The sequence below is a fragment of the Paraburkholderia sp. A1BS-2L genome, assembly GCF_051125205.1.
GTDB lineage: Bacteria > Pseudomonadota > Gammaproteobacteria > Burkholderiales > Burkholderiaceae > Paraburkholderia.
Window position 1 is genome coordinate 57,672 of record NZ_CP120431.1, and the last position, 110,399, is coordinate 168,070.

Genomic DNA, 110,399 nt, shown 5'->3' on the forward strand with positions numbered 1-110,399 from the left:
TTGACGGGCGGGCGGTCGAGCGCGAGCTCGGCCACCGCGCCATCCTTGCCCACGCGCGCGATCGAGAAGGCCGGCTGCCGTCCGCTCTGGGCGATGGTGGCCGGGGTCGCCCCCTGTGTTGTTCCGTTATGGCTTGCTTGTGTCATGTCCCCGTCCCTCGTTCTCGTGAATGGGTGAATATTCGTTACGCACGCACCGTGGCGGCTTCGGCATGCGCGCGCTCGCCGCGCAGCGCCGCGAGCGCGTCGAGCCGCTCGCAGGCCTCGTGCACGATGCGCAGAATCACCGTCTCGCACGGCTCGATCGCGCCAATCATCGCGGCCGCCTGCCCGCCCGGCAGCACGCCCTCGTCGGGCTGCCCCTCGACGATCGCGCGCTGGATCAGGTATGGCGCGTTCGCGGCCATGAGCGTCTGGCTCGCGGTATAGCCGTGCTCGCGCAGCGCTTTCACGCCGATGGAAACCATCTGCGCGAGCGACAGGCCGTTCTGCTTGCGCCACGCCTGCGCGGTGCGCAGCGCGAAGAGCGTGCGGCGCAGCGGCCCGAGCGATTCCAGATGCAGCAGATACGGGTTGTCGATCATGCGTTGCGGCAGACCGTCGAGCGCAGCGGAAACGCGGATCTGCGCCGGATCTTTCACCGACACATAGCGCGAGAGTGTTTCGCGCGGCACGGGCGATTCCTCGGTCATGAGAAAGCGCGTGCCCATCGCGATGCCCGCTGCGCCATAGCCGAGCGCAGCGGCAAGGCCTCGCCCGTCGAAGAAGCCGCCAGCAGCGATCACCGGCACCTGCACGGCGTCGAGCACGCGTGGCAGCAACAGCGTGGTCGGCACCGAGCCAGTGTGGCCGCCGCCTTCGGCGCCTTGCACCGTCACCGCGTCCGCGCCTAGCTCGACGGCCTTGGCCGCGTGCTTGGGCGCGCCCACCGTGGGAATGCACAGCACGCCTGCATCCTTGAAGCGGCGGATCGTCTTCGCATCGGGACCGCGTCCATAGCTCACGGCGCGCAGCCGGTGCTTGATCGCCAGATCGACAACCTGCGCGGCGTTCGGCTGGAACATATGAAAGTTGATGCCGAAGGGTCGGTCGGTGAGCGATTTCACGCGCAGGATCTCGGCCTCCACGCACTCCGGCTCCAGCGTCGCGCCCGCGAGGAAACCGAAGCCGCCCGCGTTGCAAGTGGCCGCGACGAGGCGAGCATCGGCCACCCAGCCCATTGCGGTCTGCACGACCGGGTACCGGCAGCCGAGCAGGTCCGTGAGCGGCGTGTGCAGTGTGTCAGGAACGGCGGACAGAAGCGCGTTCATCATGTGCGCTCCGGCGCGGCTTCCTTCGCTTGCGCGCCCGGCGCGCGCTGCGACTGCGCCATCTTGCGCGCATCGTAGCCGCCGAGGCGGTCGCCGCTCACGAGTTCGTTGTGGGCGTGCGCGAAATGATGCCAGGCGAACGCCGCATCCATCGCCGCGCGCTTGCCCTGCAGTTCCTCGACGTGATTGATCGCCTGCTTGGTGAGCGTGAGGCCGAGGCGCGGCATCGCGGCAATCTTCGCGGCCATTTCGTGAACGCTCTCGCGCAAGGTCTCGCGCGGCACGACGCGATTGATCATGCCCATCTGCTGCGCGCGCTGCACATTCATGCGCTCGCCGAGGAACAGAAACTCCTTGGCGATGCGCGGGTTCAACTCGTAGGCGTGCGCGAAATATTCCACGCCGGGAATGCCCATGCGCACGACGGGATCGGCAAAGAAGGCATCTTCCGAAGCGACGATCAGATCGCATACCCACGCCAGCATCAACCCGCCCGCCACGCACGCGCCCTGCACCATCGCGATGGTCGGCTTGGGCAGGTCGCGCCAGCGGCGGCACATGCCCAGATAGACTTCCTGCTCGCGTGCGTAGAGGAATTCGCCGCCTTCCTTGTTCACGTGGTCGTACCAGAGCGACTGGCGCTCGAACGACTGGCCGATGTCGCGCCCCGGCGTGCCAATGTCGTGCCCCGCCGAAAAATGCTTGCCCGCGCCCGCGAGCACGATGACCTTCACCGTGTCGTCGTGCGACGCGCGCTTGAACGCCGCGTCGAGCGCGTACGTCATCTGCGAGTTCTGCGCGTTGTGGTATTCCGGGCGGTTCATCGTGATGGTGGCGATGCCATCCGTCACTTCGTAAAGCACGACTTCCTGGGTATCGGAGGAACTGCCGGAGGAACTGCGCGAAAGACTGTCCTGCATGATGGCCTCGCTTCGCTTTACGCGCGCCGCGGCGCGGGGTTCTCGCGCAGAATCGCTGCGCGCAGGTTGTGCGGATCGAGGGCGCGCACGATGCGCAAATCCTCGGCGCTGGGCGGCGCGGTCGTGCCGATATCGTCGGCGGCGACGAGCGGGAAGCCCGTGGCCGCCTGCACATCTTCGAAGCTCACGCCCGGGTGCAGCGAACGCACGCGCACCGCATGGTTCGGGCCGCCGAAGTCCATCACGCAAAGATCGGTGACGATGGCGCGCAGGTCCGTGAACGCGCGCATGCCTTCGATCTCGCGCGCCGGGTTGTAGCCCACGCTGCACACCATGTCGACCTCGCCGGCCACGAAGGTGCGCGTGCTATGGCCCGTCACGAAGAACGAGTTCGCGTGGTTGATGCTGTTGCCAGGGAAACCGCGCGCGCCCAGCAATTGCGTCTTCGGCTTCGCATAGTCGCTGCCGAGGCACGAGATGTTGGCCTGGCCGAAGCGGTCGATCTGCGTGGGCATGACGAGCGCGTGGCGGCGTCCGTGCCACACACAGTCGAACACGCGTTCGTAGGTCATCCAGCCGCTCGCCGCCACGCGATACGCGGCGTCGCGCGGGCCCAGCGGCACCGGATTTTCGACGAGATACGCCTCGCCGTCGGTGAGCATGAGGCCGGGGTTGTACGCGAGGCGCGCGAGGCCCGCCGCGAGACGCGGCCCCGTGCCGATGCCGGTCGCCAGCACTTCGCCGTCGCCGCGCCAGAGTCTGGCCGAGGCGGCGATCATCAGCTCGGCGAGGGAATAGTCGATTGCTTCGTTCACGCTCGCTCCTTTACAGAATCGGCAGCGGCAGCGCCGCGATATGGGAGGGACCGCCCGCGCCCGCAAGCCAGGCGCTCTCGTCAGGGCCCACGACGTCGCGCAGATACGCGGCGGTTTGCTCGGCGCTTGCCGCAGCGGCGTTATAGGCCTTCAAATGCGGCAGATCCCAGCCGTAGGCCGGCGCGCAAGAAGTCGGATGCGCACCGCACAGCGCGTGTACCACGCCCGTCACGAGCGAGCGCTCGAATGGATTGCGGCGGGCCGCTTCGAGATCGGCACTCGCGAGCGACTCGGCCAGCGTTTCGCAGCTCACGAAGGTGCGCTTCGCGGCGCGCGAGAACCAGGCGTCGAAGAACGGATCGGGACCGTCGATGCGCGTGTTGCCCATCGCGTCGGCAGCATTCACGTGCAGCAGCGCAGCGTCGAGCTCGATGGCCGGCATCGCGAGTAAGGTTTCAGCATCGTCATAGGGCGAGCGAATCGTGCGCAGATGCGGCGCATGGCGCAGCAAATCGGTGCCCAGGCCCACGCGCGTGGGCAAGAACGGCAAGCGCGCGGCCGCCGCGCGCAGGCCCAGTTGCAGAAGGCCCTCGTCGAGTTCCCAGACATCGATCGCACCGGTCTCCCGAGCGCGGCGGAAATGCGCTTCCAACGGAATCACGTCGAGCGAGACGAAGCCGAACACCACCTTCTTGACCTTGCCCGCGGCACACAACAGGCCCACGTCGGGGCCGCCATAGGCGACCACAGTGAGATCGCGCAGCGACGAGCGCGCAATCTCGCGCACCAGCGCCATGGGCTTGCGGCGCGGACCCCAGCCGCCGATGCCGATAGTCATGCCGTCTTCGAGCTGAGCGACCACGTCGCGCGCGCTCTGGCGTTTATCGATCGTTTTCATTCGTTATCCTCTAAATCCGATGCTGAAATCGTGGCCCCAGAGACTCACGCGCGTGGCTTCGTAGACGCTGTGCTCGCGCCAGTCCACCTGCAAGCCGCCATAGCCGTATTCGAGGTCGAAGCCGCCCGGCGTCTTCATGTAGAACGACGTCATGTGGTCGTTGCAGTGGCGGCCGAGCGTGGCCGAGAGCTTCACGCCATGCGCGTTCATGCGGTCGAGCGCGCGCCCCACCTCGTCCATGGACGGCACCTCGGCCATCACGTGGATGCAGCCCGAAGGCACGGCGAGGTCCATGATCGCGAGGCTGTGATGGCGCGCGTTGCCGCAATGCAGGAAGTGGATGCGCTTTTCGGGCTCGGCCGGATCGGCGGAGAAGCGCACGCGGTAGATATCGGAGAGCGCGAAGCCCAGCACGTCGCGCAGGAAGCGGTCCGTGGCGTCGAATGCGGGGGCGGGCAGCACCGTGTGGCCGAGACCGATGGCGCCGGTCACGAAGCCCGGCACGCCCACGGGCGAGACGAAGCGGCGGAAGTCCGAGCGCACGCCCCAGAAGAACTCGTGGCGGTTGCCCGAAGGATCCAGGCACCAGACCATCGCCTGGACGCGGCGCAGCGCCGTTTCTTCTGCGCTGGCGCGGCGTGGTTCGACACCGGCTTGCTCCAGCCGCGCAACCATCGCGGCAAGCGCTGCTTCGTCGGCCAGTTCCCAGCCCGAGGCAAAATAGCGGTCTTCGGCGCCCGGCACGATCAGATAGCGGAAATCGCGCTCGTCCATCTTGAGGTAGAGCGCGCTGCCTGGCTCATTCGTGCCCTGATTCGCCTCAAGCGCCTCCATGCCAAGCACGTCCCGCGCATAGTCGCGCCACTTGTCCATCAGTGCCGACTGCACGACGACGTAGCCCAACGCTCGCACATCGCTCATCTTCGCCCCTCCAGAAAGCCCGTTGTAGTGAGGTCTATTCTGGCCGCCCGGGGCGGTGGCAACATCGTCTGTTGGGACTATTGGATGGGGGTTGGTTTGGCTGGGAGTGCCGGCGATGTGATCCGGGTATTCCCCAAGTTCATTCAAGGCTGGTGGCCGGTTCAAGCACTCTGGGGCAAAGTTCGACCGTCCGAATAATTCGCTATCTCAGGTCGGATTTATCGACAGTCAAACCAGGTATGCGTTCACGCGTGGCGCGCGCCTTACCTTGACTCGAACGCTAACGCTAACGGTATCGAGCGCCTTCGCAGCGGTTGCAATCCTTGGGGCTAGTGGGCGCTATGTGTATGAATTGCATGCCCACTATCAGCACGCACAGGCGGCAAGGCCCGTTGTTGCAAACTTCGATTTTATGTACATGGCGATAGCAACGCGCGACGTGCAGACGTACACCAAGGCCGAGGGAAGCGCGGCGAAACCCACCCGCATCGTCCCGCAATGGGAGCGCTGCGTGATTGATGGCCCACCGTGCAACGGGCATCCAAAACAGGCACACGTGCTCTGCAAAAGCGGCGTCGTGTACGTCAATGAACCGGACTGGAAGGCATTTTCCCTAATCCCTCGGGAGAACCTGCCGGGCGCTATCGCCATGAGGTCCATGAACCTCTGCGCGCCCGGCAATTTTCCGGACAACTGAGGCAACCAATTGCGACGACGAAAGCACCGTGAATGACCCAACGCCACAAAGTTGAACAGACCCTAGTAGTAACCCCAAGGCCTGAATCCTGCATTTCACAGGACTCAGGCCTTTCAGTTTGAGCCTGAGGTGTTCATGGCCCAAACCGCCCTAAGCCGCCACCCCTTCCCGCAATCGATACTTCAGCACCTTCCCCGCCGCGCTCACGGGCAGCGCTTCAACAATCTCGATGCGCCGAGGCACCTTGTAGTTCGCCATATTCCCGCGCGCCCATTCGGTCAGCGATACCGCATCCGCCCGAGCACCCGCGCGCAGCACGACATACGCATGCCCCACCTCCCCCAGTCGCTCATCGGGCATGCCCACCACGGCAATCTGCGCAACCGCCTCGTGCGCCGCGAACAACCGCTCGATTTCCGCCGGATAGCAATTGAAGCCGCCCACTATGAACATGTCCTTGATGCGGTCCGTCACGCGCAGATAACCGCGCTCATCAAGCGAACCAAGATCGCCCGTGTGCAGCCATCCCTGCGCATCGACCGCTTGCGACGTGGCCGCCGCATCGTTCAGATAGCCGCGCATCACGTTGTAGCCGCGCACCCACACTTCGCCGGTCTCGCCGGCCGCGAGCGGTTCTCCATCCGCGCCTGCAATGCGCAACTCCATGCCCGGCATCGCGCGGCCCGAAGTTTGCGCCACGGTTACGGCGTCGTCGCCGTGTCGGCACAATGTGGCGAAGCCGCACGACTCCGTAAGGCCGTAGCCCGTGAGCACGGTCTCGAAGTTCAACTCCGCGCGCATGCGCTCGACGAGGCTGGGCGCGATCGCAGCTGCGCCCGTCACCGCCACGCGCAGCGAAGATAGATCGAGTCCTGCGAGACCCGGCGTTTCGAGCAGCGCGTGATAGAGCGTGGGCGGCCCGGGCAGCACGGAAATGCGCTCGCGCACGACCCTCGCGAGCACCGCCTTCGGATCGAACACGAGATGCGGCAGCACGGTCGCGCCGCTCGTGAGCGCCGCGAGCCAGCCCGCCTTGTAGCCGAATGCGTGAAAGAACGGGCTCACGATCAGATAGCGGTCGCCCTCACGCAACGTCGCGATCTCGGCCCATCCGTACGCCGCCCGCACGTTCTGGCCATGTGCGGTCATCACGCCCTTCGGGCGGCCCGTGGTGCCCGAGGTGAACATCACGTCCATCAGCGTGTCCGGACCCACTTGCGCTTCGCGTGCGCGAAATACTTCGAGCGGCGTTCGCGAGGCACGCGCGAGAAACCGCTGCCAGCTTTCGTCGCGGCCATCGGCATGCAATACGTCGCCGAACACGACTACGCGCTCGAGCGTAGCGGGCCGGTGCGGCGCGAGCATCGCCGGATAGTCCTCGCCAAGGAACGCTCCGCAGCTGAACAGCACGCGCGCGCCACTGTCCGCGAGAATCGCGCTTGCTTCAAGGCCCTTCATGCGCGTGTTCACGGGCACAAGCGCCGCGCCCACGCTCTGAATCGCGAGTGCGGCAACGATCCATTCGGCCAGATTGGGCGCCCAGACGGCAACGCGTTCGCCTGGTTCGATGCCGCAGGCCATCAGCGCGCGCGCCGCCTCGATGCGCGCGGCGTCGAGCTGGGCATAGCTCAGGCTGATTTCAGATGTTTCGACCGCAATGCGCGCGCCGTAGCGTGCCGCGCCGCGTGCGATCAGCGCGGGGGTCGTCAAGGGTTCGTGGAGCGTCGTCGGGTTGGGCGTCGGGTTGAGCGTCATCTAAGGACTCCGGAAATACTTGCGCCGCCGCTGCGTGCGTCCACGACGGCACGCGTTGCGGCAGCGCTCAGGGTCAGGCACCTCGCATGCACGGCGTGCACGCGCGGCGCTTAATCGGGAAAGACGATGCGCAGCTCGGCGCTCGCCGGCGTCGCGCTGCACGCGAGCGTCCAGCCAGCAGCGCGCTCCTCGTCGTCGAGCACGCCGTTCTCGGCCAGCGTTACGCTGCCCGCCTCCACGCGGCACATGCACGCGCCGCACAAGCCGCTGCGGCACGAACTGGGCGGCGAGAGACCCGCGCGCTCCATCGCGTCGAGCAGCGTCTCGTTGGGCTCGCAAGTGAATTGCGCGCTGGCGCCGTCGAGTTGCGTTACGATGCGCGCGGTTTGCGGGGCGCTTTCGGCCCCGCCTTTCGTAGCATCACGTTCGACGCTTTGCGCCGGCGGCTGGACGCGCGCGGACGGTTCCGTCTGCGCGGGCCGGTCCGGCAGCGAAGCAAAGCGCTCGACATGAATCTTCGCGCGCGGCAGCCCGAGTGCGAGCATCGCGGCCAGTGCGCTTTCCATGAAAAGCGCCGGGCCGCAAATAAAGCATTCCTGACGACTCCACGGCCGCGCCAGTTCCTCCAGGTGGCGCTGTTGCGGCACGCCCTGCACGCTGTCGAGCCAGTGAATCACGCGCAGCCTGCCGGGATGCCGTTGCGCGAGCTCGCGCAGCGCCGCGCCGAATATCACCACGGATTCGTCGCGGTTCGCATAGATCAGCGTGAGCATGCCGCGCCCGCCCACCAGCGCCGCCTTGAGAATCGAGAGCACCGGCGTGATGCCGCTGCCGCCCGCGAACAGCAGCAGGTCGTCGTCGAGCGAGCGCGGTGTGAAGACACCCGCGGGCGCCATCACGTCGAGTTCGTCGCCGGGGCGCACGCTGTCGCACAGCCAGTTGGAGGCACGGCCCTCGCGCACGCGCTTGACGGTGATCTTCGGGGCCGTATCCACGCCTGGTGCGCTCGACAGCGAGTAGCAGCGCTGCAACGGCGCCTGCTCGCCCGGCAGGCGCAGCGTCAGGAACTGCCCGGGCCGGTATGCGAATGCGTCGGCCAGCGCCACGGGCAGTTCGAACACGAACGAGCGCGCATCGGCGCTTTCGGCTATCACGTCGGCTACCCGCAGCCGATGAAAACGCGCTTCGGTCATGATGGATTACCTCAGGCAACGCCCATGATCATCTGCGCATTGTCGATGCGGTACTCGCTGCCGTTGATGAAGCGCGATTCATCGGAGGCGAGGAACAGCACGAGTTGCGCGATGTCTTCGGGCAGGCACATGCGCGCGCGCGGGTCGACCGATTCGGTGATCTGCGGGCGCCCCGCTTCTGCCGAGCCGAAGAACGGCTCGGTCATGGGCGTGAGAATGCCGTCCGGGTGAATGGTATTCGCGCGAATCTTGTACCCCTGCTGCTTGCAGTGCGCGGCGATCGAGCGCGTCATGGCCGTGACCGCGCCCTTACTCGCCGAGTAAGCGCAGAACGCGCCCAGACCGCCCAGCGCCGCCACCGAAGACATATTGACGATCGAGCCGCCCTTCTCCTTCATCGCACGCACCGCGGCCTGGCAGCCAAGGAAGTAGCCTTCCGCATTGATGCGCAGCACGCGCTGCCATTGTTCGAGCGTGGCATCTTCGATGCTGCCGAGTTGCAGGATGGCCGCATTGTTCACGAGCACGTTGGGCGCCCCGAACTGCTTTTGCGCAGCGCCGATCACGTCGTTCCAGCCCGATTCCGAGGCGATGTCGTGGCGCACGAACAGCGCCGCATCGCCGATCTGCGCGGCCACGGCGCGGCCCGCTTCCTCGTTCACGTCGGTGAGCACGACACGCGCGCCTTCGGCGGCGAACAGCAGCGCGTCGCACTTGCCCACGCCACTAGCGGCGCCCGTGATTACGGCGATCTTGCCTGTGAGTCTGTCTCCCATCTTCGTTCTCTCTTCGTCAGTGTGTCAGTGGATAAAGCGGAATGACTTTCGCGTTTGCCGTGTTAATTGTGGATGCGGTACGTTCGGCATCCTGATCATTGAGTATCCGCTCGTGCGCGGCCTGTGTTTGGCGCGCTGCCGCGCGCCCCGCCTGGCGGCCCGACCAGATGCAGTCCGCGAGCGAGAGGCCGCTCACGTAGTGATTCGAAGCGAGGCCGCGCGCGGCGCGCCCCACTGCGTAAAGCCCTTCGACGACGCCGCCTTCGGCGCGCAGCACGGCGTTGGTGGTTTCGTCCACGCGCAGGCCACCCAGCGTGATCGCGGGGCACGCAAACGTGCGGCTCCCCGCCGATATGTCGAGCGCATAGAACGGCGCTTGATCGAGCGGCGCGAGCATCGCGGCGGATTTGCCGAAGGCCGCATCGCGTCCTTCCCGCGCGGCGGCGCGATACGCGGCCAGCGAGCGTTCGAGCGTGGCGACGTCGGCGCCGATCTGCTCGGCTAGCTGCGCAACGGTAGCCGCGCGCTTGCGTCCGCCCAGCATGAGCATCAGCGCGGGCACGCTCTGGAACGCCCACAAGCGGCCACGCACGCACTCGCGCAAGGCCTCGCGCACGAGCGCGGCGTCGAGGATCAGCCAGGCGCGTCCGTCGCGCGTCTCGCACATTTCATGGCCAAGCTTTGCACCGTAGACCTCTTCGTTGCAGAAGCGCTCGCCGCGCGCGTCCACCACGCAGCCGCGCGCCCACGCGAACGGCGGGTTGATGAAGCGCCACGCGGAGACGCGCTCCATGCCGTCCGCGATGCCGCCCGCCGAAAGACCCAGGCGAATGCCCGAGCCGTCACAGCCAGTGGTGCCGAGACGCCAGGTGGAGAGATAGCGCGGCGCGTGCTGCGCGACCATTTCGCGGTTGAAAATGAAGCCGCCCGTGGCGAGCACCACTGCGTCGGCACGGATATCGAGCGCACGGCTCGCGCGCAGTTCCAGCCGAAGCAATGCTGCGCGCAGGCGGTCGGCCAGCGCGGGCAGGCCGTTGTGCAACTTGTCGGCCCAGCGGGCGAGGCGCGCGTGCTGGCGCTGCGCGCGGCCCGGCTCCACGCGCCAGACCTGCGCGCCGATCACCTTGCCCGTTGTATCGACGATGAGCCTGCGCACGCCCGCTTGGCGCACGATCTCGACATTGGGCTCGGCCTGCACGGCGCGGCGCAGCGTGTCGAACAGCACGCGCCCCGACATGCCGCGCCCCTTCGTGCGATGCCCGCGCGGCGCGGGCGGCACGACGGGCGCGTCGCCCACGGCCTCATTGCCCGAGTAATAGAGAAACGCGCGCTCGGGCGGATAGGACGTTTTGCGCGCGGGCATTGTCGAGCCGAAGCGCACGCCCTGGCGTTCGAGCCACGCGAGCTGCGCAACGCTGCCGTTGCAAAAGCGTTCGAGCGCGTCCGGCGAAACCGCGTCGCCCACCTCGCCTTGCAGGTAGGCGGCCATCGCCTCGGGCGTGTCCGCATAGCCGGCCTCGCGCTGGTAGGTCGTGCCGCCGCCCGCATAGACCACGCCGCCGCTCTTTGCGCTAGCGCCGCCGCCCTCGAAGCGCTCGACGATGCGCACGCGCGCGCAGGCCTGCGCCGCCTCCAGCGCGGCGCACGCGCCCGCCGCGCCAAAACCGGCAATCAGCACGCCGCAAGCGTCGTCCCAGCGGTGCGCCGCTGCATCGGCGACGACGAGCGGAGGCTCCACGGGCGTCGCGCTCGCGCCTGCGTGGGCGTGCGTGTTCGCGTCGTTCATGGCGTGGGCAGCGCGCGCGTTCATACGGTGGCGCAACGTGCGAGCGCGGCGGAAGCCGCCGCCGTGGTGGCCGTGGTGTAAGCGCCATCCACGTACACAAGCGGATCGATATCGCCGCTCAGCTTCACTTCGAGCAGCCGGCCGATGAACACCGTATGCGTGCCGTAGTCGAAGCGGCCGTCCTGGCGACACACGAGATTGGCCTGCGCGCCGTGCAGATAAGGCACGCCATCGGCGGAACGCTGCCAGTCGCCGGTGGAGAAGCGCTCCTCGCCTTTCAGGCGCCCGCTGCAATCGATGGCGATGCCCTGCTGCTGCGCCGCCAGCAGGTTCACGCAGAAGTCCGCACCCGCCGCGAGCGGCGGATAAATCGACGAAGCGCGGTTGATGCAGACGAGCAGCGAAGGCGGCTCGGTCGACAGCGAATCCACTGCCGTGGCCGACATCGAATAGCGGCGCTCCACGTCACAGCAGCTGATGACGGTGACCGAACGCGCGAGGCGGCGCATCGCTTGCAGCATGTCCGCGCGCAGCGGTTCCAGGGAAAGTTCGCTCATTGTGTGACTCCACGAAGCTCGTCTTGGTGGTCGTTTGATACGGATACCGAATTTTTTGGATCGGCGAGGTCATTGGCGGCGCGGTAGCCGAAGGTCATCGCTGGCCCGAGCGTCGATCCCGCGCCGGGATAGCTCGCGCCCATCATCGAGGCGCTCGTGTTGCCGATGGCATAGAGGCCCGCGATGGCGCTGCCATCGGCGCGCAGCACGCGCGCGTCGGCGTCGGTGAGCAGGCCGCCCTTCGTGCCGATGTCGCCCGCATCGATGCGCACCGCGTAGAACGGCGCTTCGCCGATCGGCGCGAGGCACTGGTTCGGCTGCACCGACGGGTCGCCATAGTAGGTATCGAACACATTGCCGCCCTTGCCGAATTCCTCGTCCACGCCGCTTGCCGCGTAACCGTTCATGCGCACGACGGTCTCGCGCAGGCCGGCCGCATCCACGCCGATTTGCGCGGCCAGCGCATCGAGCGAATCCGCGCGCTGCAGAATCGAGCGAAACGCGGCGGGAATGCGCGAGTCCGGCATCATCGATGCGGGCATGATCGGGCCGCACGGGTAGTGCTTGCGAAAGCGCGCGTCGAAGATCATCCACGCGGGCACGCTCGCGCCCGTTGCCGCGTGATCGCGGTACATCGCGGGCACGAACTCCGAGTACGGGGCGGCCTCGTTGACGAAGCGCCGCCCGAGCGCGTTGACGATCACGCAGCCGGGCAGGTTGCGCTCCACGAACAGCGCACGCTGCTTTTCCTCGCCTTCCACGCGCACCGTGGGTGCGCCCCAAACGTGTTCCATGAGCGCGAGCGCGCCACCCGCCTGTTCGCCTGCCACGATGGCATCGCCGGTGTTGTACGGCGGCGTTGCGCTCCATTGCGTCTCAGTGGGCTGCGGCAGATAGCGCTCGCGCATCGCCTGATTGCGCTCGAAGCCGCCCGCCGCGAGAATCACGCCGCGCCGCGCAAGCAGGCGCACCGTCTTGCCCCGGTGCTCGGCCACCACGCCCGTAATGCGGCCGTTCTCCTCGATCAACTCGCGCATGGGCGTGGAAAGCCACAGCGGCACCTTGCGTTCGAGCAGCGCGTAACGCAGGCCGCCCACGAGCGCATTACCGAGCGTGAGCCGCCGGTCGCGCCGCGAGCGCAGTCGCGCGCCGATATCGAACCAGTAGCGCCCGAATTCGCGCAGCGCGAGCGTGACAAAGCCGCGCTCCTTCGCGAGCAGCGTATGCGCCTCTTTGGAGGTCACTGCCACGCGGCCGCCGATCAGCGTGCCGGGCGAAGGCGGACGCAGCCGCGCGAGTTCGGCACCCAGACGCCCGCCGTCGAACGGCAGCGGATCGAGCGCGCGATAACCGGGCATCGCGCCGGGCTGGCTCTGGAAGTAGTCGGCATAGCGCGAAAGCGACTGGTAGCGCACAGGCGTGCGCGCCTCCAGATAGCGCAGCATCTCGGGCGCAGTGTCGAGATAGGCGTCGAGACGCCCGTTGGTTGCCGCGCCCTGCGTGCAGGCTTCCATATAGATGCGGGCGGCCTCGCGCGTATCCATGCCGCCTTCCTCAGCGATATGGTGATTGCACGGCACCCAGATGCCGCCGCCCGACACCGCGGACGTGCCGCCGTAATGCGGGCTCTTTTCGAGCACCAGCACCGAGAGGCCGAGATCGGCGGCGCGGCACGCGGCGAGCATGCCGCCCGCGCCTGAACCGACGATCAGCATATCGAACGTTTCAGTTTCCGTGGACCGATCGTTCATGAGCGCCGCCTCAGATAAAAAAGTCGGTGTTGGTGCGACCGAGCATCACCGCGCCGAGGTTTTGGCCGAAGCGGTCGAGATTGTTGGCGTAGTGCGCGCGCGCCGCGTGCAGGTCGAGAAAGCGCCGCACGAGAGGGTTGCGCCGATAAATGCCGTTGCCGCCCGCGTAGCGCAGCAGCGCATTGGCCGCCCGCGCGCAGCGCTCTGCCACCTGCGCCGACTGATAGCGGAAATGCACGCGCCGCTCGATCGATACTTCGGGGCCACCCTGCACCCCAGCGAGCAGTTCATCGAAGTTGCGGCGCAACAGCACCTGCATTTCGTCGATGGCAACAGCCGCGTTCGCGCAGGCGCTTTGGGCGCCGGTGTCGTCGGCGGTCTTTGCGCCGCTATTGGCGCTCACGCGGTTGGTCGCGTAGGCGCGGAAGTCGTCGACTGCCCCTTGCAGCGCGCCGATGCACGCCGTGCAAACCGCGCGCACGAAGATCTGCGCGAACGGCAAACGGAACAGCGGCGCATCGTTCAACGCGAGACCCGGGCTCGTGCCCATCATGCCGTCCACGGCCTTGTGCGTGCGGTATTCAGGCACAAACACGTCGTTCACCACGATGTCGTGGCTGCCCGTCGCGCGCAGGCCCAACACGTCCCAGTCGCGCTCGATCGTGTAGTCGGACTTCGGCAGCAGGAAGGTGCGGTATTCGGGCGGCCCGCCCGCGCGCGCCGGCGGCACGAGCGCGCCGAGGAACACCCACTCGCACAGTTCGCTGCCGCTGGAGAATTTCCAGTGGCCCGAGAGCCGGAAGCCCCCTTCCACCGGCGTGACCTTGCCTACCGGCATATACGTGGAAGCAATGAGCGTGGCCGGGTCCTTGCCCCAGACATCCTGCTGCGCGCGCTCGTCGAACAGCGCGAGTTGCCAGTTGTGCACGCCCACCACGCCGTACACCCAGGCCGTGGACATGCAGCCACGCGCGAGCGCCATCTGGATTTCGAAGAACGTTTGCGGCTCCAGTTCATAGCCGCCGTAGCGCTTCGGCTGGAGCACCTTGAAGAAGCCCGCCGCCTGCATGTCGGCAATGGTCTGCGCCGGGATGCGGCCCGCGGCCTCCGCCGCGTCGCCGCGCTCGGCCAGCACGGGGGCGAGCGCGTGGGCGCGTGCGATCAGTTCGGCCGCAAGGGCATTCGATTCGTGGTCTCGGTGCACCGCTGTCTCCTATGTCTTCTTCGGTGGCGCCGTGCGCCACGGTGGTTCGTCGTCGATTCGATCTGCTGGGGCGCCCGAGCCCGGCTGGCCGCTTTTCAGTCGCGGCTTGTCGCAACTTGCATCGCGACCTGCGCCAGGCCGGGCGCGTGTGCGCTTGCGCCTGGATCAGGCGGCGGCGCGCGCCTTGACGCGGCTGAAGTACGGAATCACGTGCTCGCCGATATTGCGGATCGATTCCATCGAAGCTTCATGCGGCACCGTGCCCATCTGGACGAGGAACAGCACTTCGTCCACGCCCGCTTCCATCAGGCGTCCTACGTAGCCGATGCAATCGTCCACCGTGCCGTACGCGTGGTTGGGGTTCATCATCGAGAGCGCCGGGTCGCTGAAGTCCACCACCACTTCTTCCGAAGCGAAGCGCGAGCGGATCACCATCTGGCCGCTATCGGCTTGCACGAGGTCGTCGCCCCACTTCGACGGGTCCGGACGCTCGCCGCCCGTGTACCAGTACGCGAGCGACTCCATGAAATAGCGCTGGCCGCGAATGCCGATCTTGCGGGCCTGCTGGCCGTCGCCCATCACGATAGCCGGGCACAGCGCGGCGAGGTGTTCGGTCGGGCGGAAGCCCACCTGCTCCTCGGCCTTGCGCGTGCTGTATGCCTGGCGATAGAGTGCGTTCTTCTTCGCCACTTCGTCGGGGCCGCCGAAGCCGAGCACGAGCGCGCCAAGACCGCGCTGGCCAGCGCGCGTCAGGGCGTCGCTGTTGGTGCAGGCCATGTACATGGGCGGATGCGGATCCTGATACGGCTTCGGGTGAATCGGACGCTTAGGAATCTTGATGTATTTGCCGTCGTGCTCGATCTCGTCCTGCACGAACATCTTGGGCACGAGATACATCGACTCGTCGATCATCGGCTGCAACTCGCCCAGGTCATAGCCGAATGCGCCCGCTTCCTGCTGGCTGCCGCCCTTGCCCACGCCGAAGTGCACGCGGCCCTGCGAAAGAATGTCGAGCAGCGCAACGCGCTCGGCCACCTTGATCGGGTGATTCATCGCGGGGGGCAGGCAGACGACGCCATGGCCGAGACCGATGCGCGTGGTGCGGCCCGCGAGATAGGCGAGGAACGTTTCCGGCGCGCTCATGTGCGCATAGTTGGTGAGCGAGGTGTGCTCGACGCACCAGACGGTATCGAAGCCCATCTGCTCGGCGAGCAGTGCCTGCTCGACGGTCTCCTTGAAGATGCGGTGGTCGCCTTCGCGGGAGGCATCGGTCGTCTGGGCTTCGTAAATCAGGGAAAACTTCATCGCAGCTGTCTCCTTGTTTGTCGGACGGGGGCGGCGGGTGCCGCGCTGCCGCCGCAGGTGTGATCGTGACGGTCCACGAGATGAAGTTTCTGTGCGCCGGGCAAGCGATGCATCGTCTGTTTGGATTAGCGAAGGTTTAGGCACACCCCTAGTCCAATCGGACATGGCGCGCGCCCATACGCGCGCTAGCATCCCCACATGGCACAGCCGCGCCAGACCAACTCAAGGGGAAAATGCAATGAAGGCTTCGATGATGCTGTACCCGGTGGACGCGATCGAGACGGCGCTGCCGTTCTTCGTCGACGGGCTTGGACTCACGGTGAAAATGCGCGACGGCGAGCGGTATTGCGCGCTGGAGGGCGGTCCGCTCACGATCGCGCTGGTAGCCGGCGACGAGCGCATTGTCGAGCGTCCTGCTCTAACGTTTCGGATTGCAGAGGATGACGATCTCTATGCGGCCATGGAGCGCGTAGTGGCCACGGGCGCCAGCGTGCGGGCGCCCGTGCAGCAGGGTCCGCACGAATTGCGCGCAGTACTGGAGGACCGCAACGGCGCGCTGCTCGTGCTCACGCAAAAGAACCGGCCGTGAAATGCAAAAGGGCAGCCTGCATGAGGCCGCCCTTTACTTTACCAACGATAGACAACATCAGGCGCTTTGACGTACGAGGAAAGCGCCACAAAGCGCGCGCGCCCTTCAACCCAGCGGCACCACGCTGCCAAGCAGAATGCGCACGAGCGTCGCCTGCCGCGTCACGCCCGTCTTCGAGAAAATCGAGCGTAGATGCGCGCGCGCCGTGTTCTTGCTGATGCCCAGTTCTTCTGCTGCCTCTTCCAGCGTAGGGCCATTGGTCAGCAGCAGCGCGAGCGAGGTCTCGGCAGGCGTGAGATCGAACAGCTTGCGCACGATTTCCTGCGAGCGCTGCGACTTGCGGTCCGGATCGCGCAGGAACAGCACGGTGGCGGGCCGGCGGCGATTGTCCTCCGACCACTCCGAAAGCGGCACGGTGCGCACCAGCACGCCGAGCTTCGGCCGGTCGCCGCTGCGCGTCACGGGCATGGCCTCCACCAGCGGACCGGCGGTGCCGAAGTGGCCCATCATCGCGTGGCGGATCAGCCGCTGCAGCGTGCGGTTCTCCTGGCTGTCCATGGCCTCGACGGCCCCCTTCGAAATGCGCAGGCCGTCGCTTTCCGCGAGGATTTCATCGGCGACGCTATTGGTGTTCATGATCGCCCCGCTCTCGTCGAGCGTGACCATGCCCACCAGCATGCGGTCGATGGCGCTCGCATAGAGCGTGCGCTCCGACTCCACCACGTCCAGACGCGAATGCAGCTCCACCGCGCGGCGCAGATGCGGCAGCAGCAGCGCGCAAAACGCCTTGTCGCGCGCCGTGAACTGCGTGCCGGCGTGCTTGCGGCATACGCGGAAACGGCACTCCACGCCCGACTCGGTGCGCAGGTCGGCGCCCATGATATAGCGCACGTCACTGGGCTTCAGGAATTGCTTGTACAGCTCGCTCGAGAGCCAGCCGGTCTCGCCGAACACCTCGTCCACGGTCACGACACGGTCCGCCGGCAGGCCGACGAAGGGATCGAGCGAATAGTAATAGTCGTTATACGATGACTCATCGGGTATGCCGCTCTCCGATGCGTGCACCATCAGCCCGCGCCGGTCGCTCGAAGGCGAGCGCAGGATCAGCGTGGCATAGGCTGCGTCCAGATGCTGGCGCACCAGTTCGAGCGCCCCGGACCATGGCACCGTTTCCAGCGGCCCCTGGTACACGCGCGCCATCAGCGCGCTGAATTGCGAAAGGTCGACGCCAGCCATGACACCGGCGTCCTGGCCCTCTTCCGGGGCCCATCTTGTCTCCATCAACACAGTCTCCGTCCTCCATGCCGCCCCTAGCGACGGCAAACTTTACGGGGCTGTCTCGCCGCTGCCATCGGGATATTCCCCTGGCTGGCGCGTTCGCCTTTTCATTTGTATTCATCCGCGTCCCCCAACTGCTTCGGGCTTTTTTTGGGGCGATCGTGCGGGCCGTGTGCCTGCATTGCGGATGTCCGGACATTACGCCGGTCACGGTCCACGCTCCTCGTCTAATCGGACGATGCAAGCGCTTCGCGCAAGCGCTCCAATGCGCTAAACGGCGCCAACAAGGCGCGCTTCGATGACGTTTTCAGGGAGACACCTTCATGGCGCTGGACCCACAAGCCGCCGCACTGCTCGCCACGCTCGCCGGCATGCCCGCCCCCGATTACAGCCGGCTCGACGCCGCCAGCTATCGCGCCGCCATTGCGGCGGGCGGCGCATCCAGCCTCGTCAACCAGGGCGACGCCATCGCTGCCGAAGAAGACCTGGCGCTGCCAGGCGCGGCCGGCCCGCTCGCCGCGCGGCTCTATCGTCCGATCCCTCAGCCCCATGAGGGCGGGAAAACCCTGCCGCTGCTCGTGTTCTTCCATGGCGGCGGCTTCGTCGCTTGCGGGATCGACACGCACGCCAATATTTGCCGCACGCTCGCGGCGCGCGCAAACGTGCTCGTTCTATCGGTCGATTACCGGCTCGCGCCGGAGGCGCGCTTTCCGGCCGCCGCACACGACGCGATCGCGGCGGTGCGCTGGGCAGCGGCCCACGCCGCGCAACTGGGCGCGATTCCGGGCGCGCTCGCGGTGGCCGGCGACAGCGCGGGCGGCAATCTGGCCGCCGTCTGCGCGCAGCAGCTGCACGGCGAAGTGGCGATCGCGCACCAGTTGCTGCTCTATCCGGTGGTCGACTGCGCACATGAGCATCCTTCATACGAAACGTATGGCAGCGGCTATTTCCTCGATGCGGGCCTCATGCGCTGGTTCAAAGATCAGTACTTCGAACCGCAAGCGGACCGCGCTTCGCCGCTCGCGAGTCCGCTGGGCGCGGAGCGCATCGAAGCCATTGCGCCCGCAACCATCGTGAGCGCCGAATGCGATCTCTTGCGCGATGAGAGCGAACGTTACGCCGCGCGGCTCGCACAGGCGGGCGTGCCCGTCACGCACGTGCGCTGGCCAGGCCAGATGCACGGCTTCGCCAGCATGGTCGGCGTGCTCGACGCCGCAAGCGCCGCGCTCGAACTGGGCGCCCGCGCCCTGCGCGCCGCGCTGCATCCCTGATACCTTCCTACACCTTTACGCACCTACGCGCGCGGACGCCTCATGACCGACACGATTCTCGCCACGCACGCCAACGGCGTAGCCACGCTCACCTTCAACCGGCCCGACGCACTCAACGCACTGAGCGAAGCGGTGGCCGTCGAGCTGTGCACGCGGCTCGAGCGCCTCACCCAGGAGCCCGCCGTGAGGGCCATCGTGCTGACCGGCGCGGGCCGTGCATTCATGGCGGGCGGCGACGTGCACGCCATGCGCGCGGCGCTCGAACTCTCTGCCGCGCGCCGCGAGCGCACCATCGGCAAGCTCGTGCGTCATGCACAGCGCGCGGTCGAGCTGATCTCCCACTCGGCCAAGCCGGTAATGGCGAGCGTGAACGGCACCGCGGCCGGCTTCGGCCTTTCGTTGGTGGCCGCCTGCGATGTGGCGATTGCCGCCGCCGACGCCACCTTCACCTCGGCGTACAACCGCCTCGGCACCTCGCCCGATGGCGGCGCGACCTTCACGCTGCCGCGCCTGATGGGCGCGCGCACTGCCGCCGAATGGCTCTATTTGGACGAACGCTACAGCGCTGAAGATGCGCTGCGTGTCGGCCTCGTGAACTGGGTCGTGCCCGCCGCCGAGCTGGCCAAGGCCACCATTGAGCGCGCCGCTCGCCTCGCAGCGCTCTCGCCCGCCGCGTTCTCGCACACCAAGCATCTGATCTCCGATGCGCCGCGCCACACGCTGGGCGCGCAACTCGTGGCCGAGCAGCGCGCCTTCCTCGCCTGCGCCGCCCAAGGCGATTTCCGCGAAGGCACCCGCGCATTCACGGAGCGCCGCGCGCCCGTGTTCGGCGCGGCCGATCGCACCGCCCTTCACGCCACCCATCCAGGCAATCGCGTCAATAGCGCCAATCGCGAGGAGCAGACCGTATGAAACTGGCCGACACCCCCGCCATCGTCGAAGAACTGCGCGCAGGCCGCATGGTGATTCTCGTCGACGAAGAAGACCGCGAGAACGAAGGCGATCTCGTGATTGCCGCCGACTGCGTCACGCCCGAGGCCATCAACTTCATGGCGCGCCACGCGCGCGGCCTCGTCTGCCTCACGCTGAGCGCCGATCACGCGGCGCGCCTGCAACTGGGCCCGATGAGCGCGCACAACGGCACGCAATACGGCACGGCCTTCACAGTGAGCATCGAAGCAGCCGAAGGTGTAACCACGGGCATCAGCGCGGCCGATCGCGCGCATACGATCCGCACGGCCATCGCGCCGGGCGCGCGCGCCGAGCATCTCGCGCAACCGGGCCATGTATTTCCGATCGTCGCGCGCGAAGGCGGCGTGCTGGTGCGCGCGGGCCATACCGAAGCTGGCTGCGATCTCACTGCGCTCGCGGGCCTGACGCCGGCCGCCGTGATCTGCGAGGTGATGAACGACGACGGCACCATGGCGCGCCTGCCCGAGCTGATGACCTTTGCGCGCGAGCATGGCCTGAAGATCGGCACCATCGCCGATTTGATCCGCTATCGCAGCGAGCGCGAATCGCTGGTGGAGCGCGTGGCGTCGCGCACGCTCGCCACTGCCTGGGGGCCGTTCGAGGCGATCGAGTATCGTGACCGCGTGCGCGACGCGACGCATCTCGCGCTCGTGCGCGGCCAGCCCAGCGCGGACGCGCCCACGCTCGTGCGTGTGCAGGAACGCGCCGCGCTGCTCGATTTGTTCGATGAAGACCCGGATGCGCATGGACTTGCGCTGCATGGCGCGCTCACGCGCATCGCGCAGGCAGGGTGTGGCGTAGCCGTGCTGCTCGATTGTGCTTTGCGCACCGGCGCGGGTGAGGCGGCTCATGCGAACAGCGGCCACGGTGCTGAATCGGGCAATCGCCAGTACGGTATCGGGTCGCAGATTCTGCGCGATTTGGGTCTGTCTCGTCTTAACGTGCTTGCGACACCGCTCAAGTTGCCCGCGCTTTCGGGGCATGGGCTGGAGATCAGTGCGTTTATTCCGCTTGGGGACTTGCCGGATGTTTCTGCGGATGCAGTTGGCGCGATACGGGCTGCTGCGTTTGCTGCGTGCGATGCACGAAGGCTTGCTGACGCGTGAGCGCGGTTTGGTCGCGCTTTTTCGCTGATATAACTACCCGAAGGATTCCTTAATGCCCAACCCCTACATCGCCCTCGTCACCGGCGCCTCGCGCGGCGCAGGCAAAGGCATCGCGCTAGCACTAGGCGCTGCCGGCACAACAGTCTACGTAACGGGCCGCTCGCAGAACGATGGCGACGCGCCGCTACCCGGCACCATCCACGCCACCGCGGCAGAAATCACCCGCCTGGGCGGCCACGGCATCGCGCTAGCCTGCGACCACGCCGACGACAACCAGGTCGAAGCCATCTTCACGCGCATCCGCGACGAACAAGGCCGAATCGACGTGCTCGTCAACAACGCCACGGTCCTGCACGACGAGCTGATCCGCCCCGCACCGTTCTGGGAAAAACCGCTGGAATTGGTGAACATTCTGGACGTGGGCCTGCGCTCAGCCTACGTCGCAAGCTGGCACGCGGCACGCATGATGGCCGCGCAGCGCGACGGCCTGATCGCGTTCACCTCATCGTTCGGCGCGAGCTGCTACATGCATGGCGCGGCCTATGGGGCGCAAAAAGCCGGCGTGGACAAGTTCGCGAAAGACATGGCCGTGGATCTGCGCGCGTTCAACGTGGCGGCAGTGTCGATCTGGATGGGCATGCTCAAGACCGAGCGCACCGAACGCGTAATCGCCGCGCATCCCGAGCAGTACGCCGGCTTCAGCGAGCTTGCGGAAAGCCCGCAGTTCACGGGGCGGCTCGTCGACGCGCTCTATCGCGATCCGCACCGCACCGAAAAATCCGGACTCGTGCTCGTGGGCGCCGAACTCGCGCGCGAGTACGGCATCACCGATATCGACGGACGCCAGCCGCCCTCGCATCGCGAGCAGCTAGGCGGGCCGGTGCAGGCGCATCCGGCCATCGTAGCCTGACGCGATGCGCCCCGACGCGTCTTACCGCGCCCTGGTAAGCGCCACATCCAGCGCGCGCGAGAACCTGAGCGACGCGCAGCGCCTGCGCGCTTGCGCGTCGGCGTTCTGATGGTGGCAGTTCGTGCCGTCGACGACCACCAGCGCGTCGCCGGCTGCCTGCGTGGCGCGCATGGCGGGCAGTGGTGACAGCTCCGCCATCGCGAGCGAGGTGGCGTAATGCTCGCTTTCGTAGCCGAAGCTGCCGGCCATGTCGCAGCATGACGATTCGACGGGCGCAGCCGCAACGCCCGGGATCCAGCCAAGCAGCGTCCTTCTTCGCCCGTGAGCGGATCGCGCGTGATATTCCATGCCGATCAGCCGGGCACCGGCCGCCACGCGCGCTCGTGATAGCAGGGCGCGAAGCGGAGATTCTCGACATCGTCCATTTTCGGCGGATGAACGATGCGGTCCGGACTCGTGCGATTCGCGCGATAGAAGAGCGCCTTAATTTCGGCGAATGCCACGTTGATCCGTGGTCCGTACTGCCAGGCAACCCATCCGCCCCCGACACGGGCCTTCGCCGTGCTCGCCAAAAAAACGCGCCCTGTACCAAACATTTTGGATAACTTACAAAATCAGGTTTCGTGACCATCGGCCAGCATCGCGTCGATCGCGGCCACGTTGTGCGCCATGATGCCGTACCCGATCGAGCGCCAACATGCGGCGGTGCCGAAGCCGTACAGAATGAAATTTTGCATGCAAAATACTCAAATGCATGATTGAGCAGATGCAAGGTCAACTTGTCGGCGAACGCCCAAGGGAAACCCGGCAGCAAGGCTCAGCAATGCGCCGGCGGCCTCTCGGCTAGAATGGGGGCAAGTCGGACGATCGGGATCTCGTATGCAAAATCCAGACATTCCGGACGCGCAACTCGCGTCCGCCCCGCCTGGCGCGCCGGAGTTCGCGCTGCCGAAGCTCGCGCGTCAGCGCCTGCACGACACGGTGGTCGATCACCTGCGCGAATTCATCGTCGAAGGGCAGCTCGCGCCCGGCGTGAAACTCAATGAACGCAAGCTCTGCGAAGTGCTGGGCATTTCGCGCACGCCGCTGCGCGAAGCGCTCAAGGTGCTGGCCGCCGAAGGGCTCATCGAGATCTCGCCGAACCGCGGCGCAACGGTTGCACAGTTGAGCGAAGCGGAGATACGCGACATGTTCGAGCTCATGAGCGGGCTCGAGGCGTTCGCGGGCGAACTCGCGTGCGAGCGCATCAGCGATACGGAGCTTGCGCAAATCAAGGCGCTGCACGCCGCCATGCTGCTGAGCCGTGCGCAGAACGACCTGTCCGGCTATTACTCGCGCAATCATGCGATTCACGACCTCATCAACATCGCCGCGCGCAATGCAGCGCTCCGCCAAACTTACGTGACGCTGAACCGCCGTCTGCAAGCGCTGCGCTTTCGCTCCAACTTTCAGACCAGCAAGTGGGACGGCGCGATCCGCGACCACGAAGGCATGATTGCCGCGCTCGAAGCGCGCAACGGCCCCGCACTGGCGAAAATCCTGCGCGGCCACCTGCTTGCCAAGCGCGATGCCGTGCTGGCCGAGCGCACTCTCGGCGTCACGGGCGCTAAGCGCGAGGCGTGACGCCATAGCACTGTGGCGGGCATGCAGCGGACCGCGTTTGACCGCTGCACGCCCGCACGCGCGATTACATAATTTCCGCTGGAGCCTGTTGAATTCAATCGGGAAATGATACCTGCATAATTTACTTCGACATCCAAATCATTTACCTTATATGACACGTGTGGGCACCTTTCCGCGGCCATTCACGGAGATGCGAGTCATATCGAATGCGTCGCACGGTAGACGCGCTTAATCGATTGGCCTATACTCGCCTTCCTGTCACAAAGAACATGACTTCTTGCGTAACGTGATGTAACTGCGGCGATATACCTGAGGTAATACAGCCGCTGTGGTGCAACAACAAACTAGTTGCGAGCGCATCCATTTCGCCATATCAAGGGGGCCACCGGCCTCAGCGGCCCGGGTTTCCGCCCGCCGCATCCATACCGTTCTTACGGAACGATGCCCTGTCCCAGGCGCGCTCGCTACGGCGTCGTTGCGCTGCTGGGCTGAACATGACAATCAGACGAACGCATCGGCGCGTTCATTCGACTGCTGACCGCCTCTTGTTGCGGCCAGCAAGGACTGTTTCCGTCAGTTCAATCGCGGCCATGCCGGGATCACGAACTTCCATCGCGGCGCCATCTGGCGTCATCGCGGCGCACGCGCTTTTTTCGGTCACGCGCGCCGCACCGAGATTGAGGGGACGCCTCTTCATGACTCGACGCACTGTCCAGTGGCTGGGCAGCCTGATAGCCATTGCCGTCATCGCATGGGCGCTCGCCCGTGGGATCGGCGCTGAAACGTTCGCCAGGCACGCCGGCGATCTCGCCTGGTACGCGGGCCAGCACATACGGCTCGTGGGCTGTTCCATGGCACTCGCCATCATCGTCGGCGTGCCTGCGGGCGTGCTGCTCAGCCGGCCGCGCTTTCAGCGCCAGGCCGAGCGCTTCATGCAGGTCTTCAACATCGGCAACACAATTCCGTCGCTGGCCGTGCTCGCCATCGCACTCGGCGTTTTCGGCATCGGCGACCTGCCCGCCATCATCGCGCTGTTCCTCGCCTCGCTGCTGCCCATCACGCGCAACACCTATGAAGGCGTGAAGAACGTGCCCGCCGCGCTGCGCGAAGCCGCCAAGGGCATCGGCATGACCGGCTGGCAGTCGCTCACCCGCGTGGAGTTGCCCAAGGCGCTGCCCATCATCGTGGGCGGCGTGAGCACGGCGCTCGCGATCAATGTGGGCACTGCGCCGCTCGCCTATCTGATTGGCGCCGACAGCCTCGGCTCGCTGATCTTTCCCGGCATCTATCTCAACGATCAACCGTTGCTGTTGCTGGGCGCCTCGCTCACCGCGATACTCGCGCTCGTGCTGGACGGCGCCGTCGCGGCCGGAAGCCGCCGGTGGAAGGCGCGCCGCGGAGGTGCAGCATGAGCGCCCTGTTGGCAGGCTTTCCCATGTTTCGCAGTACGATTCGATCGATCGCGCGGCTGTTCGCCGTGGGCACGCTGTGCGTGGCGGCAAGTTCTTCGGCGTTCGCCGCCAAGCTGGTGCTGGGCGCGAAAAATTTCACCGAGCAGTACGTGCTCGCGGAAGTGACGGCGCAATATCTGCGCTCGCGTGGCTATGAGGTGGAAGTCCGCTCCGGGCTCGGCAGCACGCTCATGCGCAGCGCGCTGGAGAACGGCCAGTTCGATCTGGCGTGGGACTACACCGGCACGGCGGCGCTCGTCTACGACAAGCTCACGGAAAAGCTCACGCCCGAAGAAATGTACCAGCGCGTGAAAGCGCTTGACGTGCCGCGCGGGCTCGTCTGGCTCGACGCCTCGCCGCTCAACGACACCTACGCAATCGGGCTGCCGAGCCCGTTCATGCAGGCCACCGGCATCAAAACGGTTTCACAGCTCGCCGACTATCTGAAGACCAGCCCCGACGCCAGCCACATCGTGTTCGGCATGGACGCGGAATTCGCGAACCGCCCAGACGGCCTGAAGCCGCTGCTCGAAACCTACGACATGCATTTCAAGCGCTCGCAACTGAAGCAGATGGACCCGGGGCTCGTCTACACGGCGCTGCACACCAACCAGCTGAAGATCGGCCTCGTCTACACGACCGATGGCCGCGTGAAGGGCTTCGGCATCGTGCCGCTCGACGACGACAAGCACTTCTTCCCGCCGTACAACGCCACGCCCGTGGTGCGCAAGGAGGCGCTCGAGCGCAATCCGAAACTCGAGGCGCAACTCAATGCGCTTTCGGCGGCGATCAACAACGATGTGATGCAGGACATGAACAAGGCGGTCGATCTCGACGGCAAGTCGCCGCGCGAAGTGGCCGACGCGTTCCTGCGCACGCACGCGCTGCCCTGAAGGAGATCTCATGAGCGTATTCGACTATCTCTCTTCCAGCTGGCCTGAGCTGCTGCAACTCACCTTGCAGCACATCTGGCTGGTGAGCGTCGCGGTGGGCTGCGCGATCGTTGCCGGTGTTCCACTAGGCATCGGACAACGAGCGGATATTGGGGTTCGATAACGCTCACCCGGTCGAAGAGGGCTCGGGCCCCGGCGCTCGCACCCGCATCGAGCACGACCATCGCCACGCCGGCGACCGCGTCAGGTTCTACGAGTATAGCGACGCAGGCACGCTGGTGACTGACTTCTGGAAGGAAGTCAACGCGTTTCTCGAGAAGGGAGGGAACGAAATGATTACCACCATGAAGACGTTGAAGGTCGGCATCATGCCGCTGAAGGAATTCCAGGCCAGGACGATCGCGATCGCGAGCGGCAAACTCAAACCGGCTCCGGACGAACCCAAAGTCTGGTTTCAGTCCGTCGAGAGCTTCTCGAAGATCCTCTCGGATGGCAACCGCATGCTGCTTAGGCTCATTGCGGAAACCGAACCGCAATCGCTGACTGAACTGGCTGCTGCAAGCGGTCGCGAGAAGTCGAACCTCTCGCGCACACTCAAGACGCTTGAGCAATACGACCTGATCCACTTCGAGCAGGGTCCCGGCCGGCAGATGGCGCCGCGGGCGAACTACTCGGGCGTGTCGCTGGAGATGTCCTTCCAGTAACGTTGAGCGACCAGTTCAGGGAATGCGGTTCGGAGTATGTTGCTCTGCTGCGCCCTGACATCGTCAACCTGGGGCACTCAGAATCGTGCCGGCATTCGAGGATGCGGAAAAGGTCGCCGTCCACCAATATCTGCGGGCGCTCACTGCGCAGGGCTACCTGACGGAACTGCCCGACCACAAATTCCGCGTGTTGCCGGAGCCGCTTCCCAACGGGCTCTCGACGTTGCGGTGGAATCCAGATACAAGGTTGAGCGTCAGCGGCCTGCGCGTCTGCGCGTCTGCGCGTCTGCGCGTCTGCGCGTCTGCGCGGAGCGTGTGCGGCTGGCGATTCCGGCCAACCAGGTCCAGCGGCTCCTGGAATATTTTGAAGATGGCCATCCCGCAGTCTCGGTGGCGACCTTCGTGCAGGACCTGATGCTTCGGCTTCATGCCCCCGAGCGCACCATTGTGGCGCTGCTGCGCGAGGCCGATCTGGTCGTCGGATAGGCGGGTACTGATCTATACGATAGATAGTTTGAAGCGGCGCGCGCGCGTGTGCCCGGTCGGTGCAAACAGAAACTGCGCCGCGAGACCGGTAGCGTTCACCGGACAAACAGACACGCCGGGGAAGCGATGGAGATGATTCACCGCGCGTTGGCCCGGAAAAAGCGACTATGGAAGGCGTGTTGGCGGGCTTGGGGTTCGCTGGAGGGCAGCGCTTCCCTACCCGTTCCGCAGTTGTCAATCAAATCAAATTGCGGACCGAATTGAAGCACAATCCGATACCAACCTCCCGATAATTTAGTATGGATTCCTATGCAAAAATTGATCAATAGAATTATGTTAAGTCATGACGACGAGCGCGCATATCTCCCGCGCGACAAAACGGTTTGCACACCGACCGGATCGAGACCGCCGACGATGCGCATACCTCCAAATCAAAACACGGTGAACGCCAGATGGTTGTGAACCCGACTGCTCATTTCTGCGCTGACCGGCTCCGCCCTTTGGCGACAGGTACTTGAGTGGCCTCCGGTGCCGACGCCGAAACCACGTTCCGTTTGAAAATTCGCGAACTGAGCGTGGCTGCCCCCATGTCCGAAGCGGCCTCGAGCAGGTACGGCGCGAGTTCCTTGAGCCGTTCTTCCGGCAAGCGGCTGCTCGGTCCCGCGAGACTCACGATACCCACAACTTCCTGAGTCACCGGATTGCGCACTGGCGCCGCAATTGACGTCATGCCCGCCTCGTAGGTCTCGATGGCCATGCCATAACCACGCTGCCGCGCACCGTTCAGATCTTTGAGAAATTGCTGGATTGTCTTTGGCGCGCGCGGCACGTTCTGTGCCTTCGGCCCGAGTCCACCCTGCTTCGACACCAGTTCGATCGCGCGCTCGTCCGGCAGCGTGGCGAGCCACGCCTGGCCGCTCGCCGTACAGTGCAACGGCGGGTTGCTGCCCATGTCGGGGTCGTAGCGCAAGCCCGACTTCGCGCCCTGCGCCTTGCCGACGAATGTGATGTGATCGTCCTCGACCACGCCCAGCCGCGCGAGCTCACCCGAAGCCTCGGCCAGCCGATCGAGAACCGGCTGCGAGATGTCGAACACGCCGCTCGTCGACAGGTAGATCAACGCCAGCGAGACGAGCTTCATGGCCAGCATGTACTCGCCATGCTCCTCGTCCTGACGCACGAAGCCCTCGTCGATCAGCATCGATAAAAGGCGGTGCGTGCCGCTGCGCGGGATATCCAGCGTGTCCGCGATGGTGGCCAGCTGCATGCGGCCACCGTTCTTCGCCAACAGTTCGAGGACGCCAAGTGCACGCTCAAGATTCCCTGCCATATCGCTTTCTCATCAGTGTCGTGATAGACAAATGAGAACACAATTCCACACTGGAATTCAAGCTGATTCGTATGTGTGTGTGCTCAATCAATGCCCTGCGCTCACGCTCACCGCCGTAAACTCGCCGCGGTGACGCGCGCCCTTGAGCAGCACCGCCATGCCTCCCACTGCCGCAGGCGCCGCCAGTACCGTGAAGACCGCGCCGAAGCTCCAGTTCGCATGCAGCATGGCGGCGCCCACCATCGCGCCCGCAATACCACCAAAGCGGCCCACGCCGAGCATCCAGCTCGTGCCGGTCGCGCGCATTTCGGTGGGATACGACCCGGCCGCGAGCGCGCAGAAACCGGTGTTCGAACCGTTCATGCAGTAGCCCATGCCGAACGCGAGCACGCAGATGATACTGAACGGGTGGGCCGACGCGCCCATATACCAGGCGAGCACGCCGCCCGCAAGCACGGTCGCGCCGAGCGCGCGATGCGGATTGAAACGGTCCATCTGCCAGCCGATCAAGACCGAACCCACCGTGCCGCCCGCCTGGAAAAGCGCACCCACGACGGCCGCTTCGGCAAGCGAGAAGCCGAGACCCCGAATCAGCGTGGGCAGCCAGTTGCCCAGCAGGTAAACCGTGAGCAGCCCCGCGAAATAGCAGATCCACAGCATCACCGTGCCAAACGCGTGCTCGCGCGAGAGAATCGCCCGGACTGGGCTGCGAGGCGCCCGCGCCGGTTCATGCGAGACGAAACGCGTCTGACCGTCGGCCGAACCGGGCTTCAAGCGGTTGAGCACGCTCACGAGGCGTTCGCGCCGGCTTTCCTTGAGCGCGAGATAACGCGCCGACTCGGGCAGCCATTTGATCAGCACGGGCACGTACACGACCGGCAGCACGCCGCCGAGCAGTAGCACCGACTGCCAGCCCCACTGCGCAATCAGCCATGCGCTCACGAAACCGCCGCCCGCGGCACCGAACGTGAAGCCGCAAAACACCGCCGTCACCATCAGCGCGCGGCGACGCGGCGGCGCGTATTCGGCCATGAGCGTCGCCGCATTCGGCATCGAGGCGCCGAGACCGATGCCCGTGAGAAAGCGCAGCGCCGTGAGCGACGGCACGTTCACGGCGAACGCGGAAGCGAAGCTCCACACGCCGAAGAACAGCACCGCCACCGTCATCACCGTCTTCCGCCCGAAGCGGTCCGACATGGGGCCGGCGGCCAGCGCGCCGAACGCAAGGCCGAGCAGGCCGCCGCTCATCACCGGCCCGAGCGCGTCGCGCGGAATCGCCCAGGCGCTGGAGAGCGACGGCGCGATGAAGCCGATCATGACCGTGTCGAGGCCGTCGAGCATCACAATCATCATGCACAGCAGGAGCACGAGCGCCTGAAAGCGCCCGACCGGCTGGTCGTCGAGAAACTGCTGGACGTCTAGCGCGGCCGCATTCTTGCCTGCGAATTGACGTTGACTGGCCGGTTGGGCCGCTTCTGAAAAAGCCATGTTTGTCTCCGTGTCATGTTCTTTTTGTTGTCGATTTCATATGCAAGCCTGATTGGCGCTTCTGCTGGCCACCTCGCCAGGCTGCTCGATGTTTGGGACGAACTACATGCGCTCAGGCTGTCACATTGGCCTTTTCGAGCACCGCGAGCGTCGCCTCGCGCAAACGCCTCGCGCGGTCAACGGCGCGCGTCGTCTTTGCCCATTGCTCGGTCGGCACTTCGACGCTGAGCGGCAGGTGGTCGGGCAATGCGCGCAGGATGCCGACCAGGTCGAGGCCGCCCTCGCCCGGAATCATCCGTTCGCAGCGCGCCTGGAACAGCAACGTGTCGAGGTCGGTGGGGCGCTCGGCTGGCGCGTCGCAGAACTGCACGTAGCCGAAGTATTCGCGCGGTAGCGCACGCAACGCGTCGAGCGACGAGCATGCGCGGTCGAAGTGGATCGGGTCGATGATGAGACCGGTGTTGGTCCGCCCGCTCGCCTTCACGACGCGCTCGCCCGCCGTGATGTCCTTCACGTCGGTCCACGGCATCGGCTCCAGCGAAGGCCTGAGGCCGAGCGGCGCCGCGATGTCGCAAAGCTGGCCCAGCCGGTCGACGGTGCGCGCTGCGTCCGGGTCGTTCCCCGCCACGAGCACATAGCGCGCGCCCAGATCGGCAGCCGTTTCCAGCATCGGCTTGTAGCTGTTCACGTCGGTATCGGGCTTCAGGCGCAGGATTTCGACGTCGAGCACGCGCATGCCCGTGTCCTTCAGAACCGCAAGTGTCTCGCGCTTGAGCGGCGTATCGCCGACGATCTCGTGACGCACTTCGTGGTCGGTCGCGGGCAGCAGGCGCAGACCCACGTAGTCGTAGCCCGCATCGGCCGCGCACTGCACCATCTGCGGCGGGCTTAGTTCGAGCACGGTCAGCGCCGAAAGCGACAGCGCGCGCGGTTGAGGCTGGGTCATGGTGTCCTCCTGGTTATCGCAGCGGCGAAAACGGCGCCGGCACGCAGATGGTCGATTCCATCGTCGTGAGGTGCGCGGGTCCACCCTTTGGCGGCCACACGCCGTCTTTCACCGCTTCCGCGCGAACGCGCGAGCGCTCGTCCACGCTCGCGTACGGCCAGATGTTGAGAAAGCGCGGCACGTCGCCGTCGAGTGAATACATCGCGCCCACGAGCGGCGAGCGCTTCGTGCGCTCGGGTACCGCCTGCTCCCACACGTCGATCGTGTGCTGCAGGCTGCCAAGCTTCGTACCATACACGCGCATCTCGTAGATGCCGCCATGCACGGCAGGCTCGATAGGCGGCAGGAACGGGAAGAGCGCGTAGCTTTCCGTCTTCACATCGTCGACGAACTCGCCCACGCCGAACGGATTGCCCTCCAGCAGCATGCGCTTGCGCTCGCCCACGAGCGCCGCCTCCGACTCGAAGCCGCGCAGCACGAGCACCTTGCCGAGCGCGCCGATATCCGAGTACCAGCAGCCTAGCAGCTTGCCGCCCTGCGGATTGCCGCTTGCCTTGATGCCTTCGAAAACCTGCGCGTTCGCGCCGATTTTCACGGTGAGCGTCACTACGTCATACAGTGTCATTGCATTGTCCTTGAGGGTAAATGGTGTTCGGACCGGAATCCGCTGCGCGCGCAACGATCTGCTGCGGTTCGGCAAGCGAGAGTCCGGCGAGATAACCGAAGGTCATCGCCGGGCCGAGCGTGATGCCGCCACTCGGATAGCAGCCGCCCATCATGCTGGCGCTGTCGTTGCCCACAGCGTAGAGGCCATCGATCACGCGGCCGCCCCGGTCGAGCGCGCGCGCGCATGCATCCGTGGCAAGGCCCGCAAACGTGCCGAGGCTGCCGGGCAGCAGTTTCACCGCGTAGTACGGGCCGTTTTCGATTGGCGCGAGACACGGGTTCGGCTCGTGACCGGCATCCCCCTGCACACGGTTGTACGGCGTCGAGCCTTTGTGAAACTGCGGATCGACGCCCTGCTTCGCATACTGGTTGTAGGTCGCGACCGTTGCTGCGAGCGCGTTCGCGTCGATGCCGCATTGCGCCGCCAGCGCCGCGAGCGTCGCGCCGCGTTTCAGGTAACCCGCGCGCCGATACGGCCCGGTCGGAAACGGAAACGGCTTCGAGAAGCCCAGGCCGTAGCGGCGCTGAAAACGGTGGTCGCACACGAGCCACGCGCAGACTTCTTCGCCGGCTGGCGTGGTGTCGAGCAGCGCACCGATGAAGTCGTGATACGACGACGCCTCGTTCACGAAGCGCTTGCCCGCGCGCGAGACTGCGATCACACCGGGCTTCGCGCGCTCGATCAGGTGAGGGAATGCAACGTCCTTCACGCCGTCGTGCTCAGGCACCATTGACACCGGCGCCCACGCGGCGGGCGCCTCCAGCGCGCCGTCGAAATACGCGCCGATCGACTCGCCGAGGCGAATGCCGTCGCCCGTATTGCTGCGCGGCGCGGCCGACCAGTGCTCGCGGCCAGAAGGCGTATAGCCGAAGGTCTGCGCGCGGCGCGCCACATCGTGCGGATAGCCGCCGCACGCGAGCACGACACCGCGTGCGGCGCGCACCTGGTGCACCACGCCATCGATCTCGACGCGCGCGCCCGTCACGCGCGATGCATCGCGCAAGAGTCCGACCGCCTTTGCGCGCGTACGCAGGTCCACGCCGCGATCCGCTGCCGACTTCAACAGCCGCGCGACCAGCGCGTTGCCATTCACGAGATGCATCGAGCGCCCGTAACGCAGCTTCTGCCAGCCGAATGCCGCGAGGCGGCGGCTCGCATAGAACGCCGAGCGCAGCGAGCGCGTAGCACGATAAAAGTGCACAAGATCCTGCCCGGAGCCGAGCGCCATGCCCTTGATCGTCGTGACCGAGAGCGGCGTGCGCAGTTTGCCGATCAACGGGCCCAGCTCGCGGCCGTCGAACGGCATCGCGCACACGGAGCGGCCGCCCGTGCCCGCGCCCGGCGTGGTATGAAAATCGGGAATGCGATTGCCGTCGATGAAGCGCACGGCCGTATGGCGCTCGAAAAACTCGACCATTTCCGGCCCGCGCTCGAGCAGCGCATCGACCTTGGCGACATCGTATTGCTCGCCCAGTTCGCTCTTCAGATAAGTGCGCGGCGTCTCGATGTCCTCGCGTATGCCCGCACGCGTCGCTAGCGGGGTGCGCGGAATCCACATCCACCCGCCCGACCACGCGGTCGTGCCGCCGAACACGTCTTCCTTTTCCGCGACGATCACGCGCAAACCCTGCGCCGCCGACGTCACCGCCGCCGAGAGTCCACCCGCGCCGGAACCCAGCACCAGCACGTCGCAATCGAGTATCGGTTCACGCTTCATGTTCGGTATCGCCTTTGCTCCTGTGTCTCCAGAGGCAGTGTCCATTTGCTATTGTAGAATTAGTTTTCGTTGTGGAATACTATTCCACAAATTCAGATTTGGCAAAGACTTTGTGACCTGACCAACAACATGGAGACGGGACGATGCGGGTACTGATCACGGGTGGTAGTGGTTTTCTTGGGGCATGGATCATGAAGCGGCTACTCGCGCGCGGCATGGATTGCGTCGCGTTCGACCTGCGCGCGGACGCACGGATCGTCGAGGCACTTGCACCTGGTCGCGCGGCTTCGGTGCAATGGCGCACTGGCGACATCGCCAGCGCGGACAACACCGCGCGCGCACTCAAAGGCTGCGACGCCGTCGTTCATCTCGCCGGCATTCTCACGCACGATTGCGCAGCGAACCCGGTGCGCGGCGTCCAAATCAACCTGATCGGCACGCTCAACGTGTTCGAAGCCGCGCGCGCCGCAGGCATGCGTCGCGTGCTCTATGCGAGCAGCGCCGGCGTGTTCGGCCCCGACGACGGCGCCACGCCGCTGCCGCAAACGCACTACGGCGCGTTCAAGCTCGCCTGCGAAGGCTCCGCGCGCGCGTACTGGCACGATCACGGCATCGCGAGCATCGGCTTTCGGCCGCTGGTGGTCTACGGCGCGGGGCGCGAAACGGGTTCGAGTGCGGGGCCGAGCCTCGCCTGCCGCGCAGCCGCGCGCGGCGAACGCTACACGATTCCATTCAGCGGACAGACGGGTCTCGTGTTCGCGGACGATGTCGCCGCAGCCTACGAAGCGGCGCTGCTCAGCGAGTTCGACGGCGCGCACGCGTTCACGCTCGCGGGCGAGATGACGCCGGTCGGCACACTGATCGACAAGATCACGGCCATCGCGCCCGGCGCGCAAATTGACGCGAGCGGTCCGCCGCTGCCGATCGCCACGGCGTTCCCGCACGATCCCGCGCTAGCGCGCCTGCTGCCGGACCTGCCGCAAACGCCGCTCGATGACGGTCTGCGCCAGACCGTGGCGTTCTACCGCCACGGTCATGAGGCATCCTGATCGTCTAGCGCTGCGCCGCCTCGAGCGCTTCATCCAGCATCGGCGTGGCTGGCGCGCGCGTCGTGGCCGCGCGATGCACTGCCAGTGTCGCGGCCAGCGTGCGCGCGCCATCATCGGCCGCACATACCGGCGCTTCTTCGCGCGCGATCACGGCCGCGAAGTGACGCAACTGCTCATGATAGGGGTCGCGCGCGTGCGGCGTGCTGCGCTCCACCGTCAGCGGCTCGTGCCAACCCTTGCCGCTGCGGTACTCCCACACGTCGAGCTGCGGCAGCGTGAGCGATGCATCCGTGCCGATCAGGAAGTGCGTGTTCTCCTGCTGACGCGGATAATGGGTCGCCTCGCCCGCCGCGAGATCCCAGTTCCACGGCGCAGCGGCCGTGTCCGAGACGACAATCGTGCCGAGCGCCCCGCTCGCGAAGCGCAGCAGCACGGCGGCCGTGTCCTCCACCTCGAAGCCCCGCACGCCGTTCGAGGTCTGCGCCTGCACTTCGACGATTTCGCCGAGCAGGAACCGCATGATGTCGATGTCGTGGATCAGGTTGATGAGCACCGGACCGCCGCCTGCCTGGCGTCGCCACTGCACGTCGAAGTACGCATCGGGCTTGTAGAACGTGGCCAGCGCATTGGCCGCAACGGGCTTGCCGAGCCTGCCCGACTGCACGATTTCGCGCGCGCGGCGCAGGATCGGGTTGTGGCGGCGATGGTGGCCCACCAGCAGCGGCTCGTTCGCCTCGCGCGCGGCGCGGTCCAGCCGCAATGCGTCCTCCACGTGATCAGCGACCGGCTTTTCGATCAGCGCGGGTATCCCGCGCGCGACGCACGCTAGCCCGACATCGACGTGTGTCGCGTTCGGCGTCGCAACGATCGCGCCTTCGGGGCGCACCTCGTCGAGCATCGCCTCGTAGTCGGCGAACCAGCGCAGCGCTTCGGCGCGCGCGAACTGCTCAGCAGCCGGCGACGGGTCCGCGATCGCCACCACCTCTGCGTGCGGATGCAGCCGCGCGCGCTCCACATGCATCCTGCCGATCGCGCCCGCGCCGATCACTGCCAGACGTCTCCTTGCCATTGCCTCACTCCTCCTTGCTTCGGTTGAACGGGTTGTGTCCAGGGTGTCGCCGCGGGTGATGACGGTGATTACCCTGATACCCTGAAATTGCTTTGATTGTTGAATACTATTCCACTTTGAACTAGAGTTCACAAAACTTTTCGGCACGGCGGGTTCAGCCGCTGTGGCGTCACAACGAAACAGACCCATTCAATCGGGACAGGAGCGGAGACAGATGACGGAAAAGCACAACGAGGACAGCAGCCTTCAGGCACAGGCCCACTCAACCCCCACGGCCAATGCGCCAGCAGGCCCGGTGCTCTCGCGGCGCGCGTGGCTCACCACGACGGGCAAGGCGCTCGCGAGCGGCGCGGCGGTGCTCGCGGCACCTGCCTTCGTGCGCGCACAGGGCGAACAGCCGCTCAAGCTCGGACTCTTGATGGCCAAGCAAGGCGTGTGGACCGAACAGGGCGAAGTGATCGCCAATGGCGTGAAACTCGCGCTCGACCAGGCAGGCAACCAGGCGCGCGGCCGCCGCCTCGATCTCGTCTGGTACGACGAGCCGAACCCGCAGTCGGCGCAGCAGAACATGCAGAAGCTCGTGGAAGAGGACAAGGCGATCGCCGTGATCGGCGGCACGAACAGCGGCACGTCGCTCGCGATGTCCTCAGTCGCGATGCGCACGAAAACGCCCTATATCGCGCCCAACGCTGCCGCGCGCGAGCTGACCGGCAGCAGTTGCAATCCGTACACCTTCCGCGTGCTGAGCCCGACGCCCGTGACCTGTCGCGCGCTCGCGCCTTCGCTGCTCGCCATCGGCAAGAAGTGGCATTTCCTCGTCGCGAACTACGCGTACGGGCAGGACATCCAGCGCTCGATGTCGGAGTTGCTCAAGCAGTCCGGCGGCACGATCACAGGCGCCGACGTCACGCCGCTCAACACCACCGACTTCAGCTCGTTCATCCTCAAGATCCGCCAGTTGATGCCCGATGTCGTGCTGCTCGGCCTGCCGGGAGGCGACCTCTCCACCTTTCTCAAGCAGTACGCGGAAATGGGCATGAAAGGCCAGATTCCGGTGGCCTGCCCGATCATCGGCGACTCGGACCTCTGGTCGATCAACGTTGACGCCGCAACCGGCTATTACGGCAAGCCCTGGCACTTCAGCTCACCGGGTCATTCGCCCGAAGAGGTTGCTTTCGTCAAACAGTACATGGCGAAGTACGGCAAACCGCCCGCAGACAAGGCGTGGATCGGCTGGTTCACCACGCGCGCGCTGCTTAAGGCAGTCAACGAGGCGAAGAGCACCTCGGGCGGCGACATCGTGCAGAGCCTCGAAACCGTGCAGGTCGGCGACAGCAGCAGCCCCGCGTATTTCCGGCCGTGGGACCACCAGTTGTTGCGGCGCTGGACCGTGTTCAAGGTGAAGGACCACATCACCGACAAATGGGACTGGCTCAATCAGGTCTCCGTCGTGCCGCAGAACCCCGCCGACCTCGACCGGCTCTACGGTTCGCGCCAGGAAATCGGCTGCACGATGGCCGCCCGCTGACGCCGCATTCTGGAGCACGGACATGGCAGAAATCGTCTTGTCCCAGGTAGCCAATGGACTGGTGCTGGGATTTCTCTGAACTGGTTGCGCGTTTTCGTGTTTGAAAACACGCGGGCGCACAGTGAAGCGAGACCGCGAGTGATTTCAGGGGTGACATTTGGGGAAAAGCGACCGACACCCCATAGGGCATGGTAGTTTCATCAGGATAACAGATGAAAATGTGCGCACCAATGCCTCGCGCGGGGTGCCATCACCGTGGTAGCTGCCCGAAGAGGGGGCGTCAGCCGTAGTGCCGAAGGTTGATCATCGTATACGCGAGCGTCTTGAACGCGTAGTGCACGTCACTGATGCGTTCAAAGCGCAGCAGCAGACGGCGGAATTTATCTTCCCAGGCGAAGACGCGTTCGATGGTGCGAAAGCGTTCCTCGAATATAGCCGGATCAAAGCGCTGCCTGCGTCCGCGTTTGGGTGTCTTGCGACCACGCGGATTTTCGGGGATATTCGGGATCATGCCGAGATTGAAGATCGCCTTGCGGTTGGCCCGGCAATCGTAGACGCCATCCAGACTGACGGTCGAACCGTGCAGGTTAGCGCCAATGGCGCGAGCCATTCCGGTGAGTTTGGGCAGCGCGTCGCGCAGCAGCGGCGACTCATTGCGGTTGCCCGGCGCGCTTACGAATGGCGCGATGATGTTGCAGTTTCGATCGCAGAACGTAACGACCTTGCCGCCCTTGAGATGTTTGTGTCCGCTGTACCCGAGATTGTCGCCGCCTTTCTTTGCCGCAGTCGTGGTGCCGTCGCCGTGGATGACTGAAAGGTCGAGCAAATGGTCCTGATGAAGTTGATGGACCGATCCCGAAAAGATCCGCCCGATGCTGCCATCGGCATGCCAGCGCCGCATCGCACGGTAGATGCGCGTGTAGTGAATTTCGGGAAGACCTTCTGCATTCCTCTCGATTGGCAGCATCTTCCATTGGCATCCCATGTACAGTGCCTGGAGGATGTAGTTGAAGAGCTTGTGCAAGGACAGCGTGGGGGAAGGACCGCGACGGCCACGCCCCAGATGCGGCAAGACAAACTGCTCGAACTGCACCTCGCTCAATTTCGTTGGAATCCCTTGCCAGCATGGGTTTGCGGTCATGCGCTGCGTCCAGAAATCTGGACTCTACCCGATCAGGTGCCGTCGGCCCGAAACCCGCTCCGGAGCTGACTTGCAGACAAATTCAACGATCTCGGAAAACTAGCAACCAGTTGTAGGCGAAATCACGCAGGACTCGATTGCCGCTTATCTGAGCTCGGGACGCTCGCGGCAGCAAACTGGCCAGCCGCCAGGCGGCCCGCTTGCCTTCGCAGCCGCCGCCAGCAACGCGACGGCCTGACCGGCACGGCCGGGTTGGCGCAGCGCGCATCCGCATCACATGGGCGCGCGTTGCGCCGGCGTTGTTAAGCGTTTCCTAAGTTTCACACGCGCATAATGTCCGGCTCCCGCAACACGCCGCAAATCGCCGGCGCTCCAGGTTTCACGCATGAAACGCACGTATCAACATCGCGGCCACACGCTCCACGTGAGCGTCGAAACGGTCTGCCGCACGCGCAAGGGCGCCGCTGCGCTCGACCACGTCGCCTTGCTCCTGATTTCCTCGGATGAAACCATGCCGTTCGCTTCGCTGCGCATCGACCGCGTGGCGGGGCGGGCGTTTGCATCGGAAGCGGAAGCGTTGATGGGGGGCTACAGCATGGGCTGCAGCATCGTCGACAAGCTCGTCGGCGGCGGCGAGTTGATGACGGCGAGTATCGCCAGCGGCGCAATTTAATTCGGATACCTTAGATACCGCCGCGACCCGGCGATTCACGACGGCGAATGCGTCTTGATCGCGTCAAGCGTCGCACGCCGCGCGATCCAGCGCACCGCGAATACCGTTGCGGCCGCGATCCCAACCACGCCCAGACGAAACTCCGGCGTCGCAAACGACATCTCCGGCACGCGCAGCACCACGATCGCGACGAACACGGCAGCTTGAATGAACATCGTCACCAGGGCGATGACGAACAGATCTGCACGCAATCGTGCAAGAAACGGTGCAGACGGCAGCGGCTTCATGGCAAGACTCACTTCAGGGCGCAGAGGCTTCGCGATGTTAGCGAAGCCTGGCTGAAGAGAAGCTTAAGCACATGGCGGACTCACGATGGACAAGCGGCCTTCATGCCACAATGAAAGCCGCTTGTCAGCACAACACTTTCATCCTGCAAGAAAGCGCTGCGCGAGCCGCACCCATGCCGCCGCGCCCAGCGGCAGCACCTGGTCGTTGAAGTCGTAGCCGGGGTTGTGCACCATGCAGCCGCCGAACTCGCCCTCGCCATTGCCGAGCAGCAAATAACAACCCGGCACCGCGTTGAGCATCCACGCAAAGTCCTCGCTGCCGTTCAGGCCCTTGGGGGCCTGAACGACGACATTCTCCGCTCCCACCAGTTCCGCGCAAACCTGTTGCGCAAGCAACGTTTCGTCAGGCGTATTGACCATCGGCGGCGTGAGTTGCCGGTAGTCGATCTGCGCCTGGACGCCGTGCGCCTGCGCCGTGGCCGCCACGATCTCGCGCACGCGCTGCTCCACCAGTTCGCGCGTCTCGGGGCGCGCCGCGCGTATGTTGATGCCCAGCGTCACCGTTTCGGGTATCACGTTGTGAGTCGCGCCGCCCTTGATGAAGCCCACCGACACCACGGCGGTGTCGTCGGGCGCGACGTTGCGCGCAACAATCGTCTGCAGCGCCGTGATCAACGCGGCAGCCGCCACGACCGGATCCTTCACGCGGTGCGGCATGGCCCCATGGCCGCCCACGCCCTTGAGCGTGACGTCGGCCACATCGGATGAAAGGCTCACCGAACCCGGGAGCACACGGAACGTACCCGCCGGCACGCCCGGCATGTTGTGCAGTGCGTAGACCGCATCGCACGGAAAGCGTTCGAACAGTCCGTCGTCGATCATCGCCTTCGCACCGCACAGGTTCTCTTCGTCGGGCTGGAAGATGAGGTTGAGGGTGCCGTCGAAGTCGCGCCGCTGCGCCAGCGTTTTAGCTGCCGCAAGCAGGATGGCCGTGTGGCCGTCGTGACCGCATGCGTGCATCTTGCCCGCGTTCTGGCTCGCATAAGGCAGACCGGTGTTCTCGACAATGGGCAACGCATCCATGTCGGCGCGGATGCCCAGGCGCCGCTTGCCCTCGCCCACTTTCAGTTGCCCCACCACCCCGCTGCGCCCGATCCCCGTGTGAACCTCGTAGCCCCACTTCTCGAGCAGCATCGCCACGAGCTTCGCAGTCGCCCCGACCTCGAAGCCCAATTCGGGCTGCGAATGAATCTGCCTGCGAATATCGATGAACGCTTCGGCGTCGATTTCGATCTCGGGCAGCAGCGTGGGCAGCAGTTGAAACGGCGTGAGCGTGGGTTCGCGCTTCATAGGGGCGGGTCCTTGTGGTGTTCCAGAGGTTCGAATGAATCAGTCGGCGCGGCGCTCGCGAATGCTCCGGACCGCGAGCAGCGTGACGAGGCCGCAGGCCACCATGTAGAGCGCCGGCGCAAGCGGGTTGCCGGTCTTCGCGATGAGCCAGGTGACGACGAACTGCGAACTGCCGCCGAACACCGTCACGCCCACGCTGTAGATCACTGAGAGGCCGCTCGCACGCACCCCGGCCGGCAACATTTCCATGAACACGAGCAGCATGGGTGTCGAGCCGAGGTTCGCGGACGCCGTCAGCAGCACCGAGAGCGCCAGCACCAGCGGCACGCTGGGAAAGCGCGTCATGAGCCAGAACGCAGGCACCACCGCGATGAGGTTGAAAGCGACCGCGCCCATCACGAGCGGCTTGCGGCGCGTGAGACGATCGGCGAGCCGCCCCGAGACGAGCGAGGCGACCAGCATCGTGACCCCCGTGGCGCAGCCCGAGAGCAGCGACAGCGAAGGCGGCATTTTCAGCACGCGAATCATGTAGGTGGGCATGAAAAACACCACGAGATACATGCCGACCGTACCCGCCGTGACCGAGAGAATGCCCTGGAGCACCTTGCCGCCGTGCTCGCGCATGAGCATGCCGAGCGGGCTGGGCGCATCGGGCGCGGCCTCGTGCGTCTCGTCGAGCTTCGCGCGGATATAGAGTCCCACCGGCGCGATCGCGAGACCGATGAGAAACGGCACGCGCCAGCCCCAGCTTTCGAGCGCATGCGGCGTAAGCGTTGCGTAAAGCACGGCGCCCGTGAACGCGCCGACCAGCGCGGAAATGCCCTGGCTGCCCAGTTGCCAGCTCACGCGAAAGCCGCGCTGCCCCACCGAACCCGCTTCCATCAGCATGGAGGTGGCCGCGCCAATCTCGCCGCCGAGAGAAAAGCCTTGCAGCAAGCGCCCCGCGAGCAGCACGAGCGAGCCGTACACGCCCGCCTGCGCATAGGTGGGCGCCAGCGAAATGCACAGCGTGCCGGCCACCATCAGCGCAATGGTGAGCGTCATGGCCGCCTTGCGGCCGCGCCGGTCGGCATAGCTGCCGATCACGAGGCCACCGAGCGGACGCATCACGAAGCCGATGCCGAAGGTGGCCACCGCGAGCAGCAGCGAGCCAAACGGACTCTCCGATGGAAAGAAGAGCCGGCCAATCAGAAGCGCGAAAAAGCTGTAGACCGTGAAGTCGTACATTTCGAGCGCATTGCCAATCGAGCATGCGGCAATGAGGCGGAACTGGCTCTGGCGCACCGGCGCGTGGGCGGGGGTGGCGCCCGCGATGGCGAGCGTGGCGTCATTCATGGCGGATCTCCGCAAGCGGGGTTGAACATCGCGTTCGTGGCGTTCGTCGTGCGCCGCGAGTGAGAGCCGGCAGGCACGCATCGATATTCAGGCAAGGTTCATTTTTGAAAAAAGTGAGAAATTTTCATCGTGATAACCAGATAGAATCGCCGTCATAACCATCGGTCAGCGGACATCGGGACAAATACCGACGCTCCTGGACATGCCGCCCCGGTCATGCGAAGCACTGGAGGCAATCGTCGGATGAAACTGCACCAATTGCGCGTGCTGCTCGCGCTCGCGCAGCACGGCAGCATGCACGAGGCATCGCGCAGCCTGCACGTCTCGCAGCCCGCGCTTTCCAAGGCGATTGCCGAGCTGGAACGCGAACTGGGCGTGACGCTCATTTCGCGCTCGGTGCGCGGGGTGAGCCTCACGAATTACGGGCGCGCGCTGGTCAAGCGCGCGAGCGTGGTCGAGCATGAATTGCGTCACGCGCTCGAAGACATCGAATCGATGCGCGGCCACGCCGAGGCGCAACTCAATATCGGTTTCTCGGCGGTCGCGTCGAGCGGCCCTTTGCCGGAGGCCATCGCCGCTTTTCGCGCGCGTTTTCCCTCGGTCGCCATTCGTGCCTACGAGATGCGCCCGCAGCAGATTCTCGAAGGCCTGCGCGAAGGTCATCTCGATCTCGCGCTCATCTCCACGAACAGCGGCCCCGGCACCAGCGCGTTTCAATGGGAGCCGCTTTTTTCGGTCGGTATGCTGGTGGCTGCTCGCCCCGGTCATCCGCTCGCGCGCGCGACGCGCATCCGCTCGCTAATCGATGCGGAGTGGCTCACGCTCGATCCGCTCGACGACCCCGGCAGCCCGCTCGCGAGCCTGATGCGCCTGCACCGGTTGGAGATGCCGCGCAATATCGTGCAGAGCAGTTCGAACCTGCTCGGGCTGCAACTGGCCACGTGCACGGACCTTATCAGCGTATGGTCCGACTTCGTGTTCTACGGCCGCACCGGACCGCTCGTGCTGAATCCCGATGCGCTCAAGCCCCTGCCGATTCGCGATGAGCTGCCGGACTATCACGTGTTCATGGTGTACCGCTCGCCCGATCTGATGACGCAGACCTGCCTCGAATTCAGCAAGGAGGTGCGTCATCGGGGCCGCAAGATGGCGTCGCCGCGTGTTGCGGCACAGGCGGCACAGGGGGCGCAGGCGGCACGAGCGGCACCGGCACCGGCGGCGGCGCGAACGCGCAAAGGCGCAAGCACGGCGAAATGAGCCACACGCCCGCCTCATCGTCTTTCGTCTGACCGCCGCATCATTTCGATAACTCTTGAAATATCGAAATATAAGGTATACGCTCTCGGCCATGGACTCCAGCCTTGCCGTACGCGCCCTCGGCGCGCTTGCTCATGATTCGCGTCTCGCGATTTTCCGCTCGCTCGTCGTTGCCGGAGAAAACGGCATGGCGGCCGGCGAAATCGCACAGCAACTGGATCTCGCTCCTTCGAGCCTCTCGTTCCATCTCAAGGATCTGTCCCACGCGGAACTCGTGAAGTCGCGCCAGGAAGGACGCTTTGTCATCTACACAGCGAACTTCGATGCAATGACCGATCTGCTGGGCTTTCTTACGGAAAACTGCTGCGCTGGCGTGGCGTGCGCCGTGAACGCGCCTCCCCAAGCCTGCGGCAGCCATCACAAATCTTCGCGATGACCACCAACGTACTCATTCTGTGCACCCACAACTCAGCGCGCAGCGTGCTTGCCGAAGGCATGCTGAATCACTGGGCGCACAAGCTCGGCAAGGACGTGCGGGCCTATAGCGCTGGCAGCGCCCCGAGCGGACGCATCAACCCGTTCGCGCTGGAGGCGCTTGCGAACGCCGGCGTCGACACGCGAGGCTACCGCAGCAAAAGCTGGGACGAATTTGCAGCAAGCGATGCCCAGCCAATGCGCGTGGTCATTACCGTGTGTGACAGCGCAGCGGCAGAGCCATGCCCATACTGGCCGGGCAGTCCGGTCACGGCGCACTGGGGATACCCCGACCCCTCGCATGCCGCTGGCGGCGACGAAGGCAAGCGCCAGGCGTTCGAGCTCACGCGCCAGGCCATCGGCTATCGCATGCTGCAGCTGCTCGCGCTTCCTCTGGATAACTTATCAAACGCCGATCTCCAGCACGCGCTGAACGGCATCCTGCACAGCTGACACGCTCCACAATCCCGATGAATACGCCCACCAATGCAGCCACCGCTGCGAACGCCGCGCCCAAGCCCGCTATCAGCTTCTTCGAGCGCTACCTGAGCGTCTGGGTCGCGCTGTGCATTGTCGCTGGCATCGTGTCGGGGCGGGTTTTTCCGGGCGTGTTCCAAGCCATCGGCCGCATGGAATACGCACAGGTCAATCTGCCGGTCGGCCTGCTCATCTGGGTGATGATCGTGCCGATGCTCGTCAAGGTCGACTTCCGCTCGCTCCATGAAGTCCGCCAGCACATCAAGGGCATCGGCGTCACGCTCGTCGTGAACTGGCTCGTCAAGCCGTTTTCCATGGCGTTGCTGGGCTGGCTGTTCATCAAACACGTATTCGCGCCGCTGCTGCCCGCCGCGCAACTCGACAGTTACGTAGCCGGCCTGATTCTGCTGGCTGCCGCGCCATGCACGGCCATGGTGTTCGTCTGGAGCCGGCTGACCGGCGGCGACCCCCTTTTCACGCTGTCGCAGGTCGCCCTGAACGACAGCATCATGGTGGTCGCATTTGCGCCGCTGGTCGGCCTGCTGCTCGGCATTTCCGCCATTACGGTGCCGTGGGCGACACTGCTCACGTCGGTCGTGCTCTATATCGTGATTCCGGTAATGCTCGCGCAGATACTGCGAAAGCTGCTGCTCGCCAACGGGCAATCGGCATTCGACGCAATCATGGCGAAGATCGGCCCCTGGTCCATCGCTGCGCTGCTGGCAACGCTTATCCTGCTGTTCGCCTTTCAGGGTCAGGCGATTATCGAGCAGCCGCTCGTGATATTTTTATTGGCAGTCCCGATTCTGATTCAGGTCTTTTTCAATGCGGCGCTTGCCTATGGGCTTAATCGCGCAGTCGGTGAAAAGCACAATATTGCTTGCCCATCCGCGTTGATTGGTGCGTCCAATTTCTTCGAACTGGCCGTGGCCACCGCGATTGGCCTGTTCGGCTTTCACTCGGGCGCTGCCCTCGCAACCGTAGTTGGCGTGCTCATCGAGGTGCCGGTCATGCTGCTCGTCGTGCGCATCGTCAACCGCTCTAAAGACTGGTACGAATGCGCGTGAACAACACGCGCGCCCACATTCGCCGCCAATCCGGAGAACCCATTTGCCCGATCTCACCACCGTTTTGCCGCAACTCGATACGGCGCACTTCAGAATTCCCGATATCAGCCAGTTGCAGCCGGGGAAAATTTCGACACATCCGCCGCGCATTCTGCTGCTTTACGGCTCGCTGCGGACACGCTCGTTCAGCCGGTTGTTGACCGAGGAAGCCGCGCGGCTGCTCACGGCAATGGGCGCCGACGTGCGCACCTTCAATCCAGGCGGTTTGCCCTTGCCGGACGACGCGCCCGAAACGCATCCGAAAGTGGTCGAGCTGCGCGAACTCGTGCAATGGTGCGAAGGCATGGTCTGGTGCTCGCCGGAGCGCCACGGCGCCATGACCGGAATCATGAAGTCGCAGATCGACTGGATTCCGTTGTCCGTGGGCGCCGTTCGGCCGACCCAGGGAAAGACGCTCGCGGTCATGCAGGTGAGCGGCGGCTCGCAGTCGTTCAACGCCGTCAACCAGATGCGCGTGCTCGGCCGCTGGATGCGCATGCTGACCATTCCCAATCAGTCGTCGGTTGCCAAGGCGTTTCTCGAATTCGACGAAGCCGGGCGCATGAGGGCGTCTGCGTACTTCGACCGCGTGGTGGACGTCATGGAGGAACTCGTGAAGTTCACCTTGCTGACTCGCGACATCGGGCCTTATCTGGTGGACCGGTATAGCGAACGCAAGGAAAGCGCGGAGGAATTGTCGAAGCGGGTGAATCAGACTCGCATCTGAAACCGTGGATATTTGAAAACCCCGATGCACGTTGAACACATCGGGGTCATTGCCGGCGCTCGTCATGCAGCACGAGTCGCGCTTCCAGCCCGCCGCCCGGGCGGTTCTGCAGCGAGAGCTGCGCCCCCATTGCACTAGCCAGTTGACGTGCAATCGCAAGGCCCAGCCCCGTGCCGCCCGTACCGCGATTGCGCGAGGTTTCGAGCCGGTGGAACGGTTCGAACACCGCTTCCAGCGCATGCTCGGGAATGCCCGGCCCACGGTCGAGCACCGCGATCGTGACCTGCGCTTCGCCCGGCCCCTCGCTCAATGCAATCTCCGCCGCGCCCGCGAATTTCAGCGCATTGTCGACGACATTGCCGACGATGCGCTTGAGCGCCTGCGCGCGCGTCACCACCGCGAGCGGCGCGCGCGCCTCGTAGCGCACGTCGCTGCCGGCATCGGCGTAATCGCACACGAGACTGTCGAGCAGCGCGTCGAGGTCCACGCGCACCGGCGTCTCGGCGGTGCCATGCAGCGTGCGCGCGTAGGCCACGCCCTCTTTCACGAGCTGCTCCATCTCTTGCAGGTCCTGCCTGAGCCTCGCGCTCTGGACGCCGTCGTCCATGGTGTCCACGCGCAGGCGCATGCGCGTGATCGGCGTTTGCAGATCGTGCGAAATGGACGCGAGAATCTGCATGCGCTCGGTCATATAGCCGGCGATGCGCGTCTGCATCGCGTTGAATGCGCGCGCGGCGCGCGCGACTTCGGAAGGGCCGCTCTCGTCCAGATGCCCGGCCTTGAGGTCGGGGCCCAGCGCGTCGGCGGCGCGCGCGAGCGCATCGAGCGGACGCGTCGCGATGCGCACCGCGAGCCAGCAGCACACGGCCAGCACCACGAGCTGCAGAATCAGCACGAGCGGCAGCCAGCGCGAGAGCGGCAGCGCCGCCTGGGGGCGCACGTCGATGGTAAGCGGCGAGCCGTCGCTCAACCGCAAATGGACTTGCAGATGCTCGCGCTCGCCGGGAATCGCATTGACCGTGAGCGCGTAGTGCTTGCCGATGCCCTTCGCGATAGCCGACTCGTAACGCCGCGAAAGCTGTGCGTCGGGCGCAACGCCAGGCATGCCCGGATCGAGCATGAAGGCATAGCTGCGCCGCGCGAGCTTCGGCAGCCAGGCGGCGCGCTGCGCGGGCGGCAGGTTGTCGAGCAAGGCCACCGAGCTGGCCACTTCGCGCTCGACATAATCCATCATCATATTGGCCGTGGATTCGTCGCGCTCGGTGAGCGTCAGCCAGACCGACAGCGTCTGCGCCAGCGCGAGGCCCACGCAGAGTATCAGCGCGAGCCGGGCAAACAGCGTGCGCGGCCAGCGCAACCTCGGGCCGCGCGACGCCGCCGCGGCGGCCGCGCCGCGCTGCGCGTCGTGACTCGCGGTGCTCATGGCGCCCCTTCGATCACGTTCACTGCCGACGAGAACACGTAGCCCTCATTGCGCAGCGTCTTGATGTAGCGAGGCTCGCGCGCGCCGTCGCGCAGGCGCTGCCGCAAGCGGCTCACGAGCAGATCGATCGAGCGGTCGAACGCGTCCGCCTGGCGCCCTTGCGTGAGGTTCAGCAGTTGATCGCGCGTCAGCACGCGCTGCGGGTTGTCGAGGAACACGCGCAGCAGCCGGTATTCCGCGCCGGACAGTGCGACGAGCGTGCCGTCCTCGTCGAGCAGATGGCGCGCCGTGGTGTCGAGCCGCCATTCGCCGAAGCCGAGCATCGACGCCGTCTCGCTCACCTGCATGCCCGGCGGCAGCATGCGCGTGCGGCGCAGCACCGAGCGGATACGCGCGAGCAACTCCCGCACGGCGAACGGTTTCGCAAGGTAGTCGTCGGCGCCCATTTCGAGGCCGACGATGCGGTCCGTTTCCTCGCCGCGCGCCGTGAGCATGAGCACCGGCACCGCGCGCAAGCGGCTCGCACGCAAGTCGCGGCACAGCACGAGACCGTCTTCGCCGGGCATCATGAGATCGAGCACGATGAGGTCGGGCGCGCCGTTCTCGAGCGCCGCGCGCATCTCGCGCCCGTTCGCAGCGAGCGACACGCGCATGCCGTTCTTTTCCAGGTACTCGGCAATCAGCTCGCGAATACCGCGATCGTCGTCGACGATCAGAATGTGGTCGGTCTTTTCCATGCGCCGATCATACGCTGCGTGGCGCCGGCTTGCGCCTGCCATGACGCGTGACTTTCTCGCGACGCGTGAGCGTCGCGAGCGAGCACGACAGCGGATGCACTGCCTCGGTCGCCAGCCCGCCGGCCAGCAGCGCGAGCACCGCCAAGAGCCGCTTCACGCATCCTCCACGACGGAAAGACTGGCGCCGTCGTTCAGGCCGGCTTCCAGCGCATAGGGGTCCACGCCGTCGAGACAACCGAGGTTCACGCGCCATCGCACGGGGTCCTTGCGTGTCTGATGAAATGGATAGATGCCGCAGTGCTTGCAAAAGTAGTGCTTCGCCACGCGCGTATTGAATTGATAGAGCGTGAGGTTGTCCTGGCCGCTCACGATGGTCAGCTCGCTCGCGGCGAACAGCGGCGACATCAGCGCGCCCTTGCGGCGGCACAGGCTGCAATTGCAGCGCGAAGCGGGCGTGAGCGCGGTGCGGACCGCGAAGCGCACGGCCCCGCAGTGACAGGAACCGTGCAGCGTTTCGGCATTCATGGTGCATTCTCCTCGTCGCGTCGATAGCGTTGGCTACGTTATAGCGCAGCGTGCGCGGCGGCATGTATCCCAATGTATCCGGGCGGATGGCCGATACAAAAGATTGCACAAGCACGCTGGCATGGTCGAGAATGAAGACCTCTTCTCACCCATTGCGATGTCATGAAAATCGCTGCACTCTCGGACATTCACGGCAATCTCGCCGCGCTCGATGCCGTCCTGCGCCACATCCGCTCGCAGGACGCAGACCTGATCGTCAATCTCGGCGACATCGTGTCCGGATCGCTCTTGCCAGCCGAAACGGCCGACCGGCTGATGGCGCTCGACCTGCCCACCATTCGCGGCAACCACGAACGGCAACTGCTGGGCAGTGACATCGAGCCTATGAGGCAATCCGACCGCTTCGCGCGCGCGGCGTTGCGCGCCGACCAGCTCGACTGGATCACGCGGCTGCCGGCCACGCTTAGCATCGGCGATGACGTGCTCATGGTTCACGGCACCCCGGACAACGATCTCGACTATTTTCTCGAGACCGTGACGGATGCGGGATGCCGCGCCGCCACCCTGGAAGAGGTCGAGCGCCGCGCGGGCCATGGTGCGGAACGCCTGATTCTGTGCGGTCATACACACATGCCGCGCTGCGCGACACTTGGCGATGGGCGGCTCGTGGTCAATCCGGGCAGCGTGGGACTTCAGGCCTACGACGATGACCGCCCATGGCCGCATCGCATCGAGACGGGTTCGCCGCACGCGCGCTATGCAACGGTCACGCGCACGGCGTCAGGCTGGCGCGCCGAGTTTCATGCGGTGGAGTATGACTGGGATGCGGCAGCGGATCTGGCGCGCGCCAATGGGCGGCCCGAGTGGGAACGGGCGTTGCGTGAGGGGCGGTGTTGAGGGGAACGTTCGGGTTGGAGTGTCGATCATCGCGCCTCGCCCTCCACCTCCTTCATCGTACGCAAGCAATCTCGTGCAAGCTGCTGATAAAGCCGCGTGCCTTCCGCCTTGCCGGCAATCTCCGCTTCATCCAGACGCCGCACGACGCGTCCGGGCACGCCGGCCACCAGCACGGCGGCCGGCACTTCCCAGCCCGCCTTGACGAAAGCACACGCGGCGACGATCGTTTGCCTGCCGACCGCGACGCCGTCCATGACGACGGCGTTCATGCCGATCATCACGTCCGGTTCGAGACGGGCGCCGTGCACGACCGCCCCATGTCCGATGTGGCTATTGACGCCCAGCCAGCAGGTCTCGCGAACGCCGACGTGCAACGTGCAGTTATCCTGAACATTACTGCCTGCTTCGATCACGATCGCCCCGAAGTCGCCGCGCAGGCTCGCGTGCGGGCCGATATAGCAATGCGCGCCAATCGTCACGTCGCCAATCACGACTGCGGAAGGATGCACATACGCGGATGCGTCGACGCGAGGACGCATGCCGTTGAGTTCAAAAAACGCCATGAAGCGGCTCCGTTGCAGTTGAGGTCGCCGGGTGCGCGGCGGCCCCGGCGTGTTTGTTGTTGATGTAATCGAGGCCGGCGCGGGTGGCGGCACGGCTCGTCGATGTCTCGTAGTGCAGCGTGCCGTCGCGGCGCAAGCGGGCGGCAACCGCTAGAATTGCGTTTTTTTCCCGGAATACGCCAATGTCCTTTGCCTCGCTTGGCCTGATCGATCCCTTGCTGCGCAATGTGCAGGACCTCAATTACCAGACACCCACGCCGGTGCAGGCCAAGGCGATTCCTGCTGTGCTCGGTGGCAAGGACGTCATGGCCGCGGCACAGACCGGCACGGGCAAAACGGCGGGGTTTGCGCTGCCGCTGTTGCAACGGCTGGTGCAACACGGCCCGGCAGTGTCCAGCAACCGCGCGCGCGTTCTGGTACTGGTGCCCACGCGCGAACTGGCTGAACAAGTGCTGCAAAGCTTTATCGCCTACGGCAAAGGTCTCGACTTGCGATTTCTGGCCGCCTACGGCGGTGTGAGCATTAACCCGCAGATGATGAAGTTGCGCAAGGGCGTGGATGTGCTCGTTGCCACGCCGGGCCGTTTGCTGGACCTCAATCGCCAGAACGCCGTGCAGTTCGATCAGGTACAAACGCTGGTGCTGGACGAGGCCGACCGCATGCTCGATCTCGGCTTTGCGCGCGAACTCAACGCCGTCTTTGCGGCCCTGCCCGCCCGGCGCCAAACCCTGCTGTTCTCCGCCACGTTTACCGACGATATCCGCGCCATGGCGGCGAACATTCTGCGCGGCCCAGTCAATATCAGTGTCAGCCCGCCCAATGCCACGGCCAGCAAGATCAAGCAGTGGGTGGTGCCGGTGGATAAAAAGAACAAGCCTGATCTCTTCATGCACCTGGTGGCCGGGAACAAGTGGGACCACGCGCTGGTGTTCGTCAAAACCCGCAAAGGCGCGGATTACCTGGCGGCCACACTGGACGACGCGGGCTATGCGGTCGACACCATCCACGGCGACAAACCACAACCCGCGCGTCTGCGAGCGCTGGAGCGCTTCAAGGCCGGCGAAGTCAACATGCTGGTAGCCACCGATGTGGCTGCGCGAGGGCTGGATATCGACGACCTGCCGCTGGTGATCAACGTCGATCTGCCGATCGTGGCGCAAGACTATGTGCACCGTATTGGCCGCACCGGCCGCGCGGGCGCCAGTGGCGTGGCGGTGTCCCTCGTGTGCGCCGATGAAGCCCCGCAGCTCGCCGCCATTGAAGCGCTGATCGGGCAAACCCTGCGTCGTGAAGAGGAGCCGGGTTTCGAAGCCGACCACCGCGTGCCGGAAACCAGCGCGACGGGCCAGATCATCAAGAAACCCAAAAAGCCCAAGAAGCCCAAGGTGCCGCAAGCCGCGCCGGTCGCTGCGCAGATGCCCGGCAAAAAACCGCGCCCGCAAGGTGGCGAAAACAAACGCAAGCCCGCGGCACAGCCCGCTGCGGCCACGGGTATGGACACGAGCTTGACCGCCGGTAGTCCATTCAGCGTGCAAAAGCCACGCAGCAAAGCCGCCGGCAAGCCAGCCGCGGGGCCACGTACGCCGGCAGGAAAACCGGCTGGTGGCCGCGGCAAGCACCGCCCCTGATCCGTGGGGTCTCCGCCACCTCGCTACGCCAGATCGTCACGCGCAGCACACGATCTCTGGGGCACCGGCGATCACAGCGTTATTCCACGTAATTGGGAAAATTGCCAAATTTGCAATAAATCTCCACGTGGAGAATGATGGCGCAGTTACAAAAATTGCGCGGCGCAGCATAAACCGCGCCGCGCGCAAAAGCACCTTCGGGTGTCACTCAAACAACTTCATCACATCGTCATACAGCGCCTGCGCAATGCGCACGCCATCGCGCTCGCTGCGCTCGCGCGCCTCGAAGCGCCGCTGCGACGGCAAGCGCGCGCCCTGCCCGACCACCGCCGCAAACAACCGCTCGGCCCGTTCATGCCCCGCCGCGTAGTCCGCGCCCAGGAACCGGCGCGGATCAATCGCAATCACCAGTTCGCCATGACACGGCGCCGCTCCCGCGCCATCGTCGAACGCCTGCGACTCCATGCTCGTGAGATCGCCGATCAGCGCGCCTGCCAGCAGCTCCACCATGGCCGCCAGCGCCGAGCCCTTGTGGCCGCCGAACGTCTGCATTGCGCCCTCCAGCGCGGCGCGCGCGTCGGTGGTCGGCTTGCCTTCGCTGTCGATTGCCCAATGGTCGGGAATGGGCTTGCCCTCGCGCGCATGCAGTTCGATGTCGCCGCGCGCGATCGCGCTGGTCGCGAAGTCGAACACGAACGGATGCCCATGCTCGCGCGGCCACGCAAACGCAATCGGATTGGTGCCGAACACGCCGCGCGTGCCGCCGGCCGGCGCGACCCAGCTATGGCTCGGGTTCATCGCAAGACCGACCAGGCCATGCGCAGCAACGGCTTCCACCTCCGGCCATAGCGCCGAAAAATGGAAGCAGCGATTGATGGCCATCGCCGCGATGCCTTGCGTGCGGGCTTTTTCCGCGAGCACCGGCAAGCCCCGCTCGAAGGCGAGCAGCGAAAAGCCGTAATGCGCATCCACGGCGAGCACGCCCGGCGACACGTTACGCAAGGTGGGCTCCGCACCCGGATCGACCTTGCCGCTGCGCACGGAGCGCACGCAGCCGAGCAAACGGTAGATGCCATGCGAATGGCACTCGTCGCGCTGGCCCTGGGTGATGACGTGCGCGATCGCTTCCGCGTGCGCGAGCGACAGGCCATGATGGATGAGCGCCTTGCGCGCCAATGCAAATAGTTCGTCGAGCGACAGCGTGACGCCCGGATTTTGATTAGTCATCCTTATGCACCTCGCGATCGATCACGCCGTCCACGCGCCGCGTGAGCCCGAGCGGATTGGCTGCGCGCAGCGCTGCGGGCAGCAAGGCGTCAGGCAGATCCTGATACGAAACCGGGCGCAGGAAGCGCTCGATGGCGCGGCTACCCACCGAAGTCGTGCGCGCATCCGTGGTTGCCGGGAACGGGCCGCCGTGCACCATCGCATGACCGACTTCCACGCCCGTGCCGAAACCGTTCACGAGAATTCGGCCCGCCTTGCGCTCGAGCGTTGGCAACAGGGCGCGGCACGCTGCGTGGTCGGCGGCGTCCAGATGCACGGCCACCGTCAATTGACCTTCCAGCGCCTTGAGCACGCCATGCAGCTCGTTCAGATCCTTGCAGCGCACGATCAGCGACACCGGGCCAAACACTTCGTCGCGCAGTTCGGGCTGGCAAAGGAACGCATCAGCCGTGGTCGCGAAGAGCGCCGCCTGAGCGTCGAAACGCCCGCCTGCCGCGCCGCTTGCAAGCCGCTCCACGCTGGGGTTCGCCGCGAGACGCTCGACGCCCTTGCAGTAGTTCGCGTGAATGCCGGGCGTGAGCATCGTCGCTGCGCTCGTATTCGCAAGCGCCGCGCTCGCGGCCTGCTCGAAGGCGTGCAGGGGCTCGCCTTGCACGGCGAGCACCAGGCCCGGATTGGTGCAGAACTGGCCCGCACCCTGAGTGAGCGAAACCGTGAACGGCTGCGCGATCGCCGCGCCGCGCGCGGCCAGCGCGCCCGGCAACAGCACCACCGGATTGATCGCGCTCATTTCCGCATAGACAGGAATCGGCTCGGGACGCGCGTTCGCAATCTTCATGAGCGCCACGCCCGCTGCGCGCGATCCCGTGAAGCCCACCGCCTTGATGCGGTGATCGGCGACCAGCGCCTGGCCAACGGCGATTCCGCTGTCGAACAGCATCGAGAACACGCCTTCGGGCAGACCGCATCGTTGCACGGCGCGCTGGATCGCGCGCCCGACGAGTTCAGATGTGCCCGGATGCGCGCCATGCGCCTTCACGATCACGGGGCAGCCGGCCGCCAGCGCCGATGCCGTATCGCCGCCCGCCACCGAAAACGCCAGCGGGAAATTCGATGCGCCGAACACCGCCACGGGCCCGAGCGCGATATTGCGCAGCCGCAGGTCCACGCGCGGCAGGGGCTTGCGCTCGGGCTGCGCCGGATCGATGCGCGCATCGACGCAATCGCCATTGCGCAGCACCGCCGCAAAGAGCCGGAGCTGCGTGACCGTGCGCCCGCGCTCGCCTTCGAGGCGTGCGCGCGGCAAGCCGGTTTCGGCCATGCAGCGTTCGATCAGCACATCGCCGATCGCATTGATCTGCTCTCCTATCGTTTCGAGAAAAGCCGCGCGCGCTTCCAGATCCGTATCGCGGTACGTGTCGAAAGCGGCTTCCGCAAGCGCGCATGCGCGCTCCAGATCATGCTGGGTCGCGCCGCCGAATGCGGGTTCGAGCGCTTCGCCCGTGCGGGCGTCGATGCCGTGAAATGCGCCGTTCGTGCCTGGCACGCTTGCCGCGCCGATCAGCGACTGGCCGGTGATAGTCATAATGCCCCTGCAAAAATGCAAACCGGGCCAGTAAGGCCCGATTTCAAAACGGATGGAAAGATCGCGTTCAAGAACGCCAGGCTTCAGAGTCCCACGTCAGGCAGTTGCGGACGGGTCGCGAGCGCCTTCTCCATCACGGCCTTCACGTGCGCGAGCGCTTCGCCTTCCAGCGCGAGGCGCGGCGCGCGCGTGAGCGCGCTGCCGCGGCCCACGAGCTCTTCGCACAGCTTGATGCACTGCACGAGGTCGGGGCGCGCATCGAGGTGCAGCAGCGGCATGAACCAGCGGTAGAGCGCGAGCGCTTCGTCGAAGCGCTTTTGCTTCGCGAGGCGGAACAGCGTCTCGCCTTCCTTCGGGAACACGTTCGACATGCCCGAGACCCAGCCCTCGGCGCCTACGGCGATGCTCTCGACCACCACGTCGTCGAGGCCCGCGAACAGCACGAAGCGGTCGCCCACGGCATTGCGCAGGTCGATGAAGCGGCTCGTGTCGCCCGACGAGTCCTTGAAGCAGACGATGTTCTCGCAATCCTGAATGGCGATCAGCACATCGGGCGTGACGTCGTTCTTGTAGATCGGCGGGTTGTTGTAGACCATCACCGGCAGGTCGGTGCTCGACGCGACCGCGCGGAAGTGCGCGGCCGTCTCGTGCGGCTTGGCCGAGTACACGAGCGCCGGCATCACCATCACGCCGTCCACGCCCACGCGCTGCGCTTCGCGCACGGTCTGGCGCGCGAACTCGGTGGTGAACTCGGCCACGCCCGCGATCACCGGCACCTTGCCGCCCGCCGCATCGCGCGCGGCTTCGATCACGGCCAGCTTCTCGCTGGTGTTCAGCGAAGTGTTCTCGCCCACGGTGCCGCACACCACGAGGCCCGACACGCCGTCCTTGACGAGGTTGCTCACCACCCGGTGGGTCGCTTCGATGTCGACCGAGAAGTCCGGCTTGAACTGGGTGCTGACGGCGGGAAACACCCCGCTCCATTGGATAGCGTTACGGCTCACGGTGACAATCTCCTTCGGTGAATGGGTCCGCCAACATGGTGTGGCGATGGGAGAAGTATCGCTATCCGGCGTGCGTAAATCTTGAGAGCTTTCGCGACTCAAAAAGACGAAATCGGCACAGTCGGGCGCGCGGGCGCCTGCCTGTGCCGTTTTATCCGGGACAACCCCTGGAGATCCGCGCGCGAAGCCGCCGGCGTGGCTTTCGCGCTCAGGCGTCGCCGGTTTGCGGATGCAGCAACGCGCGGTATTGGCTCGGCGTGAGCCCCACCGTGGCCTTGAATTGCCGCGTGAACGCGCTGTGATCGTTATAGCCGCAGCGCGTGGCCACGTCGGTGATGCTGAGGTCGCCGGCGAGCAGTTCGGAGGCCGCGTCCAGCCGCGTCTTCAGCAGCATCTGGCGCGGCGTCAGATGGAAGATCTTGTGGAAATAGCGCTCGATCTGCGCAACCGACATGTCGATGAGCGTGGCCAGGTGCGAGAGCTTGAGCGGCTGCGCATAGTTGTCCTGGATGTACTTCGCGGCGACGGCAAGACGTTGATACGCGGGATGCGTGCCTTCCGCGGCCTGCAGGTCGCGCGAGATGCCGGCCACGCCCAGCACGCGCCCTTGCGCGTCCTGCAGCGGCACCTTCGAGGTCAGGCACCAGCCGGGCTGGCGCCCCGGATACAGATGCAGTTCGAGCTGGTCGATGAGCCGGCTGTTCAGGCGCACGACGGCCTGGTCCTGTTCGGTGTAGATGCGGCCGAAGCGCCTTGGAAAGACCTCCTCCGCGGTTTTGCCGAGCAGCGCGCGCTTGTCCTTGAAGCCGCAGCGCGCCGCAAGCGTGAGGTTGGCGATCACATAGCGCGCCTCGTGGTCCTTCACGAAGAAGACCACATCGGGCATGGCGTCGAAGAGTGGTTCGAGCAGGGAGAAGTGCGCCACCATCTGTGGCAGCGTCGTGTTTTCCAGGGCGGCGGGCAGAACCAGTGCGGACATTGCGCGGCGTATCGAGTCGGGACCCGCTCGATTATGCCCTTGCCTTGCGGGCTTGGGCATCCGCGACAAAAATCGGCGGCGAACGTTTCGCGCCGCCCGTTGGCCGTGCCGACGCAGGGGTCCGGCGTTATGCCTCGCCGCTCACTTCGAGCAAGGTGCCGATGCGCGCCGGCGAAAACGGCGGGCGCTGGCCGTTCTGTCCAGTGCGCGGCCAGCCGAAGCAAAAGGCCGCCGCTTCGCCGCAGATCTTGCCCTGGCAAGGCCCCATGCCGCAGCGCGTCTGAAGCTTGGCGTCGCGCCATGAGCGATGCCGGGCGGCATCGCCGTAGCGCACGTCTTCGCAGCGGCACAGCACCGTGTCGGGTTCGGCAAGCGTGCGCAATTGCGGATCGAGCGCGAAAGCCGCATGCATGCGCGCAGCAAAGCGCCGATAGCGCGCGCGTTGCGCGAACAGCGCCCGCGCCTGATCGACTTCGCCAAGCGCCGCGTGCGCCGCAATGCGGCCTTCCACTGCCGCCAGCTCCATGCCGCCCACGCCCGTGCATTCGCCCGCCGCGTAGACATCGGGCTGCGACGTGGTCTGCATGTCATCCACGGCAATCGCGGCCATGCCCAGCGTTTCGTCGATCCTGCACCCGAGCGCCGCGCCCACCAGCGTATTCGGCACCAGTCCATAAGCGCAGGCGAGACGTTCGCAATCGATGCGGATCTCCTCGCGGCCCTTGCGAATGCGCACGTGCGTGAGTTGCGTCTCGCCGCCCGCCGCCGCCACATGCGCGCCGCACAGGTACGGCGTGGCGCGCAGATCGAAGCGCATGCGCGCCGCCTGCACGAGCTTCGCGGGCGTCGCCACGAGCCCGGCCGCGAATTGGCGCACGGCATCGGGCGGCGCCTGCTCGACGATGGCCGCCACCTGTGCGCCATGCTCGCGCGCCGTGACGGCGGCGGCCCACAACAGCGGCCCGGTCCCCGCGATCACGATGTGTTCGCCGCGCACCGGCATGCCGCCCTTCACGAGCGCCTGGAGGCCGCCGGCACCCGTCACGCCCGGCAGCGTCCAGCCTGGATACGGCAGGAAGCGTTCGCGCGCGCCCGTCGCCACGATGAGCTTGCCGTAGTCGACCGTAAAGCCGCGCGCGGCATCTTCGAGCAGCAATTGCCGCGCGCCCGTGGCCTGCACGACGCGCGTGCCGCTCATGCGCGAGACGTTGGAAAGCTTCGCGAGCGCCTCGATGGCCTCGCGCGCGCGGCCCGCCGGCGGATGCGCGGGGCCCTGACGCCAGATCTGGCCGCCGGGCAACGCGTTGTCGTCGACGATGCCGACCTGCGCGCCCGCATGCGCCGCCACGCGCGCGGCGTTCAATCCCGCCGGGCCCGCGCCGATAATCAGGATGTCGAACTTCATGCGGCAGCCCTCCCCGTGACCACTTCCATGCCTTCCGCGCAGAGCGTCTGGCACGCGAGCCGATGCTGCACGCCATCGATCGTCACGCGGCACTCCTGGCATACGCCCATGCCGCACAGCGGCCCGCGCAGCGCACCGCTCACGGAGCGGCGCGTAATCACGGCTGCATCTCCCGTGCAACCCTTGTGCATTCCCGCCGCAAGCGCCACGGGCGCTGCCACGGCCGCTACGACCGAACTGCCTCGTGCGACGCTGACGCGTTGGCCATCGACGTTGAGCGTGATCGTCTCAGCCATGCGCGGCTCCTGTCGTTGCAGCCTGCGTCGCGGCATTTGCACCGAAGCGTGCCGGCAAATACGGCGTGGCGTCGATCCTCGACATCTCCGGCATGCCGAACATCTGCGCGGCGATCAGTTTGGCGGTAGCCAGCGCCGTGGTCACGCCCAAGCCTTCGTGCCCAGTTGCGAGCCATGTCGAGGGATAGTGCGTGTCGCCGGAAAATTGCGCAGCCGGGCCGATGAGCGGCAGGCCGTCGCGGGTCGCGGGCCGCAAGCCCGTCCACGCGCGAATCGCGTTGAGCGACGGCAGCTCCGGCAAATACTCGGCTGCGCGGCGCAGCATGCGCGCGAGGATGGCGGGCTCCACGGCGGCATCGAGGCTGTCGAACTGGCGCGACGAGCCGATCAGCAATTGCCCCGTGGGACGCGGCTGCACGTTGAACGCCACCGAGGTGCCGGTCGCGTTGTGCGCGCTCTTGATGTAGCCGAGTTCGAGAATCTGGTGGCGCACCGTTCCCGGGTAACGGTCCGTGATGAGCAGATGTCCCTTCTTTGCCTGCATCGGCAGGCCGGGCAGCAGATCGACGGCTTGCAGGCCGTTGGCGATCAGCACCGCGCCGGCCGCAAGCGTCTCGCCGTCGGCCAGCACCACGCCCGCGCGGTCCACGCGCGCGACGCTCGCGCCCAGCCGGCACGCGACGCGCCCTTTCACCGGCTGCGCGAGCAGCCAGGCGGCAACCGCCGGCGCGTAGACCACGGCATCGTCGGGAATCACCATGCCGCCTTGCAAATCCTTGCGCAATGCGGGCTCCGCTTCGCGCACCTGCTGCGCGTCGAGCATCGAGCACGCCACGCCCTGACTGGCGAGCGCCTGCTGGCGCGCTTGCGCGAGTGCGTATTCTTCATCGTCGGCGGCGACCCACAGCGTGCCGCAACGCACGAACGCCTCGCGCGCAGTGAGGCGCGGCGCGAGATCGAGCCACAGCTCGCGCGACCATGCGGAAAGCGCGAACTCCGCGGGCGAATCGTCCATCACCACGAGGTGCCCCATGCCCGCAGCCGTCACGCCGCTGCCCACGCCCGCGCGATCGAGCACGAGCACATCGGCGCCCTGCTGCGCAAGCTCGTGCGCGCACGCTGCGCCCACGATACCCGCGCCCACCACGATCACATCGGGACAGGAACCCATCGGCTTCGTCACGCGCGAATGCCCCACGCGAAGGGATCGTCGTCGCCGAAAATCAGCCTGGCTTCCGCGCTGATGTGCGCCGTGCCGCGAATGCTCGGACGCACGTAGCCGGGCGCGAGATCCGCGGCGTTTTCGTACTGCGCCTCGAACACGCTGCCCACGATGCTCTCCTGGCGCCAGTGCGCGCCCGGCGCGAGCACGCCGTCGGCGGCGAGGCACGCAATCTTCGCGCTCGTGCCGGTGCCGCACGGCGAGCGGTCGTAGGCCTTGCCGGGGCACAGCACGAAATTGCGGCTATCGATGCCGGCCTGATCGGAGTGCGCGAACAGCTCGATGTGGTCGATCTGCGCGCCCCCCTCGCCCGTGATGCCATTGGCTTCGAGCGCCTGGCGGATGGCCCACGAGACTTCCGTGAGCGCTTCGACATTAGCGAACTCGAGTTGCTGGCCGTGATCGGAGACGAGGAAGAACCAGTTGCCGCCCCACGCGATGTCGCCATGGATGCGGCCGAGGCCGGGCACGTCGAGCGGCACGCCCTGGCGGTAGCGCCAGGCGGGCACATTGCGCACCGTCACGCTGCGATCCGTGTGCAATTCGGCCTCGACCACACCCACGGGCGTCTCGATGCGATGCACGCCCGGCGCGATGCGCCCCAGATGCGCCAGCGAAACGACCAGGCCAATCGTGCCGTGCCCGCACATGCCGAGAAAGCCCACGTTGTTGAAGAAGATCACGCCCGCCGAACAGCTGGGATCGTGCGGTTCGCAGAGCAGCGCACCGACCATCACGTCCGAGCCGCGCGGCTCATTGACGATGCCGGCGCGCATGTGGTCGAAGTCGCGGCGGAAAATTTCGAGCCGCTCCTTGAGCGGGCCGCGGCCCAGCTCGGGGCCGCCTTCGGTCACGAGCCGCGTAGGCTCGCCGCCGGTATGGGAGTCGATTACGGTGAGGGCTTTCATGGCGACAATCGTAGGTCTCGCCCGCGTGTCCGTCTTGCTCGAACGGCGCAATGGCAATGACGATTTCGGCATAGCGCACCTGACGCCCTGCCCAATACAGCCCGCGACGAGTCAGCCCGCGCCCCTCAAACCCCTGCGCCGCCCTGGGCGCGGGCGCCGCGTGCGAATAGCTGGCGCAGCCACGCCTCGCCGTTGACGATCAAAAGGCCCGTGAGCACGAGCGCCGAGCCCGCGAGAAACGCCGCATCCACATGCTCGCGCAGCAGCACCACACCCATCGCCACGCCGAACAGCGGCGTCATGAACGAGAGCACGCCAAGACGCGCCGCAAAATAGCGGCGCAGCAGCCAGAACCACGTCAGGTAGCTCACGAAGGCCACGGCGACGGCCTGGAACGCGAGGCTCGCGAGCGCGAGCGGCGCGCTATGAAGCGTGGTCTGGCCGGTGGCGAAGGCGACCGGCAACAGCAGGAAGGCGCACGCGAGCTGATAGAAGAGCGTCTGGGTGGGGGGCGCCTCGCTCAGGCGCGTGGTGCGCACGACGATCGTGGTCATGCCCCACGCCGCGCCGCCGCACAGCGCCATGAAGTCGCCGAGCAGCCAGTCGGGGCCTGCCGTCGCGTTTCTCGAGCCCCCGCCCAGCAGCGTTGGCCCGAGAAACGCGACGGCGATGCCCGCGAACGCAAGGCCGATGCCGCCCCATTGAAGACCGGCGAGGCGTTCATCGGGCAGCTTCAGATGCAGTCCGATCGCGGCGAACATGGGCGCGGTGTAGAGCAGCACGGCCACGTGCGAGGCGTGGGTCCAGCGCAGCGCCTCGGCAACGAACAGGAATTCGAGCGCGAACAGCATGCCCACCGCGAATCCCGAGCGCAGCGCGACGCCGGGCACCCAGCGCTCACGCGTCACGAAGCGGTTGTACAGCCACACGAGCACGGCAGCGATGCCCGAGCGCACGCTCACTTGCATCATGGGCGCGATGTCGCCGGCCACCGCCTTGATGGCCACCTGCTGAAAGCCCCAGACCAGGCACAGCGTCACCATGATGGCCATTGCCGTGCCATCCACATGCTTTCTCATTGCCGAACCGCCGAGTTTCGTTCTTGGTCGACGTAGTATTCCCGCGTCAGGATCAAGTCATATAGCGCAAAACTGACAACCGATAGCGGCAGACCGCCAGCGCCACAACTGTGCGCTTCCGCATACATTCGAACAGCATGGCGCGTCTGACTGACTAGAATGTTGGAGTAAAGCCAGGCGATAAAGACGGTCGGTCCGGACGCAACGATTCCGGTAGCGTGACGTTTTCATTCTTTCAAAGGAGGCATGTCCATGACGTGCCTGAACGAAAGGATTGTTGGCGCGGTGTGCCTCCTGCTGAGCGGGTACGCGCTCGCGGACGGCACGCTCGCCGGCCCGCCCGAGGAGATCACGGTCGCCAGCATCGCACCGTTGCCCATGGAAGTGATGACTTCCATCCCGGCGCCGCAGAGCTGGCTGCATCGCTACGAATTCCAGTATCAGGCAGAGCAGCGCGCGCCCTTCGACGCGCAGTTGCCGGACTTCTACAGCGTGAAGATCGACCATGATTTCCGGCTCGGCGGCGAGAGCGCCAGTCTGGCGCCAGGGGCGGCGCAGCCGCAGCAGTCATCCGCGTATCTCCAGATGGGCCGTTCGACCGCGCCCGCGCTCGCGCTCACCGAAGTCCCGAACGCCACGTTGTCGATCGGCGCGCAACCGCAGCGGCGGCTGTCGCTGACCGTCAACGACTGGGTGTTCTCGGGCACCGCGCGCCTCGCGATCCTGCATTCGCGCAGCACCGGCGCAACGCTGACGGTACGGCACGGTTTTTGAGTATGGGCGCTCAAAAATCGATCTTCGCGTTCAGGCTCACCGTGCGCGGGTCGCCCGGCGCAATGTAGTTGTCGTACTGGAACATCCAGTACCGCCGGTTCGTGAGGTTGTCGATGGCCGCGCGCAGCGTCACGTCGTGGCCGCCGATGCGCGTCATATAGTTCGCCCCAACGTCCACGATCATGTAGCCGCCCGTCTCCAGGTTGCCGGCCGGACGCACTTCCGTGTTGCCCGTGTACTTGGCGTCGGCGCCCAGGCGCAGGCCCGGCACGAATGGCACGTCGTAGCTCACGCGCGCCGCCGCGACGAACTGCGGTGCGCCGGCCACGCGATTGCCGTTGTACTGCTGCCCCTTCGCATACCACGTGTCGAGCAGCATGAGATCGCCCGCCACCTCCCAGCTACGACCGAGACGCACGCTGCCGCCCGCCTCGATGCCCTCGTAGATCGAATTGCCGTCCTGCGTGAGCACGTTCTGGGCGTTCGCGTAACTCGCGCCGCGCTCGATGCGGAACAACGCCGCGTTCGCGCTCCAGCGCGCATGCTCGCTCTTGATGCCCATCTCGTACTGGCGCGAGCGCAGCGGCTTCAGCACCGATCCGCCATTTGCATAGATATCCGAAACAACTTGCCCAGGCTCCAGCGATTCCACATAGCTCGCGTAGAGCGTGGTTTGCGGTTCAAGCTTGTACATGAGCGCGAAGGTCGGCGTAATCACGCCGTTCTGCCCATACGATGCAGTCGTCGCACCCGATTCGGCGAAGGACTCCTGATCGTAATTCGTGTAGCGCACGCCCGCGAGCAGCGACCAGCTGCGGGTCAGATCGACGGTGTCGCTTACGAACAGCGACTTCTGATTGATCTCGCTGGCGCGGTATCTTTGCAGGCCGCTGCCCGAGTAATAGCGGAACGGATTGGGCTCGTAGAGATTGCCCTCGCCGAGCGTCCGGATGACCGTGCCCGCCGCTGTGCCATAGTCGTTGGTCTGATGCTGGAGCGCCGCGCCCAACACCAGATGATGCGTGAGCGGCCCGGTCTTCACGTTGCCTTCGAACGCGCCCTGCCAGTAGATGTCCTGGTGGCCTTCGTCGCCGTTCCAGCGGCTATCGGTGTAGTTGCCCGCCTGGTCGAGCAGCGTGAGCGTGCTTTCGTTGCGGTCCCGCGCCGACTTGCTATAGCTCGCCGAGGTATTGAAGGTCCAGTCGGGTGCGATCTGGTATTTGATGCCGGCCGTGTAGAGCTGCAGGTTGGTGTTCAGATGCTGGTCAGTTCCCGCGAGCCAGTTGGTGCCGCCGCTGACGGTCGCGGGCAGGCTCGAAGCCGTGTAGCTGCCCGTGTAGATGGCCGGCGTCTGGCCGCTCGAACGGCTTTGCTGATAGATCGCGTTGAAATAGACCTGCAGGTCGCGCGTGAGCTGCCCGTCAAGAGCGAGCGCCAGCGAGTTGCGGTTGATGTCGCCTGCGTTGTAAGTCTTGCCCGCTTCGTGCGTGTAGTTGATGCGCGCGCCGAACCTGCCGTCGGGGCCGAAGCGGCGGCTCAAATCGACGTGCTGGGTAAGCACGCCGTCCATGCGATAGCCGAGGTCGAAGCTCGTGACCGGGTCCTGGCCCGGCCTCTTTGTGACGTAATTGACCATGCCGCCCGGCTGCGCAAAGCCGTACATGAAACCGCCGAGCCCCTTGAGCAGCTCGACGCGCTCGAGATTCTCGTAGGGCATGGTGATGCCGTACGAAATGAACGGATTGCCGTCGATGCGAAAGCCGTTCTGCCAGTCGATCGGCAGGCCGCGAATCGTGATGTAGGTGGCCCACGCACTATAGGCATTGCTGTTGTCGGTGACCGATGCATCGCCAGCGAACACGTCGCCGAGCTTGTTCGCCTGGCGGTCGGCGAGATCTTCGCCCGTGACCACCGTGGTCGAGAACGGGGTATCGAGCTGCGAGCGCGTGCCGAGCGCGCCATTCGACACCGGCGTGTCCAGATGCAGCGGCGAGTCGGCCACGGCGGCGGCGCTCACCTTCACGGCAGGCAGCGACTGTTCGGTGATGGACGGCGCGGCGCCTGCGGCTGCCCCATCGGGTGTCGCGACGCGTGGGGCGGCCCCATCAGGTATCGCGACGTTCGCGCCGCTTGCGGCATGCGGCCGCCCGGCGGCGCCCCCGTCCGCGGCGGATTGGGCGAAAGCGGACTGGGCCGCGGCGGCAAACGTCAGCCAGGCGGCAATCCGCACTGGGCGGTGGAGCCTGCGTCCCGTACGGCGCGTGGTTCGTTGGTTGTTCATATCGGCCAGAGTTGGAGAGCCTTCTGCGCCGGAATATTCCGAAACACAAATGCGACTCATTCTCATTACATATCGGCCGGGATATTAGCAAAGCCTTTTGTCTTTTGAAAGCCTCTGGTGGAAATTCGTCAGGATGCGCGACGCAGGTCGAGTGCGCGCTCGCGGAACCGGCGGTTTAATGCCCGTTTAAGACTGCGTCCGCATAGTTTTCGGCGACTCCCTTGGGGAGTTGCATGAGTCTTTCGTGTTGATTCGAGCACTATCGATCGAAGGAGGTACGAAAATGCGATTACGTTCGTATTTGGCGTTGGGAGCGCTGGCGCTCGCCCCGATGCTTGCTCAGGCCGGCGAGGGGGGCGCGTCGATGGACGGGCAGCACGCCGCGCGGCCGATGTTCGTCAACGTCAACGGCCAGGCGGTGCCGGTGAAGGCCGAAACCCACGTCGTCCAGACGGCCATGGGCCCGATGAAGGTCAGTACGTGGAGCTGGCGCAGCCCCGGCGGGAGCGCCAGCTACGAAATGCAGACGAGCACGGGCGGCGCGCCGTCCGCCGCCGCGCTGCGGCAGATGCAGGCCGCCCAAGCGCAAATGGTGGCGATGCAGCAGCAAATGATGGCCATGCAACAGCAAATGATGGTGCTCCAGCATGCCGCCTTCGCTGATGGATTCGCGATGCCGGCGCCACGGAACGTGGTTTTTGCGGTGCCGTTGTGGGCCATGCCGGACCCTGTGGTGATCGTGGAGCCGGCGCAGCGAGTGCCGGCGCCTGCTGTGGCGCCGCAGAATCCGCTGCCGACCGCGCCGGCAAGGTCGCCGGGGATCAGAGCGTAGGGAAGCGTTTTCGGCCACCTGTCTGCCAGGTCGTGTTTATGAAGCCGCCGGCGTTTGCCGGCGGCGTTGTTTCTCGCGGGAGAAAACTTGCGCGCCCCGCATAGCCCCCTCACGACCCCGCCCCGCTCTCTTCCCTGCACAACCGCCACCCACGCGCGCGCGCGCCCGTTGCCTGCGCCTCGCTCGCCGCTTCTCTCCACCAGCGCTCGCCGCGCCGCGGCTCCACGAGATCGAGCCGCTCGCCCATGCGCGGCGTGGCCAGCGCCACGCCGCGCGCGAGCGACAGGCCCGTCACGCGCTCGAAAGGCTCCTGCCAGTGATGCATCGCCAGATCGAAGGTGCCGTTGTGGATCGGCACGAGCCAGCGGCCGCGCAAGTCGAGGTGCGCCTGCACCGTTTCCTCGGGCTGCATATGCACATGGGGCCACTGCGCATCGTAAGCGCCGGTCTCGATCAGCGTGACGTCGAACGGCCCGAGGCGCTCGCCAATCTCGCGAAAGCCGTCGAAGTAACCCGTATCGCCGCTGAAGAACACCCGCAGATCGGCATCGGCGATCACCCACGAGGCCCATAGCGTGCTATCGCCGTCGAACAGGCTGCGCCCGGAGAAGTGCTGCGCGGGCGTGGCCGTGAATGTGATGCCCATCACTTCCGCGCTTTGCCACCAGTCGAGTTGGCGCACCTTGGCCGCGTCGATACCCCACTCGATCAGCCGCTCGCCCACGCCCAGCGGCGTGAGAAACAGGCCCGTGCGAGCGTCCAGCGCGAGCACGGTCTCGCGGTCGAGGTGGTCGTAATGATCGTGCGAAAGAATCACGCCGCGCAGCGGCGGCAAATCGGCAAGCGCAATGGGCGGCGCGTGGAAGCGCTTCGGGCCCATGCGCTTGAACGGCGAGGCGCGCTCGCCGAACACCGGGTCGGTGAGCCAGTATTCGCCGCGCAACTTCAAAAGCAGCGTCGAATGGCCGAGCCGGTACAGGCTGCGCTCGGGCGCGGCATCGAGATCCGCCCGGCTCAGCGCGTCGACGGGCAGCACGCCAGCCGGCCCCGTGCCCCGCGGCTTCCTGAACAACACGTTCCACGCGATGCGAAGCGTCTTCGCAAAGCCTTCCTGCGGACGCGGGCGCACGTTGCGAAAGCGCGTGCCGTCGTGCTGCGGCGAGCCGTCCGAGACGACGCGCGAGCGCCGCGCCGCAGCGAGTCCGAAGGTTCGGCCAAGGAAATCAGGGATCGATGCCATGGAGTGTTTCCGCAAAGTAGACTCATCAGTGTAGTTTATTTTCTGGATAAGTAAACTGCACGGTGTAAAAGAGGTTGCCTGCGTCAGGCCAGCGAATTTTTGATAGCATCGGGATAGCGGTTACAGACCTTTAAACACCTTTCCCGATTAAATGATCGACGCTCGCCAGCTCAGATACTTCACCGCCGTGGTCGAGGAATTGCATTTCGCGCGCGCGGCGGATCGCCTCGACATCGCGCAATCGGCGCTGAGCGCCCAGATTCAGCGTCTTGAGCAAGACCTCGGCGTGCGCCTGCTGAACCGCAACAAGCGCCAGCCCGTCACGCTCACCGATGCCGGGCGGCTGTTCCATGCCGAAGCCGTGGCGGCCTTACGGCATATCGAACGCGCCGATCAGATCGGCCGACTGGCGGCCCGCGGCCTGGCCGGCATCGTGCGGATCGGCTACGTGGCGTCGGGCGTGTCCAGCGGCGCGCTCTCCGCGATGCTGCGCGACTTCCGTCTATCGCATCCGAACGTGCGCGTCGACGTCGTGCCCATGGAAACGCCGCGCCAGTTCGAAGCGCTCGATGGCGGCGAAATCGATATCGGCATCGCGCGGCCGAGGCGCCAATATCCGCCCGGCATCGTGGCCACGATCGTCCATACCGAGCGCCTCATGGTTGCGATGGCCGACACGCACCCGCTGGCGACGCGCCGCAAGCTGATGGCGCGCGACCTGAAGGACCAGAGCTTCATTTCGCCTCAATTCGACGAGGACGAAGGATTCGGCGAGGTGCTGTCCGCATTGGGCGCCGCCGGCGGTTTCTCGGCTTTTCTCGACTATCGCGTGCGCGACTTCATCTCCGGGCTCAGCCTCGCGTCGGCCGGCTATGGCGTCGCCGTGGTGCCCGAATCGATGTCCCATTTCACGCAGCCGGGCCTCTGCTACAAGCCCATTGCCGATTTCGAACATCCCGTTCACCTCGCGCTGGCGAGCCGGCGGCGGGAACTCTCCCCCGCCGTGCGCGCGTTCGTCAGCGCATCGCTCGCGCGCCCAGGCGACGAGCCAGCCTGAGCGCGCGCCGCGTTACGGCAGCAGCACCGCCGATCCGATGGTCTTGCGCGGTTCGGCGCAGATTTCAATGCGCATCGACACGCGCGAGATCGCGCGCATAGCTGCGTTTGCCGATGAAAAATGCCGTGGCCGAAATCACGCTGACGAACGGCATGTACTGCAAGGCGCCATGCAAGCCGATGCGGTCCGCGAAGAAGCCGGTGAAGTACGGCCCCGGCGCGGTGCCGAGCAGGTTGTAGGTGATTGCCAGCAGCGCGAAAGCCGATGCGTGAATGGCGCGCGGCGTGAGATTCGCCACCATGGCGCCACCCGGGCCATTGGTTCCCGACGTGATGAACATCGCCACGCCGATCAGCACGAGTTGCAGTGCGCCCGGCGCGAGACGGAACGCAATTGCGAGCAGCGCGAACACCGTGAGGCAATAGAGGAACGCCGCGTCCCACTTGCGCGCCGGCCGCGTTTTGCTGATCCGGTCGGCGATCAGGCCGCATGCGATCATGCCGACGCCCGAGAGCATCACGAACCCGGCTGCCGTCAGCGCGGCCCGGCCCGTTGCCATCCCGTAGTAGCGGTTCAGATAGCTCGGCATCCACGCCCATAGCGACGCCGTGCAGAACAACTGCAAGCCGCTGCCTAGATACGCGCAAACGAGCGAGCGTGACGATGCAATGCCGCCGATCAGGCTGCGCAACGTCGCCCGCGCGCCCAATGCCGCCGGTGCGCCACCTGGGTTCCCCGACTGGTAGCGCGATACCCGCCCTTCGGTCACGACGGCGCGGAACACGATCACCAGCACCATGCCGAAGATCCCCATCGAGGCAAACGACCACGGCCATCCCAGATGGGCCGCGATCGCGCCACCGCACGCGAGCCCCAGCACCGAGCCGAACGACGCGCCCGCCGTGAAGGCCGCGAAGAGAACGGCGCGCATGGAGACGGGAAAGACGCTCAAGAGGAGCGCGGGCGCCACCGCACCGTAAGCCGCCTCGCCGATGCCGACCAGCGCGCGCGCAGCGAGCATTTCGCCATAGTTCGTGGAGACGGCGCAGCCCAGCGTGGCGAGGCTCCACAGGGCCGCCATGATGAAGATGCTCTTGACATGCCCCCAGCGCGCGGCCAGCAGTGAAAGCGGCAGCGTGAGCGTGCCCACCAGCAGCGCCACCACGCTGTTGAGCGAGCCGAGCTGCGTGTCCGACAACTGCCACGCCGCCTTGATCAGCGGGAACACGGCCGTGAGCACCTGCCTCGACATGTAGTCGGACATCACCAGGCCCAGGGTCAGCGCAAACACGACCCACGGATACAGCGGCTGCTTTGCTCGTCCGGCAGCGGCGATCTTCTGCCCGGCCTCCATGTCCTGCATCTTCATTAGCGCTCCTTTCTTTTTGGTCTTTGGCTCGCTTCGTCAAACCACACCAGCGGCCTTCAATTGCCCGATCCGCTCATCGGAGATCCCGAGCAGCGCATGCAGCACGTCTGCCGTGCCTTCGCCGAGCTGCGGCGGCGCGCGCCGCACCGGAGGACGCGCGCCGTCGAGGCGATACGGCGGCGCCAGCACGCTCGCGCGGCCGCCCTCCGGGTGGTCGTGCGTCGCCACGAGCCCGGCGTCGGTCGCCCGCTTCGACGTCAGCGCCTCATGCACGCCCAGCACTTCGCCGCACGGAATGCCGGCCCCTCTCAGGCGCTCCAGCAAATCCTGGCGCTTGCGCCGGCCCAGTTCGCGATCGATTTCCGGCAGCAGTGCCGCGCGGTGCTCGGCCCGGCCGAGATTGGTCCTGAAGCGCTCGTCGTCGACGAGATCGGGGCGCTCGATCACCTCGCGGCAGAAGCGCTCGTACTGCCCGTTATTGCCGACCGTGATGACGAGCGGCCCGTCTTCCGCCTCGAACACGCCATACGGCACGATAGACGGATGGGCGTTGCCGACGCGCAGCGGGTCTTCGCCCTTCATCAGCGCTTCGAGGCCGTAGTACGAGGTAATCATCAGGCCGCAATCGAACAGCGCCATCTCGATGTGGCGCCCCTTGCCGGTGCGCTGGCGCTCGAACAGCGCCGCGAGGATGGCCTGGGCCGAGTACATGCCGGTGAAGAGATCGACCGCCGCCACGCCGAACTTCAGCGGCGGCTGGCTGGCTTCGCCGTTCAGCGCCATCAGTCCGGCCTCGCCCTGCACCACGAGGTCGTAGCCGGGCCGCGTGGCTTCCGGGCCCGTGCGGTCGTAGCCGGAGATCGAGCAGTAGATCAGGTCCTCGCGCACCTGTTTCAGCTGCTCATAGCCGAGCCCCATCTTTTCCACGCCGCCGAACTTGAAGTTCTGGATCACGACGTCGCTTTGGCGCGCGAGATCGCGCACGATCTGCTGGCCTTCGGTCGTCTGCAAGTCGACCGTCACCGAGCGCTTGTTGCGGTTCGCGCTGTTGAAATAGGACGTCTGGGTCGAACCGACCCGCAGCCCCCAGTCGCGCGTGTCGTCGCCGCGACGCGGATGTTCGATCTTGATGACTTCGGCACCGAGATCGCCCAGCACCGTCGCGCACCAGGGACCCGCCAGCACGCGGGAAAGATCGAGAACGCGCACGCCCGCAAGCGGCAGCGATGAATTCAGATTCGACATGGCAAGTCCGGAGAGTCAGGGTTCAGGGCAGCAGCAGCGCGCACCGTGCGAGCGTCTTTCAGTAGATTTCGAACAGGGCCGCGGCGCCCATTCCGCCGGAGATGCACATCGTGACGACCGCGTACTTCACGCCCCGGCGACGTCCTTCGAGCAGCACATGCCCCGCGAGACGCGCGCCAGTCATACCGAACGGATGACCGACGGCAATCGCTCCACCGTTCACGTTCAAGCGTTCGTCCGGAATGCCCAGGCGCTGCTGGCAGTAGATCGCCTGCGAGGCGAAAGCCTCGTTGATTTCCCAGAGGCCGATGTCGTCCATCGCGAGGCCATGGCGCGCGAGCAGCTTGGGCACCGCGAACACGGGGCCAATGCCCATCTCGTCGGGCTCGCAGCCGGCCATCGCGAGGCCGCGGAACGCGCCGAGCGGCGCGACGTTGCGGCGCTCGGCTTCCTTCGCTTCCATCATGACGCATGCCGAAGCACCGTCCGAAAGCTGCGATGCATTGCCCGCCGTGACGAACTTCTCCGGCCCCTTGACGGGCGCCAGCTTCGCGAGCGCATCGTACGTCGTGCCCCGGCGATTGCAGGTATCGACATCGATCGTCACCTCGCGCTGGCTCACTTCGCCGGTTTGCTTGTCCGTGACGGCCATCGTCGTGATGACCGGCACGATCTCCTCCGCAAAGCGGCCCGCGCGTTGTGCGGCTTCGGTCTTGTGCTGGCTCGCCACCGAAAAGCGGTCCTGCGCTTCCCGGCTGATCCCATAGCGCTGCGCGACGATATCGGCGGTGTCGATCATTTCCATGTAGAGCGCCGGCTTGTGCTCGACGAGCCACGGGTCCAGGTCGCTCGCGCGATGCAGGTCGCGGCGGATGCCCGAGATGCTTTCGACGCCGCCCGCGATCATGGCCGGCGCGCCATCGACGACGATGCGGCCCGCGGCAATCGCCACCGCCTGCAGACCCGATGCGCAAAAGCGGTTGACGGTCGTGCCGGCAATCGAAAGCGGCAAGCCGGCCCGCACCACGGCCTGACGCGCGACGTTGCGGCCGGTGATGCCTTCGGGATAGCCGCAGCCGAGGACGGCGTCCTCGATCGATTCCGGATCGATGCCGGAGCGCTCCACGGCGGCGCGCACGGCGAACGACGCGAGCGCCGGGCCGGGCGTGATGTTGAATTCGCCGCGGTGCGCCTTGGTCAGCGGCGTGCGTGCAGTGGAGACAATGACGGCTTCGCGCATGAGCAGGAATCCTGAGTAAAAATTGAAATGGGCAAATCAGGCGGAGTGAGCACAGCCCACGCTCGGCGGCGGCGGCCGCCGCGACTACGAAGCAGCGTTTCTGAATACGCGGCGCATCGTCTCGTCTCCATGTACTGATCGATCTTTCAGCACATTGTCGAGCGACGGTTATAGCTTGACAATCACAGTGCCGATTGACGGACTGTTAACAGAGAATTGACAGCGAGAGAATCGACAGCGAGACGCCACGGAGGACAAGGACGCGGCACCGGCCCCACTGGTCATTTCCAGCTTTGGGCAAGCTCGAGAATCTGGTCGTGCAGGAAGTCGATCAGCGCTTGCGTCGCGGGCGACGGATAGCGGTTGGGCAACGTGACGATGTACAGCGTGCTTTGCCGACCCACGACGCGATAGGACTGCAGAACCGGCAGCAAATCCCGGTTCGCCTGCAGGTGGATCACATAGTCCGGCAGCACGCCGATCCCCATGCCCTCGCGCACCGCCTCCGCAAGGAACGGATAATCGGTTGATTCCAGCGCGGGCGGGACGGTAATCGTGTGGGTGTCCGCGGCATTCTCGCGGTGCAGGAGTTCGATCGGCACGCGCCGGCCGCCATAGGGCGCGCAGATGAGCGCGTGCTGTTCGAGGTCGGCCGGGCACTCGATCGGACCCTGCTCGCGCAGATAATCGGCCGACGCGCACAGGCTCCATTCAAACGAGCAGATCTTGCGCGCGACGCAATCGAGCGGCGGCGTCGAGGTAATCCTGAGCGCGACATCCACTTCTGCCGCAATCAGGTCCTCGATCCAGTTGTTGAACGTGACCGTCAGCGCAATGCCCGAGTTCGCACGCGCGAATTCGAGCAGCTTCGCGCCGGCGAACAGCCTGCCGAAGCCGGTTGGCACGCTGATACGCACCCGGCCGCGCAGCGTCTTGCCGAGGCTGTCGATCGACGCGCGGGCCGTGCCCAGTTCTTCCACGATGCGCCGGCCGCTGTCGTACAACGTGCTTCCCGCCTGCGTCAGTTCAAAGCTGCGCGTCGAGCGGCGCAGCAGTTGGGCGCCGGTTTCGCGCTCCAGCAATTTCAGCCGCTGGCTCACGTTCGCACGCGTCATGCCGAGCTTTCGCGCCGCGGCGCTGAGGCTGCGCGCTTCCACGATTTCGACGAACAGGCCGATCAGGTTCAGGTCCATGGCTGGATTTCGGGCTTTCTCATGCGGATTCCAGCGCGACATCTTACGCGCCTGGCCCGCCAGCATGGCCGGGCTGTGCGCGACGCCCACGCGGTGTGCGCGTTTGTCAAATTGTGGCGCGTTCGGTCAAGCGCGCCATTGGCATCGCGCCCACAATCGCAAGCAGATGCGAGCCCAATTTCAATATCCATGTCTACGGAGACGTCACCATGCAGATCAAACCCCTCACCTGTTCGATTGGCGCCGAACTCCGGGATGTGAGTATCGCCGACGTGGCGAAAGACGATGCCCTGTTTGCCGACATCAAGGCATTGCTGTTGAAGCACCGGGTGCTGTTTTTCCGCGACCAGGACATTACGCGCGCCGACCATGTCGCGTTCGCGAGCCGCTTCGGCGATCTGGAAGACCATCCGGTTGCCAACACGGTGCCGGGCTACCCGGGCCTGATCGAGATCTACAAGAGCGAGAAGCGGGACCACTTCGAGAACACCTACCACAGCGATGCGTCGTGGCGGGCCAAGCCGCCCAAGGGCGCGGTGCTGCGCTGCATTTCGTGCCCGGAAGTGGGCGGCGACACCATCTGGGTGAATATGGTGGAGGCGTACAAGAATCTGCCCAACGACATCAAGGCAAAGATCGAAAGCTTGCGCGCCAAGCACGGGATCGAGCATTCGTTCGGCGCGGTCATGACCGCCGAGGAGCGCGAAGAGCTGGTGCGCAAGTACCCGCTGGTCGATCACCCAGTGGTGCGCACGCACCCGGAAACGGACGAAAAAATCCTTTATGTGGGCCCGTTCTCGACTCACTTTATTAATTACCATACGCCCGGGAACGTGCGTTTCGGGCAGGACAAGACGCCGGGCGCGAGCCTGCTGCTGAACTACCTGATCAGCCAGGCGGCCATTCCCGAGTACCAGGTGCGCTTCAAATGGGAACCGGGCAGCGTCGCGATCTGGGACAACATCGCAACACAGCACTACGCGGTGAGCGACTACTGGCCTGCGCCGCGCCGGATGGAACGCGCGACCATCATGGGCGACCGGCCGTTCTGATAGCCTTTCGCGTGGCACCCCGCCACGCGGATCCCCTTCATGCAACACGTCGACAAGCTGATACGCAGCGCCAGCCTGAACGGCTACATCGAACTGGTGGAGTCGCTCGGGCGCGATCCGTATGCGTTCCTGCGCGCAGCGGGCATCTCGGCGCGCGTGCTCGACAACCCCGAGGCGCTGATCCCCAGCCACGCCGTGCGCGAACTGCTGGAGGTCGCCGCACGCGAGACCGGCGTCGAGGATTTCGCGCTGCGGCTCGCGGCGCGGCGCTCGCTCTCCAACCTCGGCCCGATCTGGCTCGTGCTCAAGGACGAGCCCACCCCGCGGCAGGCGCTCGATACCTTGTGCCGCTACGAAAAGCTGCTGAGCGCCGCGCTGGTCACGCGCATCGAAGAGGCCGGCCAGTCCGTGGTGATCCGCGAAGCGCTGCTGCCGAGACCCGGACTCTCCACGCGCCAGGCAATGGAGCTCGCGGTGGCCGTGAAACTGCGCATTCTGCGCGAACTGATCGGCCCGCAGTGGCGTCCTCAGCAGGTTTGCTTCACACATCGCCCGCCGGCCGACATGACGCCCTACCGGGTCTTCTTCGGCCGCAATCCTCAGTTCAATCAGCCGTTCAACGGTCTCGTATGCGCGGCGGCCGACCTGTCGATGCCGCGCATGCGCGAGGACCCGGGAGCCGCGCACTTCGCTCGAGACTATCTGGAAACGGCGCTGCGGCGCCGTGGCGAGGGCATGCGCGAAGCCTGCCGGGAAATGATCCTGGCGTTGCTCCCGGGCGGACGATGCACGGCGCAACTGGTGGCGCGGCATCTGCACGTGGACCGCCGCACGCTGCACCGCCACCTCGGCGACGAAGGGCTGACGTTCTCGGCGATGCTCAACCAGATGCGCGAGGAACTGGCGGTGCGCCACTTGCTCGAGAGTGACCTGCCGGTCGGCGAGGTCGCGGTGCTGCTGGGCTTTTCCGCACACAGCAGTTTCAGCCACTGGTTCCGCGCCGCGTTCGGCTGCAGCGTCTCGCAGTGGCGCAAGCAAGCGGACCTTCAAGCGGATAACCCGGCAGACAAGCAATCGGATAATCAATCGGCCAGCCGGAACGCACCGGCCGATTGACTGGCTCTGCCAAACCCGCACCGCGGCGATCAGGCGGTCTTGCGCAGGAAGCCCTGGTTGCCGCCGTTGCGGTTAGGCGCAAAGCCGTTTTCGTGCAGCGATTCCTCCACCGTGTCGTAGAACACGCCGATCTTGCTGATCTCGCGCGCCTCTTTTGCGGTGGCAATGGGACGGCCGAACTCGCGCGAGATGCGCACGAGCTGTTCGATCTGCTTCACGGTGCTCTGCTTCTCGGTGCGCGACTGGTTCCACAGGCAGTCTTCCGTGCCGCAGCGCACGTGCAGGCCCATCGCGATGCCCATCATGTTGACCGGCAACACGTTGCGCACGTTGCTCTCCACCGTCACCACCGCGCCATCGGGCACTGCGCGGATAAAGTTGGCGAGGCTGTAGACGTTCGGCGTATCCATGCCGCCCGCGATGGCCACCCAGTTCATCACCAGCGGCCCTTTGTAGAAGCCGCGGCGCATCAGCCGCTCCACCGACTCGAAGCTGTTGAGGTTGTAGCACTGGAACGCGCTCTGGATGCCGCTCGCGCTCAGGCGGCGCACATGCTCCTCCACCCAGCCCGGCTGCGCGGGAACCGTCATTTCCTTGTAGGCGTTGAAGAGCGTCGGGTTCTCGCGCGAAGTGCCCCGGAAGTCGGCGTCCTCGGCCTGATCGGTGACGTTCATCTGCGAGGTGTTGACCGTCACCGTGACCTGGTCGGGCGCCGGATCGAGCTCGGCCAGCATGTGGCGGGTGTCGTCGGAGAGCCACTTGGCGGCCTGCCCTTCGTTTTCGGGGGCGAACGAGATCGAGCCGCCCACCTGGATGATCATTTCCGGCACCGCCTTGCGCACTCCGGCGATCAGTTCATTGAACTTCGACAGACGCTTGCTGCCCTTGCCGTCCAGTTCGCGCACGTGCAGGTGCAGCACCGTCGCGCCCGCGTTGTAGCAGTCCACCGCCTTCTGGATCTGTTCCTCCATCGTGACCGGAATGTCCTCCGGAAAGTCGCTGGGCAACCAGCCCGGCGCATAAGGCGCGGCCGTAATGATCAGGGGTTGCTGGTTCTCGGGGAACAGATGGCCGTCGAGGAAATTCATGATGCGTCTCCAGAGGAAATGGCTGCTGCTGGCTCGAGCAGGAGCGGTCGTCGACGAGGCCGGAGCGCGGTCTTGAGCAGCGCGTCCGGCTTCGATTCATGACGACAAGTATCTGGGGCGGCTACCTTTCCCGCTTGCTTATCTGGGACAATCAATTGCTTTGTTGGGACACGGTCCACGGGGTTTACTGGATGCCACAGTCCCACGAATTCCGCTTGCCAGCAACATCCTCACGCAAGCACGTCGCTCGTAACCTCCTCGACTGAACGCGCCCCCAGCATCGCCATGTTCCTGTCCACCTCGTCGCGCAGGAGCCCAATCGCGTGCCGCACGCCCGCCTCGCCGCCCACCGCCGCCGCATACATGAACGGGCGCCCGACGAACACGAACCGCGCGCCAAGCGCGAGCGCCTTCAGCACATCCGCGCCACGCCGGACTCCGCTGTCCATCATCACGGCCAGATCGTCGCCGACGGCCTCGCAAATCTCCGGCAGCACCTGCAAGGGCTCGACCGCGCCATCGAGCTGACGTCCGCCATGGTTCGAGACGATGATGCCGTCCGCGCCGATGGACGCCGCGCGTCGCGCGTCGTCGGCGTGCAGGATGCCCTTGATCACGAGGTTGCCGCTCCAGCGCGCGCGGATCCGGGCGATGTCCTCCCATGACAGATGATCGCGGCCCGTGGTGTCGCGAATCGCCGACGCGGACAGCATTGGCGCGCCGCGCGTCGCGAACGAGTTTTCGAAGTGAGGCATGCCATGCTGGATCAAGGTCCGCAGGAACGTGCCGCAGAGCCACCGGGGCCGCGCGAGGCCGTCCATCGCGAGACGCAGCGACGGACGCAGCGGCAGCGAAAATCCGGTGCGAACGTTGTTCTCGCGGTTCGCCCACACAGGGATGTCGACCGTGACGACGAGCGTCGCGAAGCCCGCGGCCTGGACGCGCTCGATCAGCGCGTCGCGGCGCGCGGCGTCGCCGGGGAGATAGGCCTGGAACCAGGTGCCCGGCGCGGCGGCATGGGCGGTCTCCATCGGGATCAGCGAGGTGCCGCTCATGATCGCGGGAATCTGCTCGCCCTGCGCGGCCTGGGCCAGCGCGATATCGCCGCGATATGCGGAAATCGCGCTGATGCCAACCGGTGCAATTCCGAACGGCGACGCGTAGGTGCGGCCGAAGATCGTGGCGGCCTGCGACCGGCGCGCGACGTCCACCAGCACCTTCGGCCGGAATTTCAGGCGCTCGAATGCGCTGCGGTTCGCGGCGAGCGACAGCTCGTCCTCGGCGGCGCCGGAAATGTAGCCGTACAGCGGGCGCGGCAGAAACCCCCGCGCCGCCGCCTCGAAGTCGGCCAATGAAAGGATCTTGCGAAGCCGCGCCGGAACGTCGTGCTTCACGCCATACGCGGCCTGGCTCTTCTGCGCGGCACGCGGAAGCGGCTGGACGTCCGCGGCGCCGAGGTGATCTTCCATCTGTCTCTCCACAATCTGCTTCTTCAAACGCTTCAAAAGAACGCTTCAAAAGAACACTTCAAACGGCTCGACGCCCGGTCCGGCCGGGCAAGCGTCCTGCCGGACCCGGCGCACGCTGCATCACTGCGCGAACGTGCCCCGCTGTCGCATCAGTTCGCGAAAGAGCGCCTCGTTCTTTTCGAACGGCGCGCGGCCGTGGACATAGAAATAGTTGTTCAGGACAACCAGGTCCCCTGCCGGCAGGACGACTTCCTTCGTGCCCCGCGAAGCTTCCATCGATGCCGAAAGGTCATGCAGATAAGCGGCCTCTTCCCGGTTCGCAGGCTGCACGAACTGGTCGATGAACGACAGCGACAAACCGAATTCGCTCTGGAAAAATACCGGGCGCTCGACCCGCTCGCTCACGTTCTTGGAGCCGGGCGCTTTGTAAAGGAACGGCCGTGTCGCGAGCTTGTGGTTCACGAAGCGCTCGCACTCGTCCCAGTCATCGAGGTGCAGGAAACGCGACTCGCCACCGATCGCGTTCTGCTCGGCGAACTTCATCATCAGCAGCCAGTCGGTGGCTTCGGTGACGAACGTGCCGTCGGTGTGCATCGTGAACAGACGATAGGCCTGGCGCAGGTACGAGTCGCTGTCGTCGGTATGCCCGACCACGAAGCGCGCGTAATAGGTGCCCGACATGGAGTCGTGATTGCTCGGCCCGAGGAGATGGCCGATGGCCGTGCCAAACTTGACGTAGTCCGAACTATCTTGCGACAGTCCCTGAAGACCGATCGTGAAACCGCCATGGTTGCGGTCCTTGACGAGGTCGACCAGGGTGCGCGCGAACGCGTTGCCGAGCCGCTTGATCAGCAGGTCGGTCAGGTGGTAGCGCATGAACGGCACATACTCGAGATTCTGGATATCGATCTCGCGGACGTCTTCCAGGAACTGTTCGAGCGCGTCGCGCTCGGCGCTCACGTGAATGATCCGGTGATGGTGCGGATGTGGCGACAGACGAAACGACGACGGATGCGAGGTGGCAAGCGAGTCGGCAAGCATGAGTTCCATGGAGTTCTCCGTTGAGACGAATGACTCCATTTGAGCGCGCTTTTTTGATATCAACCAGCGTCTAAATATGAATATTTATTCGCAAATCAAGATTAAAAATGGTCGCTTCTCTGTGTACGCGGCCGGGCGCGGCTTCTCCGTCCTCGAGGAGAGCCACGCGAAGGCGACGCTCAGTGAGCAGCGCGCTCACGCGCTGCACCGCGCGGGCGCGGCATGCCGGGCGTCCGCAATCAGGCGATCTTGCGCAGATGGCCTTGCTGTCTGCCGGCGCGGTTCGGTGCGAAGCCGTTGGCCTCCAGGGTTTCTTCCACCGTGTCGTAGAACACGCCGATCCGGGAGATCTCGCGGGCCTCTTTGGCCGTGGCGATCGGCCGGCCGAACTCGTGCGAAATGCGCACCAGCTGCTCGATCTGCGCGGGCGTGCCGATCTTGGCCGTGCGCGACTGATTCCACAGATTGTCCTCGGTGCCCGTGCGCACGTGCAGGCCCATCGCGATGCCCATCATGTTCACCGGCAGCACATTGAGTACGGAGCTTTCCACCGTCACCACCGCGCCATCGGGCACCGCACGCATGAAATTGGCCAGGCTGTAGATGTTGGGCGCATCCATGCCGCCGCCGATCGCGACCCAGTTCATCACCAGCGGCCCCTTGTAGATGCCGCGGCGCATCAGTCGCTCCACCGATTCGAAGCTGTTGATGTTGTAGCACTGGAACGCGCTTTGAATGCCGGCGGCCGAAAGGCGCCGGATATGCTCCTCGGCCCAGCCGGGCTGCGCAGGCACCGTCATTTCCTTGTAGGCATTGAACACCGCCGGGTCTTCCATTGAGGTCCCCTGGATGTCACGCGCATCGAATTGCTCCAGGATGTTCATCTGCGAGGTGTTGATCGTCACCGTCACCTGGTCGGGCTTGGGATCCAGCTCGGCCAGCATGTGGCGCGTGTCGTCCGAAAGCCACTTGGCGGCCGCGCCCTCGGTTTCCGGCGCGAAACTGATGGAGCCGCCCACCTGGATGATCATCTCCGGCACGCGCGCGCGCACGCCGGCAATCAGCTCGTTGAACTTCGACAGACGCTTGCTGCCCTTGCCGTCCAGCTCGCGCACGTGCAGATGCAGCACCGTCGCGCCGGCGTTGTAGCAGTCCACTGCCTTCTGGATCTGCTCCTCCATCGTGACGGGAATTTCCTCAGGGAAGTCCGAGGGCAGCCACGACGGCGCATAGGGCGCGGCTGTAATGATCAGCGGCTGCTGGTTTTCGGGAAACAGGTGTCCGTCGAGGAAATTCATGGCGTGCCTCCTGGATAAGCATCTAATGGATAGTGAGTAGAAGGATATCGCCCTCAAATCGACGATGATGTATTATTTGGGACATTCGATGTCGAAATTGGGACACCGCCATGCAACGATTCATGCTGACGATCCGCAGCGCCAGCCTCACCGGCTATACCGATCTCGCCCGCCATGTGGGGCTGGATCCCGCACGCATGCTGCGCAAGGTCGGCTTGAATGCCCGCGATCTCGTGAATCCCGATACGCCCATCAGCACCAATGCGGTCCGCGAGCTGCTGGAAATCAGCGCCGCAGCCGCGAGCGTGGAAGATTTCGGCTTGCAACTGGCCATGCGCCGCCGGCTGTCCAACCTGGGACCGATCAGCGCGGTCATGAGCGAAGCGCCCACGGTGCGGGATGCGCTCGAGAGCCTGTGCCGTTACATGCGCCTGATTAATGCGTCGCTGCTGACCCGCATTGAAGAACATGGCGATGCCGTCTTGATTCGCGAAAACATTCTGGTGAGCGACAAGAATTCGGTGCGGCAGTCCATCGAGATGGCGGTCGGCGTGCTTTATCGGAGCATGGAGGAACTGCTCGGGTCGAACTGGCGGCCGCGCAGCGTCTGCTTCGAGCACCGTCCACCGGATGGCGCGACATGCCATAAGACCTTCTTCAGATCGGCAGTCGAATTCAATTCGAGTTTCAACGGCATCGTGTGCCACGCAAAAGATCTGGCCGCCTATCGGCCCGGCGGCGATTCGCAGATGGCGCTCTATGCCCGGCGCTTTCTGGATCAGGCGCTGTCGGGCGCCAACGAAAGCGCCACGCATACCATTCGTCAGGTGATCGTTGCGATGTTGCCCAACGGCCGATGCACGGCCGACCAGGTGGCGAGGCATCTCGGCGTGGACCGTCGGACTCTGCATCGGCGCCTGGCCGCCGAGGAGACGAGCTTTTCGTCGCTGCTTCAGGTCGTTCGCTGCGAACTCGCCTCGCGGCAGATCCGCGATAGCGACCGCTCGCTCGCGGAACTCGCGGATCTGCTCGGTTTTTCCAGTTCGAGCGCGTTTGCTTTCTGGTTCAGAAAGCACTTCGGCATGACGGTTTCGAACTGGAGGGAGGCCAGATAGGTTGGGAAGGCGCGTGCGCCGCTCTCGCTACGCGGCCGTTGCGGGGCGCGGAACCCGGCCCGTGCGCGTGGCACGCGCCAGCACATTGGCCACGACGATGCCGATCAGCGCCATCGCGGCCATCGAAGCAAACACATAGTGATAGCCCGTCACCCCAGGATACGCATCCAGCAGCGCGCCGTAGATCATGAACGCAAACATCCCCGGCGCATAGCCGATGAGGCAGGCTACACCGAAGGCGGCACCGCTGATTTCATTGGGAATCCCGGCCTCCTCCATCGGCGCCCAGAACACGCCGCGCATCGTGAAGACGATCAGTGAAAATCCCAGCGTGGCAATCATCCCGGCGATCATGTAATCGGGTTTTCCGGGCAGACACAAAATCACTGCCATCATCGGGATCAGCGCAAAAAATGCTGCACGGATGTAGCTGATCGCGCTGCCGAATTTCTTGTCGGAGAGATAGCCGCCCAGCGGGCCGCCCACGATCTTCAAGCCATACTGATTGATAATGCCGTAGGCGCCGACGAGGCCGACCGGCAAACCGTACACGTACTTGAGGTACGGAATGAAATAGGTCAATCCGCAATACACCACGTACACCATAAAGACGTTCAGGCTGACGAGCCACAGTTTCGGCAGACGTATCGCCATTTTCAACGCCGCCAGCCCCGATGCTTGCGAAGCATTGCGTTCCGAGGGCGCGTGCTTGTCGGCTCCGCTGAGCAGGAAGAACGTCAGCACGCCAACCAGGATGTCGATCACCGAATACATCAAGATCGCCGCCTTGAACCCGCCTGGGCCCGAACCCATCACGACAAACAGTCCGAGCGCGGAAAATGCCACCAGCGTATCGATCACTCCGCGGCCGCCTTCGAGGAAGCCGAACATGCGTCCTTGTTCATCGCTGTTGCCGAGATTGCGAATCGCCTTGAGCAGCGCGGGCCAAAACAGGCAGTCGGAGCAGACCGCCAGCGCCGCGAACAGGACCAGCAACTGGTTGTAGCCCGGAAACGTGCTCAGATAAATGCCGATGACGCCCGCACCGGCCATCCCCAACGAAATGGTCCGACGCGCCTGGAATCGATCGGACAAGTAGCCCCCAAGCACGAACAGCGCGGTCGCAAACAACGAGTTGACGCTCAACAGCACGCCGATCTGCGCGTTGGTCAATCCCAGGTACTGCTGCATTGGCACATAAAACGCATCCTTGAGGTTCGCCAGCTTGTAGACTGTCCCGCCGCCCATCACAAGCACTACGAACTTAATCCATTTCATCCTGTCAATCGACTTCATTGTCTTCTCCATGTGTTCGTTCTATATCAGCAGCCGGATGCCGTCCCGGCCATCTGCAAGCGCAATTCGGCGAGCTCGCGCAAACGCAGCAGCAGCGCCCGCACGTAGCGAATCTGATTGAAGGCCCAGCGCGGCTCCTGCTCGAGCAGCGCCTCCTTGCTGAGGCCGCCGGGAATGCCCGTTTCGCTCATTTCCCGGTACGGTATGAACGGATCGTCTGCTTCGCTCTTCTGGCGAAACATCGGTGCGTAATAGTGATTTTCCTGTTCGAGCGCGAAGGCGACGATTTGCGGCTTCGATTCGCCAAGCATCAGCAATTCGTACAGCATCCGCGCGCCGGGAAGATCATCGTCCGCGCCGCCCTGCAACACGCCGCGATGGCCGAAGCCGTCGCCCTCCTGCAGAATCCGCACGCCCTTCATGTGAACCTGGCCGATGTATGGCGCCAGTTGGCGCAACGCGCTCATCGGCGATTCGCATGCGTTGATCATGTTGCCGAAATCGAATAGTGCATGCAGGCGCGGGTGCGCCACCGTGCGCAACAGATCAACGATCTCTGCGCTCTTCAGTTCTTCGTGCTGCTCGAAATAAAAATGCAGACTGTGGCGGTCGGCGAGCTCCGCGAGGTAGCGCAGGTCGGCTTCCACGCGCTTCATCACCTCGGACAGCAAGCCCTCGTAACGCGAATACACGCGAATGTGTTCGACCGCCATGATCCGCGCGATGCGCACGACTTCGTCGACGTCCGGACGCTGGGTGCTACTGATCTCGAGATGCACGTCCAGGCCGAGCCGGCTCGCGTGAGCCGCCACCGCGCGCAATTGCGAATCGGACATTCGCCCGAGGCAGCGCTCCTCGCCGTCGAGCAAATGAATGCAGATGCCGTCCAGCTCGTGTCGGTAGGCGTGATCCAGCAGATCGCAAGGATGAAAGCGGCCGTAGGTGAAATTGCCCAGCATGGTGTATGCGTGCGCGAACAGGCGCACGCTGTCGATACGCTCGATCAGCTTGCGCGCCAGCGCCGGGGTGAGCTCGGGAATCCGCGCGGATTCTTCGGCATCGAGGTTCTGGCCGATCAGCGTCGCGAATCGGGACTGGATGAGTGGCATTCGAACTCCTCTTTAGGAAGGATGCACAAGCGGGGCGCATCCAGAATGCCGTCATTAAATCATCGCAGCGGACCGATCGTTATAGCCATTAAATGGCGTTGCGGTATGTCCATTTTGAGCCGCTGCGCATCGCCGCGGGGCACCACTGTTACGCCAGGCCCAGTTGCTTCAACGCCTCGGCCATGTGCGCCACCGCCCGTCGCATATTGGCTTCGGCCGTGACCGCAAAACCGATGAGCAATGCGGGGCGCTGTGTCTGCTGCAGACAGTATTCCCCGAGTGCATACGTGTAGACGCCGCGTTGCGCGAGCGCACGGGCAACGTGCTGATCGTCGACGTCCGCGTTCAGCCAGCCGAGCACATGCATGCCGGCATCGACCGGCGCGGCGCTCAGGCAATGCCCGAGCTGGCTCCCGAGCTCCGTCAGCAGCGCATGTTGCCGCCTTTGATACAGCCCGCGCGTGTGCCGGATATGCGTCTGCAGATGGCCTTCGCGGATGAAATCGGCCGCAACCGCCTGCATGAGCGTGGACGGGCTGCGCCCGATCACCGTGCACACCGCGGCAAACGGGGCGACGAGATCTTTCGGCAACACGACATAGCCGAGCCGCAGCGAAGGAAACATCACCTTGCTGAGCGTCCCGACATAAATGACATGCTCGTTCCGGTCGAGGCCGAACAGGGTCGGCAGGAGCGGCCCGCGGTAACGTAGTTCGCTGTCGCAATCATCCTCGATGATCCAGCTCTGCGAATCGCGTGCCCAGTCGATCCACTCCATGCGTCGCCCCAAGCTCATTGTCATGCCGACCGGATGCTGTCGCGACGGCGTGACGAACGCCAGACGCGCGCGGGAGTGGCGCGCGATGCCAAACGACACGTCGGCGCCCTGGTCGTCGAGCGCGACGCCGCACAGCCGGCAGCCTTGCGCCTGAAACGCGAGGCGGGCCGCAATATGGCCGGGATCCTCGACCCATACCGCGTCGTCCGGATCGAGCAGCAACATGGCGAGCACGTTGAACGCCTGCTGGGCGCCCGACGAAATGGCGATCTGATCGACCTCGCAGTCCAGCCCGCGGACATCGTTCAGGTAATCGGCAATCGCTTCGCGCAACGGCCGGTAACCGAGCGGATCGCCGTAGCCTAGCAAATCGATGTCGCGCCGCGAGCCGTGGCGCGACAGGAGGCGCTTCCACACCCGCACGGGAAATTCTTCGAACGCACCCTGGCTGGAGATGAACGATTCCGATTCGTCCGTCGACCACGACCGCGGCGCCCGGCTGAACAGGTCGCCTCGCGCAGAGATGGTCGCGGCGCCCCGCGCGGAAAGATGCGGCCGTTCGGGCGACAGTGGCGGCCGGTGCTGCGCGCACCACTCGTCGGCCACATAGGTGCCGGCGCCTATGCGCGAGGTCAAAAACCCTTCCGCGCCCAATTGCTCGAACGCGTTGACGATCGTGATGCGAGACACGCCGAGTTCGCGAATCAATGTGCGCGTGGAAGGCAAGCGCGTACCGCCGGTCAGCCGGCCACTCAGGACCTGCCTGCGAATCTGCAGATAGAGCTGCCGATGCAGTGGAACGTCGCTCGTGCGGTCCAGCGCAATGTCGGCCAGCAATACCCCTCCCGACACTTTCACTTTTCGACCTCGACCCATTGCCTGCCGGCCGGCGGCCAGTGCAGCACGCGCCAGCCGCGCTCCACGGCGATTGCGCGCAACGTCGCATCCGGATTCACCGCGTGGCCATGATCGACCGCCGCGAGCATCGACACATCGTTGAACGAATCGCTATAGCCGTAACTCCCGTCGAGACTTTCGCCCTCGGCGTTCAGCCAGGCGCGCAACCGGGACACCTTGCCTTCGCGATAGCTGAGCTCGCCATAGGTATCGCCGGTGTAGCGCCCGTTTCGCGTTTCCACGAGAATCCCGATCGAGTCTTTCACGCCGAGACGATTCGCGATCGCGCTGACGAGATGCTCACCCGTCGCCGACACGATGAGCAGCCGGTCCCGCCGTGCGCGATGCCATTCGAGCTGACGCAATGCTTCCGGAAAGATACGGGGCAAAACGACGCTTTCGACGAACTCCGCCATCCAGGCCGCAACGACTTCTTGCATCAGCCCGCGCATCGGAGCCAGCGCGAAACGCACGTACTCGCGCATGTCGACACGGCCTTCGCGATAGGCCTGCAACAGCGCCTCCTCGCGCGGCAACATCTCGCGCGGAGCGCGGCCTCGCTCCACGAGATAGTGCAGCCACAGGTTCGCGCTGTCGCCGTCGACGAGCGTGTCGTCCATGTCGAAAATGCCGAGCGCCATGTCAGCGCACCTCTCGCATCTGCTGCGGGTCGACCGTCAGCGCGACGAGCGAACCTGGCGCGAAGAGCTGATCCTCGCGCTGATTGAGCCGGTCGACACGAAGCATCACACCGGACGATTCCACCTGATAGCGAATCACGTTGCCGAGCAGCTGGCGATGACGGACCGTTCCCGTGAGCGGTGCAAGCCGCTTCTCGCCCACGGCCTGCGTGAGCGAGGCAACCTGGATGGCCTCCGGCCGAATCGCCAGATGCCCATCGATCGTCAGGTCGAATAGCGCCTGCGCGTCGCCCGGCGAGAGCAGGTTGTAGTTGCCGATGAAGCGGGCGACGAATTCCGAAGCCGGTCGCGTGTAGATGGTCTCCGCTTCCCCTTCCTGCACGATGCGCCCCTGATCCATTACGAAGATGCGATCGGAAAGCGTCAGCGCTTCCTCCTGATCGTGAGTCACGAAGATCGTCGTGACGCCGAGACGCGACTGGATGTCACGAATTTGCTCGCGCAGCGAGCGGCGAATGCGTGCGTCGAGCGCGGACAGCGGTTCGTCGAGCAGCAATATGCGCGGCTCGACAACCAGCGCACGCGCGAGCGCGACGCGCTGGCGCTGCCCGCCGGAGAGCTCGTGCGGATACTGATGCTCCTTGCCGCCCAGCGCGACGAGACGAATCGCATCCGCGACCTTGCGCGTGCGCTCGTCCGCCGCCATCTTCTTGAGCTTGAGGCCGAACTCGATGTTTTGCGCAACCGTCATGTTCGGAAACAGCGCATAGCTTTGAAACACCATGCCAATCCCGCGTTTTTGCGGTGCGACGCGCGTGATGTCCTCGCCGTCGACGCGGATAGTGCCCGCGTCCACATCGGTCAGGCCCGCGAGGCTGCGCAGCAATGTCGACTTCCCGCAGCCGCTCGGCCCGAGCAGCGTGACGAATTCGCCTTTGCGCAACGAGAAGCTGATATCGCGAAAGACCGGCGTCGTGCCGTATTGCTTGGTCAAGCCGTTCGCTTCGACGTAATTCATGGTGCTCATCCTATTTGCTGAACCGCGCGGTAAGCCAGGTCAGAATCAACGCGGTGAAAAAGTAGCTCATGACGATGGCGCTGGTGAAGTGGCCACTCGTCTGGCGTTGGTTGTACAGATAGACCTGCAGCGTTTCGTAATGAGAGCCCGCGAGCAGATTGGCAAAGACAAAGTCGCCAAGCAAAAACGCAAATGACAGGAACAACGAAGCCATCAGCGCCTTGCTCAGGTTCGGCAGAATGACCCTCACGAAGGCCAGCGACGTGCTCGCGCCAAGCAGATGAGCGGCATCCATCAGGTCGCGGATGTTCATGCTTGCCATGCTGTTCGCCAGCGCGCGGTACATGAACGGCAAGGCGATCGTGAAATAGCAGCCGAGCAAGATCCACGGCGTGCCGTTGATCGCGACCGGCCCGTCTGCGTAGATATTGAGCAGTCCAACCGACGTCACGACCGGCGGCACCGCGAACGGAATCAGGATCAGCGCGCTCATCACCTTGTCCAGGCGCGGATACCGGTAAAAGATCACGAAGGCCGTGGGGACGATGATCAACGCGCTGAGCGCGAGCGCGCCGAGACACACGGCCATCGAGCGGCCGAATGCAGCCATGAACGCCTTGTCATGCAAGAGTTGCCAATACCAGCTCAGCGAGAGGTCGTCCGGCAAAATCGTGGCACCCCAGTGCCCGGACAACGAATACAGCAGTGTCGCGAGTATCGGCGCGGCCAGGATCGTCACGAGCACGCCGACGACGGTGCGATGGTAAATGTCAGCGCGCATGACGAGCCCTCCTGGTCAGCAGCCACTGGTTGGCGACGGTCACGACCAGCAAGAGCAGCATCAGCAGTACCGAAAGCGCGGCCGCCATGTTGGGATCGAGGAACAAATCCCCCGCCACGAGGCTCGCGATGCGCACGGTGATCAGATTGAAGTTGCCCTGGGTTAGCGCATAGGCGCTGGCATACGCGCCGATCGCATTCGCGAACAGCAGGATGAACGTGCCGAAGATCGCAGGCGCCAGCACCGGCAGACCGACATGGCGCCAGTATTGCCAGAGTTTCGCGCCGAGCAGGGACGCCGCGGCCTGCCAGTCGTCGTCGAGCGCGTCGAATGCCGGATACAGCAGCAAGATGCCAAGCGGAATCTGGAAGTACGTGTAGATCAGAATCAGTCCGTTGATCGAATAGAGATCGAAGTGCTTCGCCAGCCCCCACGCCTCGAAGAGCAGCGTCAGCGATCCGTTGGTGCCGACGAGGATGATGAAGGCGAACGCCAGCGGCACGCCGGTCAGGTTGCTCGTCATGTTCGCGACCGACACGACCAGCCGTTGCAGTCTACCCGGCACACGCCTCAACGAGGCGGCGCCGAAAATTGCGATCACGAGGGCAATCGCGCTCGACCACAGCGATATGCGAAGGCTGTTACCGAACGCCTGCCGATAAAAAGGCGACGACAGGATCTCCGCGTAGTTCGCGAACGTGAAGCCTTGGGTGGATTGCACGCTGTTGGCGATCACCCAGACCATTGGCGCGACACAAAACAGCGTGAACACGACGGCAAATGGAATCAGCCAGATCGCGGCTAACCCTGACCGCCATCGAATGCCCGCGCGTGCGCGTTCGGCATGCCCAGCGGCAACAAAGAGCGAGGGGGTTTTCATCACAAAGGAAACTCCAGTTCACGAAGCTGGACAAGCGAGCGTTCGAGCGGGCCGGCGCCCGAACACATGTTCCGGGCGCCGGCCGGCGGCGCGCTTGCGTTACTGCATGTTCACCATCACCACGTCCTGCCACTGGCGCGGCAGCTTTTTGACCGACTCATTCCACGCGGCAAAATCCTGAATCGGCTTCACCGACTTGTACTCGCTCGCGGGAAGCAGTTTCGCCTGAACGTCGGGCGGGAATTTCACGGACGTGCGAATCGGACGCGCATAACCGCGCGCGAGATTCAATTGCCCCGCGTCGCTCAGCACATATTCGCGAACCAGCTTCGCAGCATTCGGATGCTTCGCATACTTGTTGATGATGAGCGTATAGCCGGTTGTCACCGAACCGTCCGAAGGAATGTTGACCGTGAAGCGTGAAGGGTCGATCTTGTCGCGGTAGCTAAGCGCCGTGAAGTCCCAAAGAATGCCGACCTCGGTTTCGCCCTTTTCCAGATTGGCCAGACTCGGGTCCACGAGCGACAGCCGTCCCTGCTTCGCCAGTTCGGCGAACAGCTTGAGGCCCGGCATCAGGTTTTTCTCGCTCCCGCCCTGCGCCAGCGCGGCGGCCAGAACCGCGCTGTTCGCGCGTGCCGCCACGCCAACGGCGCCGAGCGTCACCTTGTACTTGCCGGACAGCAGATCAGCCCAGGTCTTCGGCGGATTTTTCACGAGCCGCGTGTTGGTGATGAACGCGATCGTGCCCGTGTAATCGACGATGCAGTTGCCGTCCTGGCTCTTCGCCCAGTCCGGAATGTCATTCCAGGTGCCCGGCTTGTAGGGTTGCGTCACCCCCCGCTGCACCGCGAGCGGGCAGAAGCTCTGGCCGACGTCGCCGATATCGGCTGTCGCATTACTTTTCTCCGCGTCGAACTTGGCAATTTCCTCCGCCGAACTCAGGTCGGTATCGCGGTGGTCCAGTCCATATTGATGCGTCAGTTGAGCCCAGGTGTCCTTCCAGTTCGCCCAGTCGTCAGGCATGCCGACGCTATAGACCGCGCCCTCCTTCTTCGCTGCCTGCGTGAGCGCGTTCAAATCCTCCGCCCCGGCCTGTGCCGCGCTGGCGCCGACCACGACCCCAATGACACCCACGAGTGTTTTTGCTTTCATGACGCCTCCAATCTGGTCCAGTCCAGTTTCGCCATGCGCAGAACATATCCGGTGGTAATATCAGTGTCAATGGCTTTTCGCATCTCACGAAGGAAGCCCGACAAAGACGCGTAAAATCGCCTTATGTCATTGTATTTTAATAATTTTATGCAACACATGGCAGACCCGTTCCGCGCGCCGTCCGCTTACCTCGACGATCGCCTCTCGGGGCGATTTCCTCAGATAAAATGTCGACCGTTGCACCAAAATTTGGAGTAGTCCAATTGGCAGAATCTGAGCGCAGCCCCACTCTCGCGGCCCATATCAGGCAGTCCATCGAAATGCAGATCGACGGCAAGTTGCTGCTGCCGGGCGCGAAGCTGCCGTCCGAGCGAGAGCTTTCGGAACTGTTCGGCACCACGCGCACGACGGTGAAGGAAGCGCTTGTGGCCATGGAAGCGGAAGGACGGATTTATTGCGAGGACCGGCGCGGCTGGTTCGTTGCGCCGCCGAGGCTGATTTACAACCCGCTTTATCGCTCGCCGTTCCATCAGATCGTCACCGATCAGAAGCGCTGCCTCGAAACGCGGGTGCTGCTGTCGCACACGACCGTGGCGACGCCGGCGATCTGCCATAACCTCGAGTTGCCGACCCTGTCGCGCGTCCACGAAATTCATCGGCTGCGCAAACTGGACGGCCGCGTCGTGATGCTGGCCAAGCACTATCTCAAGCCAGAGAAGTTTCCAGGGATATTCGAACACGACTTGAGCCAGTCGCTGACGACGCTGTACCAGCAGCGCTACGGCATCCGCTATGGCCGTTCGCGGTTCGAGATCAATCCAACTGCGGCGTGGGGCGAGGTCGCCCAGGCGTTGATGCTGACGGAAGGCAGCCAGATTCTGATGATTTCGAGCATCGTCTACGATCAGAACGACGAGATAGTCGAGTTCGAAATCGAGCACTGGCGGCACGACGCGGTTCGCATCATCGTCGACAGTCTGGAACTCGAGCGCATCAAGGCTCAAGCGCAGCAGTGAACGGCGCCCGATGCGCAGCGTGGCAACGACGCGCGCTGCGTTTCCGGGGCGTATCTGGCACGCCCATGAGGTCGCCCAGCACGGCACCATCAACGCCCTTCACGCATGAGCGTTGAACCGGCATCGCCGGGGCTGTGCGCGCTCGCGCGTCACGCGCCCCCGGGTCCGGCGAGCGCCCAGGCTTTCTGGTAATGTCACGCAAATGCAAACGATCCTCTCAATCGAGAATCTCTCGAAAACCTATGCGTCGGGATTCCGCGCGCTCAAGCACGTCAACCTGAGCATCCAGCGCGGCGAGATTTTCGCGCTGCTGGGGCCGAACGGTGCGGGCAAGACGACGCTCATCAGCATCGTCTGCGGCATCGTGAATGCGAGTGAAGGGAGTGTGCGCGTCGCCGGTCACGATATCGTCGCCAACTATCGCGCCGCGCGCTCGCTGATCGGCCTCGTGCCGCAGGAGCTCACGACCGATTCGTTCGAAACGGTCTGGGCCACGGTCTCGTTCAGCCGCGGCCTGTTCGGCAAGCCGCCCAACCCCGCGCATATCGAGCGTGTGCTGCGCGACTTGTCGCTGTGGGAGAAGCGGAACAACAAGATCATCACGTTGTCGGGCGGCATGAAACGCCGCGTGCTGATCGCGAAGGCGCTCGCGCACGAACCGCAAGTCCTGTTTCTGGATGAGCCCACCGCAGGCGTGGACGTCGAGCTGCGCCGCGACATGTGGAAGCTCGTGCGCGGGCTCAAGGCCAACGGCGTGACGATCATCCTGACGACGCATTACATCGACGAAGCCGAAGAAATGGCCGACCGGATCGGCGTCATCAACCGCGGCGAAATCATGCTCGTCGAACAGAAGGACGCGCTGATGCGCAAGCTCGGCCGCAAGCAGCTGACGTTGCAGCTCGAAACGCCGCTGAGCGCCATTCCGGCGGCGCTTGCGGGCTGGGGACTGGAACTGGCCGAAGGCGGCAACGCGCTCATCTATACCTACGACGCCGAGCACGAACGCAACGACATCATCACGCTGCTCAAGAACCTGAGCGAGGCCGGCATCGGCTTCACGGACCTGCAAACCAGCCAGAGTTCGCTGGAGGAGATCTTCGTGAGTCTCGTCCACAAAGACCCCGCGACCTCGACAAATCCGGCCGCCGTGGACTCGGCCGTTGCGGATAACAACAAAGCACAGGTGAGCACCCGATGAATCTCCACGCCATTCGCGCCATCTACCGATTCGAAATGGCGCGCACCCGGCGCACGCTGATGCAAAGCATCGTCGCGCCGGTGATCTCGACCTCGCTCTACTTCATCGTGTTCGGATCCGCGATCGGCTCGCGTATCAAGGAGGTGAACGGCGTCAGCTATGGCGCGTTCATCGTGCCGGGCCTCATCATGCTGTCGCTGCTGTCGCAGAGCATTTCGAACGCGTCGTTCGGCATCTACTTCCCGCGCTTCACGGGCACGATCTACGAATTGCTGTCCGCGCCGGTGTCGTATCTGGAAATCGTGATCAGCTATGTCGGTGCGGCCGCAACCAAATCGGTGCTGCTAGGCGTCATCATCCTCGCCACCGCAGCGCTGTTCGTGCCGATCCAGATCCAGCACCCGTTCTGGATGGTGCTGTTCCTGCTGCTGACGGCAGTGACGTTCAGCCTGCTCGGCTTCATCATCGGCATCTGGGCCGACAACTTCGAGAAGCTGCAAATCGTGCCGCTGCTGATCATCACGCCGCTGACCTTCCTCGGCGGCAGCTTCTATTCCGTCGACATGCTGCCGCCGGCGTGGAAGGTGGTCACGCTGTTCAACCCGATCGTCTATCTCATCAGCGGTTTTCGCTGGAGCTTCTACGGGCTCGCTGATGTCGACGTCAGCGTGAGCCTCGCCATGACGGCCGCGTTTCTCGCGGTGTTCCTCGCGATCACGGCGTGGATCTTCAAGACCGGTTACCGCCTGAAAAGCTGAGCGGCACGCTCGTCAGGCCGGCAGCGGTCCCGGCAGGTCTTCCTGCGGCGCGACCTCCCGCTTGCCGTCGAGGATAGCCAGCTTTTCGGACAGGTCCGGAAAGCCATGACCCGCCGCGCGAAGCTCGCCCACGAGCCGATGCGCGGCCGCCCTGCAATGCGCAAGCGTCTCGTGCAAGCGCGGCTCCGCCTGCAGGCCGGCCACCGCCTTCTCGAGTTCGGCCGGCGACTCGCTCAGCAGCGCGGGCACCACCTCATCGGCGGGTATCAGCGAGCCGTGACTCAATAGCTGGCCGGTCCAGTCGCAGCCGTACAGCAGCGCGCGCCGCTCGGCTTTGCACGCCTCGTCCTGGTCGAGCGCGGCGAGGCTGTTGCGGTTCTTCTGAATCTCGGCGCGCCACGTCGCCAGAATGTCGGCGCGCAGCGCCGCGACCGCGTCGCCGAGCGGTGCATTCTGCCCCCCCGCCACCAGGCGGCGCTCGTCGAGCCGGTCCACCTGCTCCCGGTAGTTTTCGAGGTACGACTGCCAGTTCAACGGCAGCGACGGCTTTTCGAAGAACGCGTGGCGCACTTCGTTGAGTTCGTTGCGGATATCCTGGAGCGCCTGGTTGTCGGCGATGCGAGCTTCATGCACTTCGTGGGCCGTCACCATTTGCCGGTGCAGCGGGAACAGCGGATTGCCGTAGCGGCGCTGCAGATGCCGTTCGGCGGCGCCCGGGCGGGCGCTCCATTTCCAGTTCGGCAGCAATTTCGCGTCGAATTCGACTGCCTCGATCATCGGCCGGAACAGCGCCAGGGCTTCCTCGGTGGCATGGCGGAAGCAGTCCGCCAGCTTGTAGTCATTGCCTTGCAGCGGCGCGCCGGCATCGCCGGCATAAGGGGACTCGGGCATGAGCCTCAGCGCGCCGGTGGCCAGAAAGAACTCCATCGGCAATTCCACGGCCTGGCCTTCCTGGCTGAAGGTGCGCTGCTCGGCGGAGATGGCCTCGACGGAACGCGCCAGGCGGCTTTCGAGGTCGAGCAGCGCGTCGATGGCGTCGCCCGAAGCCGGCTGCGCCGCATCGGCGAGCAGACAGAACGTTTCGCGGGCCATGCGCGCCGCGATGGCGCCGTGCTTGCCGGCGAACAGCCAGAACCAGAGGGCGAGCTGGTAGCCCTTGACGGCGTTTCGGGCCGTCGCCTCGACATTGGGTGCGAATGCGATGCCGGGCGCAGCCCAGTTCGCGAACGGCGGGGTTCCGGCGCCCAGGTACATGCCCAGCAGTTGCCGTATCGATTCATGCGTATCGATGGGCCAATGGCGCGCCTCGGCCTCTTCGTGGCGCTTCTCAGCCTTCCAAAACCTCCAGTCCATCCCGTACCTCGCAAGAAGAGCAAGCGTATTCGTGCTACGCGGTGCGCGCGATACTTGCATAATCCGCCGGAGGCGTAAACCAATGTTGCGCTTCGTTACCTCGTTGTCCCTGCGTGCCAGGGATATTCCCAAGTTTGCGTGAAATGACCGCCGTGCCACTCTATCTCTCAGTGCCATTCCCTACGGAGGCAGGCATGCAAGCTGAGACGCGCAAGAATGCACGAGTCGCCGCTTTTCTGAACCGGTCGGCGTTGTGTCTGCTGATGTTGCCAGTTGCGTGTCTTGCCTGGGCGCTCCAGGCGTATCCGCCTCATCACGCATATTTACTCAGCTTCTCGCTCGGCACATGGGTCTGGGCTTTCGCCGGCATCCTCTTTGTGGTCTCGGCGGCCTTCCACGTCGACGCCCCCGATCAGCACATCGAGCACGACACCGGATTCCGGGAAGCACACGGGCATTGATTTGCCCGCGTGCGGTGCAAGCGGGGCGGCGCTCACACGAGTGACGGCCACCCCGATTCGATGCCCGATCAGGGCGCGCAGTCACGCCCTCAATACCCGAGCGCGCATCCGTCCTTTCGATGATCGGACGCGCCCGTCAGCACGCCTCGCTCCCAATCGATGCAGATCGCCTGCGAGCCGCCAATCGGTCCGGCGCTGGGCACGAGCGCGAAGCCGCGATCCGCGAGCACGGCGCGCGCGGCTTCGGGCAGCGTCGATTCGACTTCCACCGTTGCCGTGCCCGGGCGCGGAAATACGCGCGGCAAATCCATCGCCGTCTGCATGTCCAGGCCGTAATGCAGCACCTTCGACAGAAAATGCGCGTGGCCCATCGCCTGATAGTGGCCGCCCATCACGCCGAAGCTCATCTGCACACGGCCATCGCGCGCCACCATGCCGGGGATGATGGTATGCAGCGGGCGTTTGTGCGGGGCGATCGCGTTCGGATGCCCCGGCTCGACCGAAAATCCCATGCCGCGATTGTGCAGCATCACGCCCGATTCCTTGCCCATCAATCCGCTGCCGAATGGATAGAACAACGAATTGATGAAGCTCACGCAGTTGCGGTCGCGATCGACCACGGTGATATAGACCGTATCGCGGTGCTCGACCGAGATGAGCGCGGCGGCCGGGTCCAGCACGCTCTCGAGATCGATGCGGCTGCGCAGTGCGTCGACGTAGTCATCGGATAGCAGGTGCTCGACGTCGACAGGCCGCTCGCGCGGGTCGCCCAGCATCGCATCGCGCACCGCATAGGCGAGCTTGGCCGCTTCGATCTCGCGATGCAGGCGATCGTGGTCGAGCGGGCCGCCTTCGGCATCGTACTTGTCGAGCAGTCTTAGCAGCAGCAGCGCGATCATGCCCTGCCCCGCCGGCGGACATTCGATCACGTCGTAGCCGCGAAACTTCGTGCGAATCGGCGTGACGTATTCACCGCTGAATCCGGCGAAGTCGTCGAGCGTGTGCAAGCCGCCGTGCTCCTGCAGCTTGACAACGAGATCGGCAGCCACTGCTCCGCGATAGAACGCGTCGCGGCCCGTCTCGGCAATCGCGCGCAGCGTGTTCGCCAGGCGCGGCTGCCGATGGGTTTCGCCCGCGCGCAGCGCGGCGCCGTCGACGAGCATGGTCTTGGCCGCCACGGCGTCGCGCGCGAGCGTCTCCACCTCGGCAGCCCAGTCGCGCGCGGTGCGCGGCGCGACGGCGTAGCCCTCTTCCGCGAAACGGATGGCCGGCGCGAGCACGTCGCGCAACGGCAGGCGGCCGTGGTCGCGATGGAGCGTCGTCCATGCATCCACGGCGCCTGGCACGGTCACCGCGTGCGGCGAATGGCGCGCAATCGTCGTGACGCCCATCGCGCGCAAACGCTCCGCGCTCGCAGCGGCGGGCGCCCAGCCCGAGCCGTCATAGGCAATCACGTCGTCGCTGCCGCCGCGCGAATAGAGCGCGAAGCAGTCCCCTCCGATACCCGTGGAACCAGGTTCGACCACGCATTGCACTGCGCACGCGGCAATCGCCGCGTCCATGGCGTTGCCGCCGGCGGCCAGCATCTGGACGGCGGTGAGCGTGGCACTCGGGTGCGATGTCGCGGCCATGCCATTGCGGGCCATCACGAGCGAACGGCCCGGCGTTTCGAAGTTACGCATCAGCGCACTCTCCTTTTTTTGGTGTCCTGACGATGGGTCATGAAAGGCGGTCCTGCCGCCTTCGATACGGATTACGCGGGCGCGGCGGTGCGCAAGGTGCGCCGCAGGAAGGTCTGCGTGCGCGGGTGCGAAGGCGCGGTAAAAATGCGCTCGGGCGGACCTTCCTCGATCAGTTCGCCCTGGTCGAGCACGACCACGCGGTCGGCCACCTCGCGGGCAAAGCCCATCTCGTGCGTGACGACCACCATCGTCATGCCGTCTTCCGCGAGTTCCTTCATGACCTGCAACACCTCCCCCACGGTTTCCGGGTCGAGCGCGCTAGTCGGCTCGTCGAACAGCAGCACCTTGGGCTGCATCGCGAGCGCACGCGCGATGGCAATGCGTTGCTGCTGACCGCCGGAAAGCTGCGACGGATAGTGGTCGGCGCGATCCGCGAGTCCCACGCGCGCGATCAGCGCCTTCGCCTGCCTGAGCGCTTCTTCACGCGGCATTTTCAGCACGTGAATCGGCGCCTCGATCACATTCTCCAGCGCAGTCATGTGCGGAAACAGATTGAAGCGCTGAAACACCATGCCGATATCGCGGCGCTGCCGCGCGAGCGTACGCGCGGAATCGCGCACGAGCGTGCCGTTGGGGCGCTCGACAAAGCCGAGCAGCTTGCCGTTCACGCGCACGCGCCCGCTGTCGTACGACTCCAGCAAGTTCAGACAGCGGATGAAGGTAGTCTTGCCCGATCCCGACGAGCCGATCAGCACCACCACCTCCCCCTTCGCGACGCTCAGCGAAATGCCGTTGAGCACCTTGGTCGGGCCGAAGGACTTGTGGATGTCCGACGCCTCGATCACGATTTCGCGTGCTTCGCTCATGTCATCGCCCCCGCAGCAGCTTCATCGTTTGCGCGCCGAACAGGCGCGTGTTCGCAGCCGGCTTCGCCTCGCCGCGACCGAAGTGCGCTTCCAGCCGCCGCTGCACGAAGCCCCAGAGCGTGGTGAGCGCGAGGAAGTAAATGCCGAGCACGAGATAGAGTTCGAACACGCGGAAGTTCACCGAGGTGATCATCTGCGTGCTAAGCAGCAGTTCCGGTACGCCGATCACGCTCACGAGCGTGGTGTTTTTCAGCATCACGTTGAACTCGTTGCCGAGCGGCGGCACTATCACGCGCAGCGCCTGCGGCAGCACGACCCGGCGCATGAGCAGCACCGAGGTCATACCGAGCGAGCGCGACGCTTCGTACTGCCCGCGATCAACCGAGCTCAGCCCGGCGCGAATGATCTCCGCCTGATAAGCGGCCGAGTTCATGCCGAGCGCGAGCACCGCCGCCTGAATATTGCCCGGCAGCGTGACGATGCCGAAGTCGAGATCGTGAAAATGGAAGATGTTCGCGGCGGCGAACGCCGTGTACAGAAACACGATCTGCATGAGCAGCGGCGTGCCGCGCATGATCCAGATGTAGCCGCGCGCGAGCGACTGCACCGGCAGGCTCGACGAAAGCCTCATGAGCGCGACGATCAGCCCGAGCGTCGCGCCGAGCACGACCGCGCACGCGCTGATCGAGAACGTGAGCCATAGCCCGTGCAGATACGCGGGGCTGGGCTCCAGCAGGAATTTCCGGAAAATTTCCCAACTGAAATTCATGGCTTCACCCCGCGCTCAATAGCGGTCGTTCTCGAGCTTCCAGGTCGCGAGCATCTTGCCGTAGCGATCACTCTTCACGAGGTCGGCCACGACCTTCGCCACCGCCGGCGAAAGCGGCTCAGCCTTGCGCGCGCCAATGCCCGTTGCGATGCGGTTGAAGCCCGGCACGGCTTCCTCGAACATGTCGCCCGACGCCTGGCGGAAGTGCGCGGCGCTCTCCGAGGTGGTGCCATAGGCATCGACCTGTTGCAGGCGGAATGCCTGAAATGCATCGGCATCCGAACTATATACAACGATATTCATGGGCGCCTTGCCTGCTGCGGCAAGCTTCTGATTTTCTTTTTCGAGCAGCGAGCTGATGGTCGTGCCGTTGAGCACGCCGACCTTCAGGCCCGAAAGGTCGTCGAGCGAGCGCACGTGGCGCGGGTTGCCGCGCGGCACCATGATCGACTGGCTCGAATACATGTAGTCGACGATGTCGATGATCTGACGCCGCTCGGGCTTGTCGAACAACTGGCCGATCACGAGATCGCATTGACGCGCCTGCAGCGCGGGGATCTGCCCGCTGAACGACATCACTTTCCACTCGACCTTGAGATTGCCGAGTTGCTTCGCCACATCGTGCGCGATATCGACGGAGAAGCCGCGCGGCTGCTGATTCTCGTCGTAGGACGCGAGCGGCGGCGCATCCATGCTCGAACAGTACGTCAGCGTGCCGCTTTTCACGAGGCCCAGATCGGCCGCGTGCGCCGTGGCCGCGCCGGCAAGCTGCGCCAGCACCGCGAGGCCGGCGCAGGCGGCAAGACGAAAACGCTTGAACTCTTTTGCTGACATCGAGAGGCTCCTGGCTAAATGTGGGCACAACGTGTGGGACACAACGAGTGAGGCACAACGAGTGGGGCGCAACGACAAATGGGCAAACCGGCGCATCATTCCCGCGACGCCGGCGATTCGAGGAATGCGATGATCTGCGGCACCGTGGATTCGATGTGGGCGCGCAGCGCCTGCTCGGCTTGCGCGGGGTCGCGCGTGCGCAACGCGTCGATCAGGATCTGATGCGCGTCGCGCGCACGCTTGCGCCTGAACGTCGCCTGCTCGATCCACAGGCGCATGGGGCCTTCGATCAGCGTGTAGAGCGAGAGAATCTGCTGATACAGACGCGTGCGGCCACTGATTTCGCACAGGTACTCGTGAAACGCGCAGTGGCGCTGCACCCAGGTGTCGGTGTCGCCCACGCAGGCGTCCATGTCTTCCAGCAGGCGTTCGAGTTTCGCGAGGTGCGCTTCGGTGCAGCGCGGCGCGGCCACGCGCATGGCGAGTCCTTCGAGCGCGATGCGCATGTCGAAGATGTCCTGGACCTCCTCGACCGAAAGACCGCGAACGATCGCGCCACGGTTGGGACGCTGGATCACCAGCCCCTCGCTGTGCAAGCGCCGCAGCGCGGCGCGCACCGGCATGCGGCTCATCGAAAGCGCGTCGGCCACGGTCTCCGCGACGATGCGCTGGCCCGCCGCATAGCGGCCTTCGATGATCGCCTCCAGCAAGAAACGATAGGCCTCTTCCTCGGCGGATAACGCCGGACCGGCAGTGCTGCGAACGTTGGTGGCTTGCATGGTGCGGTGCGGCACGACGCCGCGTCCGGTTGTGCGATGTCAAGGAGATTACTCCAGCTGGATTTTTGGATCCAGTCTTTCAAAAAAGAGATTTCACCGGCTGACGGATTCAGGCTACAGGGGGATGAACGGTAAAATCCCGGCATGGATCCCACCGCCTCCCCTCAGCGCCTGACCGATCGCAAGCGCGCCGCCATTCTCGCGGCGGCCATCGAGGAATTTCTCGCGGCCGGCTACGACGCCACCAGCATGGACCGCATTGCTGCGCGGGCGAGCGTCTCGAAACGCACGGTTTACAACCATTTCCCGAGCAAGGAGGCACTGTTCGCGGCGATCCTGCATCGGCTCTGGGACGCCAGCCAGGACAGCATGCCGCTCGCCTACCGCGCCACGGAGCCGCTGCACGAGCAATTGCTGGCGCTCTTGCTGCGCAAGCTGCGTCTCATGGCCGACGATTCGTTCCTCGCGCTTGCGCGCGTGGCGATCGGCACGGGCATCCACTCGCCCGAGCGCGCGCGGGACATGGTGGCGCGCATTGGCGAGCGCGAGGAAGACGTCACCGCATGGATCCGCGCGGCAGCCGCAGACGGCCGCCTGCATGTTGACGACCCGCTTTTCGCCGCGCATCAGTTGCATGCGCTCGTGAAGGCGTTCGCGTTCTGGCCGCAAGTGACGATGGGACAGCCGCCGCTGGCCGAAGAGGAACGACAGCGCATCGCGCAAGCCGCAACCGAGATGTTTCTCGCGCGCTACGCATAAGGCACGGCGGAGCGCACCGGTCCGGCGCGCAGCTCCTTCAAAATAATTTGGATTCCAAATTTATTTGCGCATCTGCGGATAGTGGCCCACGCGGCACCATCGCGCTATCGAATTGCATCGAACTTCATCGAATTTCATCTCGCAAACCCAGCGAAAAATGAGATTCCTGCAAATTCTTGATGCGGAATCACGCCGTTATCAAGCGCGCATGGATTGGCCCTTGACGCCCATTCATCGGCAAACGAGACTCTGCGCGCCGTATTGGAATCAGATGGTTGACTTTGGAGACAACATGCAGGTATCGAACGACGCTAAATTAAGCAATGGACTCAAGCAGCGGCACGTCACGATGATGTCGATCGGCGGCGTGATCGGCGCGGGGTTGTTCGTGGGCTCGGGCCACGCGATCGCGGAGGCCGGCCCGGCCGCCCTGCTTGCCTATATTTTCACGGGCGTGCTGGTCGTGCTCGTCATGAGAATGCTGGGCGAAATGGCCACGGCGCAGCCCGACAGCGGCTCGTTCTCCACCTATGCCGACCAGGCCATCGGCCATTGGGCCGGCTTCACGATCGGCTGGCTGTACTGGTGGTTCTGGGTGCTGGTCATCCCCATCGAAGCCACGGCCGCCGCCACCATCCTCAACGCGTGGTTTCCCTCGATTGCAACGTGGGTCTACGCCCTCGGGATCACCTTCATCCTGACCGTCACGAATCTTCTCTCGGTCAAGAACTACGGCGAATTCGAGTTCTGGTTCGCACTGGTCAAGGTGGTCGCCATCATCGTGTTTCTCTGCATCGGCGGCGCGGCCATCCTTGGCGTGCTGCCGAATTCGGGCGTGTCGGGCGCCGCGCGGCTCGTGGAAAACGGCGGCTTCATGCCCAACGGAATCGGCGCCGTTCTCGCGGCCATGCTGACCACCATGTTCTCGTTCATGGGCACGGAAATCGTCACCATCGCCGCCGCCGAATCGCGCAACCCGCGGCAGCAGATCGTGCGCGCCACCCGCTCGGTCATCTGGCGCATTTCGCTGTTCTATTTCGGCTCGATCTTCGTCGTCACGGCCATCGTGCCGTGGACCGATCCTGGCCTGACTTCGCAGGGCTCGTATCAGCGCGCCATGGAACTGATCGGCGTGCCGCACGCGAAGGCCATCATCGATATGGTCGTGCTGCTGGCCGTGGCGAGCTGCCTGAACTCGGCGCTCTATACCGCGTCGCGCATGCTCTTTTCGCTCTCCGTGCGCCACGATGCGCCGGCCCTGCTGCGCACGACCGACCACGCGGGCACGCCGCGTGCCGCCGTGCTCGCCTCCACCGCGTTCGGCTTTCTCACGGTAATCGCGAACTACCTCGTGCCCGAGCGCGTCTTCAGCTTCCTGCTGGCCACGTCGGGCGCCATCGCGCTGCTCGTGTACCTCGTCATCGCCGTCTCGCAGTTGCGGATGCGCGGGAAACTGAACATGGTCAAGGATGACCTGCAGCTGAAAATGTGGTGCTTTCCGTGGCTGACGTGGGTGGTGATTGCGTTCATCTGCGGCGTGCTGGTGGTGATGCTGATGGGCGAGGATCACCGGACCGAAGCCGCGGCAACGGGCGCGCTGGCGATTTTCGTGGTGGTGGCGTCGTGGCTGAACCAGCGCCATCAGCAGCGCCAAAAGCAAGCTCACGTTCAGCACGCTTCCACGCGCGTCCACTGAAGGCGCCTCCGGCTGCTCGATCGAATCAATCTCCCCGGCTGGGCTGGACATCAACGCCGCAAGCCCGGAAACTGGAGCCCGCCGGGCACGCAAGCGACGCGCCACGAAGATTGAAAACGCCCGGCCCGAACAGGAGATCGGAGGATGAACGAGTTTCCGGCCATTTTTCACCACCCAGGCGTCAAAAAGCTGCGCGCCGATCTCGCGCTTGCACTGCGCGCAGCCGCGCATTACGGCCTCGGCGAAGGCGTCTGCAACCACTTCAGCGTCGCGCTTCCCGGCGAGGACGGGCTCTTCCTGCTGAACCCGCGCGGCCTGATGTGGAGCGAGGTCGGCGGCGACGACGTCGCGATCGTGGATGCGGCCGGCGCGGTGGTCGCGGGCCGGCACGAAGTGGAGCCAACGGCCATGTTCATCCACGCCGCGATCCATCGCATCGCCGGCAAGATCTGTGTTCTGCACACTCACATGCCCTACGCCACGGCGCTCACACTGACCGAGGACTGCGGGCTCGACACGGCGCTCTCGCAGAACGCCATGCGCTACCACGGCCGCATCGCGCTGGATCGCGAATACAACGGTCTCGCGCTCGGCCCCGAGGAAGGCGAGCGCATCGCGCACGCGCTGGGCAGCAAGGACATCGGCTTCCTCGGCAACCATGGCGTGGTGGTATGCGGCGAGCGCATCGATTACGCGTTCGACGATCTCTACTACCTCGAGCGTGCATGCATGGCGCAGGTGCTCGCACGCTCGACCGGGCGCGCGCTGCGGCCCGTGGCCGCCGACCTCGCGCAACGGCTCGCGAGCCAGATGCAGGGCGAGCGATTGCAATCGGAGCTGTTTTTCGCGGCCTTGCGTAGAACGCTGCCCAACGCGTAGCGAAGAATACTACGCGCAAACATCGAGAAACTTCGGCGGAGTCGCGCAGACCTCGTGCGCCATCCCCGCCTGCTCGCTTCCATTCCCACTATGCCGAAATCCCGCCCTCCGGCCGCCACGAGCGCGCGCAACGTGCCGCAGCACGTGAGCCCGCCGCCGTTCGCCGACACGCTGCCCGTGCCGGTCTATTTCCGCACCGAGCACCTGCCGTCGCACGCGCGCTATCCGACGATGCGGCATCCGTGGGGCGAGTTCGTCTACTCGTTCAGCGGCATCACCGAGGTCACAACCGGCGAGGAATACTTTCTCGCGCCGCCGCACATGGGCCTGTGGATTGCGCCAGGCACCGAGCACGTCGGCTTCAATCATGCGGAGACTGTGCACTGCTCGGTCTACATCAGCCGCGAGCTGTGCAGCGCGATGCCTGCGCACACCTGCGCGATGATGGTCTCGCCGCTCGTGCGCAGCATGCTCGACCATTTGCGCGCGTTGCCGCCGGCCGGACACGACGGCAGCGAGTCGCCAGCGCGCGCCCGCTTGCTGCGCGTGCTGGTGGACCTGCTCTCCACCTGCGCCACCACCGGCAGCTATCTCCCGCACGCGGACAACCCCGACTTGAACGCCGTGCTGCAAGTCTTCCACGGCAATCCCGCCGACAACCGCCCGCTCGCCGAGCTCGCCGCCGCGTTCCATATGAGCGAGCGCACGCTGATGCGCCACGCGCAGCGCGAACTGGGGATGTCGCTGACCGAGTGGCGCGCGCGCCTGCGTCTCGTGAGCGCGTTGCCGCTGCTGCAAGCGGGGCGCAGCGTGGAATCGGTGGCGCTCGATCTCGGCTATGCGACTTCGTCGGCGTTCATCGCCATGTTTCGCCGGCTCACGGGCACGAGTCCAGGCAAATTCGTGGCGCGCCCGGCCAATCATCCGTTATCCGAATGAATTCGCTCGCGAGCCACGCCGGGTGAATGGGTGGCTTGCGCATTCCCGGCTACGTTGGCCCGATCCGCGCCGCGTCTCGCGCCCTTGGCAGCGGCGTGTCGCTATCGTCCTTGAGGCCCACGCCAGTGAGCCCGAGCCGCCGCGCATGCGTGAGCAGGTAGTGCAGCTTGTGCGCAGCTCCATCGTAGGGCAGGCCCTCGGGCCGCACGTTCGAGATGCAGTTGCGCATGGCATCGTGGCAGCCCACCTTGGGCGCCCAGGTGAGATACACGCCCAGGCTGTCGGGCGAACTCAGGCCCGGCCGCTCGCCGATGAGCATCGCCACAAGCTTCGCGCCCAGCAACTCGCCGATCTCGTCGCCGAGCGCGACGCGCGCCTGGCGCGCCACAACCATCGGGCCAATACGCCAGCCGTGGCCCGCAGCAGCGTCTGCGTTCAAGCGCTCGCGCACCGCTTGCAGCAGCGGCAAGGCCTGCTTTGCGGCGGCTAACGCCGAGAGCCCATCGCCGACCACGAACACGATGTCGGGGCCCGCGTTGCTCGCCTTGCCCGCCTCGGCCAGCGCGGCGCGGCTCTCGTCCGAGAGCCGCCGACCGAGATCGGGGCGGCGCAGGTAATGCTCGCGGTCGGGTGCGGCGCTTGCCACGGCGAGCGTCGCGAAACCCGCCGCTTCGAGTTCGCGCCGCAATGCCTCGACATCGAGCGGCTGATGCACGGCATCGCGCGCCTGCGCGTGCGCCAGATTAAATGCGAGCAGCGGCGCGGTCGGCAGGCCATTGCCCGCGCGTCCCAGCGCGATGCGCGCATTCGTGAACACCTTCAGGCCAGCCCATGGATCCTTTTCGACGGCGTCGCTCATTGGCTCGCTCCATTCCCGTTTGCCATTGCGCTATCCAGCCATTCCTGTGCCCCTGCCAGCAGCGGCACGCGCGCCGAGACGGGCAGCAGCGCGCCGTGCGCGTCGGCAATTTCCATCGTCTCCAGCCACTCCTCGAACTCGGGCGCACGCCGCAAGCCCAGCACATCGCGCACATAAAGCGCGTCGTGAAACGAGGTGCTCTGGTAGTTGAGCATCACGTCATCCGCGCCGGGAACGCCCATGATGAAATTGATGCCTGCCGCGCCCAGCAGCGTGATCAGCGTGTCCATGTCGTCCTGATCGGCCTGCGCGTGGTTCGTATAGCAGATGTCGCAACCCATCGGCACCCCTAACAACTTGCCGCAGAAGTGGTCTTCCAGCCCGGCGCGGATGATCTGCTTGCCGTCGTAGAGATACTCCGGGCCGATGAAGCCCACCACCGTGTTCACGAGGAACGGCTCGAAGCGGCGCGCGACGGCATAGGCGCGCACTTCGCAGGTCTGCTGATCGACGCCATGATGCGCATTGGCGGAAAGCGCGCTGCCCTGCCCCGTCTCGAAGTACATGAGATTGTTGCCCACGGTGCCGCGCTTGAGCGCGAGAGCCGCCTCGCGGGCCTCGCCCAGCAGCCCGAGCGAAATACCGAAACTCGCGTTGGCCTTCTCGGTGCCCGCGATCGACTGGAACACGAGGTCGACGGGCGCACCCTGCTCGATCGCCGCGATCGTGCTGGTGACATGCGTGAGCACGCACGACTGCGTCGGCACGCGAAAGCGCTCGCGGAACTCATCGATCATCGCGAGCAGCTTCACGACGGCGGAGAGGCTGTCGCTGGCCGGATTGATGCCGATCATCGCGTCGCCGCAGCCGTACATGAGGCCATCGAGCATCGAGGCGGCAATGCCCTTCACGTCGTCGGTCGGGTGATTCGGTTGCAGGCGCACCGACATGCGCCCGGGCAACCCCACCGTGTTGCGAAAGCGCGTGACCACCGGGCGCTTCTTCGCCACTGCGATGAGGTCCTGGTTGCGCATGAGCTTCGAGACCGCCGCGGCCATCTCCGGTGTGATACCCGGCCCCAGGCGTTCGAGCGTCGCGGCGTCCGCTGCGGGCGAGAGCAGCCAGTTGCGAAAATCGCCCACGCTCAGATGCGAGACCGGCGCAAATGCATCCTCGTCGTGCGTGTCGACGATCAGTCGCGTCACTTCGTCTTCTTCGTAAGGCACCAGGGCCTCATTCAGGAAGGTCTTGAGCGGTACGTTGGCGAGCGCCATCTTCGCGGCCACGCGCTCCTCCTCGCTTGCGGCCGCCACGCCCGCGAGCTGGTCGCCGCTGCGCAGCGGGCCCGCCTTGGCGAGCAAGGTTTTAAGGTCCGCGAAACGGTACGTGCGCGAACCAATCGTCTCCTTGTAGGACATCGCCTCCGCTCCTGTCTTGGCTGGCGTCCGAAGCCGCTTCGCGCTGCGAGCGGGTCGCCAGCAACAAGCATAGCCCATTGCACGCGACTTTCATTTTGCCTACGCAGCATGATGGCGCGCCCGATCGCCCCTTAAGGATGTCGTAAGCGTTTTCCCTTCACAATGCGCCGCCTGCTCTGCACCGGGGTACACGCGTTTTTCGTGCTTGATCGGCAGAGGTCGCTCGTGCTGCTGGGCACGGGCACGCACGACACGGCACCGGAGCGGCTGAAGCAGCAGAAGACGTGGAGGCTGTGCCATGTGTGCAACTAAAACTGAGCGACAATTGCGGATCGAAGCAGCAACCTGGAGCAACACGATGCGTCTCTTGCTCGTCGAAGACGACGAAATGATTGCCGAGCCCGTGCTCGACGCGCTGCGCCGCGAAGGCTATGCCGTCGACTGGGCAAAGGACGGGCGCGAGGCCGAACTCTCGCTCGCCAACGACGTCTACGACCTCGTGCTGCTCGACCTGGGCCTGCCGAAGAAAGACGGCGTGAGCGTGCTGGCCGCCTACCGCCGGCGCGGCGGCGACGCGCCGATCCTGATCCTCACCGCGCGCGACAGCGTGACCGACCGCGTGAGCGGACTCGACGCGGGCGCCGACGACTACCTCGTCAAGCCCTTCGATCTCGACGAACTCGCGGCGCGCGCCCGCGCGCTGCTGCGGCGGCGCACGGGCCGCAAGCAGCCGGTCTACGAGCACGGCGACCTCGCGCTCGACCCGGCCGCGCACGAGGTGACCCAGCGCGGCGAGCCGGTCTCGCTCGTGCCGCGCGAGTTCGCGCTGCTGCACGTGCTGATCGAGGAGCCCGCGCGCGTGTTCACCAAGGCAGAGCTCGAAGAACGGCTCTACGGCTGGGGCGAGGAAGTGGGCAGCAACACGATCGAAGTGCACGTGCACAGCCTGCGCCGCAAGATCGGCGCGGACCAGATCGTCACGGTGCGCGGCGTGGGGTATCGGCTCAAGAGGGGCGAATGAGATCGATCCGCCGCCGGCTGCTGGGCTGGCTGATCTGCGGGTTCGCGGCCGGCTCGGTGGTGGCGGGCTTCGGCATCTTTCACACTGCGCACGACGAAGCCAACGAACTGTTCGACTACGAACTGCGCGCCGTGGCGCTCTCGCTGCCGTCGAACCTCACCGCAGGTCATACGGCGCACGCGGCGCCCGACCTGCAGGGCATCGCCGACGACCGCATCCTCATCGAGATCTGGGACGCCAACGGCACGCCGGTCTATCACACCTCGCACGATGCGCCGCTGCCGCGCAATCCGGAAGGATTCCATACGATCGAGCGGGCGGAAACACACTGGCGCACCTTCGGCGTGCAGCAAACCGCGCGCTTCGTGCAAGTGGCCCAGCCGATTTCCGTGCGCGAAACGCTGGCGCTGCACCTCGCACTGCATACGCTCTGGCCGCTCGCGCTGTTCGTGCCGGTGGCCATCGTGCTCGTGCTGCTCGTGGTCGCGCGCGGCCTCGCGCCCGTCGGCGCCCTCTCCACCCTGCTGGCCGCGCGCTCGTACAACGTGCTGGAGCCGATCAGACTGGACGGCTCGGTGCCCATCGAGCTGCGCCCGCTGGTGGAGGCTCTCAACGACCTGCTGCAGCGCCTGAACGCCGCTTCGCAGGCACAGCGCACCTTTATCGCCGACGCCGCACACGAGCTGCGCTCGCCGCTCGCGGCGCTCAAGCTCCAGTTGCAGGCGGCGCTGCGCGACGGCACGCTCACCGGCGAGCCGCACACGACCGGGCGCATCGAAACCCGCCTGAACCGCCTGATCCGGCTCGTGCAGCAGTTGCTCACGCTCGCGCGCGAGGACGCGCAGCCGGCGCTGCCCGTCGCCGTGGTGAGTCTGCGCCGGCTCGGCGAACAGGCGATCGGAGACTTCTCGCTGCTCGCCGAAGATAAGGACATCGACCTCGGCCTCGAAATGCGCGCGCCCGTGACCGAAGGCGATGCCTGCAACGTGGCCGCCGACCCGCACGGGCTCATCACGCTGTTGAACAATCTGCTCGACAACGCCATCCGCTATACGCCGCGCGGCGGCAAGATCGATCTCGTGCTCACGCGCACCGGCGAGCAGCTGGGCTTCGAGGTCATCGACAACGGGCCCGGCATCCCGGAGGAGGATCTGGAGCGCGTGCTCGACCGCTTTTATCGCGCGAGCCATGTGCAAGGCACCGGCAGCGGGCTCGGCCTCTCGATTGCGATACGCATCGCGCAGCGTCACGGCCTGCAGCTCGTGCTGCGCAACAATGCGGACGGGCACGGGTTGACTGCCGCGGTGAGCGGGTTGCGCCCGCGCCAGGAGACCGAAGCGAGCGCGCAGGCTTGAGCCCTCGTTCCGTGCGCCATTCACGCATTAAAGCTCGCTATGCCTTTTCGCATTGCCTTTCGCCTTGTCGACTGGATAGCGGGTTTCGTTCAGCCTCACCTTGTCCGCCGCTGCCTTCACCACATCGAAACCGGCCGTATGCGCGACCAGCAACAAGTAGATAAACACATCGGCGCATTCCTGCTCGAGGTGCGCACGGCCCTGCGGGTCGGCTATCAGCGCGGCAATCTGCGCGTCGTCCTTCCACTGGATCGTTTCCAGCAGTTCGCCGGCCTCGATGCTCGTCGAGACGATCAGGTTGCGCAGCGTATGAAACTGCTGCCAGTCGCGCGCGTCGCGGAACGCGAGGACTTGCTCCATGAGCCGGTCGAGCGGCGTGGCCGTGGTCTGCGTTGGCGTGGTCTGCATGAGTTGGGGCTGCGTGGATGGGGTCATTGCGATGCGTTGCCGTGCGGTGCGCGGCGTGCGGGAAGCGCGCCCGGCGGGAACGCGAAGCCCGGATTGTACCGCCGCGCGCCCGCCGGGTCGTGGCGGATTGTGGCCCCAGTTCCGTGCTTCGGGCTAAGGGCTTCGGGTAAGTGCGGATTCAGCCCGCCCTGCGCGAGCGGTGCGGCGACGCTTTCCCCACCCATGCGTCGCGCGCTTCGGCAATTTTCTTCCATTGCTTCGGATGCCAAATCTATTTGAAGCCGCGAATTGATCCAGCCCCGCAAAAAAATGTCCTCGACCGGCTTCAGCAATGCGTGCCGCCGCCGTAAAGATGGCCATGCATTCATGTGAATGCAACCATCATGAGATCACGCTCGCAAGCAGCAAAATTCGCGCTACGCCACTCCAGCGTTCATGCCGCGCGACGCAGAGCCATTTGACTTTCAGGGAGCAAAGGAAAACATCATGTTCGTCGCAATCGGCTGGATCCTGGTACTCGGATCGGTGATCGGGAGCTTCGTGGGCGTGGGCGGTCATCTACCCGCGCTCGTGCAACCCTTCGAACTGCTATGCATCTTCGGTGCGGCCATTGGCGCCTTCGTGGTGAGCAACCCGCGCGCGACGCTCGGCAAGACGCTCAAGGCGCTGCCGACCTGCTTCAAGGGCGGCGGCTATACCAAGGCGCAGTATCTGGAGCTCATCGCGCTGCTCTACGAGCTCCTGCAAAAGGCGCGCAGGGACGGCATGATGGCACTCGAAGCCGACATCGAAGCACCGGAAAACAGCCCGATCTTCCAGAAATATGCCCGCGTGCTGGCCGACCATCACCTGCTCGACTTCATCGTCGACTACCTGCGCATGATGTCGAGCGGCAACGTGAACCCCATCGAGATGCAGGACCTGATGGACGAGGAGCTCGACACGCATCACGCCGAAGTCTCGGTCGCGCCCAACGCGATCCAGAAAATGGCCGACGGCCTGCCTGCGTTCGGCATCGTGGCCGCCGTGATGGGCGTCGTGCATACGATGGGCTCGGTCGGCAAGCCGCCCGCCGTGCTCGGCGAGATGATCGCCGGGGCGCTGGTGGGCACCTTCCTCGGCATCCTGCTCGCCTATGGCTTCGTTGGCCCCCTCGCCGATCTGCTCAATGCCAAGGGCCGCGCCGCGTCCAAGCCGTATCAATGCGTGAAGGCCGTGCTGCTCGCCTCGCTGGCGGGCTATGCGCCGTCGGTGGCCGTGGAGTTCGGCCGCAAGGTGCTCTTCACCGCCGATCGCCCGAGCTTCCAGGAACTCGACGAGACCGTGCGCGCGACCAAAACCGTGAAGGCCTGAGCGCCAGGGGAGACGAAACATGGCCGAACGACAGCCAGGCGCACGCGGCGCGCGGGACAGCGAGAGCAGCAAGCCCCCGCTCGTCGTGCGGCGCGTGAAAAAAGGCGGCCACGACGGCCACCACGGCGGTGCATGGAAAATTGCCTATGCCGACTTCGTGACGGCCATGATGGCGTTCTTCTTGTTGATGTGGCTGCTCGGCTCGACCTCGCAGTACGACCGCGACGGCATCGAAAAGTACTTCAACACACCACTCTCCAGCATGCTGGGCGGCAAGCCCAATTCGGCAAACCCGAGCCCGAGCGTGATCGAGGGCGGCGGTCACGATCTCTCGAACCGGGTGCCCGCCATAGGCGGTGCCAACGCCCAGCCATCGGCGGCGCGTGCGGTGCCCGTATCTGCGAAACCCAGCCTGAACGCCGAAGCCTCGGCCAGCGACCGCACCCGTCTCGCGCAACTGAAGGCGCGGCTCGCCACGCTAATCGAGCAGAAACCCGCGCTCAGCGCCTTCAAGGACCAGATTCGCGTCACGATCTCTGACGAAGGCCTGCGCATCGAACTCGTCGACTCGCTCAAGCGCCCAATGTTCGCCACTGGCAGCGCGAAGCTCGAAGACTACGCGCACGCGATTCTCGTAGAGATCGGCAGCGCGCTGAACGACGTGGAGAGCGGTGTATCCATCGCCGGCCATACCGATTCGGTACCGTATTCGGGCGGCCTCGCCGGCTATTCGAACTGGGAGCTTTCGAGCGAGCGCGCCAA

109 protein-coding genes and 2 pseudogenes (2 of these 111 cut by a window edge) are annotated in these 110,399 nt (G+C 65.1%); 41 read left to right on the top strand and 70 right to left on the bottom strand.

Features of this window, described 5'->3' with window-relative positions; all coding sequences use genetic code 11:
• The 6 genes in view from P5W98_RS30120 to P5W98_RS30145 are tightly spaced (at most 46 nt apart) and all read right to left on the bottom strand, a layout consistent with a single transcriptional unit that may run on beyond the window.
• Positions 1 to 146 carry the 5' portion of an enoyl-CoA hydratase family protein gene (locus P5W98_RS30120; RefSeq protein ID WP_421028107.1) on the bottom strand. Its footprint begins 721 nt before the window's first position, so the window shows 146 of its 867 coding nt (coding positions 1–146); its start codon is at positions 144 to 146; the stop codon falls past the left edge of the window.
• Positions 147 to 184: 38 nt separating this feature from the next.
• Complete coding sequence (locus P5W98_RS30125; RefSeq protein ID WP_421028108.1) at positions 185 to 1,312, bottom strand: NAD(P)H-dependent flavin oxidoreductase; 1,128 nt, start codon at positions 1,310 to 1,312, stop codon at positions 185 to 187.
• Entirely contained in the window at positions 1,309 to 2,229 is a 921-nt protein-coding gene (locus P5W98_RS30130) for an enoyl-CoA hydratase (RefSeq protein WP_421028109.1), read from the bottom strand. The genes P5W98_RS30125 and P5W98_RS30130 overlap by 4 nt, the downstream gene beginning before the upstream one ends.
• Positions 2,230 to 2,246: 17 nt before the next feature.
• On the bottom strand, positions 2,247 to 3,008 hold the full coding sequence (locus tag P5W98_RS30135) for a CoA-transferase subunit beta (protein WP_421028755.1): 762 nt from the start codon (positions 3,006 to 3,008) through the stop codon (positions 2,247 to 2,249).
• Positions 3,009 to 3,054: 46 nt separating this feature from the next.
• Entirely contained in the window at positions 3,055 to 3,942 is an 888-nt protein-coding gene (locus P5W98_RS30140; protein ID WP_421028110.1) for a CoA transferase subunit A, read from the bottom strand.
• 3 nt (positions 3,943 to 3,945) lie between these two features.
• Entirely contained in the window at positions 3,946 to 4,863 is a 918-nt protein-coding gene (locus tag P5W98_RS30145) for a VOC family protein (protein WP_421028111.1), read from the bottom strand.
• Positions 4,864 to 5,281: 418 nt separating this feature from the next.
• On the opposite strand from P5W98_RS30145, the gene P5W98_RS30150 reads away from it, so the two are divergent.
• A complete protein-coding gene (locus P5W98_RS30150) occupies positions 5,282 to 5,560 on the top strand; it encodes a hypothetical protein (protein WP_421028112.1) in 279 nt (92 codons plus the stop codon).
• Between the two features lie 150 nt (positions 5,561 to 5,710).
• On the opposite strand, the gene P5W98_RS30155 is transcribed toward P5W98_RS30150, so the two are convergent.
• The 8 genes from P5W98_RS30155 to P5W98_RS30190 form a co-directional block, all read right to left on the bottom strand.
• Positions 5,711 to 7,315, bottom strand: a complete 1,605-nt coding sequence (locus tag P5W98_RS30155) for a FadD3 family acyl-CoA ligase (protein ID WP_421028113.1) — start codon at positions 7,313 to 7,315, stop codon at positions 5,711 to 5,713.
• Between the two features lie 110 nt (positions 7,316 to 7,425).
• Positions 7,426 to 8,508: a 2Fe-2S iron-sulfur cluster-binding protein gene (locus P5W98_RS30160; protein ID WP_421028114.1), complete on the bottom strand. Its 1,083-nt coding sequence runs from the start codon at positions 8,506 to 8,508 to the stop codon at positions 7,426 to 7,428.
• Between the two features lie 11 nt (positions 8,509 to 8,519).
• Entirely contained in the window at positions 8,520 to 9,284 is a 765-nt protein-coding gene (locus P5W98_RS30165; RefSeq protein WP_421028115.1) for an SDR family oxidoreductase, read from the bottom strand.
• A gap of 16 nt (positions 9,285 to 9,300) precedes the next feature.
• Positions 9,301 to 11,070: an FAD-binding protein gene (locus P5W98_RS30170; RefSeq protein ID WP_421028116.1), complete on the bottom strand. Its 1,770-nt coding sequence runs from the start codon at positions 11,068 to 11,070 to the stop codon at positions 9,301 to 9,303.
• A gap of 20 nt (positions 11,071 to 11,090) precedes the next feature.
• Complete coding sequence (locus P5W98_RS30175; protein WP_421028117.1) at positions 11,091 to 11,627, bottom strand: flavin reductase family protein; 537 nt, start codon at positions 11,625 to 11,627, stop codon at positions 11,091 to 11,093.
• The gene (locus tag P5W98_RS30180) at positions 11,624 to 13,378 is read right to left on the bottom strand and encodes an FAD-dependent oxidoreductase (protein WP_421028118.1); all 1,755 of its coding nucleotides are present in this window, start codon (positions 13,376 to 13,378) and stop codon (positions 11,624 to 11,626) included. Before P5W98_RS30180 ends, P5W98_RS30175 begins: the two co-directional genes overlap by 4 nt.
• A 10-nt stretch (positions 13,379 to 13,388) precedes the next feature.
• Complete coding sequence (locus P5W98_RS30185) at positions 13,389 to 14,582, bottom strand: acyl-CoA dehydrogenase family protein (protein WP_421028119.1); 1,194 nt, start codon at positions 14,580 to 14,582, stop codon at positions 13,389 to 13,391.
• Positions 14,583 to 14,747: 165 nt separating this feature from the next.
• Positions 14,748 to 15,887, bottom strand: a complete 1,140-nt coding sequence (locus P5W98_RS30190) for an LLM class flavin-dependent oxidoreductase (RefSeq protein ID WP_421028120.1) — start codon at positions 15,885 to 15,887, stop codon at positions 14,748 to 14,750.
• Positions 15,888 to 16,125: 238 nt separating this feature from the next.
• On the opposite strand from P5W98_RS30190, the gene P5W98_RS30195 reads away from it, so the two are divergent.
• Positions 16,126 to 16,476 (top strand): VOC family protein, encoded by a 351-nt coding sequence (locus P5W98_RS30195; RefSeq protein WP_175195135.1) that lies wholly within the window; start codon positions 16,126 to 16,128, stop codon positions 16,474 to 16,476.
• Between the two features lie 105 nt (positions 16,477 to 16,581).
• Here P5W98_RS30195 and P5W98_RS30200 read toward each other — a convergent pair whose 3' ends face one another.
• Positions 16,582 to 17,757, bottom strand: coding sequence for a helix-turn-helix transcriptional regulator (locus P5W98_RS30200; protein ID WP_421028121.1), 1,176 nt, complete (start codon positions 17,755 to 17,757; stop codon positions 16,582 to 16,584).
• A gap of 320 nt (positions 17,758 to 18,077) precedes the next feature.
• Here P5W98_RS30200 and P5W98_RS30205 point away from each other — a divergent pair, with 320 nt between their 5' ends.
• Genes P5W98_RS30205 through P5W98_RS30220 form a run of 4 tightly spaced genes read left to right on the top strand, consistent with a single transcriptional unit; the run spans position 18,078 to position 22,013 of the window.
• Positions 18,078 to 19,025, top strand: a complete 948-nt coding sequence (locus tag P5W98_RS30205) for an alpha/beta hydrolase (RefSeq protein WP_421028122.1) — start codon at positions 18,078 to 18,080, stop codon at positions 19,023 to 19,025.
• Between the two features lie 42 nt (positions 19,026 to 19,067).
• Positions 19,068 to 19,937 (top strand): enoyl-CoA hydratase-related protein, encoded by an 870-nt coding sequence (locus P5W98_RS30210; protein ID WP_421028123.1) that lies wholly within the window; start codon positions 19,068 to 19,070, stop codon positions 19,935 to 19,937.
• A complete protein-coding gene (ribBA, locus tag P5W98_RS30215) occupies positions 19,934 to 21,103 on the top strand; it encodes a bifunctional 3,4-dihydroxy-2-butanone-4-phosphate synthase/GTP cyclohydrolase II (RefSeq protein ID WP_421028124.1) in 1,170 nt (389 codons plus the stop codon). The genes P5W98_RS30210 and ribBA overlap by 4 nt, the downstream gene beginning before the upstream one ends.
• A 52-nt stretch (positions 21,104 to 21,155) precedes the next feature.
• Positions 21,156 to 22,013, top strand: a complete 858-nt coding sequence (locus P5W98_RS30220) for an SDR family NAD(P)-dependent oxidoreductase (protein WP_421028125.1) — start codon at positions 21,156 to 21,158, stop codon at positions 22,011 to 22,013.
• Positions 22,014 to 22,034: 21 nt separating this feature from the next.
• On the opposite strand, the gene P5W98_RS30225 is transcribed toward P5W98_RS30220, so the two are convergent.
• The 3 genes from P5W98_RS30225 to P5W98_RS30235 all read right to left on the bottom strand — a co-directional run bounded on the left by P5W98_RS30225 (position 22,035) and on the right by P5W98_RS30235 (position 22,750).
• Complete coding sequence (locus tag P5W98_RS30225; protein WP_421028126.1) at positions 22,035 to 22,388, bottom strand: hypothetical protein; 354 nt, start codon at positions 22,386 to 22,388, stop codon at positions 22,035 to 22,037.
• On the bottom strand, positions 22,367 to 22,516 hold the full coding sequence (locus P5W98_RS30230) for a hypothetical protein (protein WP_421028127.1): 150 nt from the start codon (positions 22,514 to 22,516) through the stop codon (positions 22,367 to 22,369). The genes P5W98_RS30225 and P5W98_RS30230 overlap by 22 nt, the downstream gene beginning before the upstream one ends.
• Positions 22,517 to 22,627: 111 nt before the next feature.
• Complete coding sequence (locus P5W98_RS30235; protein ID WP_421028128.1) at positions 22,628 to 22,750, bottom strand: hypothetical protein; 123 nt, start codon at positions 22,748 to 22,750, stop codon at positions 22,628 to 22,630.
• 142 nt (positions 22,751 to 22,892) lie between these two features.
• On the opposite strand from P5W98_RS30235, the gene P5W98_RS30240 reads away from it, so the two are divergent.
• From P5W98_RS30240 to P5W98_RS30265, 6 genes and pseudogenes are all read left to right on the top strand, one after another.
• Entirely contained in the window at positions 22,893 to 23,636 is a 744-nt protein-coding gene (locus P5W98_RS30240) for a GntR family transcriptional regulator (RefSeq protein ID WP_421028129.1), read from the top strand.
• A 695-nt stretch (positions 23,637 to 24,331) separates the two neighbouring features.
• Positions 24,332 to 25,048 (top strand): ABC transporter permease, encoded by a 717-nt coding sequence (locus P5W98_RS30245; protein WP_421028130.1) that lies wholly within the window; start codon positions 24,332 to 24,334, stop codon positions 25,046 to 25,048.
• Complete coding sequence (locus P5W98_RS30250) at positions 25,045 to 25,980, top strand: glycine betaine ABC transporter substrate-binding protein (RefSeq protein ID WP_421028131.1); 936 nt, start codon at positions 25,045 to 25,047, stop codon at positions 25,978 to 25,980. Before P5W98_RS30245 ends, P5W98_RS30250 begins: the two co-directional genes overlap by 4 nt.
• Before the next feature lie 10 nt (positions 25,981 to 25,990).
• A pseudogene (locus P5W98_RS30255) lies at positions 25,991 to 26,113 on the top strand (choline ABC transporter permease); the annotation flags it as partial.
• A 16-nt stretch (positions 26,114 to 26,129) separates the two neighbouring features.
• On the top strand, positions 26,130 to 26,684 hold the full coding sequence (locus P5W98_RS30260) for a MarR family transcriptional regulator (protein WP_421028132.1): 555 nt from the start codon (positions 26,130 to 26,132) through the stop codon (positions 26,682 to 26,684).
• A 228-nt stretch (positions 26,685 to 26,912) separates the two neighbouring features.
• Positions 26,913 to 27,170: a hypothetical protein gene (locus P5W98_RS30265; protein ID WP_421028133.1), complete on the top strand. Its 258-nt coding sequence runs from the start codon at positions 26,913 to 26,915 to the stop codon at positions 27,168 to 27,170.
• Between the two features lie 472 nt (positions 27,171 to 27,642).
• Here P5W98_RS30265 and P5W98_RS30270 read toward each other — a convergent pair whose 3' ends face one another.
• The 5 genes from P5W98_RS30270 to P5W98_RS30290 form a co-directional block, all read right to left on the bottom strand.
• Positions 27,643 to 28,500, bottom strand: a complete 858-nt coding sequence (locus P5W98_RS30270; protein WP_421028134.1) for an IclR family transcriptional regulator — start codon at positions 28,498 to 28,500, stop codon at positions 27,643 to 27,645.
• 87 nt (positions 28,501 to 28,587) lie between these two features.
• Positions 28,588 to 29,988, bottom strand: coding sequence for an MFS transporter (locus P5W98_RS30275; RefSeq protein WP_421028135.1), 1,401 nt, complete (start codon positions 29,986 to 29,988; stop codon positions 28,588 to 28,590).
• A gap of 112 nt (positions 29,989 to 30,100) precedes the next feature.
• Positions 30,101 to 30,934 (bottom strand): sugar phosphate isomerase/epimerase family protein, encoded by an 834-nt coding sequence (locus P5W98_RS30280; RefSeq protein WP_421028136.1) that lies wholly within the window; start codon positions 30,932 to 30,934, stop codon positions 30,101 to 30,103.
• A 13-nt stretch (positions 30,935 to 30,947) separates the two neighbouring features.
• A complete protein-coding gene (locus P5W98_RS30285; protein ID WP_421028137.1) occupies positions 30,948 to 31,559 on the bottom strand; it encodes an NIPSNAP family protein in 612 nt (203 codons plus the stop codon).
• A complete protein-coding gene (locus tag P5W98_RS30290; RefSeq protein ID WP_421028138.1) occupies positions 31,546 to 33,318 on the bottom strand; it encodes an FAD-dependent oxidoreductase in 1,773 nt (590 codons plus the stop codon). The genes P5W98_RS30285 and P5W98_RS30290 overlap by 14 nt, the downstream gene beginning before the upstream one ends.
• Positions 33,319 to 33,461: 143 nt before the next feature.
• On the opposite strand from P5W98_RS30290, the gene P5W98_RS30295 reads away from it, so the two are divergent.
• Complete coding sequence (locus P5W98_RS30295) at positions 33,462 to 34,367, top strand: NAD-dependent epimerase/dehydratase family protein (protein ID WP_421028139.1); 906 nt, start codon at positions 33,462 to 33,464, stop codon at positions 34,365 to 34,367.
• 4 nt (positions 34,368 to 34,371) lie between these two features.
• On the opposite strand, the gene P5W98_RS30300 is transcribed toward P5W98_RS30295, so the two are convergent.
• Positions 34,372 to 35,436: a Gfo/Idh/MocA family protein gene (locus tag P5W98_RS30300; protein ID WP_421028140.1), complete on the bottom strand. Its 1,065-nt coding sequence runs from the start codon at positions 35,434 to 35,436 to the stop codon at positions 34,372 to 34,374.
• Between the two features lie 214 nt (positions 35,437 to 35,650).
• Between P5W98_RS30300 and P5W98_RS30305 the strand changes: the two genes are divergently transcribed.
• A complete protein-coding gene (locus tag P5W98_RS30305) occupies positions 35,651 to 36,964 on the top strand; it encodes an ABC transporter substrate-binding protein (protein ID WP_421028141.1) in 1,314 nt (437 codons plus the stop codon).
• Between the two features lie 280 nt (positions 36,965 to 37,244).
• Here the strand turns inward: P5W98_RS30305 and P5W98_RS30310 are convergent, their stop codons facing one another.
• Positions 37,245 to 38,105 carry a transposase gene (locus tag P5W98_RS30310; RefSeq protein WP_421028142.1) on the bottom strand — a complete coding sequence of 287 codons (861 nt, stop codon included), beginning with the start codon at positions 38,103 to 38,105 and terminating at the stop codon, positions 37,245 to 37,247.
• 112 nt (positions 38,106 to 38,217) lie between these two features.
• On the opposite strand from P5W98_RS30310, the pseudogene P5W98_RS30315 reads away from it, so the two are divergent.
• Both P5W98_RS30315 and P5W98_RS30320 read left to right on the top strand, forming a co-directional pair.
• Positions 38,218 to 38,343: pseudogene (locus P5W98_RS30315) on the top strand (glycine/betaine ABC transporter ATP-binding protein); the annotation flags it as partial.
• A gap of 147 nt (positions 38,344 to 38,490) precedes the next feature.
• Positions 38,491 to 38,778 (top strand): hypothetical protein, encoded by a 288-nt coding sequence (locus P5W98_RS30320; RefSeq protein ID WP_421028143.1) that lies wholly within the window; start codon positions 38,491 to 38,493, stop codon positions 38,776 to 38,778.
• 35 nt (positions 38,779 to 38,813) lie between these two features.
• Here the strand turns inward: P5W98_RS30320 and P5W98_RS30325 are convergent, their stop codons facing one another.
• The 3 genes from P5W98_RS30325 to P5W98_RS30335 form a co-directional block, all read right to left on the bottom strand.
• Positions 38,814 to 39,065: a hypothetical protein gene (locus tag P5W98_RS30325; protein ID WP_421028144.1), complete on the bottom strand. Its 252-nt coding sequence runs from the start codon at positions 39,063 to 39,065 to the stop codon at positions 38,814 to 38,816.
• Positions 39,066 to 39,203: 138 nt separating this feature from the next.
• On the bottom strand, positions 39,204 to 40,415 hold the full coding sequence (locus P5W98_RS30330; RefSeq protein WP_421028145.1) for a M20 aminoacylase family protein: 1,212 nt from the start codon (positions 40,413 to 40,415) through the stop codon (positions 39,204 to 39,206).
• Positions 40,416 to 40,454: 39 nt separating this feature from the next.
• A complete protein-coding gene (locus tag P5W98_RS30335; protein ID WP_421028146.1) occupies positions 40,455 to 41,750 on the bottom strand; it encodes an MFS transporter in 1,296 nt (431 codons plus the stop codon).
• Between the two features lie 243 nt (positions 41,751 to 41,993).
• Here P5W98_RS30335 and P5W98_RS30340 point away from each other — a divergent pair, with 243 nt between their 5' ends.
• From P5W98_RS30340 to arsH, 5 genes are all read left to right on the top strand, one after another.
• Positions 41,994 to 43,007, top strand: a complete 1,014-nt coding sequence (locus P5W98_RS30340) for a LysR family transcriptional regulator (protein WP_421028147.1) — start codon at positions 41,994 to 41,996, stop codon at positions 43,005 to 43,007.
• A gap of 91 nt (positions 43,008 to 43,098) precedes the next feature.
• Positions 43,099 to 43,443 (top strand): ArsR/SmtB family transcription factor, encoded by a 345-nt coding sequence (locus P5W98_RS30345; protein WP_421028148.1) that lies wholly within the window; start codon positions 43,099 to 43,101, stop codon positions 43,441 to 43,443.
• Positions 43,440 to 43,934: an arsenate reductase ArsC gene (locus P5W98_RS30350; RefSeq protein WP_421028149.1), complete on the top strand. Its 495-nt coding sequence runs from the start codon at positions 43,440 to 43,442 to the stop codon at positions 43,932 to 43,934. The genes P5W98_RS30345 and P5W98_RS30350 overlap by 4 nt, the downstream gene beginning before the upstream one ends.
• A 17-nt stretch (positions 43,935 to 43,951) precedes the next feature.
• On the top strand, positions 43,952 to 45,025 hold the full coding sequence (gene arsB, locus P5W98_RS30355; RefSeq protein ID WP_421028150.1) for an ACR3 family arsenite efflux transporter: 1,074 nt from the start codon (positions 43,952 to 43,954) through the stop codon (positions 45,023 to 45,025).
• Positions 45,026 to 45,068: 43 nt separating this feature from the next.
• Entirely contained in the window at positions 45,069 to 45,791 is a 723-nt protein-coding gene (arsH, locus tag P5W98_RS30360; RefSeq protein WP_421028151.1) for an arsenical resistance protein ArsH, read from the top strand.
• A gap of 46 nt (positions 45,792 to 45,837) precedes the next feature.
• Here arsH and P5W98_RS30365 read toward each other — a convergent pair whose 3' ends face one another.
• From P5W98_RS30365 to P5W98_RS30380, 4 genes are read right to left on the bottom strand one after another with little or no spacing between them, the layout of a single operon-like run.
• Entirely contained in the window at positions 45,838 to 47,214 is a 1,377-nt protein-coding gene (locus P5W98_RS30365; protein ID WP_421028152.1) for an ATP-binding protein, read from the bottom strand.
• A complete protein-coding gene (locus P5W98_RS30370; RefSeq protein WP_421028153.1) occupies positions 47,211 to 47,951 on the bottom strand; it encodes a response regulator in 741 nt (246 codons plus the stop codon). Before P5W98_RS30370 ends, P5W98_RS30365 begins: the two co-directional genes overlap by 4 nt.
• A gap of 7 nt (positions 47,952 to 47,958) precedes the next feature.
• Positions 47,959 to 48,108 carry a hypothetical protein gene (locus P5W98_RS30375; RefSeq protein WP_421028154.1) on the bottom strand — a complete coding sequence of 50 codons (150 nt, stop codon included), beginning with the start codon at positions 48,106 to 48,108 and terminating at the stop codon, positions 47,959 to 47,961.
• A complete protein-coding gene (locus tag P5W98_RS30380) occupies positions 48,105 to 48,476 on the bottom strand; it encodes a GFA family protein (protein WP_421028155.1) in 372 nt (123 codons plus the stop codon). The genes P5W98_RS30375 and P5W98_RS30380 overlap by 4 nt, the downstream gene beginning before the upstream one ends.
• Positions 48,477 to 48,638: 162 nt before the next feature.
• On the opposite strand from P5W98_RS30380, the gene P5W98_RS30385 reads away from it, so the two are divergent.
• Positions 48,639 to 49,373, top strand: coding sequence for a metallophosphoesterase family protein (locus P5W98_RS30385; protein WP_421028156.1), 735 nt, complete (start codon positions 48,639 to 48,641; stop codon positions 49,371 to 49,373).
• A gap of 26 nt (positions 49,374 to 49,399) precedes the next feature.
• Here the strand turns inward: P5W98_RS30385 and P5W98_RS30390 are convergent, their stop codons facing one another.
• The gene (locus tag P5W98_RS30390) at positions 49,400 to 49,936 is read right to left on the bottom strand and encodes a transferase hexapeptide repeat family protein (protein WP_421028157.1); all 537 of its coding nucleotides are present in this window, start codon (positions 49,934 to 49,936) and stop codon (positions 49,400 to 49,402) included.
• A gap of 182 nt (positions 49,937 to 50,118) precedes the next feature.
• On the opposite strand from P5W98_RS30390, the gene P5W98_RS30395 reads away from it, so the two are divergent.
• Entirely contained in the window at positions 50,119 to 51,564 is a 1,446-nt protein-coding gene (locus P5W98_RS30395) for a DEAD/DEAH box helicase (protein WP_421028158.1), read from the top strand.
• Between the two features lie 204 nt (positions 51,565 to 51,768).
• On the opposite strand, the gene P5W98_RS30400 is transcribed toward P5W98_RS30395, so the two are convergent.
• The 9 genes from P5W98_RS30400 to P5W98_RS30440 form a co-directional block, all read right to left on the bottom strand.
• Positions 51,769 to 52,791 carry an Ldh family oxidoreductase gene (locus P5W98_RS30400; RefSeq protein ID WP_421028159.1) on the bottom strand — a complete coding sequence of 341 codons (1,023 nt, stop codon included), beginning with the start codon at positions 52,789 to 52,791 and terminating at the stop codon, positions 51,769 to 51,771.
• Entirely contained in the window at positions 52,784 to 54,376 is a 1,593-nt protein-coding gene (locus P5W98_RS30405; RefSeq protein WP_421028160.1) for an aldehyde dehydrogenase (NADP(+)), read from the bottom strand. Before P5W98_RS30405 ends, P5W98_RS30400 begins: the two co-directional genes overlap by 8 nt.
• 83 nt (positions 54,377 to 54,459) lie before the next feature.
• Positions 54,460 to 55,380 carry a dihydrodipicolinate synthase family protein gene (locus P5W98_RS30410; protein ID WP_175195211.1) on the bottom strand — a complete coding sequence of 307 codons (921 nt, stop codon included), beginning with the start codon at positions 55,378 to 55,380 and terminating at the stop codon, positions 54,460 to 54,462.
• A gap of 208 nt (positions 55,381 to 55,588) precedes the next feature.
• The gene (locus tag P5W98_RS30415) at positions 55,589 to 56,359 is read right to left on the bottom strand and encodes an AraC family transcriptional regulator (protein WP_421028161.1); all 771 of its coding nucleotides are present in this window, start codon (positions 56,357 to 56,359) and stop codon (positions 55,589 to 55,591) included.
• A gap of 127 nt (positions 56,360 to 56,486) precedes the next feature.
• A complete protein-coding gene (locus tag P5W98_RS30420; RefSeq protein ID WP_421028162.1) occupies positions 56,487 to 57,764 on the bottom strand; it encodes an FAD-dependent oxidoreductase in 1,278 nt (425 codons plus the stop codon).
• Positions 57,761 to 58,060 carry a 2Fe-2S iron-sulfur cluster-binding protein gene (locus P5W98_RS30425; protein ID WP_421028163.1) on the bottom strand — a complete coding sequence of 100 codons (300 nt, stop codon included), beginning with the start codon at positions 58,058 to 58,060 and terminating at the stop codon, positions 57,761 to 57,763. The genes P5W98_RS30420 and P5W98_RS30425 overlap by 4 nt, the downstream gene beginning before the upstream one ends.
• Positions 58,053 to 59,231, bottom strand: coding sequence for an NAD(P)/FAD-dependent oxidoreductase (locus tag P5W98_RS30430; RefSeq protein ID WP_421028756.1), 1,179 nt, complete (start codon positions 59,229 to 59,231; stop codon positions 58,053 to 58,055). Before P5W98_RS30430 ends, P5W98_RS30425 begins: the two co-directional genes overlap by 8 nt.
• Positions 59,232 to 59,239: 8 nt before the next feature.
• The gene (locus P5W98_RS30435; protein WP_421028164.1) at positions 59,240 to 60,190 is read right to left on the bottom strand and encodes a 4-hydroxyproline epimerase; all 951 of its coding nucleotides are present in this window, start codon (positions 60,188 to 60,190) and stop codon (positions 59,240 to 59,242) included.
• A 125-nt stretch (positions 60,191 to 60,315) separates the two neighbouring features.
• Complete coding sequence (locus P5W98_RS30440; RefSeq protein ID WP_421028165.1) at positions 60,316 to 61,269, bottom strand: DMT family transporter; 954 nt, start codon at positions 61,267 to 61,269, stop codon at positions 60,316 to 60,318.
• Between the two features lie 252 nt (positions 61,270 to 61,521).
• Between P5W98_RS30440 and P5W98_RS30445 the strand changes: the two genes are divergently transcribed.
• The gene (locus P5W98_RS30445; RefSeq protein ID WP_421028166.1) at positions 61,522 to 62,043 is read left to right on the top strand and encodes a hypothetical protein; all 522 of its coding nucleotides are present in this window, start codon (positions 61,522 to 61,524) and stop codon (positions 62,041 to 62,043) included.
• Between the two features lie 10 nt (positions 62,044 to 62,053).
• Here the strand turns inward: P5W98_RS30445 and P5W98_RS30450 are convergent, their stop codons facing one another.
• On the bottom strand, positions 62,054 to 64,324 hold the full coding sequence (locus P5W98_RS30450; RefSeq protein WP_421028167.1) for a TonB-dependent siderophore receptor: 2,271 nt from the start codon (positions 64,322 to 64,324) through the stop codon (positions 62,054 to 62,056).
• 283 nt (positions 64,325 to 64,607) lie between these two features.
• On the opposite strand from P5W98_RS30450, the gene P5W98_RS30455 reads away from it, so the two are divergent.
• Positions 64,608 to 65,156 (top strand): hypothetical protein, encoded by a 549-nt coding sequence (locus P5W98_RS30455; protein ID WP_421028168.1) that lies wholly within the window; start codon positions 64,608 to 64,610, stop codon positions 65,154 to 65,156.
• Positions 65,157 to 65,265: 109 nt separating this feature from the next.
• Here P5W98_RS30455 and P5W98_RS30460 read toward each other — a convergent pair whose 3' ends face one another.
• Positions 65,266 to 66,396 (bottom strand): MBL fold metallo-hydrolase, encoded by a 1,131-nt coding sequence (locus P5W98_RS30460; protein WP_421028169.1) that lies wholly within the window; start codon positions 66,394 to 66,396, stop codon positions 65,266 to 65,268.
• 151 nt (positions 66,397 to 66,547) lie between these two features.
• Here P5W98_RS30460 and P5W98_RS30465 point away from each other — a divergent pair, with 151 nt between their 5' ends.
• Positions 66,548 to 67,453: a LysR family transcriptional regulator gene (locus tag P5W98_RS30465; protein WP_421028170.1), complete on the top strand. Its 906-nt coding sequence runs from the start codon at positions 66,548 to 66,550 to the stop codon at positions 67,451 to 67,453.
• A gap of 64 nt (positions 67,454 to 67,517) precedes the next feature.
• Here the strand turns inward: P5W98_RS30465 and P5W98_RS30470 are convergent, their stop codons facing one another.
• The 4 genes from P5W98_RS30470 to P5W98_RS30485 all read right to left on the bottom strand — a co-directional run bounded on the left by P5W98_RS30470 (position 67,518) and on the right by P5W98_RS30485 (position 72,500).
• Positions 67,518 to 68,822, bottom strand: coding sequence for an MFS transporter (locus tag P5W98_RS30470; protein WP_421028171.1), 1,305 nt, complete (start codon positions 68,820 to 68,822; stop codon positions 67,518 to 67,520).
• Positions 68,823 to 68,858: 36 nt separating this feature from the next.
• Positions 68,859 to 70,067 carry a CaiB/BaiF CoA transferase family protein gene (locus tag P5W98_RS30475; RefSeq protein ID WP_421028172.1) on the bottom strand — a complete coding sequence of 403 codons (1,209 nt, stop codon included), beginning with the start codon at positions 70,065 to 70,067 and terminating at the stop codon, positions 68,859 to 68,861.
• Positions 70,068 to 70,125: 58 nt separating this feature from the next.
• Complete coding sequence (locus tag P5W98_RS30480) at positions 70,126 to 71,307, bottom strand: acetyl-CoA C-acyltransferase (RefSeq protein ID WP_421028173.1); 1,182 nt, start codon at positions 71,305 to 71,307, stop codon at positions 70,126 to 70,128.
• A gap of 281 nt (positions 71,308 to 71,588) precedes the next feature.
• The gene (locus P5W98_RS30485) at positions 71,589 to 72,500 is read right to left on the bottom strand and encodes a LysR family transcriptional regulator (RefSeq protein WP_421028174.1); all 912 of its coding nucleotides are present in this window, start codon (positions 72,498 to 72,500) and stop codon (positions 71,589 to 71,591) included.
• 209 nt (positions 72,501 to 72,709) lie between these two features.
• Between P5W98_RS30485 and P5W98_RS30490 the strand changes: the two genes are divergently transcribed.
• Together P5W98_RS30490 and P5W98_RS30495 are read left to right on the top strand one after the other, a co-directional pair.
• The gene (locus P5W98_RS30490) at positions 72,710 to 73,552 is read left to right on the top strand and encodes a TauD/TfdA dioxygenase family protein (protein WP_421028175.1); all 843 of its coding nucleotides are present in this window, start codon (positions 72,710 to 72,712) and stop codon (positions 73,550 to 73,552) included.
• Between the two features lie 39 nt (positions 73,553 to 73,591).
• On the top strand, positions 73,592 to 74,668 hold the full coding sequence (locus tag P5W98_RS30495; RefSeq protein ID WP_421028176.1) for an AraC family transcriptional regulator: 1,077 nt from the start codon (positions 73,592 to 73,594) through the stop codon (positions 74,666 to 74,668).
• Between the two features lie 29 nt (positions 74,669 to 74,697).
• Here P5W98_RS30495 and P5W98_RS30500 read toward each other — a convergent pair whose 3' ends face one another.
• From P5W98_RS30500 to P5W98_RS30515, 4 genes are all read right to left on the bottom strand, one after another.
• A complete protein-coding gene (locus tag P5W98_RS30500; RefSeq protein WP_421028177.1) occupies positions 74,698 to 75,756 on the bottom strand; it encodes a 3-keto-5-aminohexanoate cleavage protein in 1,059 nt (352 codons plus the stop codon).
• 230 nt (positions 75,757 to 75,986) lie between these two features.
• Positions 75,987 to 77,225 carry an alpha-hydroxy acid oxidase gene (locus P5W98_RS30505; protein ID WP_421028178.1) on the bottom strand — a complete coding sequence of 413 codons (1,239 nt, stop codon included), beginning with the start codon at positions 77,223 to 77,225 and terminating at the stop codon, positions 75,987 to 75,989.
• A gap of 120 nt (positions 77,226 to 77,345) precedes the next feature.
• On the bottom strand, positions 77,346 to 78,275 hold the full coding sequence (glaH, locus tag P5W98_RS30510) for a glutarate dioxygenase GlaH (protein ID WP_421028179.1): 930 nt from the start codon (positions 78,273 to 78,275) through the stop codon (positions 77,346 to 77,348).
• A 230-nt stretch (positions 78,276 to 78,505) separates the two neighbouring features.
• A complete protein-coding gene (locus tag P5W98_RS30515; protein WP_421028180.1) occupies positions 78,506 to 79,564 on the bottom strand; it encodes a 3-keto-5-aminohexanoate cleavage protein in 1,059 nt (352 codons plus the stop codon).
• A gap of 110 nt (positions 79,565 to 79,674) precedes the next feature.
• Here P5W98_RS30515 and P5W98_RS30520 point away from each other — a divergent pair, with 110 nt between their 5' ends.
• Complete coding sequence (locus P5W98_RS30520; RefSeq protein ID WP_421028181.1) at positions 79,675 to 80,679, top strand: AraC family transcriptional regulator; 1,005 nt, start codon at positions 79,675 to 79,677, stop codon at positions 80,677 to 80,679.
• Positions 80,680 to 80,706: 27 nt separating this feature from the next.
• Here the strand turns inward: P5W98_RS30520 and P5W98_RS30525 are convergent, their stop codons facing one another.
• The 8 genes from P5W98_RS30525 to P5W98_RS30560 form a co-directional block, all read right to left on the bottom strand.
• The gene (locus P5W98_RS30525) at positions 80,707 to 81,975 is read right to left on the bottom strand and encodes an MFS transporter (protein WP_421028182.1); all 1,269 of its coding nucleotides are present in this window, start codon (positions 81,973 to 81,975) and stop codon (positions 80,707 to 80,709) included.
• Positions 81,976 to 82,001: 26 nt separating this feature from the next.
• The gene (locus tag P5W98_RS30530; RefSeq protein WP_421028183.1) at positions 82,002 to 83,084 is read right to left on the bottom strand and encodes a sugar phosphate isomerase/epimerase family protein; all 1,083 of its coding nucleotides are present in this window, start codon (positions 83,082 to 83,084) and stop codon (positions 82,002 to 82,004) included.
• Between the two features lie 148 nt (positions 83,085 to 83,232).
• Entirely contained in the window at positions 83,233 to 84,720 is a 1,488-nt protein-coding gene (locus P5W98_RS30535) for a PLP-dependent aminotransferase family protein (protein WP_421028184.1), read from the bottom strand.
• On the bottom strand, positions 84,717 to 85,400 hold the full coding sequence (locus P5W98_RS30540; protein WP_421028185.1) for an HAD family hydrolase: 684 nt from the start codon (positions 85,398 to 85,400) through the stop codon (positions 84,717 to 84,719). Before P5W98_RS30540 ends, P5W98_RS30535 begins: the two co-directional genes overlap by 4 nt.
• A 1-nt stretch (position 85,401) precedes the next feature.
• On the bottom strand, positions 85,402 to 86,418 hold the full coding sequence (locus P5W98_RS30545) for an ABC transporter ATP-binding protein (protein ID WP_421028186.1): 1,017 nt from the start codon (positions 86,416 to 86,418) through the stop codon (positions 85,402 to 85,404).
• A gap of 10 nt (positions 86,419 to 86,428) precedes the next feature.
• Positions 86,429 to 87,199 carry an ABC transporter permease gene (locus P5W98_RS30550; protein ID WP_421028187.1) on the bottom strand — a complete coding sequence of 257 codons (771 nt, stop codon included), beginning with the start codon at positions 87,197 to 87,199 and terminating at the stop codon, positions 86,429 to 86,431.
• On the bottom strand, positions 87,189 to 88,079 hold the full coding sequence (locus P5W98_RS30555) for an ABC transporter permease (RefSeq protein ID WP_421028188.1): 891 nt from the start codon (positions 88,077 to 88,079) through the stop codon (positions 87,189 to 87,191). Before P5W98_RS30555 ends, P5W98_RS30550 begins: the two co-directional genes overlap by 11 nt.
• A 99-nt stretch (positions 88,080 to 88,178) precedes the next feature.
• Positions 88,179 to 89,231, bottom strand: coding sequence for an ABC transporter substrate-binding protein (locus P5W98_RS30560; protein ID WP_421028189.1), 1,053 nt, complete (start codon positions 89,229 to 89,231; stop codon positions 88,179 to 88,181).
• 263 nt (positions 89,232 to 89,494) lie between these two features.
• On the opposite strand from P5W98_RS30560, the gene P5W98_RS30565 reads away from it, so the two are divergent.
• The 3 genes from P5W98_RS30565 to P5W98_RS30575 all read left to right on the top strand — a co-directional run bounded on the left by P5W98_RS30565 (position 89,495) and on the right by P5W98_RS30575 (position 92,206).
• Positions 89,495 to 90,247 carry a UTRA domain-containing protein gene (locus P5W98_RS30565; protein WP_421028190.1) on the top strand — a complete coding sequence of 251 codons (753 nt, stop codon included), beginning with the start codon at positions 89,495 to 89,497 and terminating at the stop codon, positions 90,245 to 90,247.
• A 202-nt stretch (positions 90,248 to 90,449) separates the two neighbouring features.
• Complete coding sequence (locus tag P5W98_RS30570) at positions 90,450 to 91,448, top strand: ABC transporter ATP-binding protein (protein ID WP_421028191.1); 999 nt, start codon at positions 90,450 to 90,452, stop codon at positions 91,446 to 91,448.
• On the top strand, positions 91,445 to 92,206 hold the full coding sequence (locus P5W98_RS30575) for an ABC transporter permease (RefSeq protein ID WP_421028192.1): 762 nt from the start codon (positions 91,445 to 91,447) through the stop codon (positions 92,204 to 92,206). The genes P5W98_RS30570 and P5W98_RS30575 overlap by 4 nt, the downstream gene beginning before the upstream one ends.
• A 12-nt stretch (positions 92,207 to 92,218) precedes the next feature.
• On the opposite strand, the gene P5W98_RS30580 is transcribed toward P5W98_RS30575, so the two are convergent.
• Positions 92,219 to 93,559, bottom strand: a complete 1,341-nt coding sequence (locus P5W98_RS30580) for a tryptophan leader peptide (RefSeq protein ID WP_421042774.1) — start codon at positions 93,557 to 93,559, stop codon at positions 92,219 to 92,221.
• A gap of 194 nt (positions 93,560 to 93,753) precedes the next feature.
• Here P5W98_RS30580 and P5W98_RS30585 point away from each other — a divergent pair, with 194 nt between their 5' ends.
• Positions 93,754 to 94,020 carry a hypothetical protein gene (locus tag P5W98_RS30585; protein ID WP_421028194.1) on the top strand — a complete coding sequence of 89 codons (267 nt, stop codon included), beginning with the start codon at positions 93,754 to 93,756 and terminating at the stop codon, positions 94,018 to 94,020.
• An 89-nt stretch (positions 94,021 to 94,109) separates the two neighbouring features.
• On the opposite strand, the gene ggt is transcribed toward P5W98_RS30585, so the two are convergent.
• The 5 genes from ggt to P5W98_RS30610 all read right to left on the bottom strand — a co-directional run bounded on the left by ggt (position 94,110) and on the right by P5W98_RS30610 (position 98,950).
• Complete coding sequence (ggt, locus tag P5W98_RS30590) at positions 94,110 to 95,702, bottom strand: gamma-glutamyltransferase (protein WP_421028195.1); 1,593 nt, start codon at positions 95,700 to 95,702, stop codon at positions 94,110 to 94,112.
• Between the two features lie 71 nt (positions 95,703 to 95,773).
• Positions 95,774 to 96,568 carry an amino acid ABC transporter ATP-binding protein gene (locus P5W98_RS30595; RefSeq protein ID WP_421028196.1) on the bottom strand — a complete coding sequence of 265 codons (795 nt, stop codon included), beginning with the start codon at positions 96,566 to 96,568 and terminating at the stop codon, positions 95,774 to 95,776.
• 1 nt (position 96,569) lies between these two features.
• Positions 96,570 to 97,337 carry an amino acid ABC transporter permease gene (locus tag P5W98_RS30600; RefSeq protein ID WP_421028197.1) on the bottom strand — a complete coding sequence of 256 codons (768 nt, stop codon included), beginning with the start codon at positions 97,335 to 97,337 and terminating at the stop codon, positions 96,570 to 96,572.
• A gap of 15 nt (positions 97,338 to 97,352) precedes the next feature.
• A complete protein-coding gene (locus P5W98_RS30605) occupies positions 97,353 to 98,171 on the bottom strand; it encodes an ABC transporter substrate-binding protein (protein WP_421028198.1) in 819 nt (272 codons plus the stop codon).
• A 95-nt stretch (positions 98,172 to 98,266) separates the two neighbouring features.
• Positions 98,267 to 98,950, bottom strand: a complete 684-nt coding sequence (locus P5W98_RS30610; RefSeq protein ID WP_421028199.1) for a GntR family transcriptional regulator — start codon at positions 98,948 to 98,950, stop codon at positions 98,267 to 98,269.
• 144 nt (positions 98,951 to 99,094) lie between these two features.
• Here P5W98_RS30610 and P5W98_RS30615 point away from each other — a divergent pair, with 144 nt between their 5' ends.
• From P5W98_RS30615 to P5W98_RS30630, 4 genes are all read left to right on the top strand, one after another.
• Positions 99,095 to 99,709: a TetR/AcrR family transcriptional regulator gene (locus tag P5W98_RS30615; protein WP_421028200.1), complete on the top strand. Its 615-nt coding sequence runs from the start codon at positions 99,095 to 99,097 to the stop codon at positions 99,707 to 99,709.
• Between the two features lie 292 nt (positions 99,710 to 100,001).
• Positions 100,002 to 101,405, top strand: coding sequence for a GABA permease (gene gabP, locus P5W98_RS30620; RefSeq protein ID WP_421028201.1), 1,404 nt, complete (start codon positions 100,002 to 100,004; stop codon positions 101,403 to 101,405).
• Between the two features lie 144 nt (positions 101,406 to 101,549).
• Positions 101,550 to 102,284, top strand: coding sequence for an aldolase (locus P5W98_RS30625; RefSeq protein WP_421028202.1), 735 nt, complete (start codon positions 101,550 to 101,552; stop codon positions 102,282 to 102,284).
• A gap of 90 nt (positions 102,285 to 102,374) precedes the next feature.
• Positions 102,375 to 103,223 (top strand): AraC family transcriptional regulator, encoded by an 849-nt coding sequence (locus P5W98_RS30630; RefSeq protein ID WP_421028203.1) that lies wholly within the window; start codon positions 102,375 to 102,377, stop codon positions 103,221 to 103,223.
• A gap of 49 nt (positions 103,224 to 103,272) precedes the next feature.
• Here the strand turns inward: P5W98_RS30630 and eutC are convergent, their stop codons facing one another.
• Together eutC and P5W98_RS30640 are read right to left on the bottom strand one after the other, a co-directional pair.
• Positions 103,273 to 104,082 carry an ethanolamine ammonia-lyase subunit EutC gene (gene eutC, locus P5W98_RS30635; RefSeq protein WP_421028204.1) on the bottom strand — a complete coding sequence of 270 codons (810 nt, stop codon included), beginning with the start codon at positions 104,080 to 104,082 and terminating at the stop codon, positions 103,273 to 103,275.
• The gene (locus tag P5W98_RS30640; RefSeq protein WP_421028205.1) at positions 104,079 to 105,500 is read right to left on the bottom strand and encodes an ethanolamine ammonia-lyase subunit EutB; all 1,422 of its coding nucleotides are present in this window, start codon (positions 105,498 to 105,500) and stop codon (positions 104,079 to 104,081) included. The genes eutC and P5W98_RS30640 overlap by 4 nt, the downstream gene beginning before the upstream one ends.
• A 358-nt stretch (positions 105,501 to 105,858) precedes the next feature.
• Here P5W98_RS30640 and P5W98_RS30645 point away from each other — a divergent pair, with 358 nt between their 5' ends.
• Together P5W98_RS30645 and P5W98_RS30650 are read left to right on the top strand one after the other, a co-directional pair.
• Complete coding sequence (locus P5W98_RS30645; protein WP_421028206.1) at positions 105,859 to 106,521, top strand: response regulator; 663 nt, start codon at positions 105,859 to 105,861, stop codon at positions 106,519 to 106,521.
• Entirely contained in the window at positions 106,518 to 107,876 is a 1,359-nt protein-coding gene (locus P5W98_RS30650; RefSeq protein WP_421028207.1) for an ATP-binding protein, read from the top strand. The genes P5W98_RS30645 and P5W98_RS30650 overlap by 4 nt, the downstream gene beginning before the upstream one ends.
• Before the next feature lie 27 nt (positions 107,877 to 107,903).
• Here P5W98_RS30650 and P5W98_RS30655 read toward each other — a convergent pair whose 3' ends face one another.
• Both P5W98_RS30655 and P5W98_RS30660 read right to left on the bottom strand, forming a co-directional pair.
• Positions 107,904 to 108,311, bottom strand: coding sequence for a nucleotide pyrophosphohydrolase (locus P5W98_RS30655; protein WP_421073395.1), 408 nt, complete (start codon positions 108,309 to 108,311; stop codon positions 107,904 to 107,906).
• Entirely contained in the window at positions 108,308 to 108,616 is a 309-nt protein-coding gene (locus P5W98_RS30660) for a hypothetical protein (RefSeq protein WP_421028209.1), read from the bottom strand. Before P5W98_RS30660 ends, P5W98_RS30655 begins: the two co-directional genes overlap by 4 nt.
• A 154-nt stretch (positions 108,617 to 108,770) precedes the next feature.
• On the opposite strand from P5W98_RS30660, the gene motA reads away from it, so the two are divergent.
• Both motA and motB read left to right on the top strand, forming a co-directional pair.
• Complete coding sequence (motA, locus tag P5W98_RS30665) at positions 108,771 to 109,637, top strand: flagellar motor stator protein MotA (protein WP_421028210.1); 867 nt, start codon at positions 108,771 to 108,773, stop codon at positions 109,635 to 109,637.
• Positions 109,638 to 109,656: 19 nt separating this feature from the next.
• Positions 109,657 to 110,399, top strand: partial view of a flagellar motor protein MotB gene (gene motB / locus P5W98_RS30670; RefSeq protein ID WP_421028211.1) — the 5' portion only. The gene runs 220 nt beyond the window's last position; the window shows 743 of its 963 coding nt (coding positions 1–743); its start codon is at positions 109,657 to 109,659; its stop codon lies beyond the right edge, outside the window.

What these genes read in the sequence shown, in the direction of transcription:
- P5W98_RS30125 (WP_421028108.1), bottom strand. Translation starts at nt 1,312, where the DNA reads ATGATGAACGCGCTTCTGTCCGCCGTTCCTGACACACTGCACACGCCG.
- P5W98_RS30130 (WP_421028109.1), bottom strand. Translation starts at nt 2,229, where the DNA reads ATGCAGGACAGTCTTTCGCGCAGTTCCTCCGGCAGTTCCTCCGATACC.
- P5W98_RS30135 (WP_421028755.1), bottom strand. Translation starts at nt 3,008, where the DNA reads ATGATCGCCGCCTCGGCCAGACTCTGGCGCGGCGACGGCGAAGTGCTG.
- P5W98_RS30140 (WP_421028110.1), bottom strand. Translation starts at nt 3,942, where the DNA reads ATGAAAACGATCGATAAACGCCAGAGCGCGCGCGACGTGGTCGCTCAG.
- P5W98_RS30145 (WP_421028111.1), bottom strand. Translation starts at nt 4,863, where the DNA reads ATGAGCGATGTGCGAGCGTTGGGCTACGTCGTCGTGCAGTCGGCACTG.
- P5W98_RS30150 (WP_421028112.1), top strand. Translation starts at nt 5,282, where the DNA reads ATGGCGATAGCAACGCGCGACGTGCAGACGTACACCAAGGCCGAGGGA.
- P5W98_RS30155 (WP_421028113.1), bottom strand. Translation starts at nt 7,315, where the DNA reads ATGACGCTCAACCCGACGCCCAACCCGACGACGCTCCACGAACCCTTG.
- P5W98_RS30160 (WP_421028114.1), bottom strand. Translation starts at nt 8,508, where the DNA reads ATGACCGAAGCGCGTTTTCATCGGCTGCGGGTAGCCGACGTGATAGCC.
- P5W98_RS30165 (WP_421028115.1), bottom strand. Translation starts at nt 9,284, where the DNA reads ATGGGAGACAGACTCACAGGCAAGATCGCCGTAATCACGGGCGCCGCT.
- P5W98_RS30170 (WP_421028116.1), bottom strand. Translation starts at nt 11,070, where the DNA reads ATGAACGACGCGAACACGCACGCCCACGCAGGCGCGAGCGCGACGCCC.
- P5W98_RS30175 (WP_421028117.1), bottom strand. Translation starts at nt 11,627, where the DNA reads ATGAGCGAACTTTCCCTGGAACCGCTGCGCGCGGACATGCTGCAAGCG.
- P5W98_RS30180 (WP_421028118.1), bottom strand. Translation starts at nt 13,378, where the DNA reads ATGAACGATCGGTCCACGGAAACTGAAACGTTCGATATGCTGATCGTC.
- P5W98_RS30190 (WP_421028120.1), bottom strand. Translation starts at nt 15,887, where the DNA reads ATGAAGTTTTCCCTGATTTACGAAGCCCAGACGACCGATGCCTCCCGC.
- P5W98_RS30195 (WP_175195135.1), top strand. Translation starts at nt 16,126, where the DNA reads ATGAAGGCTTCGATGATGCTGTACCCGGTGGACGCGATCGAGACGGCG.
- P5W98_RS30200 (WP_421028121.1), bottom strand. Translation starts at nt 17,757, where the DNA reads ATGGAGACAAGATGGGCCCCGGAAGAGGGCCAGGACGCCGGTGTCATG.
- P5W98_RS30205 (WP_421028122.1), top strand. Translation starts at nt 18,078, where the DNA reads ATGGCGCTGGACCCACAAGCCGCCGCACTGCTCGCCACGCTCGCCGGC.
- P5W98_RS30210 (WP_421028123.1), top strand. Translation starts at nt 19,068, where the DNA reads ATGACCGACACGATTCTCGCCACGCACGCCAACGGCGTAGCCACGCTC.
- ribBA (WP_421028124.1), top strand. Translation starts at nt 19,934, where the DNA reads ATGAAACTGGCCGACACCCCCGCCATCGTCGAAGAACTGCGCGCAGGC.
- P5W98_RS30220 (WP_421028125.1), top strand. Translation starts at nt 21,156, where the DNA reads ATGCCCAACCCCTACATCGCCCTCGTCACCGGCGCCTCGCGCGGCGCA.
- P5W98_RS30235 (WP_421028128.1), bottom strand. Translation starts at nt 22,750, where the DNA reads ATGCAAAATTTCATTCTGTACGGCTTCGGCACCGCCGCATGTTGGCGC.
- P5W98_RS30240 (WP_421028129.1), top strand. Translation starts at nt 22,893, where the DNA reads ATGCAAAATCCAGACATTCCGGACGCGCAACTCGCGTCCGCCCCGCCT.
- P5W98_RS30245 (WP_421028130.1), top strand. Translation starts at nt 24,332, where the DNA reads ATGACTCGACGCACTGTCCAGTGGCTGGGCAGCCTGATAGCCATTGCC.
- P5W98_RS30250 (WP_421028131.1), top strand. Translation starts at nt 25,045, where the DNA reads ATGAGCGCCCTGTTGGCAGGCTTTCCCATGTTTCGCAGTACGATTCGA.
- P5W98_RS30270 (WP_421028134.1), bottom strand. Translation starts at nt 28,500, where the DNA reads ATGGCAGGGAATCTTGAGCGTGCACTTGGCGTCCTCGAACTGTTGGCG.
- P5W98_RS30275 (WP_421028135.1), bottom strand. Translation starts at nt 29,988, where the DNA reads ATGGCTTTTTCAGAAGCGGCCCAACCGGCCAGTCAACGTCAATTCGCA.
- P5W98_RS30280 (WP_421028136.1), bottom strand. Translation starts at nt 30,934, where the DNA reads ATGACCCAGCCTCAACCGCGCGCGCTGTCGCTTTCGGCGCTGACCGTG.
- P5W98_RS30285 (WP_421028137.1), bottom strand. Translation starts at nt 31,559, where the DNA reads ATGACACTGTATGACGTAGTGACGCTCACCGTGAAAATCGGCGCGAAC.
- P5W98_RS30290 (WP_421028138.1), bottom strand. Translation starts at nt 33,318, where the DNA reads ATGAAGCGTGAACCGATACTCGATTGCGACGTGCTGGTGCTGGGTTCC.
- P5W98_RS30295 (WP_421028139.1), top strand. Translation starts at nt 33,462, where the DNA reads ATGCGGGTACTGATCACGGGTGGTAGTGGTTTTCTTGGGGCATGGATC.
- P5W98_RS30300 (WP_421028140.1), bottom strand. Translation starts at nt 35,436, where the DNA reads ATGGCAAGGAGACGTCTGGCAGTGATCGGCGCGGGCGCGATCGGCAGG.
- P5W98_RS30305 (WP_421028141.1), top strand. Translation starts at nt 35,651, where the DNA reads ATGACGGAAAAGCACAACGAGGACAGCAGCCTTCAGGCACAGGCCCAC.
- P5W98_RS30310 (WP_421028142.1), bottom strand. Translation starts at nt 38,105, where the DNA reads ATGACCGCAAACCCATGCTGGCAAGGGATTCCAACGAAATTGAGCGAG.
- P5W98_RS30320 (WP_421028143.1), top strand. Translation starts at nt 38,491, where the DNA reads ATGAAACGCACGTATCAACATCGCGGCCACACGCTCCACGTGAGCGTC.
- P5W98_RS30325 (WP_421028144.1), bottom strand. Translation starts at nt 39,065, where the DNA reads ATGAAGCCGCTGCCGTCTGCACCGTTTCTTGCACGATTGCGTGCAGAT.
- P5W98_RS30330 (WP_421028145.1), bottom strand. Translation starts at nt 40,415, where the DNA reads ATGAAGCGCGAACCCACGCTCACGCCGTTTCAACTGCTGCCCACGCTG.
- P5W98_RS30335 (WP_421028146.1), bottom strand. Translation starts at nt 41,750, where the DNA reads ATGAATGACGCCACGCTCGCCATCGCGGGCGCCACCCCCGCCCACGCG.
- P5W98_RS30340 (WP_421028147.1), top strand. Translation starts at nt 41,994, where the DNA reads ATGAAACTGCACCAATTGCGCGTGCTGCTCGCGCTCGCGCAGCACGGC.
- P5W98_RS30345 (WP_421028148.1), top strand. Translation starts at nt 43,099, where the DNA reads ATGGACTCCAGCCTTGCCGTACGCGCCCTCGGCGCGCTTGCTCATGAT.
- P5W98_RS30350 (WP_421028149.1), top strand. Translation starts at nt 43,440, where the DNA reads ATGACCACCAACGTACTCATTCTGTGCACCCACAACTCAGCGCGCAGC.
- arsB (WP_421028150.1), top strand. Translation starts at nt 43,952, where the DNA reads ATGAATACGCCCACCAATGCAGCCACCGCTGCGAACGCCGCGCCCAAG.
- P5W98_RS30365 (WP_421028152.1), bottom strand. Translation starts at nt 47,214, where the DNA reads ATGAGCACCGCGAGTCACGACGCGCAGCGCGGCGCGGCCGCCGCGGCG.
- P5W98_RS30370 (WP_421028153.1), bottom strand. Translation starts at nt 47,951, where the DNA reads ATGGAAAAGACCGACCACATTCTGATCGTCGACGACGATCGCGGTATT.
- P5W98_RS30380 (WP_421028155.1), bottom strand. Translation starts at nt 48,476, where the DNA reads ATGAATGCCGAAACGCTGCACGGTTCCTGTCACTGCGGGGCCGTGCGC.
- P5W98_RS30385 (WP_421028156.1), top strand. Translation starts at nt 48,639, where the DNA reads ATGAAAATCGCTGCACTCTCGGACATTCACGGCAATCTCGCCGCGCTC.
- P5W98_RS30390 (WP_421028157.1), bottom strand. Translation starts at nt 49,936, where the DNA reads ATGGCGTTTTTTGAACTCAACGGCATGCGTCCTCGCGTCGACGCATCC.
- P5W98_RS30395 (WP_421028158.1), top strand. Translation starts at nt 50,119, where the DNA reads ATGTCCTTTGCCTCGCTTGGCCTGATCGATCCCTTGCTGCGCAATGTG.
- P5W98_RS30400 (WP_421028159.1), bottom strand. Translation starts at nt 52,791, where the DNA reads ATGACTAATCAAAATCCGGGCGTCACGCTGTCGCTCGACGAACTATTT.
- P5W98_RS30405 (WP_421028160.1), bottom strand. Translation starts at nt 54,376, where the DNA reads ATGACTATCACCGGCCAGTCGCTGATCGGCGCGGCAAGCGTGCCAGGC.
- P5W98_RS30415 (WP_421028161.1), bottom strand. Translation starts at nt 56,359, where the DNA reads ATGTCCGCACTGGTTCTGCCCGCCGCCCTGGAAAACACGACGCTGCCA.
- P5W98_RS30420 (WP_421028162.1), bottom strand. Translation starts at nt 57,764, where the DNA reads ATGAAGTTCGACATCCTGATTATCGGCGCGGGCCCGGCGGGATTGAAC.
- P5W98_RS30425 (WP_421028163.1), bottom strand. Translation starts at nt 58,060, where the DNA reads ATGGCTGAGACGATCACGCTCAACGTCGATGGCCAACGCGTCAGCGTC.
- P5W98_RS30430 (WP_421028756.1), bottom strand. Translation starts at nt 59,231, where the DNA reads ATGGGTTCCTGTCCCGATGTGATCGTGGTGGGCGCGGGTATCGTGGGC.
- P5W98_RS30435 (WP_421028164.1), bottom strand. Translation starts at nt 60,190, where the DNA reads ATGAAAGCCCTCACCGTAATCGACTCCCATACCGGCGGCGAGCCTACG.
- P5W98_RS30440 (WP_421028165.1), bottom strand. Translation starts at nt 61,269, where the DNA reads ATGAGAAAGCATGTGGATGGCACGGCAATGGCCATCATGGTGACGCTG.
- P5W98_RS30445 (WP_421028166.1), top strand. Translation starts at nt 61,522, where the DNA reads ATGACGTGCCTGAACGAAAGGATTGTTGGCGCGGTGTGCCTCCTGCTG.
- P5W98_RS30450 (WP_421028167.1), bottom strand. Translation starts at nt 64,324, where the DNA reads ATGAACAACCAACGAACCACGCGCCGTACGGGACGCAGGCTCCACCGC.
- P5W98_RS30455 (WP_421028168.1), top strand. Translation starts at nt 64,608, where the DNA reads ATGCGATTACGTTCGTATTTGGCGTTGGGAGCGCTGGCGCTCGCCCCG.
- P5W98_RS30460 (WP_421028169.1), bottom strand. Translation starts at nt 66,396, where the DNA reads ATGGCATCGATCCCTGATTTCCTTGGCCGAACCTTCGGACTCGCTGCG.
- P5W98_RS30465 (WP_421028170.1), top strand. Translation starts at nt 66,548, where the DNA reads ATGATCGACGCTCGCCAGCTCAGATACTTCACCGCCGTGGTCGAGGAA.
- P5W98_RS30470 (WP_421028171.1), bottom strand. Translation starts at nt 68,822, where the DNA reads ATGAAGATGCAGGACATGGAGGCCGGGCAGAAGATCGCCGCTGCCGGA.
- P5W98_RS30475 (WP_421028172.1), bottom strand. Translation starts at nt 70,067, where the DNA reads ATGTCGAATCTGAATTCATCGCTGCCGCTTGCGGGCGTGCGCGTTCTC.
- P5W98_RS30480 (WP_421028173.1), bottom strand. Translation starts at nt 71,307, where the DNA reads ATGCGCGAAGCCGTCATTGTCTCCACTGCACGCACGCCGCTGACCAAG.
- P5W98_RS30485 (WP_421028174.1), bottom strand. Translation starts at nt 72,500, where the DNA reads ATGGACCTGAACCTGATCGGCCTGTTCGTCGAAATCGTGGAAGCGCGC.
- P5W98_RS30490 (WP_421028175.1), top strand. Translation starts at nt 72,710, where the DNA reads ATGCAGATCAAACCCCTCACCTGTTCGATTGGCGCCGAACTCCGGGAT.
- P5W98_RS30495 (WP_421028176.1), top strand. Translation starts at nt 73,592, where the DNA reads ATGCAACACGTCGACAAGCTGATACGCAGCGCCAGCCTGAACGGCTAC.
- P5W98_RS30500 (WP_421028177.1), bottom strand. Translation starts at nt 75,756, where the DNA reads ATGAATTTCCTCGACGGCCATCTGTTCCCCGAGAACCAGCAACCCCTG.
- P5W98_RS30505 (WP_421028178.1), bottom strand. Translation starts at nt 77,225, where the DNA reads ATGGAAGATCACCTCGGCGCCGCGGACGTCCAGCCGCTTCCGCGTGCC.
- glaH (WP_421028179.1), bottom strand. Translation starts at nt 78,275, where the DNA reads ATGGAACTCATGCTTGCCGACTCGCTTGCCACCTCGCATCCGTCGTCG.
- P5W98_RS30515 (WP_421028180.1), bottom strand. Translation starts at nt 79,564, where the DNA reads ATGAATTTCCTCGACGGACACCTGTTTCCCGAAAACCAGCAGCCGCTG.
- P5W98_RS30520 (WP_421028181.1), top strand. Translation starts at nt 79,675, where the DNA reads ATGCAACGATTCATGCTGACGATCCGCAGCGCCAGCCTCACCGGCTAT.
- P5W98_RS30525 (WP_421028182.1), bottom strand. Translation starts at nt 81,975, where the DNA reads ATGAAGTCGATTGACAGGATGAAATGGATTAAGTTCGTAGTGCTTGTG.
- P5W98_RS30530 (WP_421028183.1), bottom strand. Translation starts at nt 83,084, where the DNA reads ATGCCACTCATCCAGTCCCGATTCGCGACGCTGATCGGCCAGAACCTC.
- P5W98_RS30540 (WP_421028185.1), bottom strand. Translation starts at nt 85,400, where the DNA reads ATGGCGCTCGGCATTTTCGACATGGACGACACGCTCGTCGACGGCGAC.
- P5W98_RS30545 (WP_421028186.1), bottom strand. Translation starts at nt 86,418, where the DNA reads ATGAATTACGTCGAAGCGAACGGCTTGACCAAGCAATACGGCACGACG.
- P5W98_RS30550 (WP_421028187.1), bottom strand. Translation starts at nt 87,199, where the DNA reads ATGCGCGCTGACATTTACCATCGCACCGTCGTCGGCGTGCTCGTGACG.
- P5W98_RS30555 (WP_421028188.1), bottom strand. Translation starts at nt 88,079, where the DNA reads ATGAAAACCCCCTCGCTCTTTGTTGCCGCTGGGCATGCCGAACGCGCA.
- P5W98_RS30560 (WP_421028189.1), bottom strand. Translation starts at nt 89,231, where the DNA reads ATGAAAGCAAAAACACTCGTGGGTGTCATTGGGGTCGTGGTCGGCGCC.
- P5W98_RS30570 (WP_421028191.1), top strand. Translation starts at nt 90,450, where the DNA reads ATGCAAACGATCCTCTCAATCGAGAATCTCTCGAAAACCTATGCGTCG.
- P5W98_RS30575 (WP_421028192.1), top strand. Translation starts at nt 91,445, where the DNA reads ATGAATCTCCACGCCATTCGCGCCATCTACCGATTCGAAATGGCGCGC.
- P5W98_RS30580 (WP_421042774.1), bottom strand. Translation starts at nt 93,559, where the DNA reads ATGGACTGGAGGTTTTGGAAGGCTGAGAAGCGCCACGAAGAGGCCGAG.
- P5W98_RS30585 (WP_421028194.1), top strand. Translation starts at nt 93,754, where the DNA reads ATGCAAGCTGAGACGCGCAAGAATGCACGAGTCGCCGCTTTTCTGAAC.
- ggt (WP_421028195.1), bottom strand. Translation starts at nt 95,702, where the DNA reads ATGCGTAACTTCGAAACGCCGGGCCGTTCGCTCGTGATGGCCCGCAAT.
- P5W98_RS30595 (WP_421028196.1), bottom strand. Translation starts at nt 96,568, where the DNA reads ATGAGCGAAGCACGCGAAATCGTGATCGAGGCGTCGGACATCCACAAG.
- P5W98_RS30600 (WP_421028197.1), bottom strand. Translation starts at nt 97,337, where the DNA reads ATGAATTTCAGTTGGGAAATTTTCCGGAAATTCCTGCTGGAGCCCAGC.
- P5W98_RS30605 (WP_421028198.1), bottom strand. Translation starts at nt 98,171, where the DNA reads ATGTCAGCAAAAGAGTTCAAGCGTTTTCGTCTTGCCGCCTGCGCCGGC.
- P5W98_RS30610 (WP_421028199.1), bottom strand. Translation starts at nt 98,950, where the DNA reads ATGCAAGCCACCAACGTTCGCAGCACTGCCGGTCCGGCGTTATCCGCC.
- P5W98_RS30615 (WP_421028200.1), top strand. Translation starts at nt 99,095, where the DNA reads ATGGATCCCACCGCCTCCCCTCAGCGCCTGACCGATCGCAAGCGCGCC.
- gabP (WP_421028201.1), top strand. Translation starts at nt 100,002, where the DNA reads ATGCAGGTATCGAACGACGCTAAATTAAGCAATGGACTCAAGCAGCGG.
- P5W98_RS30625 (WP_421028202.1), top strand. Translation starts at nt 101,550, where the DNA reads ATGAACGAGTTTCCGGCCATTTTTCACCACCCAGGCGTCAAAAAGCTG.
- P5W98_RS30630 (WP_421028203.1), top strand. Translation starts at nt 102,375, where the DNA reads ATGCCGAAATCCCGCCCTCCGGCCGCCACGAGCGCGCGCAACGTGCCG.
- eutC (WP_421028204.1), bottom strand. Translation starts at nt 104,082, where the DNA reads ATGAGCGACGCCGTCGAAAAGGATCCATGGGCTGGCCTGAAGGTGTTC.
- P5W98_RS30640 (WP_421028205.1), bottom strand. Translation starts at nt 105,500, where the DNA reads ATGTCCTACAAGGAGACGATTGGTTCGCGCACGTACCGTTTCGCGGAC.
- P5W98_RS30645 (WP_421028206.1), top strand. Translation starts at nt 105,859, where the DNA reads ATGCGTCTCTTGCTCGTCGAAGACGACGAAATGATTGCCGAGCCCGTG.
- P5W98_RS30650 (WP_421028207.1), top strand. Translation starts at nt 106,518, where the DNA reads ATGAGATCGATCCGCCGCCGGCTGCTGGGCTGGCTGATCTGCGGGTTC.
- P5W98_RS30655 (WP_421073395.1), bottom strand. Translation starts at nt 108,311, where the DNA reads ATGACCCCATCCACGCAGCCCCAACTCATGCAGACCACGCCAACGCAG.
- motA (WP_421028210.1), top strand. Translation starts at nt 108,771, where the DNA reads ATGTTCGTCGCAATCGGCTGGATCCTGGTACTCGGATCGGTGATCGGG.